The 111,997-nt window shown below is 63.4% G+C and carries 108 protein-coding genes and 2 pseudogenes (2 of these 110 only partly in view); 35 read left to right on the forward strand and 75 right to left on the reverse strand.

Annotated elements, in window-relative coordinates; genetic code table 11:
- The 7 genes in view from A9D15_RS00580 to A9D15_RS00610 are tightly spaced (at most 18 nt apart) and all read right to left on the reverse strand, a layout consistent with a single transcriptional unit that may run on beyond the window.
- Positions 1-945: the 5' end (the start) of an acetyl-CoA carboxylase biotin carboxylase subunit gene (locus tag A9D15_RS00580; RefSeq protein ID WP_066760764.1), read on the reverse strand. It extends 1,095 nt beyond the left edge of the window; the window shows 945 of its 2,040 coding nt (coding positions 1-945); its start codon is at positions 943-945; its stop codon lies beyond the left edge, outside the window.
- Complete coding sequence (locus tag A9D15_RS00585) at positions 945-1,778, reverse strand: heme-dependent oxidative N-demethylase subunit alpha family protein (protein ID WP_066760766.1); 834 nt, start codon at positions 1,776-1,778, stop codon at positions 945-947. The genes A9D15_RS00580 and A9D15_RS00585 overlap by 1 nt, the downstream gene beginning before the upstream one ends.
- A gap of 10 nt (positions 1,779-1,788) precedes the next feature.
- Positions 1,789-3,933 carry a methylmalonyl-CoA mutase gene (gene scpA / locus A9D15_RS00590; RefSeq protein WP_066760768.1) on the reverse strand — a complete coding sequence of 715 codons (2,145 nt, stop codon included), beginning with the start codon at positions 3,931-3,933 and terminating at the stop codon, positions 1,789-1,791.
- Between the two features lie 18 nt (positions 3,934-3,951).
- Entirely contained in the window at positions 3,952-4,740 is a 789-nt protein-coding gene (locus A9D15_RS00595) for an enoyl-CoA hydratase-related protein (RefSeq protein ID WP_066760769.1), read from the reverse strand.
- On the reverse strand, positions 4,740-5,183 hold the full coding sequence (gene mce / locus A9D15_RS00600) for a methylmalonyl-CoA epimerase (protein WP_066760770.1): 444 nt from the start codon (positions 5,181-5,183) through the stop codon (positions 4,740-4,742). Before mce ends, A9D15_RS00595 begins: the two co-directional genes overlap by 1 nt.
- Positions 5,180-5,659: an OsmC family protein gene (locus tag A9D15_RS00605; protein WP_066760771.1), complete on the reverse strand. Its 480-nt coding sequence runs from the start codon at positions 5,657-5,659 to the stop codon at positions 5,180-5,182. The genes mce and A9D15_RS00605 overlap by 4 nt, the downstream gene beginning before the upstream one ends.
- Before the next feature lie 10 nt (positions 5,660-5,669).
- On the reverse strand, positions 5,670-7,202 hold the full coding sequence (locus tag A9D15_RS00610) for an acyl-CoA carboxylase subunit beta (protein ID WP_066760773.1): 1,533 nt from the start codon (positions 7,200-7,202) through the stop codon (positions 5,670-5,672).
- A gap of 147 nt (positions 7,203-7,349) precedes the next feature.
- Here A9D15_RS00610 and A9D15_RS00615 point away from each other — a divergent pair, with 147 nt between their 5' ends.
- Positions 7,350-8,753, forward strand: coding sequence for a helix-turn-helix domain-containing protein (locus A9D15_RS00615; protein WP_066760775.1), 1,404 nt, complete (start codon positions 7,350-7,352; stop codon positions 8,751-8,753).
- Between the two features lie 6 nt (positions 8,754-8,759).
- Here the strand turns inward: A9D15_RS00615 and A9D15_RS00620 are convergent, their stop codons facing one another.
- From A9D15_RS00620 to pgi, 4 genes are all read right to left on the reverse strand, one after another.
- Positions 8,760-9,065 (reverse strand): hypothetical protein, encoded by a 306-nt coding sequence (locus A9D15_RS00620; RefSeq protein WP_066760777.1) that lies wholly within the window; start codon positions 9,063-9,065, stop codon positions 8,760-8,762.
- 73 nt (positions 9,066-9,138) lie between these two features.
- Positions 9,139-10,155 (reverse strand): S66 peptidase family protein, encoded by a 1,017-nt coding sequence (locus A9D15_RS00625; protein WP_066760779.1) that lies wholly within the window; start codon positions 10,153-10,155, stop codon positions 9,139-9,141.
- A complete protein-coding gene (gene gor, locus A9D15_RS00630; protein WP_066760782.1) occupies positions 10,152-11,498 on the reverse strand; it encodes a glutathione-disulfide reductase in 1,347 nt (448 codons plus the stop codon). The genes A9D15_RS00625 and gor overlap by 4 nt, the downstream gene beginning before the upstream one ends.
- Before the next feature lie 290 nt (positions 11,499-11,788).
- Positions 11,789-13,321 carry a glucose-6-phosphate isomerase gene (gene pgi / locus A9D15_RS00635; protein WP_066760784.1) on the reverse strand — a complete coding sequence of 511 codons (1,533 nt, stop codon included), beginning with the start codon at positions 13,319-13,321 and terminating at the stop codon, positions 11,789-11,791.
- A 92-nt stretch (positions 13,322-13,413) separates the two neighbouring features.
- On the opposite strand from pgi, the gene lepB reads away from it, so the two are divergent.
- Genes lepB through A9D15_RS00655 form a run of 4 tightly spaced genes read left to right on the forward strand, consistent with a single transcriptional unit; the run spans position 13,414 to position 16,471 of the window.
- Complete coding sequence (gene lepB / locus A9D15_RS00640; protein ID WP_066760786.1) at positions 13,414-14,295, forward strand: signal peptidase I; 882 nt, start codon at positions 13,414-13,416, stop codon at positions 14,293-14,295.
- Between the two features lie 7 nt (positions 14,296-14,302).
- Entirely contained in the window at positions 14,303-14,974 is a 672-nt protein-coding gene (rnc, locus tag A9D15_RS00645; protein ID WP_066760787.1) for a ribonuclease III, read from the forward strand.
- The gene (gene era / locus A9D15_RS00650) at positions 14,967-15,869 is read left to right on the forward strand and encodes a GTPase Era (RefSeq protein WP_066760788.1); all 903 of its coding nucleotides are present in this window, start codon (positions 14,967-14,969) and stop codon (positions 15,867-15,869) included. The genes rnc and era overlap by 8 nt, the downstream gene beginning before the upstream one ends.
- A complete protein-coding gene (locus tag A9D15_RS00655) occupies positions 15,866-16,471 on the forward strand; it encodes a YcxB family protein (protein WP_066760789.1) in 606 nt (201 codons plus the stop codon). Before era ends, A9D15_RS00655 begins: the two co-directional genes overlap by 4 nt.
- Here A9D15_RS00655 and A9D15_RS00660 read toward each other — a convergent pair.
- The 5 genes from A9D15_RS00660 to plsY all read right to left on the reverse strand — a co-directional run bounded on the left by A9D15_RS00660 (position 16,468) and on the right by plsY (position 23,493).
- The gene (locus A9D15_RS00660; RefSeq protein ID WP_229660345.1) at positions 16,468-17,901 is read right to left on the reverse strand and encodes an MFS transporter; all 1,434 of its coding nucleotides are present in this window, start codon (positions 17,899-17,901) and stop codon (positions 16,468-16,470) included. The two genes, A9D15_RS00655 and A9D15_RS00660, sit on opposite strands and share 4 nt — an antisense overlap.
- Positions 17,902-17,972: 71 nt before the next feature.
- Positions 17,973-20,519 carry a type I DNA topoisomerase gene (topA, locus tag A9D15_RS00665; protein ID WP_066760790.1) on the reverse strand — a complete coding sequence of 849 codons (2,547 nt, stop codon included), beginning with the start codon at positions 20,517-20,519 and terminating at the stop codon, positions 17,973-17,975.
- Positions 20,520-20,662: 143 nt separating this feature from the next.
- Positions 20,663-21,664 carry a hypothetical protein gene (locus tag A9D15_RS00670; RefSeq protein ID WP_229660346.1) on the reverse strand — a complete coding sequence of 334 codons (1,002 nt, stop codon included), beginning with the start codon at positions 21,662-21,664 and terminating at the stop codon, positions 20,663-20,665.
- 124 nt (positions 21,665-21,788) lie between these two features.
- Positions 21,789-22,889 carry a DNA-processing protein DprA gene (dprA, locus tag A9D15_RS00675; RefSeq protein WP_066760791.1) on the reverse strand — a complete coding sequence of 367 codons (1,101 nt, stop codon included), beginning with the start codon at positions 22,887-22,889 and terminating at the stop codon, positions 21,789-21,791.
- Between the two features lie 10 nt (positions 22,890-22,899).
- The gene (gene plsY / locus A9D15_RS00680) at positions 22,900-23,493 is read right to left on the reverse strand and encodes a glycerol-3-phosphate 1-O-acyltransferase PlsY (protein WP_229660347.1); all 594 of its coding nucleotides are present in this window, start codon (positions 23,491-23,493) and stop codon (positions 22,900-22,902) included.
- 121 nt (positions 23,494-23,614) lie between these two features.
- Here plsY and murI point away from each other — a divergent pair, with 121 nt between their 5' ends.
- The 3 genes from murI (at position 23,615) to A9D15_RS00695 (ending at position 26,634) form a co-directional block, all read left to right on the forward strand.
- Positions 23,615-24,445, forward strand: a complete 831-nt coding sequence (gene murI, locus A9D15_RS00685) for a glutamate racemase (RefSeq protein WP_066760797.1) — start codon at positions 23,615-23,617, stop codon at positions 24,443-24,445.
- A 309-nt stretch (positions 24,446-24,754) separates the two neighbouring features.
- Complete coding sequence (gene hemA, locus A9D15_RS00690; protein WP_066761217.1) at positions 24,755-25,969, forward strand: 5-aminolevulinate synthase; 1,215 nt, start codon at positions 24,755-24,757, stop codon at positions 25,967-25,969.
- Positions 25,970-25,974: 5 nt separating this feature from the next.
- Positions 25,975-26,634 (forward strand): leucine-rich repeat domain-containing protein, encoded by a 660-nt coding sequence (locus A9D15_RS00695; RefSeq protein WP_066760802.1) that lies wholly within the window; start codon positions 25,975-25,977, stop codon positions 26,632-26,634.
- Here the strand turns inward: A9D15_RS00695 and A9D15_RS00700 are convergent.
- From A9D15_RS00700 to A9D15_RS00740, 8 genes are all read right to left on the reverse strand, one after another.
- Positions 26,631-27,557 carry an NAD(P)H-dependent flavin oxidoreductase gene (locus tag A9D15_RS00700; RefSeq protein ID WP_066760804.1) on the reverse strand — a complete coding sequence of 309 codons (927 nt, stop codon included), beginning with the start codon at positions 27,555-27,557 and terminating at the stop codon, positions 26,631-26,633. The two genes, A9D15_RS00695 and A9D15_RS00700, sit on opposite strands and share 4 nt — an antisense overlap.
- A gap of 75 nt (positions 27,558-27,632) precedes the next feature.
- Positions 27,633-28,265 (reverse strand): CPBP family intramembrane glutamic endopeptidase, encoded by a 633-nt coding sequence (locus tag A9D15_RS00705; protein ID WP_066760805.1) that lies wholly within the window; start codon positions 28,263-28,265, stop codon positions 27,633-27,635.
- Between the two features lie 42 nt (positions 28,266-28,307).
- Positions 28,308-28,946 carry a CPBP family intramembrane glutamic endopeptidase gene (locus A9D15_RS00710; RefSeq protein WP_066760807.1) on the reverse strand — a complete coding sequence of 213 codons (639 nt, stop codon included), beginning with the start codon at positions 28,944-28,946 and terminating at the stop codon, positions 28,308-28,310.
- A 51-nt stretch (positions 28,947-28,997) separates the two neighbouring features.
- Entirely contained in the window at positions 28,998-30,200 is a 1,203-nt protein-coding gene (locus A9D15_RS00715) for a type III PLP-dependent enzyme (protein ID WP_066760809.1), read from the reverse strand.
- Between the two features lie 521 nt (positions 30,201-30,721).
- The gene (locus A9D15_RS00725) at positions 30,722-31,615 is read right to left on the reverse strand and encodes a helix-turn-helix domain-containing protein (protein ID WP_172807427.1); all 894 of its coding nucleotides are present in this window, start codon (positions 31,613-31,615) and stop codon (positions 30,722-30,724) included.
- Between the two features lie 539 nt (positions 31,616-32,154).
- On the reverse strand, positions 32,155-33,336 hold the full coding sequence (locus A9D15_RS00730) for a carboxynorspermidine decarboxylase (protein WP_066760815.1): 1,182 nt from the start codon (positions 33,334-33,336) through the stop codon (positions 32,155-32,157).
- 395 nt (positions 33,337-33,731) lie between these two features.
- Complete coding sequence (locus tag A9D15_RS00735) at positions 33,732-34,118, reverse strand: hypothetical protein (protein ID WP_082924188.1); 387 nt, start codon at positions 34,116-34,118, stop codon at positions 33,732-33,734.
- Positions 34,119-34,123: 5 nt separating this feature from the next.
- Positions 34,124-35,335, reverse strand: a complete 1,212-nt coding sequence (locus tag A9D15_RS00740) for a saccharopine dehydrogenase family protein (protein WP_066760823.1) — start codon at positions 35,333-35,335, stop codon at positions 34,124-34,126.
- A gap of 188 nt (positions 35,336-35,523) precedes the next feature.
- Here A9D15_RS00740 and A9D15_RS00745 point away from each other — a divergent pair, with 188 nt between their 5' ends.
- Entirely contained in the window at positions 35,524-35,958 is a 435-nt protein-coding gene (locus A9D15_RS00745; protein WP_066761219.1) for an MAPEG family protein, read from the forward strand.
- On the opposite strand, the gene A9D15_RS00750 is transcribed toward A9D15_RS00745, so the two are convergent.
- From A9D15_RS00750 to ilvD, 3 genes are read right to left on the reverse strand one after another with little or no spacing between them, the layout of a single operon-like run.
- A complete protein-coding gene (locus tag A9D15_RS00750; RefSeq protein WP_066760825.1) occupies positions 35,955-37,166 on the reverse strand; it encodes a class I SAM-dependent RNA methyltransferase in 1,212 nt (403 codons plus the stop codon). The two genes, A9D15_RS00745 and A9D15_RS00750, sit on opposite strands and share 4 nt — an antisense overlap.
- Entirely contained in the window at positions 37,163-38,572 is a 1,410-nt protein-coding gene (locus A9D15_RS00755) for an NAD(P)H-hydrate dehydratase (protein ID WP_229660348.1), read from the reverse strand. The genes A9D15_RS00750 and A9D15_RS00755 overlap by 4 nt, the downstream gene beginning before the upstream one ends.
- Before the next feature lie 4 nt (positions 38,573-38,576).
- Complete coding sequence (gene ilvD / locus A9D15_RS00760) at positions 38,577-40,436, reverse strand: dihydroxy-acid dehydratase (protein WP_066760826.1); 1,860 nt, start codon at positions 40,434-40,436, stop codon at positions 38,577-38,579.
- A gap of 158 nt (positions 40,437-40,594) precedes the next feature.
- Between ilvD and A9D15_RS00765 the strand changes: the two genes are divergently transcribed.
- Positions 40,595-41,026 (forward strand): DUF3806 domain-containing protein, encoded by a 432-nt coding sequence (locus A9D15_RS00765; RefSeq protein ID WP_066760828.1) that lies wholly within the window; start codon positions 40,595-40,597, stop codon positions 41,024-41,026.
- A 342-nt stretch (positions 41,027-41,368) separates the two neighbouring features.
- On the opposite strand, the gene A9D15_RS00770 is transcribed toward A9D15_RS00765, so the two are convergent.
- Entirely contained in the window at positions 41,369-41,722 is a 354-nt protein-coding gene (locus A9D15_RS00770; protein ID WP_229660349.1) for a hypothetical protein, read from the reverse strand.
- Between the two features lie 4 nt (positions 41,723-41,726).
- Entirely contained in the window at positions 41,727-42,176 is a 450-nt protein-coding gene (locus tag A9D15_RS00775; RefSeq protein WP_066760829.1) for a DUF983 domain-containing protein, read from the reverse strand.
- An 89-nt stretch (positions 42,177-42,265) separates the two neighbouring features.
- Between A9D15_RS00775 and A9D15_RS00780 the strand changes: the two genes are divergently transcribed.
- The gene (locus A9D15_RS00780; RefSeq protein WP_066760830.1) at positions 42,266-43,654 is read left to right on the forward strand and encodes an aminotransferase-like domain-containing protein; all 1,389 of its coding nucleotides are present in this window, start codon (positions 42,266-42,268) and stop codon (positions 43,652-43,654) included.
- Between the two features lie 70 nt (positions 43,655-43,724).
- On the opposite strand, the gene A9D15_RS16020 is transcribed toward A9D15_RS00780, so the two are convergent.
- From A9D15_RS16020 to A9D15_RS00810, 8 genes and pseudogenes are all read right to left on the reverse strand, one after another.
- Positions 43,725-44,132 carry a GFA family protein gene (locus A9D15_RS16020; protein ID WP_082924190.1) on the reverse strand — a complete coding sequence of 136 codons (408 nt, stop codon included), beginning with the start codon at positions 44,130-44,132 and terminating at the stop codon, positions 43,725-43,727.
- Positions 44,133-44,239: 107 nt separating this feature from the next.
- Positions 44,240-44,833, reverse strand: a complete 594-nt coding sequence (locus A9D15_RS00785) for a hypothetical protein (RefSeq protein WP_066760832.1) — start codon at positions 44,831-44,833, stop codon at positions 44,240-44,242.
- Between the two features lie 151 nt (positions 44,834-44,984).
- Positions 44,985-45,197 (reverse strand): cold-shock protein, encoded by a 213-nt coding sequence (locus A9D15_RS00790; protein WP_066760834.1) that lies wholly within the window; start codon positions 45,195-45,197, stop codon positions 44,985-44,987.
- Positions 45,198-45,596: 399 nt separating this feature from the next.
- Positions 45,597-46,319 (reverse strand): N-formylglutamate amidohydrolase, encoded by a 723-nt coding sequence (locus A9D15_RS00795; protein ID WP_082924165.1) that lies wholly within the window; start codon positions 46,317-46,319, stop codon positions 45,597-45,599.
- Positions 46,316-47,137, reverse strand: a complete 822-nt coding sequence (locus A9D15_RS00800) for a 4-(cytidine 5'-diphospho)-2-C-methyl-D-erythritol kinase (RefSeq protein WP_066761226.1) — start codon at positions 47,135-47,137, stop codon at positions 46,316-46,318. The genes A9D15_RS00795 and A9D15_RS00800 overlap by 4 nt, the downstream gene beginning before the upstream one ends.
- 43 nt (positions 47,138-47,180) lie before the next feature.
- Positions 47,181-47,474: pseudogene (locus tag A9D15_RS16025) on the reverse strand (GIY-YIG nuclease family protein); the annotation flags it as partial.
- A gap of 7 nt (positions 47,475-47,481) precedes the next feature.
- The gene (locus A9D15_RS00805) at positions 47,482-47,823 is read right to left on the reverse strand and encodes a hypothetical protein (protein ID WP_156521594.1); all 342 of its coding nucleotides are present in this window, start codon (positions 47,821-47,823) and stop codon (positions 47,482-47,484) included.
- Positions 47,824-47,833: 10 nt separating this feature from the next.
- Complete coding sequence (locus A9D15_RS00810) at positions 47,834-49,480, reverse strand: electron transfer flavoprotein-ubiquinone oxidoreductase (protein WP_066760838.1); 1,647 nt, start codon at positions 49,478-49,480, stop codon at positions 47,834-47,836.
- Between the two features lie 138 nt (positions 49,481-49,618).
- Here A9D15_RS00810 and A9D15_RS00815 point away from each other — a divergent pair, with 138 nt between their 5' ends.
- From A9D15_RS00815 to moaB, 3 genes are all read left to right on the forward strand, one after another.
- The gene (locus A9D15_RS00815; RefSeq protein ID WP_156521595.1) at positions 49,619-50,386 is read left to right on the forward strand and encodes a uracil-DNA glycosylase family protein; all 768 of its coding nucleotides are present in this window, start codon (positions 49,619-49,621) and stop codon (positions 50,384-50,386) included.
- Positions 50,387-50,484: 98 nt separating this feature from the next.
- The gene (locus tag A9D15_RS00820; RefSeq protein ID WP_066761228.1) at positions 50,485-52,281 is read left to right on the forward strand and encodes a lytic transglycosylase domain-containing protein; all 1,797 of its coding nucleotides are present in this window, start codon (positions 50,485-50,487) and stop codon (positions 52,279-52,281) included.
- Between the two features lie 12 nt (positions 52,282-52,293).
- Complete coding sequence (moaB, locus tag A9D15_RS00825; RefSeq protein WP_066760839.1) at positions 52,294-52,821, forward strand: molybdenum cofactor biosynthesis protein B; 528 nt, start codon at positions 52,294-52,296, stop codon at positions 52,819-52,821.
- A 21-nt stretch (positions 52,822-52,842) separates the two neighbouring features.
- On the opposite strand, the gene A9D15_RS00830 is transcribed toward moaB, so the two are convergent.
- Complete coding sequence (locus A9D15_RS00830; RefSeq protein ID WP_066760840.1) at positions 52,843-53,346, reverse strand: YcxB family protein; 504 nt, start codon at positions 53,344-53,346, stop codon at positions 52,843-52,845.
- Between the two features lie 87 nt (positions 53,347-53,433).
- On the opposite strand from A9D15_RS00830, the gene A9D15_RS00835 reads away from it, so the two are divergent.
- Together A9D15_RS00835 and A9D15_RS00840 are read left to right on the forward strand one after the other, a co-directional pair.
- Entirely contained in the window at positions 53,434-54,513 is a 1,080-nt protein-coding gene (locus A9D15_RS00835; RefSeq protein ID WP_066760842.1) for a PA0069 family radical SAM protein, read from the forward strand.
- Between the two features lie 69 nt (positions 54,514-54,582).
- Complete coding sequence (locus A9D15_RS00840) at positions 54,583-55,122, forward strand: hypothetical protein (protein ID WP_156521596.1); 540 nt, start codon at positions 54,583-54,585, stop codon at positions 55,120-55,122.
- 21 nt (positions 55,123-55,143) lie between these two features.
- Here the strand turns inward: A9D15_RS00840 and dnaE are convergent, their stop codons facing one another.
- The 4 genes from dnaE to A9D15_RS00860 all read right to left on the reverse strand — a co-directional run bounded on the left by dnaE (position 55,144) and on the right by A9D15_RS00860 (position 61,055).
- Positions 55,144-58,626, reverse strand: a complete 3,483-nt coding sequence (gene dnaE, locus A9D15_RS00845; RefSeq protein WP_066760845.1) for a DNA polymerase III subunit alpha — start codon at positions 58,624-58,626, stop codon at positions 55,144-55,146.
- A 110-nt stretch (positions 58,627-58,736) separates the two neighbouring features.
- Positions 58,737-59,021, reverse strand: a complete 285-nt coding sequence (locus A9D15_RS00850; protein ID WP_066760847.1) for a hypothetical protein — start codon at positions 59,019-59,021, stop codon at positions 58,737-58,739.
- 110 nt (positions 59,022-59,131) lie between these two features.
- A complete protein-coding gene (locus tag A9D15_RS00855; RefSeq protein ID WP_066760850.1) occupies positions 59,132-59,821 on the reverse strand; it encodes an ABC transporter ATP-binding protein in 690 nt (229 codons plus the stop codon).
- Positions 59,814-61,055, reverse strand: coding sequence for a lipoprotein-releasing ABC transporter permease subunit (locus A9D15_RS00860; protein WP_066760852.1), 1,242 nt, complete (start codon positions 61,053-61,055; stop codon positions 59,814-59,816). Before A9D15_RS00860 ends, A9D15_RS00855 begins: the two co-directional genes overlap by 8 nt.
- Before the next feature lie 278 nt (positions 61,056-61,333).
- Here A9D15_RS00860 and purF point away from each other — a divergent pair, with 278 nt between their 5' ends.
- From purF to A9D15_RS00875, 3 genes are all read left to right on the forward strand, one after another.
- Positions 61,334-62,812, forward strand: coding sequence for an amidophosphoribosyltransferase (gene purF, locus A9D15_RS00865; protein WP_066760857.1), 1,479 nt, complete (start codon positions 61,334-61,336; stop codon positions 62,810-62,812).
- The gene (locus A9D15_RS00870) at positions 62,812-63,540 is read left to right on the forward strand and encodes an SDR family NAD(P)-dependent oxidoreductase (protein WP_066760859.1); all 729 of its coding nucleotides are present in this window, start codon (positions 62,812-62,814) and stop codon (positions 63,538-63,540) included. The genes purF and A9D15_RS00870 overlap by 1 nt, the downstream gene beginning before the upstream one ends.
- Positions 63,541-63,664: 124 nt before the next feature.
- Complete coding sequence (locus tag A9D15_RS00875) at positions 63,665-64,012, forward strand: PilZ domain-containing protein (protein ID WP_066760861.1); 348 nt, start codon at positions 63,665-63,667, stop codon at positions 64,010-64,012.
- Between the two features lie 28 nt (positions 64,013-64,040).
- Here A9D15_RS00875 and A9D15_RS00880 read toward each other — a convergent pair whose 3' ends face one another.
- Both A9D15_RS00880 and A9D15_RS00885 read right to left on the reverse strand, forming a co-directional pair.
- Positions 64,041-65,300, reverse strand: a complete 1,260-nt coding sequence (locus tag A9D15_RS00880; RefSeq protein ID WP_066761229.1) for an SAM-dependent methyltransferase — start codon at positions 65,298-65,300, stop codon at positions 64,041-64,043.
- Between the two features lie 33 nt (positions 65,301-65,333).
- Complete coding sequence (locus tag A9D15_RS00885) at positions 65,334-66,719, reverse strand: cryptochrome/photolyase family protein (RefSeq protein WP_066760863.1); 1,386 nt, start codon at positions 66,717-66,719, stop codon at positions 65,334-65,336.
- 85 nt (positions 66,720-66,804) lie between these two features.
- On the opposite strand from A9D15_RS00885, the gene A9D15_RS00890 reads away from it, so the two are divergent.
- A complete protein-coding gene (locus A9D15_RS00890) occupies positions 66,805-67,512 on the forward strand; it encodes a phosphatase PAP2 family protein (protein WP_066760865.1) in 708 nt (235 codons plus the stop codon).
- Here A9D15_RS00890 and A9D15_RS00895 read toward each other — a convergent pair.
- The 4 genes from A9D15_RS00895 to A9D15_RS00910 form a co-directional block, all read right to left on the reverse strand.
- Positions 67,500-68,450 (reverse strand): metal-dependent hydrolase, encoded by a 951-nt coding sequence (locus A9D15_RS00895; protein WP_066760867.1) that lies wholly within the window; start codon positions 68,448-68,450, stop codon positions 67,500-67,502. The two genes, A9D15_RS00890 and A9D15_RS00895, sit on opposite strands and share 13 nt — an antisense overlap.
- A gap of 100 nt (positions 68,451-68,550) precedes the next feature.
- Entirely contained in the window at positions 68,551-69,657 is a 1,107-nt protein-coding gene (locus A9D15_RS00900; RefSeq protein WP_066760869.1) for an NADH:flavin oxidoreductase, read from the reverse strand.
- Between the two features lie 6 nt (positions 69,658-69,663).
- Complete coding sequence (locus tag A9D15_RS00905; RefSeq protein ID WP_066760871.1) at positions 69,664-70,698, reverse strand: 2-oxoacid:ferredoxin oxidoreductase subunit beta; 1,035 nt, start codon at positions 70,696-70,698, stop codon at positions 69,664-69,666.
- A gap of 12 nt (positions 70,699-70,710) precedes the next feature.
- Entirely contained in the window at positions 70,711-72,651 is a 1,941-nt protein-coding gene (locus A9D15_RS00910; RefSeq protein ID WP_066760873.1) for a 2-oxoacid:acceptor oxidoreductase subunit alpha, read from the reverse strand.
- Between the two features lie 185 nt (positions 72,652-72,836).
- Between A9D15_RS00910 and A9D15_RS00915 the strand changes: the two genes are divergently transcribed.
- On the forward strand, positions 72,837-73,319 hold the full coding sequence (locus tag A9D15_RS00915; protein ID WP_066761231.1) for an RNA pyrophosphohydrolase: 483 nt from the start codon (positions 72,837-72,839) through the stop codon (positions 73,317-73,319).
- A 15-nt stretch (positions 73,320-73,334) separates the two neighbouring features.
- Here the strand turns inward: A9D15_RS00915 and A9D15_RS00920 are convergent, their stop codons facing one another.
- The 6 genes from A9D15_RS00920 to A9D15_RS00945 all read right to left on the reverse strand — a co-directional run bounded on the left by A9D15_RS00920 (position 73,335) and on the right by A9D15_RS00945 (position 78,822).
- Complete coding sequence (locus A9D15_RS00920; protein ID WP_082924168.1) at positions 73,335-73,844, reverse strand: tetratricopeptide repeat protein; 510 nt, start codon at positions 73,842-73,844, stop codon at positions 73,335-73,337.
- A gap of 72 nt (positions 73,845-73,916) precedes the next feature.
- Positions 73,917-75,098 carry an RsmB/NOP family class I SAM-dependent RNA methyltransferase gene (locus A9D15_RS00925; RefSeq protein WP_066760877.1) on the reverse strand — a complete coding sequence of 394 codons (1,182 nt, stop codon included), beginning with the start codon at positions 75,096-75,098 and terminating at the stop codon, positions 73,917-73,919.
- A gap of 4 nt (positions 75,099-75,102) precedes the next feature.
- The gene (locus A9D15_RS00930) at positions 75,103-75,396 is read right to left on the reverse strand and encodes a hypothetical protein (protein ID WP_066760879.1); all 294 of its coding nucleotides are present in this window, start codon (positions 75,394-75,396) and stop codon (positions 75,103-75,105) included.
- Positions 75,396-76,880 carry an IMP dehydrogenase gene (guaB, locus tag A9D15_RS00935; protein WP_066760882.1) on the reverse strand — a complete coding sequence of 495 codons (1,485 nt, stop codon included), beginning with the start codon at positions 76,878-76,880 and terminating at the stop codon, positions 75,396-75,398. Before guaB ends, A9D15_RS00930 begins: the two co-directional genes overlap by 1 nt.
- 70 nt (positions 76,881-76,950) lie before the next feature.
- Complete coding sequence (locus A9D15_RS00940; protein ID WP_172807428.1) at positions 76,951-77,979, reverse strand: M28 family peptidase; 1,029 nt, start codon at positions 77,977-77,979, stop codon at positions 76,951-76,953.
- A 57-nt stretch (positions 77,980-78,036) separates the two neighbouring features.
- Positions 78,037-78,822, reverse strand: a complete 786-nt coding sequence (locus tag A9D15_RS00945; protein WP_066761233.1) for a 3-hydroxybutyrate dehydrogenase — start codon at positions 78,820-78,822, stop codon at positions 78,037-78,039.
- Positions 78,823-78,883: 61 nt separating this feature from the next.
- On the opposite strand from A9D15_RS00945, the gene ypfJ reads away from it, so the two are divergent.
- Together ypfJ and A9D15_RS00955 are read left to right on the forward strand one after the other, a co-directional pair.
- Positions 78,884-79,729, forward strand: coding sequence for a KPN_02809 family neutral zinc metallopeptidase (ypfJ, locus tag A9D15_RS00950; RefSeq protein WP_066760885.1), 846 nt, complete (start codon positions 78,884-78,886; stop codon positions 79,727-79,729).
- The gene (locus A9D15_RS00955) at positions 79,699-80,361 is read left to right on the forward strand and encodes a hypothetical protein (protein WP_066760889.1); all 663 of its coding nucleotides are present in this window, start codon (positions 79,699-79,701) and stop codon (positions 80,359-80,361) included. Before ypfJ ends, A9D15_RS00955 begins: the two co-directional genes overlap by 31 nt.
- Before the next feature lie 18 nt (positions 80,362-80,379).
- On the opposite strand, the gene creD is transcribed toward A9D15_RS00955, so the two are convergent.
- The 3 genes from creD to A9D15_RS00970 all read right to left on the reverse strand — a co-directional run bounded on the left by creD (position 80,380) and on the right by A9D15_RS00970 (position 83,881).
- On the reverse strand, positions 80,380-81,777 hold the full coding sequence (gene creD / locus A9D15_RS00960; protein WP_066760896.1) for a cell envelope integrity protein CreD: 1,398 nt from the start codon (positions 81,775-81,777) through the stop codon (positions 80,380-80,382).
- A gap of 80 nt (positions 81,778-81,857) precedes the next feature.
- Positions 81,858-83,498, reverse strand: a complete 1,641-nt coding sequence (locus tag A9D15_RS00965; RefSeq protein ID WP_082924170.1) for a M56 family metallopeptidase — start codon at positions 83,496-83,498, stop codon at positions 81,858-81,860.
- Positions 83,495-83,881 (reverse strand): BlaI/MecI/CopY family transcriptional regulator, encoded by a 387-nt coding sequence (locus A9D15_RS00970; protein WP_066761237.1) that lies wholly within the window; start codon positions 83,879-83,881, stop codon positions 83,495-83,497. The genes A9D15_RS00965 and A9D15_RS00970 overlap by 4 nt, the downstream gene beginning before the upstream one ends.
- Positions 83,882-84,023: 142 nt before the next feature.
- Between A9D15_RS00970 and A9D15_RS00975 the strand changes: the two genes are divergently transcribed.
- Entirely contained in the window at positions 84,024-84,692 is a 669-nt protein-coding gene (locus A9D15_RS00975) for a peptidylprolyl isomerase (protein WP_066760898.1), read from the forward strand.
- Positions 84,693-84,701: 9 nt separating this feature from the next.
- Here the strand turns inward: A9D15_RS00975 and A9D15_RS00980 are convergent, their stop codons facing one another.
- The 4 genes from A9D15_RS00980 to sdhC all read right to left on the reverse strand — a co-directional run bounded on the left by A9D15_RS00980 (position 84,702) and on the right by sdhC (position 87,910).
- A complete protein-coding gene (locus A9D15_RS00980) occupies positions 84,702-85,214 on the reverse strand; it encodes a hypothetical protein (RefSeq protein WP_066760900.1) in 513 nt (170 codons plus the stop codon).
- A gap of 91 nt (positions 85,215-85,305) precedes the next feature.
- Positions 85,306-87,126 (reverse strand): succinate dehydrogenase flavoprotein subunit, encoded by a 1,821-nt coding sequence (gene sdhA / locus A9D15_RS00985; protein ID WP_066760902.1) that lies wholly within the window; start codon positions 87,124-87,126, stop codon positions 85,306-85,308.
- Between the two features lie 4 nt (positions 87,127-87,130).
- Positions 87,131-87,508 (reverse strand): succinate dehydrogenase, hydrophobic membrane anchor protein, encoded by a 378-nt coding sequence (gene sdhD, locus A9D15_RS00990; protein WP_066760903.1) that lies wholly within the window; start codon positions 87,506-87,508, stop codon positions 87,131-87,133.
- 12 nt (positions 87,509-87,520) lie between these two features.
- Positions 87,521-87,910, reverse strand: a complete 390-nt coding sequence (gene sdhC, locus A9D15_RS00995; protein ID WP_066761239.1) for a succinate dehydrogenase, cytochrome b556 subunit — start codon at positions 87,908-87,910, stop codon at positions 87,521-87,523.
- Between the two features lie 237 nt (positions 87,911-88,147).
- Between sdhC and A9D15_RS01000 the strand changes: the two are divergent.
- The 5 genes and pseudogenes from A9D15_RS01000 to A9D15_RS01020 all read left to right on the forward strand — a co-directional run.
- Positions 88,148-88,309, forward strand: a pseudogene (locus tag A9D15_RS01000) (3-oxoacyl-ACP reductase); the annotation flags it as partial.
- A complete protein-coding gene (gene bla, locus A9D15_RS01005) occupies positions 88,299-89,192 on the forward strand; it encodes a subclass B3 metallo-beta-lactamase (protein ID WP_216634366.1) in 894 nt (297 codons plus the stop codon). The pseudogene A9D15_RS01000 and the gene bla, both read left to right, overlap by 11 nt.
- Positions 89,189-90,094 (forward strand): 50S ribosomal protein L11 methyltransferase, encoded by a 906-nt coding sequence (locus tag A9D15_RS01010; protein WP_066760911.1) that lies wholly within the window; start codon positions 89,189-89,191, stop codon positions 90,092-90,094. The genes bla and A9D15_RS01010 overlap by 4 nt, the downstream gene beginning before the upstream one ends.
- The gene (locus A9D15_RS01015) at positions 90,067-90,786 is read left to right on the forward strand and encodes a DUF2459 domain-containing protein (RefSeq protein WP_229660350.1); all 720 of its coding nucleotides are present in this window, start codon (positions 90,067-90,069) and stop codon (positions 90,784-90,786) included. Before A9D15_RS01010 ends, A9D15_RS01015 begins: the two co-directional genes overlap by 28 nt.
- 20 nt (positions 90,787-90,806) lie before the next feature.
- The gene (locus tag A9D15_RS01020) at positions 90,807-91,139 is read left to right on the forward strand and encodes a hypothetical protein (protein WP_066760912.1); all 333 of its coding nucleotides are present in this window, start codon (positions 90,807-90,809) and stop codon (positions 91,137-91,139) included.
- Between the two features lie 4 nt (positions 91,140-91,143).
- Here A9D15_RS01020 and A9D15_RS01025 read toward each other — a convergent pair whose 3' ends face one another.
- The 4 genes from A9D15_RS01025 to ligA form a co-directional block, all read right to left on the reverse strand.
- Positions 91,144-91,713, reverse strand: a complete 570-nt coding sequence (locus A9D15_RS01025; RefSeq protein ID WP_172807429.1) for a GNAT family N-acetyltransferase — start codon at positions 91,711-91,713, stop codon at positions 91,144-91,146.
- Positions 91,714-91,762: 49 nt separating this feature from the next.
- Positions 91,763-92,575, reverse strand: coding sequence for a hypothetical protein (locus A9D15_RS01030; RefSeq protein WP_066760915.1), 813 nt, complete (start codon positions 92,573-92,575; stop codon positions 91,763-91,765).
- A gap of 101 nt (positions 92,576-92,676) precedes the next feature.
- Positions 92,677-93,144: a hypothetical protein gene (locus tag A9D15_RS01035; RefSeq protein WP_066760917.1), complete on the reverse strand. Its 468-nt coding sequence runs from the start codon at positions 93,142-93,144 to the stop codon at positions 92,677-92,679.
- 166 nt (positions 93,145-93,310) lie between these two features.
- The gene (gene ligA / locus A9D15_RS01040; RefSeq protein WP_172807430.1) at positions 93,311-95,404 is read right to left on the reverse strand and encodes an NAD-dependent DNA ligase LigA; all 2,094 of its coding nucleotides are present in this window, start codon (positions 95,402-95,404) and stop codon (positions 93,311-93,313) included.
- Positions 95,405-95,457: 53 nt separating this feature from the next.
- Between ligA and A9D15_RS01045 the strand changes: the two genes are divergently transcribed.
- Entirely contained in the window at positions 95,458-95,943 is a 486-nt protein-coding gene (locus A9D15_RS01045; protein ID WP_066760918.1) for a DUF2165 family protein, read from the forward strand.
- Position 95,944: 1 nt separating this feature from the next.
- Here A9D15_RS01045 and A9D15_RS01050 read toward each other — a convergent pair whose 3' ends face one another.
- A complete protein-coding gene (locus A9D15_RS01050; protein ID WP_066760920.1) occupies positions 95,945-97,375 on the reverse strand; it encodes a S41 family peptidase in 1,431 nt (476 codons plus the stop codon).
- A gap of 94 nt (positions 97,376-97,469) precedes the next feature.
- Positions 97,470-97,691 (reverse strand): tautomerase family protein, encoded by a 222-nt coding sequence (locus A9D15_RS01055; protein WP_066760922.1) that lies wholly within the window; start codon positions 97,689-97,691, stop codon positions 97,470-97,472.
- Positions 97,692-97,868: 177 nt separating this feature from the next.
- Here A9D15_RS01055 and A9D15_RS01060 point away from each other — a divergent pair, with 177 nt between their 5' ends.
- Positions 97,869-99,452 carry a winged helix-turn-helix domain-containing protein gene (locus A9D15_RS01060; RefSeq protein ID WP_172807431.1) on the forward strand — a complete coding sequence of 528 codons (1,584 nt, stop codon included), beginning with the start codon at positions 97,869-97,871 and terminating at the stop codon, positions 99,450-99,452.
- Between the two features lie 3 nt (positions 99,453-99,455).
- On the opposite strand, the gene recN is transcribed toward A9D15_RS01060, so the two are convergent.
- Complete coding sequence (gene recN / locus A9D15_RS01065) at positions 99,456-101,132, reverse strand: DNA repair protein RecN (RefSeq protein ID WP_066760925.1); 1,677 nt, start codon at positions 101,130-101,132, stop codon at positions 99,456-99,458.
- A gap of 226 nt (positions 101,133-101,358) precedes the next feature.
- On the opposite strand from recN, the gene A9D15_RS01070 reads away from it, so the two are divergent.
- Together A9D15_RS01070 and A9D15_RS01075 are read left to right on the forward strand one after the other, a co-directional pair.
- A complete protein-coding gene (locus A9D15_RS01070; RefSeq protein WP_066761245.1) occupies positions 101,359-102,264 on the forward strand; it encodes a UDP-2,3-diacylglucosamine diphosphatase in 906 nt (301 codons plus the stop codon).
- 10 nt (positions 102,265-102,274) lie between these two features.
- Positions 102,275-103,360, forward strand: coding sequence for a glycosyltransferase family 4 protein (locus A9D15_RS01075; RefSeq protein ID WP_066760927.1), 1,086 nt, complete (start codon positions 102,275-102,277; stop codon positions 103,358-103,360).
- A gap of 10 nt (positions 103,361-103,370) precedes the next feature.
- Here the strand turns inward: A9D15_RS01075 and A9D15_RS01080 are convergent, their stop codons facing one another.
- The 7 genes from A9D15_RS01080 to A9D15_RS01110 form a co-directional block, all read right to left on the reverse strand.
- Positions 103,371-104,159, reverse strand: a complete 789-nt coding sequence (locus A9D15_RS01080) for a class I SAM-dependent methyltransferase (protein ID WP_066760929.1) — start codon at positions 104,157-104,159, stop codon at positions 103,371-103,373.
- A gap of 66 nt (positions 104,160-104,225) precedes the next feature.
- Positions 104,226-105,434 (reverse strand): cytochrome P450, encoded by a 1,209-nt coding sequence (locus tag A9D15_RS01085; protein ID WP_066760936.1) that lies wholly within the window; start codon positions 105,432-105,434, stop codon positions 104,226-104,228.
- Positions 105,435-105,530: 96 nt separating this feature from the next.
- On the reverse strand, positions 105,531-106,337 hold the full coding sequence (locus A9D15_RS01090) for an outer membrane protein assembly factor BamD (protein ID WP_066760939.1): 807 nt from the start codon (positions 106,335-106,337) through the stop codon (positions 105,531-105,533).
- Between the two features lie 189 nt (positions 106,338-106,526).
- Positions 106,527-106,889 (reverse strand): hypothetical protein, encoded by a 363-nt coding sequence (locus A9D15_RS01095; RefSeq protein WP_066760941.1) that lies wholly within the window; start codon positions 106,887-106,889, stop codon positions 106,527-106,529.
- A gap of 66 nt (positions 106,890-106,955) precedes the next feature.
- Positions 106,956-107,369, reverse strand: coding sequence for a roadblock/LC7 domain-containing protein (locus A9D15_RS01100; RefSeq protein ID WP_066760942.1), 414 nt, complete (start codon positions 107,367-107,369; stop codon positions 106,956-106,958).
- Positions 107,366-107,932 (reverse strand): GTP-binding protein, encoded by a 567-nt coding sequence (locus A9D15_RS01105; RefSeq protein ID WP_066760944.1) that lies wholly within the window; start codon positions 107,930-107,932, stop codon positions 107,366-107,368. The genes A9D15_RS01100 and A9D15_RS01105 overlap by 4 nt, the downstream gene beginning before the upstream one ends.
- Before the next feature lie 3 nt (positions 107,933-107,935).
- Entirely contained in the window at positions 107,936-109,222 is a 1,287-nt protein-coding gene (locus A9D15_RS01110; RefSeq protein ID WP_066760946.1) for a hypothetical protein, read from the reverse strand.
- A gap of 454 nt (positions 109,223-109,676) precedes the next feature.
- On the opposite strand from A9D15_RS01110, the gene A9D15_RS01115 reads away from it, so the two are divergent.
- Positions 109,677-111,707 (forward strand): transglycosylase domain-containing protein, encoded by a 2,031-nt coding sequence (locus tag A9D15_RS01115; protein ID WP_066760948.1) that lies wholly within the window; start codon positions 109,677-109,679, stop codon positions 111,705-111,707.
- Positions 111,708-111,727: 20 nt separating this feature from the next.
- Positions 111,728-111,997: the 5' portion of a YbaN family protein gene (locus A9D15_RS01120; protein ID WP_066760950.1), read on the forward strand. 84 nt of this gene lie beyond the right edge of the window; 270 of the gene's 354 nt are visible here — the first part of the coding sequence; its start codon is at positions 111,728-111,730; the stop codon falls past the right edge of the window.

Consider the following 111,997-nt stretch of genomic DNA (forward strand, 5'->3'; position numbering starts at 1 on the left):
CTGCTCGACAAGGTCGACGCCAGTGATCGCCTCGGTCACCGGATGCTCCACCTGAAGGCGGGTGTTCATTTCGAGGAAGTAGAACGACTGCCCGGTCTTGTCCGCGCCCGACACGATCAGTTCGACGGTGCCCGCGCTGTAGTAACCGACCGCCTTGGCAAGAGCGACGCACTGCTCGCCCATCGCCTTACGCATTTCGGGCGTAACGAAGGGCGACGGAGCTTCTTCCACGACCTTCTGGTGGCGACGCTGGATCGAGCATTCGCGCTCGTTCAGGTAGATCGTGTTGCCGTGCTTGTCGCCAAGGATCTGGATCTCGATGTGGCGCGGGTTCTCGATGAACTTCTCGATGAAAACGCGGTCGTCGCCGAAGGAGTTGAGCCCTTCGCGCTTGGTCGCTTCAAAACCTTCGCGCACGTCCTTTTCGCTATAGGCAAGGCGCATGCCCTTGCCGCCGCCACCGGCGCTGGCCTTCATCATGACCGGATAGCCGATGTCGTTCGAAATCTCGACCGCGTGGTCGGTGTCGCGGATTTCGCCGACGAAGCCGGGGACGACGTTCACGCCCGCTTCCTTCGCGAGCTTCTTGGATTCGATCTTGTCGCCCATCGCGGCGATCGCCTTCACCGGGGGGCCGATGAATTCGATACCCGCTTCGGCCAGCGCCTCTGCGAACGAGGTGCGTTCGGAGAGGAAGCCGTAACCGGGGTGAACCGCTTCGGCGCCGGTCTGCTTGCAGGCGTCGATGATCTTGTCCGCGATCAGGTAGGATTCGGCGGCAGGTGCCGGACCGATGTGGACGGCTTCGTCAGCCATCTGCACGAAAGGCGCGCGGGCGTCGGCGTCCGAATAGACGGCGACCGTCTGTATTCCCATACGGCGCGCGGTCTTGATGACGCGGCAGGCGATTTCGCCGCGGTTGGCGATCAGGATCTTCTTGAACATCAGGCTGCTTCTTCCCTGGATCCGGGGTTTGATTGATCGAGGCGGCGGTCGGCATAGCCGGCCAGCGCCGCTGCGTAGTGGGGAGCGGCGCGGCGGTCGCCCTCGCCCTCCATGAAACCTTCGATGGACTGCGCGATCCGGGCGACACCGGCATCGGACAGCGTGCCGAGCGGCGCCACGTGGACGCCGATGGTGAAGACGATCGCGCCCGATTTCGGCAACTTGCGTAGCGTTTCGCGTTCGCACCGAACAAACAGGCGTTCACCCGCGTTGTCGGCGGTGACGGCCGCGAACCGCTGTTCGGGCGTGTCGGTCGGCAGGTAGCGCCAGTCGCCGTTCGCCATGACAAAGGCGTTAGTGCGCCCGAAGACATGCGGTGCGCGCAGACCATCCATGAACTTGTCGACCGTGGTGGCGAGTTGGTCGGCGTACCCGCCGATCGGGGCATGCACGGCGAGCATGGGCTTGCCGATCTTCTCCGCCAGATGCCAATCGGTCGGAAAGGCGACAGCCGCTCCGGTCAGCACCCAGCGCCCCGCATTGTCGCGCGTCAAAAGGCAGAAATCTTCCCAATGCGTGCGGGCGATCTGTTCCAGACCCCCTTCGATGCCGAGCATGGCGGCAAGTTCGGCCTCCGCCTCTCGTGCCTCTTCCATGACGATCACGGCATCTGGATTGGCGCCGAATGCCTCGCCGCGAGGGGCGAGATCCGGCGCATCGGCCAGCCACTCGCTTTCCGGCAGACGCACGAGGCCCATGCGCAGCGGGCCGGAAACCCGTGCAGCTGGCAGCAGCGTCTCTACCGAAAAGCCTAAAGTGGGCGCGGGCGTCATGGGGCCGGCCTTACTCCGCCGCCTCGTCCAGATCGGCAGGCGGCATGTTGTGGCCAAGCAGGCGCAGCACGTCGGCAGCAGCCTCGACCACGTTGGAACCCGGACCATAGATGCCCTGAACCCCCGCATCGCGCAGGAACTGGTAATCGCTGGGCGGAATGACGCCGCCTGCGGTCACCTTGATATCCGCGCGGCCTGCTTCCTTCAGCAGGTTGATCAGTTCGGGGATCAACGTCTTGTGCCCTGCGGCGAGCGACGATGCGCCGATCAGGTCCACGCCGTTCTCAAGCGCCATATCCCGCGTTTCGGCAGGGGTCTGGAACAGCGGGCCGGAAACGACTTCGAAGCCCATGTCGGCAAAGGCCGAGGCGATGACGTTCGCGCCGCGGTCGTGGCCGTCCTGACCCATCTTGGCGATCATCACCTTGGGCTTGCGGCCAAGGCGGCGACCGACGGCTTCGACACCGTCGACGACTGCCTGATAGCGATCGTCACCGGCATACGCTGCGCCGTAAACGCCCTTAACCGGACGCGGCATCGTGTCGTAGCGGCCAAATGCGGATTCCATCGCGTCCGAAATCTCGCCAAGGCTGGCGCGTTCGCGGGCGGCATCGACGGCCAGCGCAAGCAGGTTGCCGTTGCCCGCCGCACCTTCGCGCAGGGCTTTCAGCGCAGCCTGGCACTTCGCCTCGTCGCGATTGGCGCGCATCTTTTCAAGGCGGGCGATCTGCGACTGGCGGACAGCGGTGTTATCGATGTCCAGCGTCTCGATCGGGTCCTCGTCCTTCAGACGGAACTTGTTGACGCCGACGATCACGTCATCGCCTTTGTCGACACGGGCCTGACGACCGGCGGCGGCTTCCTCGATCATCGCCTTGGGCCAACCGGCGGCGACCGCCTTGGCCATGCCGCCTTCATTTTCGACACGCTCGATGATCGACCACGCCTCGTCGACCAGCGCCTTGGTCAGTGCCTCGACGTAGTAGGAGCCGCCAAGCGGGTCGACCACGTTGGTCATGCCCGTTTCTTCCTGGATCACGATCTGCGTGTTGCGCGCAATTCGGGCGGAAAAATCGGTGGGAAGCGCGATGGCTTCGTCCAGCGCGTTGGTGTGCAGCGACTGCGTACCGCCCAGCATCGCGGCCATCGCCTCGATCGTGGTGCGCATGACGTTGTTGTAGGGGTCTTGCTCGGTCAGCGAGACACCGCTGGTCTGGCAGTGCGTGCGCAGCATCTTGGACCGTTCGGACTGCGCGCCAAGCTGCGTCATCGCGCGGTGCCACAGCGTGCGGGCGGCACGCAGCTTCGCGATCTCCATGAAAAAGTTCATGCCGATGGCGAAGAAGAACGACAGGCGGCCCGCAAACTTGTCGATGTCGAGGCCGCTAGCCACGCCGTATTTCACATATTCCATGCCGTCGGCGATGGTGAAGGCCAGTTCCTGCACCTGCGTCGCACCGGCTTCCTGCATATGGTATCCGGAAATCGAAATGCTGTTGAATTTCGGCATGTTGTCCGCGGTATATGCGAAAATGTCCGAAATGATCCGCATGCTGGGTTCGGGCGGATAGATGTAGGTATTGCGGACCATGAACTCCTTCAGAATGTCGTTCTGAATGGTGCCGGTCAGCTGGTCGGGTGACACGCCCTGTTCCTCTGCCGCGATGATGTAGAAGGCAAGGCACGGGATAACCGCGCCGTTCATCGTCATCGATACGCTCATCTGGTCGAGCGGAATCTGGTCGAAGAGGATCTTCATGTCCTCGACGCTGTCAATCGCCACGCCCGCCTTGCCGACATCGCCGACGACGCGGGGGTGGTCACTGTCGTAACCGCGGTGCGTCGCAAGGTCGAAGGCGACCGACAGGCCTTTCTGGCCCGCGGCAAGGTTGCGACGGTAGAAGGCGTTGGATTCTTCAGCCGTCGAGAAGCCCGCGTACTGGCGGATCGTCCAGGGACGGCCCGCGTACATCGACGCCTTGACGCCGCGCGTGAACGGCGCGAATCCGGGAAGGCCCGGATCCCACCCCTCGACGTCAGCCTCGGTATAGAGCGGCTTTACGTCGATGCCTTCAGGGGTGTGCCAGGTAAGGTCACGGCCCTTCACTTCCTTGTCGGCAAGGGCTTCCCAGTCTTTGACGGTCTTGTCGGTCATGTCGGCTCCTCGGTGGCCTCAACGGCCCTTGAATTGGGGTTTGCGCTTCTCGCCGAAGGCGGCGATCGCTTCCTTGAAATCTTCGGTGAAACCAGCAGTGCGCTGGTTGTCGCGCTCGTTTTCGAGCGTTTGGGTCAGGCTTTCCTCCACGGCAGAATTCACCTGCTTGCGGATCAGCCCGATGGCCTTCGACGGCCCCTTGGCGAGCCGGGCGGCGATTTCCTGCGCGCGGGCAAGCGTCTGATCATCATCGGCGAGTTCGGCGACCAGCCCCATGGCCAGCGCATCGTCGGCAGAAACCTTCTCGCCCATCAGCGCCATCTTCATCGCGCGCTGGCGACCGATGCTGGAGGCAACGAGCCACGTCGCGCCGGCATCGGGCACGAGCCCGATGTTGACGAAAGCCAGCAGAAGGTAAGCGCTTTTCGCCATGACCGCGATATCGCCGGTCAGCGCCAGGCTGAGCCCTGCGCCGACAGCCGGGCCGTTGATCGCGGTGACGAGCGGGACCGGAAGGTCCATCAGCTTGCGCGTAAAGGGATTGTAGTGATCTTCAACGATCTGGCCGAGATCTTCGGGCAGGCCCTCATAGCCCGCGCCGTCGGGCATCAGGTCCGCGCCCGAACAGAACGCCCGTCCCTCTCCCGACAGTACGAACGCGCGTGCGCCGTTGGCGAGCGCGGTGTCGATCGCATCGTTGAGTTCTGCAAAGACGTTCGGTGTGATCGCATTGAGCTTGTCGGGACGCGCCAGCTTGAGCGTCGTGACGTCGTCTGCCGTTTCGGCCGTTATGAACTGGTAGGCCATCAGTGCGCCGGTCCGTTCTTGGGGGTTTCCATGATCTCGGTCAGCATGCCCAACATGTCCTTGGGGTGGACGAAGAAGATCGGCGTGCCATGCGCGCCAATGCGCGTGGGGCCCAGGATGCGCTTGCCCACGCCTTCGAAATATTCGCGGGCGGCGCCAATGTCGGGCACCTCGAAGCAGACGTGATGCTGCCCGCCCAACGGGTTCTTCGCGATGAAGCCCGCGACGGGCGAATTCTCGTCCAGCGGCGAGAGCAGTTCGACCTGTGTACCTTCGGTTCCGTCATGGCCGGGGGTGTTGACGAAGCAGACTTTAACGCCCTGTTCGGGCAAGTCGAAAGGCTCGGTGATCACTTCTGCCCCCATGACATCACGATAGTGGGCAATGGCGGTATCCATATCGGGCACAGCGTACCCGAGGTGGTTCATTCGTCCCAATTTCATGCAGCCTCTCCGAATACGGGCTCGATCGTCATCTCGCTTTTTAGCGAGTTCGCGATGATGCAGGACTTGTGCGCCCTGTGATGAAGGTCGTCCAGTTCCTCGCGCGTCGGGACCTTGTCGCCAACGAACGTCGCACGAGGGCGCATGACGATTGTGGAAACCCACGGATCGCCCTCCCCGTTCTTTTCGACATGACCGACGGGGTTGTCCTCGTAGGCGTCGATCGAAAATCCTTCCTTTGCCGCAAAGGCGAGGAAATAAAGCATGTGGCAGCTTGCCGCAGAGGCCAGAAGCGCCTCTTCCGGATCGACCGCGCTCTCGTCGATCAAAGCGGCGGGCAGGTAGCCCGGTGCCGCGCACCCGGGCACGACCGCGCCGCCGTCGAAATGCCACTCGTGACGACGGTTGTAGCGATTGGTCGTGAAGACCTCGCCCTCGCCGATTTCCCAGCGGACAGTTGCCTTGTAATCACCCATCGGGATGTCCTCAGAGCGGGATGTTGTCGTGCTTTTTCCACGGGTTGGCCAGCTCCTTGTTGCGGAGCTTGCGCAGGCCGAGCGCGATGCGCTTGCGGGTTGAGTGCGGCATGATGACCTCGTCGATGAAGCCCTTGCTCGCCGCCACGAACGGGTTGGCGAAGCGGTCTTCGTACTCCTTGGTCTTTTCCGCGATCTTCTCGGGGTTGTCGCGGTCCTGACGGAAGATGATCTCCACCGCGCCCTTCGCGCCCATCACGGCGATTTCGGCGGTCGGCCACGCGTAGTTGAGGTCGCCGCGAAGGTGCTTGGAGGCCATGACGTCGTAGGCACCGCCATAGGCCTTGCGGGTGATGACGGTAATCTTCGGAACGGTCGCCTCGGCATAAGCGAAGAGCAGCTTGGCGCCGTGCTTGATGATGCCGTTATGCTCCTGCGCGGTGCCCGGGAGGAAGCCGGGCACGTCGACCAGCGTGACGATCGGAATATTGAAGGCGTCGCAGAAACGTACAAAGCGCGCGGCCTTCTTCGAACTGTCGATGTCGAGCACGCCAGCCAGCACCATGGGCTGGTTCGCGACAACGCCGACAGTACGCCCTTCGACACGGCCGAAACCACAGATGATGTTCGCCGCGTGCCTGGGCTGGATTTCGAAGAACTCGCCCTCGTCCACCGTCTTACGGATGACTTCGTGCATGTCGTAAGGCTGATTGGCCGAAGCCGGGATGATCGTATCGAGGCTTTCCTCAAGACGGTCCCACGGGTCGTTCGTCGGACGCTCGGGCACGTCTTCGCGGTTTGACGCGGGCAGGAAGTCTATGAAATCGCGCGCCTGAAGCAGGGCGACGATGTCGTTTTCGCAGGCAAGATCGGCAACACCGGACTTCACGGTGTGCGTCGATGCACCGCCGAGTTCTTCCTGAGTGACAACCTCGTTCGTGACGGTCTTCACGACCTCGGGGCCGGTGACGAACATGTACGAGCTGTCTTCGACCATGAAGATGAAGTCGGTCATGGAGGGCGAATAGACCGCGCCGCCAGCACACGGCCCCATGATGAGCGAAAGCTGCGGAATCACGCCAGAGGCGAGCACGTTGCGTTGAAACACTTCAGCATAGCCGCCAAGCGAAGCAACGCCTTCCTGGATACGGGCACCGCCCGAATCGTTAAGACCGATGACCGGTGCGCCAACCTTCATCGCAGCGTCCATCACCTTGCAGATCTTCTCCGCGTGACGTTCCGACAGCGATCCGCCGAACACGGTGAAGTCCTGGCTGAAGACGTAGACGAGACGGCCATTGATCGTGCCCGAACCGGTGACGACGCCATCGCCCGGTATATGCTGTTCCGCCATGCCGAAATCGACGCAGTTGTGTTCGACGTACATGTCGATTTCTTCGAAGCTGTCTTCGTCGAGCAGCACTTCAAGGCGTTCGCGCGCGGTCAAACGACCCTTGACGTGCTGGGCATCGATACGCTTTTGACCGCCGCCCAGCTTGGCTGCGGCGCGGCGACGTTCGACTTCGGCGATATTGGCGGACATCCGGTCGGCTCCCTTCGGGCCGCGCTTGCGGCCTAACGTGACGAATTGCGCCTATCCTGTCCTTGGGCGGGCAAGTCCAATGCAAATTTGCAAAATCAGGCGAAGTGGTTTTGCAAAACTTCGCAAGACCGGTAAGACGTTCCGGTCATGAGCAAACCACAACGGATCTTCGCTGGCCAGTCCGTCCGTGCCCTGCGTGAACGTCACGGCATGAAGCAGGCGGCGATGGCGAGTGCGCTGTCGATCTCGGTCTCATACCTTTCGCAGATCGAGAATGACGACCGCCCGTTAACCGCGCCGATCCTGGCCACCCTCACCCGCCGCTTCGGCATGGAGCGTGACGAGATCGGCGGTGAAAGTTCCGACGCGCGGGCAGAGGCGCTGCTGCAGGCCGCATCGGACCCGATCTTCGCAGAACCGCTGGACGAGGCGCTGGCCACCCGCGCAGTGCGCCAGTTGCCGCACCTTGCCGAAAGGTTCGTCTCGCTCCACCGCGCTTATCGCGATGCGGGGGAGCGGCTGCAGATCCTCGACGAAGCACTGGGCGCGGGCACTGACAGCACGGCGCGACTGCCGTGGGAAGACGTTCGCGACTGGTTTCACGATGCCGGCAACTACATCGACACGCTGGACCGCGCGGCCCAGCAGCTTGCTGCACGCCTTTCGGGCGATGCCCCCTCACCCGGCACTTACGCGCTGGAGCGGTTCGGGCAGAATGCCCTGGGCCTTTGCGTCGTCGAAGGAGACGGCAGCGTACTTCGCAAGCTGGAGGCGAACCGCATTGTCCTCGACAGCGCGCAGCCACCCGAAACCCGCCGGTTCCAACTCGCCCACCAGATCGTCGCCATCGCGCTGGAGAGCGAAATTGCAGGCGTCGTAGAGGCGTCGGGCCTTGCGACGCAGGCCGCGCGGCAACTGCTGGCCGTAGGCCTTGCGAACTATACGGCAGGCGCGCTGCTAATGCCTTACACCGCCTTCCGCGAGGCGGCGCTGGAGGAACGGCACGACATTGACCGGCTGACCCGCCGCTTTGCGGTCAGCTTCGAGCAGGCCTGCCACCGCCTTTCCACGCTGCAACGCCCGGACGAGCGCGGCATCCCCTTCTTCTTCTGCCGCGTCGACATGGCGGGCAACATCACCAAGCGCCACTCTGCCACACGGCTCCAGTTCGCGCGGTTCGGCGGCGCCTGCCCCTTGTGGATCGTGCACGAGGCGGTCGCGATCCCCGACCGCATCCTGACGCAGCTGGCCGAAATGCCCGACGGGGTGCGCTATGTCTCTATGGCCAAGGGTCTGGTCAAACCGTCAGGCAGCTTCGCGCGCCCTCCGCGCCGTTACGCGGTGGCGCTGGGGTGCGAGGCGGAGCATGCGGAGAGCTTCATCTACGCCGACGGACTGGACCTTGCCGCGCGTTCGGCCGCGACGCCCATCGGGACAAGCTGTCGCATCTGCCCGCGCGAAAACTGCGACCAGCGCGCCTTTCCGCCCGGCGACCGCACAATCGTGGTCGACCGCAATGAACGCGGAGTCGTGCCCTATTCAATCGGTTGAGATAGCTCAGGCCGCGCCGAAGATGCCGACCGCGCCTTCTGCCCAGATCAGCATGATGGTCAGGAGCAGAACCCCGATACCCGCGATGCGAAACGTCTGCCCGCCGATCCGGCGCATGATCCATTCGACGCCGAGGCCGAGCCCGCCCAGCAGCAGTGCGGCAAACAGGAAGTCCCCCGGCCCCCAATGCACTTCGCGCGTGAACTGCATGGCAATCGCCGGCAGCAGCAGAAGTGCGCCGATGACACTCCACATCAGGACACGGGGAAGTCCGTGCAAGGGATCGCTTCGCTCTCCGGCGAAAGAGTTCATGTGGGGGGCACTCCTCTCTTGCCGCGATCTTCGTTTCTCGCCCCGCGATAGGCAACCCCTTTTCCGCGAGGCTTCAGGAGACAACCGCCTCCAGTACTGCGATGGTGCCCGCGCCGGCATCGATCTCGACCTCAACGCCGAGCGGAATACTAAGCTGATTGCGGATATGGCCGATGTTGGCGCCAAGAAAAGCCGGAACGCCCAAGGGTTCGACCCATTGGCGCACCACGTCGGGAACGGTAAAGCCTGCATAGTCGGGCTCTTCAGTCGCGCAGCGGGTGCATTGGCCGAAGACGACGCCGGACAACCTGCCGAGAATGCCGGAAAGCGAGAGCTGGCTCAGCATCCTGTCGATCCGGTATTCAGCCTCTCCAATGTCCTCAAGGAACAGGATCGCCCCATCGAAGTCTGGCAGCCAAGGCGTACCGACCAGCGCCGCCAGGACAGTGAGGTTCCCGCCCAGCATCCGTCCGCGCGCCTTGCCGGGTGTGATCGTCCCGAACGGGATCGGCAGGTCCGCCCTCGCCCCGCCCAGGACCGGAGCCGACCCTGCGAAGGCGAGCCACCAGAAGCTTTCCCAGCTGGTCTTGAGCCAACTGCTCGCCATGTTCGGCGCACTGATCGTAGGGTATCCGGCCTTCGCGGCGAAAGCCAGGTGAAGGCCCGTCACGTCGCTGAAGCCAACCAGCAGTTTCGGATGGCGCCGGATGAGGCCCCAGTCCAGCAAAGAGAGGATGCGCGCCGAACCCCAACCGCCCCTTATCGCAAAGATGGCGCGGACTTCGCCGTCTGCGAACATCGCGTTGATGTCGGAAGCACGCTGCTCGTCGGTTCCCGCCAGATAGCCGAAGCGTTCGCCGACGTGCGCGCCGAAACGTGGCACAAGCCCCATGCCCTCGACGGTATGGCGGACACGCGCCAGCGCCTCTGGGCCTGACGTATAGCCAGCCGGTTCGACCAGCCCCACGACATCGCCTTCGCGAAGCCGCGGCGGCTTTACGGCACGCTTGTGGGCACAAACCGGCGCGGGAGAAAGGGCAAGCCCCGTGGCCGCGCCCAGTCCCGCCAGTGCCGACCGCCGCGTCGTCAACGCATCAGCACCAGTTCCTCGGCCATGCTGGGATGCAGGGCCACTGTGTTGTCGAAGTCCTGCTTGGTCAGGCCCGCTTTCACCGCGATGGCCGCAGCCTGCAGGATTTCCGGCGCATCGGGTCCGATCATGTGGAGGCCCAGCACTTTTTCTGTCGGAACCTCGACGATCAGTTTGTACAGCCCACGCTCCTGCCGCCGCGCAAAGACGTTCTTCATCGGGCGGAAGTCGGAGGAATAGACCTTGATGTTGCCATAAGTATTGCGCGCCTCGCCCTCGGTCAGGCCAACACCAGCCAGCGGCGGCTGGGAGAAAACGGCGCTCGGCACGCAATCGTAGTCGACGGTCGAAGGCTTGTCTCCGAACACGGTATCGGCAAAGGCCTGGCCTTCGCGGATCGCGACGGGCGTCAACTGAATACGGTCGGTCACGTCGCCAACGGCATAGATGCTGTCGCAGCTCGTTCTCGAATATTCGTCGACCGGGATTTCGCCATTTTCGCCCAGTTCGATGCCCGCGGTCTCAAGACCCAGCCCATCGGTCTTCGGCCGACGGCCCGTCGCGACGAGGATCTGGTCCGCGATGATCGGGTCCTGACCTTCAAGGTGCACATCGAAGGCACCGTCCTCGCGCTTGACGACTTTCTGGAACGGACAATGGAACTTGTATTCGATCCCCCGGCTCATCGTGATCTGCAGCAACCGGTCCCGCAAGCTCTCGTCATAGCCGCGCAGGATCACGTTCGACCGGTTCACGACCGTCACGTGGCTGCCCAGCGCGTTAAGGATTCCGGCGAATTCGAGCGCGATGTAGCCCGCGCCCGCGATGACCACCCGCTTGGGCAGTTCATCAAGATGAAAGACCTCGTTCGAGGTGATGCAGTGTTCCGATCCTTCGAACTCGGGAACGAAAGGCCAGCCGCCGACCGCGACCAATATGTATTTTGCGCTGATTTCCCGGCCGGACGACAGCTTGACGGTATTGCTGCCGTTAACCACGGCACGCTCCATGATCCGCTCCACCCCGTGGCTTTCGAGCGTTTTTTCGTAAAGACCGTTCAACCTGTCGACGTCGCCCAAAACGTGATCGCGCAGCCGATTCCAGTCAAACTTCGCATTTTCGAACGACCATCCGTAATTTTCGGCGTCTTCGAGGTCTTCTGCGAAGTGGCTACCATAAACTAGCAGCTTCTTGGGCACGCAACCGCGAATGACGCAGGTTCCGCCAATCCTGTACTCTTCCGCGATGGCCACCTTCGCGCCGTGGGAGGCTGCGACACGGGCAGCGCGCACGCCCCCGGAGCCTGCACCAATTACGAAAAGGTCGTAGTCAAAGTCTGCCATGGGGTCTCCTGGTCCAAGCCGGTCCAGTACATAGGAATGCCGCGCCGGATCGCAAATGCGTTAACGCGAACAGGTATCGATGGTGGTAGAGACGGCCCACCGAAGTCATCAAGGGCCAGATCTCGACCGCGCTGCTATCAGCCGCACCGACGCTCGACAGCGTGGTCGACACCGCGACCCGCACGATGGGTGTGCGCCTCGGCATTGCCGACACGCGGGTCAACGCGATGAAGTGCGGCCTTCCGACACTGGTGGCGTAAGGGGCGCTGGCTGCGGGAGTGTTGGGCGCCTCAGTCCTTCAGGCCCGCAGCCGCCAGCAGTGCTTCTGTGCTGGGATCGAAGCCCTCGCCCCCGCCAGCCGCGATCTGGTTGGCGATCTGCTTGCCAAGTTCCACCCCGAACTGGTCGAACGGGTTGATGCCGAGCAGGACCGCGTTTGCGAAGGTGCGATGTTCGTGAAACGCGATCAGCGCGCCGAGCGTTGCCGGGTCCATCTTGTCGCACAGGATCGTTGTCGAGGGGCGGTTTCCCGGATAGGCCCGCGCCCCGTCATCGCTCTCCTTGCCCGCCATCAGCGCCGCGCCTTGTGCGAAACAGTTGGTCAGCAGGATCGCGTGGTGCTCGGGGTCGAGATCGTGCCCCGGCTGCTTCACCGCGATAAAGTCCACCGGCACTTCTACCGTGCCCTGATGCAGCAGCTGGAACACCGCGTGCTGTGCATCGGTGCCTACCCCGCCCCAGGTGATCGGCGCGCTCTGCCGGCCCAGTGGCGATCCGTCGGCAAGGACAGACTTGCCGTTCGATTCCATCTCCAGCTGCTGAAGATAATCAGGGAACAGGGCCAGCCGCTCGTCATAGGCAAATACCGCGCGCGTCTGGCAGCCGCGAAGCTGGACATACATGAGGTCGACGAAAGCAGCACGCAACGGCAGGTTCGCAAAACCGTCGGTATCGGCGAAATGCCGGTCAACAGCAGCAGCGCCTTCGAGAAACTCGGCAAAACCGTCCCAGCCGAGCGCGATGGCAACCGGAAAGCCGATCGAGGACCAGAGCGAATAGCGCCCGCCGACGCTTTCGGAAAACGGCAGAACGCGGGTTTCATCGACACCCCACTCGACTGCCTTGTCCGGGCTGGCGGTCAGGGCGACGACCTTGCCGTAGGGATCGGGCACGCCCGATTCCTCCAGCCACTGGATCGCGCTGGCCGCGTTGGTCATCGTCTCGATCGTGGTGAAAGTCTTGGATGCAACCGCGATCATCGTCGTCGCCGGATCGCAGACCTCGAAAGCCGCTTCCAGCGCATTGCCGTCGATGTTGGAGACGACATGGACATCGACCGGCGCGCGCCACTCCGCCGTCGGACGGGCGAGCGCGTCGATGGCGAGAGCCGGCCCCAGTGCCGAACCGCCGATGCCGATATGGATCAGGTGCTTTACGGGTCCGAACACGCCGTCATGTATCGCCTCGACCAACCCGCGCATCCGCATGTGGAAGGCGTCTGCCTCGGCCACGCTCTCGTCAGCGCCGATCCCGCGCTGGGCGGTATGTTCGGCTGCGCGCCCCTCGGTCGGGTTGGCCATGCCGCCGCCCAGCATCGTTTCGCGCGCGGCGTCGAAACCGGCGGCTTCGGCCAGAGCCTCGAACCTTGCGACCAGATCGGCGGACAGATGCGTCTTGGACCAGTCGAAATAGACTTCCGATTCCTCTACGGTCAGCGTCGCCGAATAAGTCCCCACCCGGTCTGCATCGGCAGCGAACAGCTCTTTCAGCGTCGCGGTCGGCGTGTTTTCAAGGGCAGTCCAGCAGGCGGCGGTATCGGTCATCGGGCGGATCGGTCCTTCGTTTTGCTTTGCAACACCGGGTTACTGCCCTATGCCGCGCAGGCTTACCAGTGGGCATGGATGAAACACCTCGAATGCGATTGAAATTCGGCAAAGGGAAAGACGTGGACGCCGCAGATTCAGGCGCCGCTCCCGCGAAAAAGGAAAAGAAAGAAGACAGCTTTGTCGTCTTCCTCGTGAAGCTGGCGGTCGTCGTCTTCATCTTCCGTAGCTTCATATTTTCGCCCTTCTCGATTCCGTCGGAATCGATGCTGCCGCGCCTCCTCATCGGTGACTACCTGCTCGCTGCGAAGTGGCCCTACGGCTACACTCGCTATTCGCTGCCCTTCAACCTGCCGCTGATCCCGGGCCGTATCCTTGCGTCCGATCCTGAACGTGGCGACATCGCCGTATTCAAGGCGCCGCCTACGGCAGAACTGGACTATATCAAGCGCGTCATCGGCCTGCCCGGTGACCAGATCCAGATGCGCGACGGCACACTTTATATCAACGGCGACGAAGTGAAGAAGCGCAAGATCAACGACTTCATGCTGCCGATCACGCAGAACATGATCGACGCTGCCGCGCTCGATGGGCGTCCTTCGCCCTGCGCCCGCACCGATTTCGAGGAAATGGACGAGGCCGGTCAGGGCTTCTGCCGCTATCCCCGCTATATCGAGACTCTGCCAGAAGGCCGCAGCTACGAAGTGCTCGACATCGCGATCACGCCGCAAGACAACACCCGAGTGTTCACCGTTCCGACAGGTCATGTCTTCATGATGGGCGACAACCGCGACAATTCCGAAGACAGCCGCTTTGCGGCCGAAGTCGGTGGCGGTGTCGGCATGGTGCCGATGGAAAACCTCGTTGGGCGGGCCGAAATCATGATGTGGTCGACCGACGGTTCGGCGCAGTGGCTGCTTCCCTGGACCTGGTTCACTGCCGCGCGCTGGGACCGGCTCGGCACTACCTTCTGATCCGATCATGACCCTATCCCCCGAAACAAAGGACTGGATCGCGGCTCAAACCGGGCATCCAGTAAGGGACGAGCATTTGTGGACCGCCGCGCTGACCCACGGCAGCACGGGCGAGGATTTCGACTACCAACGGCTCGAATTTCTCGGCGACCGCGTGCTCGGTCTCTCGATCGCCGAATGGCTCTACGAAAAGGGCGGGGATACCGAAGGCAAGTTGTCGCAGCGCCTCAACGCCCTCGTCAGCCGCCAGTCCTGCGCCCGTGTCGCGCGCGAGATCGACCTGTCGGCCCATATGCGCCTGGGTAAGCAGGCCCGCGCCGATGGCGGGCTGGATAGCGACAACATCCTTGGCGACATCATCGAATCGCTGATCGGCGCCTGTCAGGTCGATCACGGCTTCGAAGTCGCTCGCGCGCTTGTGCGCAAGTGGTTCGGCGATGCGGTCGAAGGCCGTGCCGGACGCAAGAAACACCCCAAGTCCGCCTTGCAGGAGTGGGCCGCCGGCAACCGCCGCAAGCCGCCCGAATACGAACTGCTCGACCGTTCGGGCCCCGACCATGCCTCGCGCTTTACCGTCAGGGTAAGCGTCAGGGGCGTCGGCGAAGCGACCGGCGAAGGCGATTCCAAGCAACAGGCCGAAACCGCGGCCGCAACGGCATTTCTGGACCAACATGGCTGAAGAACAGACAAATTGCGGCGTCGTCGCCGTCATCGGTGCCCCCAACGCGGGCAAATCGACCCTCGTCAACGCGCTCGTCGGGCAGAAGGTGGCGATCACCAGTCCCAAGGCGCAGACGACCCGCGCGCGCCTTCTGGGGATCGCTCTGCTGGGGTCAACGCAGATCGTGCTCGCCGACACGCCCGGCATCTTTGCGCCGCGCCGCCGGCTCGACCGTGCGATGGTCTCTGCTGCATGGGAAGGTGCAGAGGCGGCCGATGCGATCATGCTTGTCGTCGACAGTGTGAAACTGCGCCGGCACGAGCTTGAACCGCTGCTGCAAACGCTGGCTTCGCGCAAGGAGCGCAAGCTGCTCGTCCTTAACAAGGTCGACATTTCGAAGAAGGACGCGCTCCTGTTGCTCGCGCAGGATTTGAGCGACAAGGCCGCTTTCGACGAGGTGTTCTTCGTATCGGCGATGACCGGCGACGGTGTGCCCGAACTGAAAGCGCGCCTTGCCGAGATGATGCCCGAAGGCCCGTGGCTCTATCCCGAGGACCAGGTCTCCGACGCCTCGGAACGCCTTCTGGCCGCCGAAATCACCCGCGAACAGCTCTACCGCCAGCTTCGCGACGAACTGCCCTATGACAGTGCGGTCCGGCCCGAGGCCTATCGTCAGAACGAGGACGGCTCGGTCGAGATCCGCCAGCAGATCGTCGTCGGGCGCGATACGCAAAAGGCCATTGTGCTCGGCAAGGGCGGATCGCGCATCAAGGCCATCGGTGAGGCTGCACGTAAGGAATTGAGCGATCTGCTGGATCAGAAGGTCCACCTCTTCCTTCATGTGAAGGTCGAGGAGAACTGGGCCGAGAACCGGGAGTTCTACGAAGTACTGGGGCTGGACTGGGTAAAATGACCGAGACCGTCGAAGCTTCGCTGACAGCAGATGAAACGCTCGACGCGGCTTCCCAAGGTATCGATCACGTCATCGGTGGCTCCGGCTTCGTATTCTACTATTCGCTGCTCGGCGCACTGCTGGGCATCGCTGTAGCGGCGCTGTTCTCGCCATTTGTGACCTACCTGCTATGGATGAGCGGTTCGCCGGCAGCCGGTGTGCTCGAAGTACCGGTTAATGCCGCGGTTGCCGTCGTGCTGGCCCTGTGGGGCCGCGATATAGGGGCGCGACTGGCCATGCACAGGCACCGGCGCAAGTTCCTTGCCGGGATGCGCGATCGCGGGATGCCTGAAGAAATCACTGGACGTTTTACGGTGACGAACGACGCATTCGTGATTTCGCACGACCGCGTGACTTATGCGATCGCATGGAACGCGGTCGGCGAGGTGATCGAGATACCGACGCACTGGCTTTTCGCCGTCGACCTGCACCAGTTCACGCTACCGCGCAGTGCCTTTGCCGATATCGCCGAAGAACGCACCTTCATCGCGTCGGTGATTGGCCACCTGACCGAAGCAGCGCGTGAGCGTAGCGACAAGGCTCGCGCCTTCGCGGAAGGCTAAAGGGCAGCGCTCGCCTCGCTTTGCCGCGCCTGGGCCGCAGTCACGGTATTGAACCGGAACATCGTGCAAGCGGCGGCAAGAACCGCAAAACCGATCGACACATAGAACGGCACCGGACCAAGCCCGAGGCCGAGCCCCAGCAGCAAACCGACGACCGCCGCCGCCGTCGCCTGACCCAGCAGGCGCGAGGTAGAAAGCACGCCGCCCGCAGCCGCCGACCGGTGCATCGGCGCATTGCCGATCGCGAGCCGCGAATTGGGCGCGAGGAAGAAGCCAAATCCCGCAGCCGTGATGGACAGTCTCCACGCAACGTCGAGCCCGCCCGCATCGTCGGGCAACATCGCCAGCAGGACAAGGCCGATGATCGCGACGATTAGACCAGGAACGCCCAGTTTGCTCGCCGCGACGCGGTCAGAAAGCCAGCCCGCCGTGGGCGAAACGAACAGCATCGTCAGCGGGAACGGCAGCAGCAGCAGTCCGACCTGATCGGGCGAGTAGCCCATGCCCTGCTCCAGCCGGAAAGGTAGCGTAATCATCAATGCGCCTGCCGACAGGAACACCGCGACTGCGGCCAGCGCGGACAGGCCGATGACCGGCATCTTTAAAAGGTCGACGGGCACGATGGGCCGGTCTCTCGTGCTCTCGCGCTTCACGAGGAACCATGTCGAGGCGACACCTGCCACAACACTCGCGATGCCGAGCCAGCGGGTGTTTTCGTGGCTCGCAAGTTGCAGGCCGCCGATCAGCAGCGCCATCGTTACCGCGCTCCAGATCCCGCCTGTCCAGTCGGTCTTGCCGGGACGCGGCTGTGGATCGGGCAAGGCGCGGCCGAGGAGGAGCGAGATCACCGCCAAAGGCGCAGCGACGAAAAACACGGCCTGCCACGGAAAATGCGCGACGATATAGCCGCCCAGCGTCGGTGCCAGCGCAGCCGAGGACGCGATAATGATCGAATTGAAACCCAGCCCCGCGCCAAGCGACTTTTCCGGATAGATCGCCCGCACGAGCGCGACGTTTACCGCCATCGCCATGGATGCGCCGATTGCCTGCCCCGCACGCAGGACCAACAGCATCGAGAAGCTGTCGACGAAAAAGCAGAGCGCCGAGGCGATGCAGAAGACGAGCTGACCGATCTGGTAGAGCTTGCGATGCCCGATCCTGTCCCCAAGGCTGGCCAGAGGCAAAAGGCCCATGACCATAACAAGCTGGTAGATCGTCACAACGCTGGTGATCGCGCCTTCGCCCACGCCCAGTTCGCGCGAAAGCGTCGGAAGCGCGACATTAGCGATCTGTCCGTCGATTACGAGCAGCGCAAGACCGAAGGAAATGGCCGCGATCGCATAGAAGCGGCGCGGCATGGGAAGGCCCGGATAGCCCGCGTCCGCCGCCGAACTATCGCCTGCCGGCCCCGCGGCACCAGCGTCCTTCACATCACTTCGCATTCGCAGCATGACCCGACAACGCCCGAGAAACCAAAGGTGTCCCGGGCGCTATCAAGGTATCAGTCCGCGTCCTTGGCCGGAGCCTTCTTCTTGGCCGCAGCCTTCTTTTTCGCGGGCGCCTTCTTCTTGGCGGCCTTCTTCTTTTTCTTTTTCGCCCCGCCCTTTGCTGCACGTTCGGTGATCAGGCGGACCGCGTCCTCCTCGGTCACGTCTTCGGGCTTCATGTCGCGCGGGATAGTGGCGTTGGTGGTGCCGTCGGTGACGTAAGGACCATAGCGCCCCGCCAGCAGCTTGATCTCGCCGCCGCTTTCGGGGTGCGCGCCGAAAGTCTTCAGCGGTTCGGCCTTGGCACGAGCGCCGCGCCCACCGCGGTTCTGCGCTTCGGCCAGCAAGATCACGGCCGCGTTCATACCGGTGTCGAACACGTCGGCGGTGCTGGTCAGTTTCGCATACTTGCCGTCGTGGCGAAGGTAGGGGCCATAGCGCCCGATGTTCGCCTCGATCTCCTGGCCGGTCTCGGGATGCTCACCCACGATGCGCGGCAGCGAGATGAGCTTTACCGCCCATTCGAGATCGAGTTCGGGAATGTCCTTCGGGATCGAGGCACGAGCCGCTTCCTTGCCCTCACCCATCTGGATGTATGGGCCGAACCGGCCCGTCTTGCGAACGATGTCCTCGCCCGTTTCCGGGTGCTGGCCGACAACGCCGTCGCCGCCTTCTTCACCGTCGGCACCGGGCTGGCCGAAACCGCGCGTGTACTTGCACTCGGGGTAGTTCGAACAGCCTATGAACGGACCGTTGCGGCTGCCGCGCAGCGACAGCTTGCCGTCTCCGCAAAGCGGGCAGGCGCGCGGGTCGGTGCCGTCTTCCTTGGGCGGAAAGAGATAGTCCGAAAGGAAGGTGTCGAGCTGCTCCATCACTTCGGATGGCTTATGCTCCATGACCTCGTCGGACTTGGGCTTGAAGTCCCGCCAGAAGGCGTCGAGCACGGCCTGCCAATCGGCACGCCCGCCCGAAACGTCGTCCAGTTCCTCTTCCATACCGGCGGTGAAGTCGTAAGCGACATACCGCTCGAAAAAGCGTTCGAGAAACGAAGTCAGAAGCCGGCCAGAATCCTCTGCGAAGAAACGGTTTTTCTCGGTGCGGACGTAGTTGCGATCCTTCAGGACCTGAATAACCGAAGCATAAGTCGAGGGGCGCCCGATGCCCAGTTCTTCCATCCGCTTGACGAGGCTGGCCTCGGAAAAACGCGGCGGCGGCTGAGTGAAGTGCTGGGTCGCTTCGACGCCCTTCTTGGCGGGGCGATCACCCGCCTTCAGGAACGGCAGCAGGCCTTCGTCATCGTCCTCGCCTTTCTGGTCGAGACCTTCCTCGTAAACGGCGAGGAACCCGGGGAACTTCACGACCTGTCCGGTGGCGCGCAGTTCGTTGCTGCCAGTGCCGTCACGCATCGTGACGGTCGTACGCTCCAGCGCAGCCGACGCCATCTGGCTGGCCATCGCACGCTTGTAGATGAGGTCATAGAGCTTGGCCGCATCGCCCTGCCCTGCACGATTGCGCGAAAAGTCGGTCGGGCGGATAGCCTCGTGCGCTTCCTGTGCGTTCTTGGCCTTGGTCTGATAGTGGCGCGCCTTTTCGGGAAGGTAGTGCCCGCTGAACCGGTCCGAGATCGCCTTGCGCGCCGCGCTGATCGCGCTCGGGTCCATCTGGACACCGTCGGTACGCATGTAGGTGATCGCACCTTGCTCATACAGGCCCTGCGCGAGACGCATCGTGTGGCTGGCCGAATAGCCAAGCTTGCGCGCCGCTTCCTGCTGCAACGTCGAAGTCGTGAACGGCGGGGCCGGATTGCGGCGCTGCGGTTTCGTCTCAACGTTCTCGACGGTGAAGAGGCCGTCCTCGACCGCCTTCTTCGCCCGCATCGCGGTGCCTTCGTCGCCGATGCTCAGCCGGTCGAGCTTCTCGCCCTCAAACTTGACGAGACGCGCGTCGAAGGCGGTGCCGTCATGCTCAAGCTTGGCAAGCACGTTCCAGTATTCCTGCGGCTTGAACGCCTCGATCTCGCGCTCACGCTCGACAATCAGGCGCAGCGCTACCGACTGCACGCGGCCAGCGGACTTTGCGCCCGGCAGCTTGCGCCACAGGACCGGCGAAAGCGTAAAGCCGAACAGGTAGTCCAGCGCGCGGCGGGCGAGATAGGCGTCGATCAGATCGCGGTCCAACTCGCGCGGGGCGGCCATCGCATCGGTGACGGCCTGCTTGGTGATCGCGTTGAACGTGACGCGCTCGACCTCCTTGGGCAGCGCCTTGCGCTTGGCCAGCAATTCCTGGACGTGCCACGAAATCGCCTCTCCCTCGCGGTCAGGGTCGGTTGCGAGGATCAGGCGGTCGGCCTGCTTGGCGGCATCGGCGATCGCGCGGACCTGCTTCTGCTTGTCGCTGTAAAGCTCCCAGTCCATGGCGAAACCTTCGTCCGGGCGGACCGAGCCATCCTTGGGCGGCAGGTCGCGGACGTGGCCGTAGCTGGCAAGGACCTTGTAGTCCGAGCCGAGGTATTTCTCGATTGTCTTCGCCTTGGCAGGCGACTCGACGATAACAAGCTGCATTTAATATTCCCGGGCGCGGGACAGGACGCCCCTACGCGTATACGCGTGTGAATCTGGGTACCGCCACCTGCGTTGGTCAAGCCGATAAAGCAAGACCCGGCCGCAAGGTCGCGGACCGGGCCTTGTTTGAACCGTTGGAAATATCAGCGAAGCGTTGCCACGCCCGCCACGATGATCTCGTTCGCAAGCGTCGCGACTTTGGCCGCACCTTGTTCGTAGTTCCCCGGCTTGGCAGCAAATTCGAATTTGCGGGTCTTGCCGATCATCGGCAACCCGACACCGGCCGCAGCAGCCAGCCCGCCACCGATATTCGCAGCGGCCTGCGCGGTCTTTTCCGTACCGCCGGTCGCGTTCGCCTGTTCGATGAACTCGCCATCAATCGAGACCTGCTGTTCCAGCACGAGTTCGTCGGTCTTGTTGCCGCCAACGATCGTCATCTTCGAATATTCCGGAACGACCGACAGATTCGCGTTGACCTTGAGACCACCAAAACTGAACGCGCCGGGGCGCTTCTGATCGGAGAAATCGATCAGATAGACGACACTGACGAGCGGGATGCCGCTATTGTGCACATAGCGCGATATCGCGGCCTGGCGCCCGCCAGCGGCAAAGCCCTTGCCGAAAGACGCAAAACCGCCGGTCTTTTCGGCAAGATCACCCTGAAGCGTGATCTGGAGCGGCAGGGCGCTCGGCTTCACGAAAGTCGCGACGCCGCTGCTTTTCTTCTCAAGCTGGATCTTGGTTTCAAGCGGACCTGTACCGTCGGCAGCTTTTTGGATGTCCTCGTTCGCGAAAAGCGTTTCTGCGGGAACGACAGCGATCCCTTGCGCCGCCAGCTTCGCCAGAAAATCGGTGTAGGCAGCATCGGTGACGGTTTGCATCATTTCAGGCGTGACGCCGACAAGCGTGCTCTTTGCCTTGGTAACGCCGCCGAACGCGCCCATCAGGCCGCCGGTCTTCTTCGTCTGGTCGGTCGATTCGAAAATGAAGCCGACGTTGAAGGCTGCGACCGCCACCTGGGTTGTCCCCTCCATCGCGCCGCGATCCTTGATCGACAGCGGCTCGTCGTTCTTGGCGTGAACGGGCTGCGTTACGAAGCCGATCGAAAGCACGACGGCCATCAGCATTCCGGAAACTTTACTCATCAAATCCCCCCTGGATCGCCTTGGTGAGCAGCGCCGGAAGACCTGCAAGACCCCTGCTGCCCTTGGGAAAAGATGCCATCAATGCCGCCGGAAAACCCCTTACAAATGCGGCTATCTTTATTGCTCAGGTGTTGAGAGAAACTCGCCCGCCGGCATGGCGCGCAAGCCGGCCTGCCAGTTCGAGTTCGAGCAGCGCCAGTTGTACCGCTGCCGGACTCTCCCCGCTTGCCCGCACAATGTCGTCGACCGGAACCGGGGCGGCGGAAAGCAGGCTTTCGATTTCGGCTGGGCTGTCGTCGGATGCTTCCGCCAGTTCGAAGTCCGCAAATTCGGGCCGTTCTTCCCGAAAAGTGGAGCGTGGCTGTCCGGTGAAGTCCTCAATCAATTCGATAACGTCTTCGGGCGTCTGGACAAGGATGGCCCCTTCCCGGATCAGCTGGTTGCAACCCCGCGCCCGCCCGTCGAGCGGGTTGCCGGGGATCGCCATGACCTCGCGGCCCGCTTCGCCCGCAAGGCGCGCGGTGATCAGACTTCCCGACTTGGGTGCAGCCTCGATAACGAGCGTGCCGGCAGCCAGTCCCGCGATGATGCGATTGCGGCTCGGAAAATGGCGCGCCTGCGGTTCGATGCCGGGCGGCTGTTCGGCAATCAACACGCCCTCGTTCGCGATACGCTCCTGCAAGTCGGCGTGCTGCGGGGGATAGACGACATCGATGCCGCCTGCGATCACCGCTGCGGTCGCGCCGGTGGCAAGCGCGCCTTCGTGCGCCGCTCCGTCGATCCCGCGTGCAAGGCCCGATACGACGAGCTTGCCCGCATCGGCTAGCCCCTCGCCGAACTGACGCGCCAGTTTCAGCGCGGCTGCGCTGGCGTTGCGCGCACCGACGATAGCCACCGCAGGCTGTGCCAACAGCGTGACGTCGCCGCGATAGGTTACGATCGGCGGCGCGGATGGTGTTTCGCACAGCAGCGCCGGATAGGCCGGATCGTCGTGAAACAGGTACCGTGCCCCACCTGCGCGGACCGCCGCGATCTCTTCGCGGATGGCATCGGGATGCGCGACCGTCATTCGCCGTCCTCCGCGCGCAGCCATTTCGGGCAGAGCCTCGAGCGCCGCGACGGCATTGCCGAAGCGCTGCAGCAACTGGCGGAATGTCACGGGCCCCACGTTGGGCGAACGCAACAGGCGGATGCGGGCGAAAGCCTCTTCCTGCGTCAGGCTCATGGAGGCGGGGTCAGCCCTTCTTTCTGCCGATGCGCGGTTCCTTCCCGGCGAAAAGCCTGCGGATATTGTCGCGGTGCCGCCACAGGACCACGACCGCCATCGCGGCCAGCGCAGGCGCGTAGATCTGATAACCGAGAATCTGCGCCGCGATGGGAGCTGCAATCGCCGCGCTCATGCCGCCGACAGAGGAAATACGCGTGATCGCCAGCACTCCGATCCAGACGACCGCGAAAACCGCGCCGATCGGCCAAGCCAGCCCCAGCGCCACACCCATCAGGGTCGCCACGCCCTTGCCGCCCTTGAAGCGCAGCCAGATCGGGTAACAGTGCCCGACGATGGCCGCGACGCCGGCAATCGCCTCAAGACCGGGCCAGAACGAGCGGGCGAGGAAAACGACAAGAACGCCCTTCAGAAGGTCCAGCAGCAAAGTCGCCGCGGCCAGCCCCTTGCGCCCGGTGCGCAGGACATTCGTCGCGCCCGTGCCGCCCGAACCGATCTGGTGCAGGTCGCCCGCGCCCGCCATGCGGACAAGGATCACGCCAAACGGAATCGAGCCGAGCACATAGCCCAGGATAAGGGCCGAAATCAGCGCGGTTGCAGACACTTGCAGGACTTTCCTCTCTGCCGGCACGCGGGCCGGTTGCATAAGTCGTGGGGACGCTAGCGCCCGTCTGTTTCGGGCACAAGACGCTGGAACGGCTTGCCAAGTCGGCGCGCCATCGCGCATGGCCTTTCGCCAGATGGAACGCGAAACGCAAGCGCCCGAACCCGATGCCCCCCTGCTGATTTTCGATTCAGGGGTCGGAGGGCTTTCGGTTCTGGACGCGGTTCGCAGCACACTGCCCGATGCACCGATCATCTATGCCGCCGACAACGCCGGCCTTCCCTATGGCAGCAAGAGCGAGGCGGAAATCGCCGCCCGCGTCGCGGGGCTGCTGGGCCGGATGGCCGAACGCTATCGCCCGCGCCTTGCCTGCATCGCCTGCAATACGGCAAGCACCATCGCGCTGGGCATGGTGCGAGAGGTATTGCACATCCCGATCGTCGGCACCGTCCCCGCGATCAAGCCAGCGGCCGAGATCACGCAAACCGGGACAATAGGACTGATCGGGACAGAGGCGACGATCCGACAGGAATACGTTGACAATCTTGAGGCGGAGTTCGCCCAGGGCAAGAACCTGCTGCGCCTGGCCGCGCCCGATCTTGTCGCAGCGGCAGAGGCGAAGCTGCGCGGCGAACGCGTCGATCCCGCCAGTATCGAACAGGCCGCGAGCCGTCTGACCATGATGGCCAGCGGCAACCGGATCGACGTTCTGGTGCTGGCCTGCACGCACTTCCCCCTGCTGTCGGACGAATTGCAGCAGGCTTTCGGCCCCGATGTCCGCCTGATCGACGGCGCGGCGGGAATCGCGCGGCGCATCGCTGCACTGACCGACGGCCAGCCCTTTGCCCGCAGCCGCCCCGACCGCGCCGTTTTCACGCGGGACGAACCGGATCTTGCCGGTCTGAAAAACGCTTTAGCGCAGCGCGGGATCGAGGATATCGAGATCCTTTAGGCTTTTTGCGTAGTGCTTTGGACCAATTTGACCTGACGCAAGGACGGCCTAGCCTGCTTTCGATCATAGCGGTGCGCGGTCGTCATCCGTGCCGAGGGGGCCCCGGATGGCGGCCAACCTGTTTCCGGCCCAACCGTTTTGCCGAATCTGGTCACACGCGGGCGACGACTTTGGCACGGATCGGCCAAAGTTTTTGCAAGGAGAGGCACGATGGACTATGGGCGCGATGGACGGAACGGGCTGACGGTCATTGGCCGTATCAAGCACCGCTGCGCCGCTGACCATTCGCAGGATAACGGAAGCGCGACAGTGAATTACGACCAGGTTTTCGATCAGGCTATCGAACGGCTGCATACGGAAGGCCGCTACCGCGTCTTCATCGACATCCTGCGCAACAAGGGCGCGTACCCCAACGCCCGCTGCTTTGCCGGCCACAACGGCCCGAAGCCGATCACCGTGTGGTGCTCCAACGACTATCTCGCCATGGGCCAGCACCCCAAGGTGATCGAGGCGATGGAAAACGCCCTGCACGACGTGGGTGCAGGATCGGGCGGCACTCGCAACATCGGCGGCAACACGCACTACCACATCGAGCTTGAGCACGAGCTGGCCGACCTTCACGGCAAGGAAGGCGCGCTGCTTTTCACCTCGGGCTATGTCTCGAACGACACGACGCTGACGACGCTGGGCAAACTGCTGCCGGGCTGCGTGATCTTTTCGGACGAGCTGAACCACGCCTCGATGATCGCGGGCATCCGCAATTCGGGCTGCGAAAAGCGGGTGTGGCGCCACAACGACCTTGAACATCTGGAAGAACTACTGGCCGCCGAAAACTCGGACGTGCCCAAGCTGATCGCGTTCGAGAGCGTCTATTCGATGGACGGCGACGTCGCCCCGATCCACGCGATCTGCGACCTTGCCGACAAATACAACGCGCTGACCTACATCGACGAAGTCCATGCCGTGGGCATGTACGGCGAACGCGGCGGCGGCATTTCGGAACGCGACAAGGCCGCCGACCGCATCGACATCATCGAAGGCACGCTGGGCAAGGCTTTCGGCGTCATGGGCGGCTATATCGCGGCCGACCAGAAGATCATCGACTGCGTGCGCTCCTACGCGCCGGGCTTCATCTTCACGACCTCGCTTTCGCCGGTCCTCGTCGCGGGCGTTCTCGCCAGCGTGAAGCACCTGAAGTCCAGCAGCGTCGAACGTGAAGGCCAGCAGGCCTCTGCCGCGTTCCTGAAGCAGGCGATGCGCGATGCGGGTCTTCCGGTCATGGATTCGACCACGCACATCGTTCCGCTGATGGTGGGCGATCCGGTGCGTGCGAAGAAGATCAGCGACATCCTGCTTGCCGAATACGGCGTCTATGTGCAGCCGATCAATTTCCCCACCGTGCCGCGCGGCACCGAACGCCTGCGCTTCACGCCGGGCCCGGCGCATACGCGCGAGATGATGTCCGAACTCGTCACCGCCCTTCTCGAGATCTGGGAACGGCTGGAGATCAAGCTGGCTGCCTGACGAGGATGGCTGGCCCTGACGACAAGGTCGGCATCCCGCTGGACGCCACGTCCGGCACGCACAACCGCGAGAAAAAGTCGCACGTCGGCATTTCGCGCCGCTCGAACTTGCGCGCGTTGTGGGCAGGTGCGGTCAACCAGGACTTCTTCGACGAGATCGTCCAGCTGATAAATCTCGAAGAGCTTTACATGGCCTGGCCAACGACGGCTGCGGACATTTCGGGGATCGCCGCGCTCAAAAAGCTGCGTAAGCTGCAGATCGACAGCCCGCGTAATGTTACCGACTTCACGCCGCTTACTCGCTTGCCGAAGCTGGTCGAACTCGATCTGGAGAACGCGAAGCACCTCTACGACCTGTCATGGCTGCGTCCCTTGAAGGACCGTCTGGAGGTGCTCCACCTCGACGGGTCGATCAACACGTCGCAAAAACTGAAAAGCCTCGAACCGCTAGACGGATTCGTGTTTCGCAAGTTCTGGATGACCAATGCGCGGCTTGAGGACAAGGATTTTGGCCCGCTGATCAATTGCCGCAACCTGACCGATTTCCACTGCGCGCGTTTCGCCGCCCGCAAGGAGGATTTCATGCGGCTCGCCGACGCGCGGCCCGATCTCAAATGCCAGTGGTTCGATCCCGACCTTTGGGAGCCGCCGCGCAAGTTCCGTTAGTGCAGCGCCAGCCTTGCGCGGGCAGCATCGTACTGTGCCTTTAGCGTCGCAATACGCTCTGCCACAGGCACCACGGCATCGACGGCACCAATGCCCTGACCGCTGCCCCAAATGTCCTTCCACGCCTTCGCGCCGCCGAAATCCATCGCCGAAGGATCGCTTTCGGGCAGGTTGTCGGGGTCCATGCCCGAGTTGACGATCGAACCGCGCAGGTAATTGCCGTGAATGCCGGTAAAAAGATTCGAGTAGACAATGTCCTCTGCTTTGCTGTCGACGATCATCTGCTTGTATCCGTCCGAAGCCACTGCCTCTTCTGTCGCGATCAAGGCAGAGCCGATGTACGCAAGGTCCGCACCCATGGCCTGTGCCGCCAGCACCGCAGCGCCATTGGCGATTGAGCCGGACAGGGCGAGCGGGCCGTCGAACCACTGGCGAATCTCCTGAATGAGCGCGAAGGGCGACAGAATGCCTGCGTGCCCCCCTGCCCCCGTCGCGACCGCGACAAGGCCGTCAGCGCCCTTTTGGATGGCCTTGCGGGCGAACTTGTCGTTGATCACGTCGTGAAAGACGACGCCGCCATAGGAATGGATCGCCTCGTTCACTTCCTCGCGCGCGCCGAGAGAACTGATCACGATCGGCACCTTGTACTTCACGCAAAGCGCGAGATCTTCTTCCAGCCGCACGTTTGACCGGTGCACGATGAGGTTCACCGCGAACGGCGCATCATCCCCGGTCAGTTCGTCATTCAACCGTTTCAGCCAACTTTCGAACACACCATCGCCGCGCGCATTCAGCGAGGGAAAAGACCCCACGATACCGCTGCGGCATTCGGCCAGAACCATGTCGGGCTGCGATATGATGAACATCGGTGCCGCGATCACCGGAAGACGCAGACGATCGGCAAGCAGGGGCGGCAAGGACATGTCTCGATTTTCTCCCGGTTTTTCTCGTGGCTAGCAGCGCGGATTGCCGCTCACAAGGACGCTACGGAAAGGCGATCAACCCATCCCTAGATAGATTGCCGTGATGCCGATGGCGTTGTTCGTCATGTGCGCGGCGATGCAAGGCAGCAACCTGCGCGAACACAGGACGTAGAGCGCGCCGAGGATCAGGCCGATCAGTCCGGTCGAAATCACGCCCGACCATCCCTGGTAAAGATGGGTGATACCGAAAACGGCCGCAGACAGTACGGCCAGCGGCCATGCCAGGCGCTTGCCGAAAGCGGCGCTGCCCCAACCGATCACCGCGCCACGAAAGATCACTTCCTCGACTATACCGCCGAAGATCAACCCGACTGCCAACATGACGAGATAGTTGGGCACGTTGCCCCTGACGGCGTCGAAATCGCTGAGGTCCACCGGCTCTCCGGTCAGCGCGGCGATCAGCGGTTCGACCGCAATGCTGAACCCGATGGCCGTGGCAGTGCCAACCGCCATGCCGAGCAGGATCGAGGCCGGAACCGAGCGCCAGACCAGCGCCAGCATCGGCCTGCGGCTGTTAGACAGCAAAATGAGTGCCAGCGCGACGACGAGCGCGGATACCAGCGCGCCGACACCCGGCAGCAGCAGGGCCGGCAGGAACATGCCCGCGATCAGCAGGCCGCAAACGATGCGTTCGGTCTTTGCGTTCATGGATGCCCCTCGCCCCTATTGCCGGGAGCGAGCATCGGGCCATCAGGTCGCCAAGTAAAGCGCGGTCGATCCGATGAAGTTGAAAGTCATGTGCGCCGCTATGCAGGGCAAGAGGCGTCGACCGCAAAGCAGGTAAAGCGTCCCGAGAACCAGACCCGCAAACCCTGTCACCACCGCTCCGGACACGCCATAATCCATGTGGGCGTAACCGAAGACCGCAGTCGACAGCAGCATGATGACCGGCGCAAACCCCTTGCCGAAGATCTTTGCGCCCCACCCGATCACATAGCCGCGAAACACGATCTCTTCGAGGATCGCACTGCCCAGCGCGATCAGCAGGACGAAAGCATACATGATGGGATTGCCCGCCGCCTGCTCAAGCCCGCCGACGCTGATGCCCTTGCCGAACTGCTGTTCGACGAAGGGCCGTACGAAATTGGCGATGCCCCACGCCATGCCGCTGCCAACTACAATGCCGAACAGGATCGAGACGATCCGGTTCTTCCAGACCATCGCCAGCGTCGGCGCGCGCGCACCCTTGAAGAAGACGAGTCCGATCGCCGCGAGCGCAATCGACGCGAACACACCGAAACCGGGCTGCAACGCCACGGGGACGAGCGGGAGCAGGCAGGCGATCGCCGCCAGCAGCGTGCCGGTGGCCTTTGTGGCTTTGGATGACATGGGCCGTTTCCTAAAGCGGTAAGGCTAACAGGGCCTTACCGCTTCGGAGATTCAGCGAAGCGAGACGACGTTGTCCGAAACGCGCGGATCGTCGCGGTCGCCGCGGTAAAGGCTGCTCATCGGCTCGTCCGTCACGCTCTCGACAGGACCGGAGCCGAAGCCGTTGAAACCGGTGCGCATTGCCGCGCCGTAGGCGCCCAGCATGCCGACTTCGATGTAGTCGCCAGCCTTGATGTCACCGGGCAGCGGGAACGGGCCTTCCATGAAGTCCGCATCGTCGCAGGTCGGGCCGTAGAACGAGAAATCCTCGCTCTCAACGTCGTTTCCGGCAGTGCCGTCGGCCGCGATGCGGCGGACCGGGAAGCGCCATGCCACGTGGGCGGCATCGAACAGCGCGCCATAGGCGCCGTCGTTGATGAACAGTTCGGTCCCGCGGCGCTTTTCGACGCGCACGATCATCGAATTGTATTCCGCGCACAGCGCACGGCCCGGCTCGCACCACAGCTCGGCGTTGTAGGCGATCGGCAGCGCATAGAAGTGCTGATGGATGATCTTGAAGTAGTCTTCGAGCGGCGGCGGCTCCATGCCCGGATAGACCGACGGGAAGCCCCCGCCGACGTCGATCATGTCGATGACGACCGATGCCTCGGCAATCGCGGCGCGGACACGTTCCAGCGCCTGCACGTAGGCGAACGGGCTCATCGCCTGTGAACCGACGTGGAAACATACGCCCAGCCAGTCGGCCACCTGGCGGGTCGCCTGAAGCAGCGCGGGCGCCTCGGTCAGGTCGACACCGAACTTCGATGCGAGCGAAAGCTCCGAATATTCGGACGAAACGCGCAGACGGACGCACAGGCGCAAGTCGGTTGCGCCCTTGGTGGCGCGCACGATCTTCTCCAGTTCCTCGACGGAATCGAGGCTGAAGGTCTTGCAGCCGTGATCGAAATACGCCTCTGCGATCGCACGCTCGGTCTTTACCGGGTGCATGAAGCACAGGGTCGCTTCGGGAAGGGTTTCGCGCACGAGGCGCACTTCCGCGATCGAGGCGACGTCGAAGTGCGTCACGCCCGATTCCCACTGAAGGCGCAGAAGATCGGCCGAAGGGTTGGCCTTTACCGCGTAGAGCACCTTGCCCGGAAACTTCTCGACAAAGAAACGGGCAGCGCGCCGCGCAGCGTGCGGGCGGTTCAGTATGACTGGTTCGTCCGGAGCGAGGTCGCGGACTACAGAAGCGGCGTCAGGATGGATGTGCAACTCAAGGGACCCCCAGGACAACGTGTTCAACAAGGCTGCCTTGCGGTTTGGAAGTCCCCTTGGGGCAGCGAGGGGGCGCATATAAGGCAAGGCGCGCGAACTGCAAGCCAAAAGTGACCGGAAAGCCTGTGATTTCGGATGACAAAACGATGACATCTGCACGCTTTCCGCTGCGGCTCTGGCCCTGCAGCATGACCATCATACGGACCGGGGCAAGCGTGTGTTCCGCGGCCTGCCACGGGTTGTGGCATTCATGCGGCGGGTCGGGAAGAAAAGATCAGAATTGGACGTTCGGAACTTCGTAAAAAACGCCCTTCCGACTTTCGCCGAGCCGATGAGGTCCGCGTGCAAGAACATCCGCAGGGTGGTTCACGAACGCGAAGTGCTTGTCGCGATCGAAAGTGGCGATGCGTTCGAGGGCGGGTCGATCGACCCATCGGAGATAAGCAAATGATCGCCAGGACATTTGGGCAGTTATCCTCGCTTTCAGGGGTCGCCCGTTCGCTGGACGAAGCTGCGCGCTAGCCCTTCAGTCCGTTCGAAGTCGCCCCGCGCGAAAATGCGCCGACCGACGACATGAACAGCCGTCCGCCCGCCGCAGCGGCATCAGGACCGATGTTCTGGTACGCGAGGCTCTTCAGTTCCTCCTCGCTCAGCGGTTGCAGCGGGTCGGGCTGCGTCTCGATGATTTCGCGCAAACGCGCATCGTCCTTTTCGCGGTCGCCCGAAAGGTCGCCCACCCGCTCGATCACGATGGGAAGCGCGGCAGGCGTGCGCGCCGGATCAAGCGCGGACAGCAGCAGGATGCCGTCCATCGACATTGCGCGCGGCAAGGTAACGCCCTTCATCAGGACGATCAGAGGCGTGCGACCAACCGGGTCGAACAGGAATACGTAAAGGTTGCCTGCCATCGGGAAGAGCCAGCCCTCGAACTTTAGGCCCGAGCCTTCCATCGAAACCTCGATCATGCCGTTGTCTGTCAGGCGGAAGATGCCGTAGTCGTGAAACAATTGGGTAGGCATCAGCACGGACGGGCGCGTCGTGCGCCAGAAGCCGGTGTAGGTTTCCGCGCGGAAGGCAATCTCTGATTCGGATGCCTCGACAATTTTGGCGAAGGGGCCTTCGGCGCGCATTTCGGGGCCCGAAGGCACACCGGCGCGGTAGGCGATGCCGATACGATCGGCGAGAACGGTCTGGTCCTCGTACCAGTCCGCCAGCGTCAGCATCGGGAAGGTTTCCTGGAACACCGCGGTCAGCTTCGCGAGGTTGTGTTCGCCCGGATGGATGCTCCCCTTGACCCAGCGGCCGACCAGCGACTTGTCCACCCCGACCTGCTGCGCAAGCGCAACCCTGCTCAGCGACGAAGCCTTGAGCAGCATATCCAGCTTGGAGGAAAGGTCGACAACCCGTTTCATGACAGGCTTCATCTAACGATTTTACGCAAAATGCAACCGGGTTGCATAAAAGTTGCATTGCGATGCGCCGCTTGGTGCAACTCCCCCCAAGTCCCGTTTTGGCGCAGTTTCAGCACGTTCCGTAGCTGGTTGGGGGATTGGCTACGTCTGGCATGACCGGATTTCGACCCCCCGTAGAAAGGGTCGCAAGAACGCCAAAACGGTGGTTGTATGGGAAGTCTCCGTTCTTTCCATCAGCCACCACTGGCCATGGCGTCCGTTCCAACGCCCGTGGCCGATCGGCAGGTGATGCACTGCGCATACGCGAAGCCTTCGGACTCCCGTCTGGTCCGGCTTCGCGCCCTGCCGGCCTTGGATTGGCGCGAGCGATCCGGGGCATGGACCTGGTTGGTCGCACCAGAGCCGTTTGTCCGGACGGCGTTTGATGGAGCGATATAGAGCCAAAGCGGCATTGTCCGAGCCGCTGTCCGTGCTTCAGATCGCTCCGCCAATTTTTCGTCTCAGCATCGACTCCACCGCCGCGCGCGGCCGCGCCGCGATCAACTCAGCCGGTCGCGGAACGCGTCGTATCCGAAGCCCTTGATCTTTTCGAGCATGCCGGTCTCGCTGTCCCACAGCCAGATCGAGGGCAGCGGCACGCCGTTGAAGGTGTTGGTTTTCACCATCGAATAGTGCGCCTGGTCCAGGAACGCGAAACGCGCGCCCGGCTCGGGCTTGAACGGCAGGCGGTAGTCACCGATGACATCACCCGCAAGGCACGATGGCCCGCCCAGCCTTACCGGTTCCACGCCCGATTCCTCGGGAAGTTCGCCCAGCATGGCGGGGCGATAGGGCGCCTCGATCACGTCGGGCATGTGGCAAGTCGCTGAAACGTCGGTGATGCCCAGCGGCATCCCGTTCCAGTGCGTGTCGAGCAGCGTGCCGACGAGGATACCGGCGTCGAGCGCAACTGCCTCGCCCGGCTCCATGTAGATTTCGCAGCCCGTCATGTCGCGAACGTCGATCAGGAACCGGACGAGTTCGTCGCGCTGGTAATCGCTGCGCGTGATGTGGTGTCCGCCGCCGAAATTCAGCCATTTCAGGTCGGGAATGACGCCCTCGATCCACGGCAGCAGAGACTCCCACGTGCGCTTCAGCGGTTCGAAATCCTGCTCGCAAAGCGTGTGGAAGTGCAGGCCGTCGATGCCTTCCAGATGCTCCTCGGTTACCTGATCGATCGGGAAGCCCAGCCGCGAATGCGGAGCGCAAGGATCGTAGCGGGGTACTTCGCCCTCGGCATGCATCGGGTTGATGCGCAGGCCGACATCGAAGGATTCACCGCGATTGCGGGCAAGCTCGATGTACTCCTTGAACCGTTCGTGCTGCATCGGCGTGTTGAAGATGACATGGTCGGAGAGGCGCAGAATCTCCTCCATGTCCTCATCCTTGTAGGCCGCGCAGTAAGTTGCGATCTCGCCGTCGTAATGCTCCGCCGCCAGAAGCGCTTCCCACAAGCCCGAGGTGCAGACACCGTCGAGATATTCGCCGATCGTGGGCGCGACCGACCACATCGAGAACGCCTTCAGCGCCGAGAGCACCTTGATGCCCGCCCGGTCGCGAATATCGGCCAGCACACGCAAGTTGTCGCGCAGCTTGGCCGCGTCCACGACGAAGGCCGGGCTGTCGACAAGGGTAAGGTCGAAGCGCGCAAATGCGCCGGGATCGCCCGCGCGAGTTTCCATCTTCAATTTACCTTTTCAAACCTTTGTACGCGTGAACGATCGACGGGTTGGACGTCGAACGAAAGTGTTCCGCCTTCCACCAACAGCGGGATGTACTCTGCTTCATCGATGAATTGCAGCCGACAAAGTCCACTGTCGTCGATGTATCGCAGAGTGCTAGAAACCACGAGGTTCGTCACACCCTTCATCCTTGCGACATCGAACTCGATGCCTTCCCTTCGAACAGGAGATGGTCGGCATTCACAAAGACCGAACCACAAAACTGATTTTCGTAACGCCCTTGAAACGCCAGTTCGGCATCAGAAACTTCGACAGATTGGCCGCCACACGCTGCAAGCGTGGCTCCTGAGAGCACCAGTGCGAGGGCCCGTATAGCCGTCATCGAATACAATTTCTCAATCGACGCAGATCGCCCGAACGAGCTTGCCGTCAACGACTTCGGCATAGCACCCGAACAGCGCATCATCGGCCTGACAGGTGCCGACGACTTCGCCGTCCGGCCCGTCATCGGGCGCGGCGACGCATTTGCCGTCACACTGCTGGTTGTCGGTGCACTGCTTGCCCGCGTCGGCATAGGGATGGACGCACATAAGCGTATTAGCCCTGCCGCGCCGGTCCAGAAATCCGCCTGCGGCAGTGCACGCATCACTGTCGATCGAGATTGATGAACTTGTCAGCGCATCGGGCGCGACCACCTCACCCGTCGATTCCGGTTCGTCGGCAACAACCTGCGTACAGGCCGCGCCAAGTAGCAGAAGCGGGGTAAGAAAAAGCGCGCGCATGCCCATTAAAACGGCAGCGGCGCGTCGAGTTCCTCTACCGTCCACGGAAGGCCGTGTTCGTTGAGCATTTCCATGAAGGGATCGGGGTCGAACTGTTCCATGTTGAACACGCCCTCGCCGCGCCACTTGCGGGTCAGCATCATCGCCGCACCGATCATGGCCGGAACGCCGGTGGTGTAAGACACGGCCTGGTTGCCGGTTTCGGCATAGGCGTCTTCGTGGTCGCAGATGTTCTTGATGTAGAACGTCTTCTCGCCCGATCCGTCCAGCGCCTCGCCGGTCGCGATGTCGCCGATATTGGTCTTGCCCTTGGTGGTTTCACCAAGGCTGCTCGGTTCGGGAAGCACGGCCTTCAGAAACTGCAGCGGAATGATCTCGCGCCCCTCGTACATCACCGGGTCGATCCGCGTCATGCCGACGTTCTGCAGCACGGTCAGGTGCTTGATGTACTCGTCACCGAAGGTCATCCAGAACCGCGCGCGCTCCATCTCGGGCACGAAGCGGGCAAGGCTTTCCAGTTCCTCATGGTACATCATGTACATGTTCTTGGGGCCGACTTCCTCGAAGTCGAACTGCTGCTTCACGCCCATCGCCGGGGTCTCGACGAATTCGCCGTTTTCCCAGTGGCGCGCAGGCGCTGTCACTTCGCGGATGTTGATTTCCGGGTTGAAGTTGGTGGCAAAGGCCTGACCGTGATCGCCGCCATTGCAGTCGAGAATGTCGAGCGTGCGAATGGTCTTGAGCTTGTGCTTCTTCAGCCACATCGCGAACACGCTGGTCACGCCCGGATCGAAACCCGAACCCAGCAGCGCCATGAGCCCCGCTTCCTTGAAGCGATCGTGGTATTCCCACTGCCACCTGTACTCGAACTTCGCGACATCCTTGGGCTCGTAGTTCGCGGTGTCCATGTAATCGACACCCGCGTTAAGGCACGCGTCCATGATCGCGAGATCCTGGTACGGCAGGGCGAGATTCACGACAAGTTCCGGCTTTTCCGCCTTCAGCAACGCGGTCGTCGCCGCGACGTCGTCGGCATCGATCTGGTGCGTTTTCACGATCTGGCCGGTGCGGTGCTTCACCGATTCGGCGATCGCATCACACTTGGACACGGTTCGGCTGGCCAGCACGATTTCCGAGAAGATACCGGGATTCATGGCCATCTTGTGGACCGCGACAGAACCGACACCACCCGCGCCGATCACCAGAACCTTGCTCAAAACTCGTCTCCGTATTCTTCATGCGGCTGTCCGTACCCACGGAAAGCCGGTACATCAGGCGTGCGATATAGGCCCCTTGCGTGACAGAACAAGCACAGCGAACGCGCCGCAGCAATCGCAAGAGCCGGCTGGACAATCGGATGTTGCGCAAGCATCACTGCACGCAACTGACAGGGGAAGGAAAATCGATGCCCGACAAGGCGATCCTGATACCGGCGGCACTGCTCGTGTGCTGGACGATGGTAATGGCGATGTGGATGCTTGTGCATCGGGCCGGAACGTTCTCCGCGATGAAAACCTCGCTCGACAAACTGCCCGTCGGCGCACGCGGGCCCGACCTTTGGACGCGCCTTCCCGAAGGGCGGAACGACTGGCCTGCGCACAACTACATGCACCTGATGGAACAGCCGACGATTTACTATCCTGCGGTAGTCATCCTCGCGATCGGCGGGCCGACCGGATACGACGTGGTGCTGGCCTGGGCCTACCTCGTCCTGCGGGTGATCCACTCGATCTACCAGGCAAAGGTCAACCTGGTGAAAATGCGCGCGACGCTGTTCATCCTGTCGACGCTGGTGATGATGATCCTGTCCGTGCGTGCTCTGCTTTCGGTCCTGAACTAGCGGACGAAAAGGCTGGCCAGTTCGACGTGGGTGGACCACCGGAACTGGCCGACCGGGCGTAGCTTTTCGAGGCGATAGCCGCCCTCGATCAGCGTCGCGGCATCCTTGGCCCAGCTTGCCGGATTACAGCTGATGTAGCAGATCCGGCCGACCTTGCTGGCGGCAAGGCGCGCTACCTGCTCCTTCGCTCCTGCGCGCGGCGGATCAAGCAGGACGGCATCGAACTTGTCGAGTTCGTCTGGCAACAGCGGATTGCGGAACAGGTCGCGGTGCTGTGCGAATACGGGCCGCTGCGCCGTGCCGGCCGCTGTCTTGCAGGCCATGTGGGCATCGCGCGCGGCCTCTGCAGCAAGGACTTTCGCCCCGATGCCGTCATTGCCGGAAAGCGCGAATGCGAACGTGCCGAGGCCGGAAAACAGGTCTGCCACCGTCTTTGCCCCGGCCAGCCATTCGCGAGCCGAAGCGATCAGGGCCACCTCGCCTTCCGCCGTCGGTTGAAGGAAACTGCCGGGCGGAAGCGCAACCGGCACGCCGCCCAGCGTGACGGTGACCGGCTCCGGCTCCCAGTGCGTTTCGGGGCCATAGCCGTCGTCCATCGTCAGACGGGCAAGGCCGTGCTCCTGCGCGAAAGCGATCAGCGCCTCGGTCTCTGCCAGACCATCGGGCGTGAAGCCCTTCACATTACAATCGACACCTTGATCGGCGAACGTCATGTGAATGTCTGCCGACAGTTTCTTGCGCGCGAACTTGGCCAGCAGACGGCGCAGCGGCGCGATCATGGCGAACATCGCGGGGTGCATGATCGTGCATTCGGACAGATCGACCAGCGCGTGGCTGCGTCCTTCGCGGAAACCGATGCGAACCGACTTGCCGCGACCTTCGACGTGCAATGTGGCGCGGCGGCGGCTTGCAGGCGGGGACAAATGCGCCGGTTCGATGTGCGCAGGCTCCAGCCCCTGCCCCGAAGCCGCGTTCAGAACGCGCGACGTCACGAAATCGTGCCACGCCTCTTCGTCGAGATGCTGGAGCTGGCACCCGCCGCATTGCGGGAAGTGGCGGCAGGGCGGAGTTGCATGATGCGGCCCCGGCTGCAACGTTCCATCGGCCAGCACGGTATCGCCAGGTGCTGCCAGCGCAACGTGCCGCCCCGACGCAGTGATGCCGTCGCCCTTGGCCGCAACGCGCAGGATTACTTCAGTTTCGCTCACAAACAGGATTCCAGTGCGGATCGGACATGGTCGGCAAGCTGGGCTGCCGTGAAAGCGGGACCGGCCAGACAGGCAGCGTTACCGTGGAGCCAGACGGCCTCGTTAGCGGCCTGCCACGGATCGCCGGTAACGGCGAGACGCGCCGCGGTCAGGCCCGCCAGAACGTCACCGGTGCCCGCGACCGAAAGCCAGCTCGAAGCCTTGCCGGCAAATGCCAGTCTGCCATCGGGCGCAGCAATCACGGTGTCGGGGCCCTTGGCGATTACGATGGCATTGGCAGCCTCGGCCAGCGCCCTCGCCCGCTCGGGTTTGGCTGCATTGCCGTCGAGACCGAACAGCTTTTCCAGTGTGGCAAGCTCGCCCTCATGCGGCGTCATCACGGTCGCAGCCTTGCGCCCGTCCAGCATTGCCGTGCGCAGGATCGTCAGTCCGTCCGCGTCGATCACCGTCGGGCGATCAAGCGACAGGCTCTGGCCAAGCCGCTCGCTCGCCTTTGCGTCGCGGCCCAGCCCCGGCCCTACGAGGAGAGCGGATACCCGCTCGTCACCCGCCACCTTGCCGAACGAGGCATCGCCCGGTGCCTTCACGGTGACCAGATCGGCGGGCGCGTTGGCGATCTTTTGCTGGCTGACCAGCTTCACATAACCGGCCCCCGCATGGGCCGCGGCCTGACTGGCCAGCAAAGCCGCACCGGGCATCGCCCCGCCAACGACCGCGACAAGGCCCCGTCGGTATTTGTGCGCGTCGGGCTCGGGCTGCGTCAGATGCGGCTTGGTGACGGCAACAGCACCGCCCTCCTCCCGATCTGCGCCGATATCGACGAGACGCTGCATGTTCCACGTTGCCATTGCGGGCATCAGGAAATGCGCCTGTTTCCATGCACCGAGCGCAATGCAGAGCACATAGTGCGGCAGTTCGCTAGCCAGCAGAGCGCCACTGTCGCTGTCTATCCCGCTCGGCATATCGACCGCGATGGCGCGTTCGTGGCGTGACGCGAGGTCGAGCAAGAGGTTGCGCAGCTCATCGGACAGCGCTTGGCTCAGCCCTGTCCCGAACAGACAGTCGACAAATATCACGCCCTGCGCTTGCGCCGCCTCGACCACCGGTCCACCGTAGAGCGAGGCAGCGCGCTTTGCTGCCTCGGTTCCCGGCTCACGTGACGCAACGACTTGCACCGGCCCGCCACGTTCGCGAATGGCCTCGGCGATCACGTAACCGTCACCCCCATTGTTTCCGGGCCCGCACAGCACCGTGACAGGCGCGCCAGCCGCCATCCGCCAAATATATTCCGCCGCCCCGCGCCCTGCCCGCTGCATCAGTTCGTGCACGTCAGTCCCCGCAGCCATAAGCCGCTCTTCCGCCGACACCATCTGCCGGACGGTCAGGACCTGATTGGGCGCGAACACGGCCTCAGCGGACGCGGGTAATCGCCGACAAGTCGCGAACCGCACCGCGCGCGGCGCTGGTTGCCATCGCGGCATAGGCCTTGAGCGCGGTCGAGACCTTGCGCGGACGCGGGTGCGATGGCGCCCATGCCGCATCGCCCTTCGCTTCCATCGCGGCTCGGCGTTCGGCCAGAACCTCGTCCGACACCGCGACGTTGATCGTGCGGTTGGGAATGTCGATCTCGACCATGTCGCCTTCTTCGATCAAGCCGATCGCGCCGCCTTCTGCCGCTTCGGGCGAAGCATGGCCGATCGAAAGCCCGCTTGTACCGCCCGAGAAACGCCCGTCGGTGATAAGCGCGCAGGCCGCTCCAAGGCCCTTCGATTTGAGGTAGCTCGTCGGATAGAGCATTTCCTGCATACCCGGCCCGCCGCGCGGTCCTTCGTAACGGATGACGACGACGTCGCCCGCCTTCACCTGTTCGCCCAGGATCGCGACGACTGCCGCTTCCTGACTTTCGTACACCTTGGCCGGACCGGTGAAAGTCAGGATGCTCTCATCGACGCCAGCGGTCTTCACGATGCACCCGTCGCGGGCGATGTTGCCGTAAAGCACCGCGAGCCCGCCGTCCTTGCTGAACGCGTTCTCGGCATTGCGGATCACGCCACCAACGCGGTCGGTATCGATTTCCTTCCAGCGGCGGTCCTGGCTGAACGCGGTCTGCGTCGGCACCCCGCCCGGCGCTGCGGCGTAGAAAGTGCGGACGGCGTCCGAATTGGTCCGGCCCACGTCCCAACGCTCCAGCGCTTCGCCCAAAGTGCGGCTGTGCACGGTCGGGCATTCCGCGTTGATCAGCCCTGCCCGCTCCAGCTCGCCCAGGATCGCCATGATGCCGCCTGCACGGTGGACGTCTTCCATGTGGACGTCGGCCTTGGCAGGCGCGACTTTCGACAGGCACGGCACCTTGCGCGAAAGCCGGTCGATGTCGGCCATCGTGAAATCGACCTCGCCCTCGTGCGCTGCGGCCAGCAGGTGGAGCACGGTGTTGGTCGAACCGCCCATCGCGATATCGAGGCTCATCGCGTTTTCGAACGCTGCGTAGTTCGCGATGTTGCGCGGCAGGACGCTCTCGTCCTCTTCCTCGTAGTACTTCTTGCACAAGTCCACGACGGTGCGACCCGCCTCGCGGAACAGCTTTTCACGGTCAGCATGGGTGGCCAGCATCGACCCGTTGCCCGGCAGCGAAAGGCCCAGCGCCTCGGTCAGGCAGTTCATCGAGTTTGCCGTGAACATGCCAGAGCACGACCCGCAAGTCGGACAGGCCGAACGCTCGATCGCGGCCACGTCCTCGTCCGAAACGCGGTCGTCGGCGGCGGCGACCATCGCATCGACCAGGTCCAGAGCCTTTTCCTTGCCGTTCAGCACGACCTTGCCCGCTTCCATCGGGCCGCCCGATACGAAAACGACCGGAATGTTGAGCCGCAGCGCCGCCATCAGCATGCCGGGCGTGATCTTGTCGCAGTTGGAGATGCACACGATCGCATCGGCGCAGTGGGCATTGACCATGAATTCGACCGAGTCGGCGATCAGGTCGCGGCTGGGCAGCGAATAGAGCATCCCGTCGTGGCCCATCGCGATGCCATCGTCGACGGCGATCGTGTTGAACTCTTTCGCGACGCCGCCCGCTTCCTCGATCTCGCGCGCGACGAGCTGGCCGAGATCTTTCAGGTGCACGTGGCCTGGCACGAACTGGGTGAAGGAGTTGGCGATGGCGATGATCGGCTTGCCGAAATCGCCATCTTTCATGCCGGTTGCGCGCCACAGGCCGCGCGCGCCGGCCATGTTGCGGCCGTGGGTCGATGTGCGTGAGCGGTAGGCGGGCATGGCTTGGACTCCGATGAAGCTTTTCAGGGGCGCTCCCTAGCGCGACATGCGCGGCTGTCTAGGTTTTTCGGGCCTTTCGGACCCTGCTGGCGCTGCTCTTCGTCTTGTGGATAGCACCGATTTCACCCGCGCCCCAGCCCGTGCTATGCTTTGCGGCAATGGACGACTTACCCCGCTACCGGCTTGAAGACCCGGAGCGAGAGTGGCTCGAAGAGTCGCGATCGTGGATCAAGGGTCACTTCAGCGACAAGGCTGAAGAAAACTACGAGGACACCGACGCGAAGCTCGCGGTGATCCGCGCCAACCTGGCCCATGGTTGGGTAGCCGCAGACGATACCTGGAAGCTGCAGGCACTGGGCATCGCGATGGGCGATGCGCTGGCCGACGAACTGATGCTAGACTGGGTGACGATCGACGACGAATACGGCCGTGTGCCCGCGCTGAACTGGCCCGGCACCTCGATCGTGCTCTACCCCGTGACGATGATTTCCCAGCGTCTGGAAAGTGGCGAGGAAGTCGACGTCGACGTAATGTTCGAACAGACCCGCGAAAGGCTTCAGGAAATCGCCTTTTCGGGCGACGTCCAGTAGCGGCGTGCGAATTGCCGCGGGTGACAAAGGTTACACCCTGTCACCCACTGTATTCACGCCGTAGACCCGCAGGAAAGCTGGCTTTCGCCCCGCACCGGACAGGGTGACAGGTCAGGGCTGGAAGACGACAATGGCAAAGAACGGCGCGCATGATGGCGCGGCTTTGCCGTATAGGACAGCGGATTTGCGATGCGGGTCGAACGTCCGGTCTGAGCATAGATCAAGCCAACGTTCGATTGGCACCTATGGTCCGGATTTTTCCGATCCTTGTATTTGCTTCGACTTGATTCAGAAGTTCAAGCCCAAGTCGGGTCGCAGCCAGGCTGAATGACCGAGGTCGTCTCAGTCGCCGTGGAAGAAGGCAGTCCGACCAGCAAGGACGTTGCGCGCCATTTCTCCGGCGTCGTGCAGCGCCAGGGGCCCGCCCGGCAGCGCGTCGTCCCAGAAGCCGTGATCGGCATACTGGTGCAACGCATCTTGATAGCGCGCGATGGTTCCGGCCTGTTTCGCCAGGACGCTAGCGGCAAGCTGCACTTCGTCGAAGTCGTCACCTTGCCCGTCAAGAACGATGCGCGCGAGGTGGGGTTTGTCGATCGCCAGGAAATGTTCCGCCACCGCCTGCCGCGCCTGCGCGATGGACTGCGATTGCGCGCTTCCGGTATTCGATGCTGCAGCAGATGACGTTACGATGTCCACGGCGTCAGTTCCGATCGTTCTTCCGCATCTGCGCCTCGCGATCGTTGAGCTCGGCCCAAAGAGATTCCGTCCCGGCCTCTTGCGCCTTGTTCACGTATTGCGACGCGACCAGCCATCCCTTGATGTACTGCAGCGGCCAGATGCAGCCGATCACCAGCAGTGGCAACGACGTCACCAGGTGCACCCAGAAGGGCGGCTCGAACGCTGCCTGCACCCAGACCGCGATGAATGTCAGGGGGAAGGCGACGATGCACAACGAAAAGAAGGCCGGGCCGTCGTCGGGCGCGGCAAAGGCATAGTCGAGCCCGCAGGACGGGCAGGTATCCCGCAGCTTCAGCCACTTGCGGAACATGCTCGCCTTGCCGCACTGCGGGCACAGACCCTTCAGTCCGGAGCGGAAGATCCAACGCGCCTTGTCGGCGCGCTCAGCTTGTTCGAGGTCTTCTTCGCTCACGAGATGATGCAACCTTGATGATTAGCTATTGGCGATTCGCCCGTACCTTTATATGAGTTTTGCATGCAAGCAAAGATAAAGCAAAAGTGATGCAAAAATGGCTCCCGGCAGTGGAAGGCTCGCAAGGCCCGGTCTATCTGGCGATCTGCGAAGCGCTCGACCATGATATAGGGGCGGGTCGGTTGAAGGCTGGCGACCGGTTGCCGCCGCAACGGGACCTGGCCGAAGCGCTTGGTGTCGATCCCGGCACCGTGACGCGCGCCTATTCCGAAGCCCGCCGTCGCGGGCTGATCGCGGCGGAAGGGCGCAGGGGAAGTTTCGTGCTTGAAAAGCATGCTTCGACCCCGGCAATGGCCAGCATCGCGCCGTTCGATACGGGCATGAACCTGCCACCCATCCCGCAGGGCAATCCCTTTGCCGACCTATTCGCCGAGACCGTGGCAGAGGTTCTGCGAAGCCCTGCGGCTGCGAACCGGATGCAATACCAGCCGGCGGGCGGCGCGCCAGTTGACCGGCAGGCCGGGGCAGACTGGCTGGCCGCGCGGGGCATCCCTGCAACCGAGGAGAATGTGCTCGTCACTAGCGGGGCCCAGACGGCGCTCCATGCCATCTCCAACTCGATCCTGAAGCCGGGCGACGCCGTGTGTACCGGGCCGTTCGTCTATCCCGGCTGGCTTTCGATCTGTCGGCGCAGGGGCCTGCACATCGTTCCGCTAGACGCGGATGACGAGGGCATTTTACCCGATGCATTCGCGGCGGCATGTCGCGAGCAGCCAGTGCGCGCGATCTACCTCGTCCCGACAAATGACAACCCGACCACCGCCACATTGCCTCTCGAAAGACGGGCCGCGATCGCGGCGATTGCCCGGCAGCACGACGTGGCCGTCATCGAGGACGATCCCTACGGGCGACTGGCGGCCACAGACATTCCACCGCTGGCCAGCATTGCGCCCGAACGCACCTGGCACGTGACCAGCCTGTCGAAGATGATCTCGCCTTCGCTGCGCATCGCCTATCTGCGCGCGCCGCACGTGCGCGACATCATGCGGCTTGCCGCGGATATCCACGAAACCACGGTCATGGCGCCGCCGCTCAACACGGCGGTCTCGACGCAATGGCTTTTGTCCGGTGCTTGGGAACAACTCATCGATCAGGTGCGTGCGGAATGCGTCGCGCGGCAGGACATCGTCGCGACCGTACTCCCTCCCGCCAGCTACCGCGCGACGCGTGAGGGCTATCATTTGTGGATTCCACTGGAGGGCGAAATCAACCCGTTCGAACTCGTCGGCCTGCTGCAGCCGCTCGGCGTTTCCATCGTATCTGGCGAGAGCTTCAGGGTACCGCACCACGATACCGGACGACAGGCGATCCGGTTGTCCATCGGCGGCACCCTTAGCCGGGACAAGCTCACGCGGGCGCTCGAAAGGCTGGATGCCGTAATGCACCACCGTGACGGCCGCAACGGTCCCCTGGTCTGAGAGAAGGCAGAAAATCGCAAGCCAAACCGTGTCGCTGCCCCTTCCCTGCCTGCAGGCTAAAAGCAGCGCGCTAACCAGGAAGCCCGGCTATTTCCTCGACCTCGTCCCAACCCTCGCTCCACTTTGCGCGGCTTGCCAGGCAGATGCGTGCTGTGGGCCGGCAGTCCAATTCGCTATCGAGAGAACCGGCGGGGACGACCGCCATGGCTCCATCCGCCTGTATCGACGGCAGGGCCGAGCTGCATTTCGGGCAGAAGCTCTTTTCGTGGCAAGTGCCGGGAAGGCGATAAGTCCGGATCGTGTCGTACCCGGACAGCCACGACACGTCGGCTCCCGAGAGGAACAGGTTCGACGAATGAGCTGAGCCGCTGTCTTTGCGGCAGCGCGAACAATGGCACAGGTAGAACGCCTCGATTTCGCCCGAGATGCGAAACGTGACCGAGCCACACAGGCAGCTTCCTGAAAGTGATTGCTTCAAGAACAGTCCCCGATGTCCCACGAATGCATTGCGCGCGAGATAAAAACACCCCACCCCAATGCAATCAATTTGTCTTCATGGACTTGTGGCTTACCGGTTGATTTCCGTTACTCCTCCGGCGGCATCGCCATCGGCTCGACCGTCCTGAAGTTCAGCATTTCGGGCAGCAGTTCCTCGCCCTTCGCCCCCGATGGCGCTTCTGGCGCGGTCGAGGCGTTGGAGGGGTAGCTTTCTCCGTCGAACTTCAGGATCATCGTGCCGGACGGGCCGCCGCCGCCGGATACCGCGACCGTCAAATCGCGCCAGCCGTTGGTACTGGTTTCCAGAACGCTGACCGGCGTGCGCGATACGCTGATGTCGCCGACCTTGCGCCACATCTGTCCGGCTGGGGTCAGGACCAGCAGGTTGCAGCCGCCCGTTCCGCAGAAATAAGGCCCACCCAGATAGACGATTGCCTCGTCCTCGCCGTCACCATTCAGATCGCTCCACGCGAAATCATAGGAAATCGACGTCGCGTCGGGATATTCCTGCAACAGGAAGTGGCGGATGTCCTCTTCCGCGTCGGACGGCGGCGGGACGGTGGGCGCGGCCAGTTCTTCGGCGGCGTCGCCTGTAGCAGGCGCGGCCTCATCGGCAGGAGCGCCGCACGCGGAAAGAACGATGGCAGCAAGGCCGCCGGCAAGCACATGGCTGAAACGCATTTTTCGAATTTCCCCACCACATCAGGTGGGCGGAAGGTGCCACGGCTGTCAGGGTTCGACAAGCCTGCCGGCCAAGCCAAAGCCGCCCGGCAGGCCCGTCATGATCCCTTCCCGCGCCAACCCTCCGTCGGCGCGGGAAGAAACACAGGTATCAGTCGGCAGCCGACAGGTTGACGGCGCTGGCCTTGCCGTTGCGGCCGGTTTCGACTTCGTAGTTCAGGCGCTGATCCTTATCGAGCGACTGCATGCCGGCGGCCTGCACGGCAGTGATGTGGACGAAGCTGTCGTCCGAACCGTCGTCCGGCTGAATGAAGCCATAGCCCTTGTCGGAATTGAAGAATTTTACGGTGCCAGTCTTGGACATGATGCGTTCCTTTCAAGAACGGTAGGTTGCCGCGCATGCGACATGCAGCGCGGTATGCGTAAGGCCGTCCGATGAAAGGAAGTCGTCGTCTGGTTTGCGCCGTTCCGCAAAGGCGGTCTGGCGGTCGTCAAATACCGAAGTCCGTCGCAAATTTCGACGTCAGCGCGCGCCTTGTAACAGGTGTCGCGCGTTTTTCCAAATTCGCATTACGTGCTGCGCGCAAGTTGTGCTTCCGTGGCGGCCAGTTCGTTAATCGGCCCAGCCCGATCCCACGAATAAACCGGGGTGATCTGGATGCAAAACCTGCTCGTCTTCGTCAGTCTGGCGCCGACTGCGCTTTACGAAGTCGAGGCCAATCATTCGATCAACGCGCTCGTCACGCCTTTCGACCAGGGCGTCTCAGCCCATGGCCAGGACGGTGCGCTGCGCCACGTCGGCGATCAGCGCGGCCCAGCGCGCCTGCCCCGCCTCTGTCGCGATCTGGTCGTTGCGAACCTCGATGGCGAGATAGTCGCGGCCCTTCGCCTCGGCATGGCGGTTCATCGTCGCGTTCAGTTCGCGGCCCGAATAAGGCTCGTTGTCGCCCACGGTTAGCCCTTGCGCGGCGAAGAGACGGATCGCGTGGCGCGCCGGTTCGCTGTTGGTGTTGTAGAGCAGGCCGACTTCCCAGGGACGTTCCTGTTCGGGCTTGCTCTCAAGGCTGGGCGTGAAGCTGTGCAGCGAGATGATGAGGCGCGGCTGTGCCGCATCCAGCCAGCGTTCCATCGCGGTGTGATAGGGGCGGTAGAACTTTGCCAGTCGCATGTCGCGATCCGCGCCGATATTGCCGACGATCAGCTTGCCGTCGCTTTCCTGGGGGATCATGCCGGGGTGGTCTTCCTCGCGGTGGAGATCGACGACGAGGCGGCTGATCGTGGCGAGGAAGGCCGGAATGCCGTGGCGGCGGGCCATGCGTTCGGCAACGCCCTCTACCCCGATGTCGACCGCGATGTGGCTGTCCATCGTTTCGGCGCTGACGCCGAGTTCGATGCCTTCGGGCACAGCGTTGCCGGCGTGGTCCGATACGAGGACTATTCCGCCGGCTTTCGGTTCACCGATCCGGCGGTAGGGTATGAAACTCAACGCAATACTCCGCTCATCTGCCACCAGCCGGGTTGGAGATCGGCGATCGCTTTCGCCGCCCGGTCACGGTGCTCCGTTTCCTCGTACAACGCGAAACAGGTGGCTCCCGATCCCGACATGCGGGCAAGCCACGGATCGGTACCGCTGAGGCTCTTCAGAACGTCGGCAATTTCGGGACAGATAGAGATGGCGGGTTGTTCCAGATCGTTGCGCCCTTCCCGCGCGATCTGGCGGGCAGAGCCGGTGGGCATAGGGCCGAGATCCTCGCCCCCGCTCTCGCTCCATGCCTTGAACACGGGGCCGGTCGGGACGGGCTTGCGCGGATTGACGAGCAGAACGGCCATGCCCTTGAGGTCGTTCTCGACTTTGGCAAGCTTGGTCCCGGTGCCGGTGCCGATCCGCGTGTCGGACCAGATGCAGGCCGGAACGTCAGCGCCCAGCGCGGCTGCGCGGGCCATGACGTCGCTCGGCACCGACTGCGCTTCGGCAATCATACGGATGAGCGCGCCCGCGTCGGCAGACCCGCCGCCAAGGCCGGCGGCCACGGGCAGGTTCTTTTCGAGATGGACATGCCACCCCTCGCCGCGCGGAAACTTGGTTAGCGTGTGGGCAAGGATGTTGTCGAACGGGTTATCCAGCGCAACCGCGAACTCGCCGGAGACGGTGATCTTGTCCTCGTCGGAGTGCCTGGCGGTTAGCCTGTCGCCGTCATCGACGAAGGCGAAGAGCGTTTCGAGCTCGTGATACCCATCCTCGCGCCGCCTGCGGACATGCAGCGCGAGGTTGATCTTGGCGTAGGCGGTTTCGGAGTATCCCATATAAACGTCGTCGTTCCCGCGAAGGCGGGAATCCAGCCCGCGCCATTGGTTCAAATCCCAGATCGACCGCAAGATCGCGCCAATCTGGATTATGCTCCTCGATCAAACGCAGTTTCCACGCGCGGTTCCATTTCTTCATCCGCTTCTCGCGCACGATGGCATTTTCCATCGCCTCGTGCTGCTCGAACCATACCACAAGATGCACGTCATACCGTTTGGTGAAACCGTCGATATCCCCGCTCCGGTGTTGATGCAGTCTCGCGATCAGATTCGAGGTGACGCCAATATAAAGCGTTCCGTTGCGCCGAGATGCGAGGATGTAGACGGTTGGCGCGATTGTTTACTCACTCCCCTGCCTCACTGGATCCCCGCCTTCGCGGGGATGACGACGAGAAGCGATTCTTGTTCAGTAAAGCAAACGCCGCATAACCCGCTGCAACGCACCAGATAATGGCCGAAATTTGAATTCTGGCAGACCGATCTGGGAAGAGATCAGTCGACAAGCCCAGCACAAGGATCAGCGCGAGTCCCAAAATATAGAGCGTGAAAAGTACGAACGCAGCACGCCAAATGTTAAGCGACTTCCACCACCATCCTGAAATCAACCAGACCAGTGCGACCAGGAAGTAGCCATAGCCGAACCCCATCACCACCGCTCCAAGAGCGAGAATGAAGGAGTTCGGCACTCAGGCCACCTCACATATTCGGATAGTTCGGCCCGCCGCCGCCTTCGGGCGTGGTCCAGACGATGTTCTGCTTCGGGTCCTTGATGTCGCAGGTCTTGCAGTGGACGCAGTTCTGCGCGTTGATCACGAACTTCGGCTCGCCCTCTTCAACGCCCGTAAACTCGTAGACGCCCGCCGGGCAGTACCGCTGCGAGGGGCCGCCATAGACCGGCAGGTTCACCTCGACCGGGATCGACGGGTCCTTGAGCTTGAGGTGGCAGGGCTGGTCTTCCTCGTGGTTGGTGTTCGACAGGAACACCGAAGAAAGGCGATCGAAGCTGATCTTGCCGTCGGGCTTGGGGTATTCGATCTTCTTGTAAAGATCGGCGCGGCCCGTGCTCTCGTAGTCGGCGTGATGCCCCATCGTGATCGGCAACCCGATCTTCAGCGTACGCATCCACATGTCGGCACCGGCGAGGATCGTGCCCAGCGAACCACCGAACTTGGCAACGGCGGGTTCGGCGTTCTTTACCTTCTTGAGTTCTTCGGCGATCCAGCTGTTACGCAGGTTCGCTTCGTACTCGCCGACCTCGTCGTTCTCGCGGCCAGCGGCGATCGCCTCTGCAATCGCTTCGGCGGCGAGCATGCCCGACTTCATCGCGGTGTGGCTGCCCTTGATGCGCGGCACGTTCACGAAACCTGCGGCACAGCCGATCAGCGCGCCGCCGGGGAAGCCCAATTTGGGCACCGACTGCCAGCCGCCTTCGTTGATGGCGCGCGCGCCGTATGCCACGCGCTTGCCGCCTTCGAGAATCTTGCGGATCTCGGGGTGCTGCTTCCAGCGCTGAAATTCCTCGAAAGGATAGACCCACGGGTTCTTGTAATCGAGCGCGACCACGAAGCCCAGGGCAACCTGCCCATTGGCCTGGTGGTAGAGGAACCCGCCACCCCAGCTTTCGCTTTCCGAAAGCGGCCAGCCCTGCGTGTGGATAACGCGGCCGGGAACGTGCTTGTCGGGATCGATGTCCCACAGTTCCTTCATGCCAAGGCCATAGACCTGCGGCTGGCAATCGGCCTCAAGGTCGTACTTCGCCTTGAGTTCCTTGGTCAGAGAACCCCGCGCGCCTTCGGCGAAGAGCGTGTACTTGCCGTGCAGTTCCATGCCCGGCTGATAGTCGGCCTTGTGGCTGCCGTCGGCGGCGACGCCCATGTCGCCCGTGGCCACGCCCTTGACCGAGCCGTCCTCGTTATAAAGCACCTCGGCAGCGGGGAAGCCGGGGAAGATCTCGATCCCCATCTCTTCCGCCTTCTCGGCGAGCCAGCGGCACAGGTTGCCCAAGCTGCCGGTGTAGTTGCCATCGTTCGACAGCAGCGGCGGCTGAATGATGTGCGGAAGCGAATACTTCTTGCCGCGCGTCAGGACCCAGTGGAGATTGTCCGTCACCGGCGTTTCGGCCATCGGACAGCCTTCGTCGCGCCAGTCGGGAAAAAGTTCATCAAGCGCGCGCGGATCGACCACGGCACCCGACAGGATGTGCGCGCCGATTTCCGAACCCTTTTCCAGGATGCAGACTTCGATTTCGGGGTTCACCTGTTTCAGGCGGATTGCCGCCGACAGGCCTGCCACGCCGCCGCCAACGACGACGACATCATACGGCATGGATTCGCGTTCGCTCATCTCTGGGGGTTCCCCTTGTCTTCCAGTTGTCCCTCTTCAACTCCAAGCCCTTGATTGCTGCGACGCCGAAGGTCAAGACTGGTCCTAACATCAGCTACGTCTACAAACGCAGAAATCATTGACCGGAAAGCCACACGCTTGAGCAGCGACAGACCCGACTTGCGCACCATGTACGACGCGTTGAACGCCTTTTGGCAGGACGCGGGCGTCGACATGGCGTTCGCGGACGAGCCGCGCAACTGGCTGGCCGAGGCGGAGGAAAAGGCCAATCCTGCCGCCCCCGCAATCCCGAAATTGCCGCCCCCGCCACCCCCCAAGCCGCTGGGGCCAAGTGCGCCCGAACAGGCGAAGCTGGAAGAGGCGAAGGACGGCTGGCCGCAAAGACTGGAAGATTTTGCGGGCTGGTGGCTTTCGAATGCTTCGCTGGACAACGCGCCCGCCGACCGCCGCGTCGCCCCGCGCGGCACTTCGCGCCCGCCATTGATGGTGATCGTGGCAGAGCCGGAAGAAGGCGATCGCGACCTGCTGTTGTCCGGCCCCGAAGGCCAGCTGATGGACGCGATCGAGCGGGCCATGGGTTACGGCCCACAGGCGATCTATCGTGCCTCGGCCCTTCCCCGCCGCACGCCCGCAGCCGACTGGGAGGGGCTTGCACAGGCCGGAATGGGCGCGGTGCTGCGCCATCACGTGTCACTCGTCGCACCAGAGCGTCTGCTCGTCTTGTCGAGAGAAGCGCTGACCCTGCTTTCGCCCGACACGTTCGAACGTGACGGCACGGGTTTCCTGGGGATCGCCGACACGCAAATCCCGCTCATTGCCGCTTATCCACTCGACCAGATGGCAGCAAGAGTCGGATATAAAAGGATTTTCTGGCAGCGTTGGCTGACCTTCGTTTCAGGCGCTTGACGCTAACCGACCTGCGATTCATCGTCGTCATGATGGGGCCGTTCGCGTGCTTGCGCGTTCAGGCCATCTTTACCCGGTTGCCTCACAAAGGGCCTGTCATGGCAAATACGCGTTCGAACCCTCTTTCCCGGTTGCGCCCGCTCCTCCTCGCGCTTTCGGTCGGCACTGCCGCCGTTGCCGCAACGCCTGCCTTGGCGGACAGCGCCAACCTGCCGTCATCGCGCAATGCGGGTATCCCCGGCCAGCTTTCGGGTCAGGACCGCGCGTTCTACTCCGGGGTCTTTGCGCAGATCGATGCGGAGAACTGGACCGCGGTCGAACAGATGCTGGCCGCGCGCCCGAACGACAGCCTGAAGCAGCTGGCGCTGGCGGAGTACTACCTGCATCCCAACAGCCCTAAGATTGAGCTGGACGCGCTGAACAACTGGCTGGCGATGGGCCGCGACTTGCCGCAGGCGGGCCAGATCGGCCGCCTTGCGATCAAGCGCGGGCTTGAGAACGGACCCAGCCTTCCCGGAACGCAGCGGCTGGTTTCGCTCCGCAGCCCGGCCAAGCGCATCCTGCCGCGCGGCACCGGCGATGCCTCGATGCCCGCCGAAGTGTCGAACGCGATCCTCGACCGGATCAAGAACGACGATCCCAACGGCGCGCGCCTTCTGCTGGACGGTATCGACGGCACGCTATCCTCTGAAGCGCGCGCCGAATGGCGCCAGCGCGTGGCGTGGTCCTATTATATCGAAAACGACGACCGCGCCGCGCTTGCCATGGCCCGCACCGTCGCCAGCGGCGGCAGCGGCGCATGGGTCGGCGAAGGCTGGTGGGTCGCAGGCCTTTCGGCATGGCGCCTTGGCGACTGCGCCCTTGCCGCCGACGGTTTCGACAAGGCATCGCGCAGTGCCGTGAACGACGAACTGCGCGCCGCGTCATACTATTGGGCCGCGCGCTCCTACATCCGCTGCCGCCAACCGGAACTGGCCGATCCCGCCCTGCGCGCGGCGGCAGGCTATTCCGAAACGCTCTACGGCATGATCGCTGCCGAGCAACTGGGCATGGACGCGCCCCGTGCATTGCTCGGCCAGCCCTTCTCGGCCAGCGACTGGCGCGCGCTTTCCGACGAGGAGAACGTGCGCACCGCCATCGCTCTGGTGGAGATCGGCCGCGAAGGTCTTGCCGACGAAGTCCTGCGTCACCAGGCCCAGATCGGCGATCCGTCCGAATATGACAGCCTGACGCGGCTGGCGCGACAGCTGGGCCTGCCTTCGACTCAGCTGTACATGGCCTACAACGCGCCGCGCGGGGCAAAGCCCGATCCGGCCACGCGCTATCCGGTCACCCGCTGGGCCCCGCGCGAAGGCTGGCGCGTCGATCCCGCGCTCGCTTATGCCCACACGTTGCAGGAATCGAACTTCCGCGCAGAAGCGGTCAGCCCCGCAAACGCCGTGGGCCTGATGCAGATCACGCCGATCACCGTGCGCCAGCACGCTCCGTCGCTTGGCATGAACGCAGAGGCCGTGGACCTCAAGGACCCGTCCACGAATATGAGCTTTGGCCAGCGCAACCTTGAGATGCTGCGCGACAGCGGCGGGACGCAGGGGCTGCTGCCCAAGATCATGGCGGCCTATAACGCGGGGCTCTCGCCGATCACCCGCTGGAACAGCGAAGTGAAGGATTACGGCGATCCGCTGCTCTACATCGAATCCATCCCCTATTGGGAAACGCGTTCCTATGTCGCGATCGTGACGAAGAACTACCTGATGTACCGCCGCCAGGAAGGCGCAAACGACGATGTGCAGCAGGCGCTGGCACAGAACCTGTGGCCGACTTTCCCCTCGCCCACCGGCGCGGGCGCGGTGGCGCGGCATGGCAAGCCGGTCCTGTCGAAACTGAAACGCTGACAAGGACCACGAATGGCCATCGACGAAAGCCGCAAGTTCAAGCCGATCCGGATTGCGCTGATGACCGTGTCCGACACGCGCACGCCCGATGACGACACCAGCGGCGATATCCTTGCCGACCGCATCCACAACGCGGGCCACACGCTGATCGACCGCACGATCATGAAGGACGACGCCGACCGCATCGTCGCCCAGCTTCACGCGTGGATCGAGGACGAGAACATCGACGCCGTCGTCACCACCGGCGGCACGGGCCTTACCGGTCGCGACGTCACGCCAGAGGCGCTGGAGCGGGTGAAGACTCGCGAAATTCCGGGCTTTGGCGAACTGTTCCGCTTCATCAGCTTCCAGTCCATCGGCACCAGTACGGTCCAGTCGCGCGCCTGCGCGGTCGTCGCGCGCGGTACTTACATCTTTGCCCTGCCCGGATCGAACGGCGCGGTGAAGGATGGGTGGGACGGCATTCTGGCCGAACAGCTCGACAGCCGGAACCGGCCCTGCAACTTCGTAGAACTGATGCCCAGATTGCGGGAGCAGTGAGGCCTTCCGGAAGAGCAGCCGTCATAAACGTTTGACGCCCGCCGCCTCCATCTTTGCAAGAAGGTCTTCCGCCGCATCGCCCAGCGCGCGTCTCGGCACCAGGTTGTAGAACATGTCGGTCTGGTGAAGCAGGATGACGTCCTTCTTCGCGGTGACGGCCATGAATTCCGCGAAGGGCACTCTTAAAGTCCCGCGCGGCCCGCTGAACGTTAGCGCCTCGTCATCGAAGGACAGGCTGTTCTCGTCGCGTAACTGCGCGCTCTGCCGAAATTGCCGCTTCGCCATTATCGGCGTTATCAGGTCCAGCGCAAGCCATACACCGGGCAATCCCAATAGCAGCGCCCCGGTCGAGGCGACGTTCAGATAACCGTCCGCCGCATCGAGAACGAGCAGCAAGATGGCGACGATGCCGAACACGATCAGCATCCAGGAAACGGGCGCGCGAAACATGCGGCCGCGCGAAGCGATCTTCGCTGCGGTGACGGCTTCGGATTGCTCGACCCGATAGGTGAACGGCCCCTGCATGAGTACTGTTTAAGCCGCAAAGGTTTCCGGTTTGCAAGTAAACGGCGAATCGTTGCATGCAGCGCATGTTCCTATTATGTTCTTGCCATGCCCACACCACCCGGATCCCGCGGGCGAGGCGCGCAATCGGGCGCGCTGTCGCGCCGCTTCAACCTTGCCGCGCGCGAGGCGGATGGCGACTGGCTGGACGATGCAGAGGCGGTGGATGGCCCCGCACCCAAGCTGCGGACCACTGTGACGGAGGAGCACCCCCGCGCCGTGCTGACCTTCAACAAGTCGCCCGACATACCCTTCGACCGCTCGGTCAATGCCTATCGCGGGTGCGAGCATGGCTGCATATACTGCTTTGCACGGCCCACGCACACCTACCACGACCTGTCGCCCGGCCTCGATTTCGAGACGAAACTGTTTGCCAAACCCGACGCGGCAAAGATCCTGCGCCGCACTTTCGCCAAACCCGGCTACGCGCCGGAAATCATGGCGATGGGCACGAACACCGATCCCTATCAACCCATCGAAGGCAGGTACGGGATCACGCGCGAAATCCTGGAGGTATGTCTCGAGGCGAAGCACCCTGTCGCCATCACCACGAAATCGGCCCGCGTGCTGCGCGATCTGGACCTGCTGGCCGAATTGGCGAAGCAGCAACTTGTCGCTGTCAGCATCTCGGTTACCAGCCTAGACCCGCGTCTTTCGGGCATTCTCGAACCGCGCGCCTCCTCCCCTGCCCGCCGCATCGATGCATTGACCCGATTGGCCGCGGCGGGCGTGCCGACGCATTGCATGATCTCGCCCATCATCCCCGCGATCACCGATCACCACATGGAAGCCATCGTCGACGAAGCGGCGAAAGCGGGCGTCCGCGCGGCGAACTGGATCATGCTGCGCCTGCCGCACGAAGTCGCACCGCTGTTCCGCGAATGGCTCGACACGCATTTCCCCGACCGCGCGGGCAAGGTCATGGCCTTCGTACAGGAAATGCGCGGTGGGCGGGACAACGATCCCGGCTTCCACTCCCGCTTCCGCCCGACGGGCGCCTGGGCGGACCTGTTTCGCCAGCGGTTCGCGCTGGCCGTGAAGCGATCGGGCCTCCCGCAGCAACGGCTTGAGCTGGACTGTTCAGCCTTCACGCCGCCACCGGTTAACGGGCAGTTGCGGTTATTATGAACCTCCGGCGCCGTTTACGGCGGGGTGGTCGTGGCCGCCGTGGGTCTCAGCGTCTTTTTCGCGCCGGAAATGAATCTGGGAACGATTGAACGCGTGGATCCCGCAAACGGGCCGCTCTATTCGCTGACGCCCGCGCAAGTGTCGGAAAAGCTGGTAAACGCTCCGCTGCCATCGAGCGCAGGCCCGTTCGGCACGTTGGACGTGAAAGGGACGAGCCGAAAGGAAGGCGTCGTCCGCTATGAAGCGTCAGGCGCGCACGCCCGCATTTCGCGCAAGGCCTCGGTGCTCGACGCGCGTTCGGACGCGATACAGGTCGTGACATCGTGCGATCGGGCCGCGCCGAGCGACGTGGCAGCGGCCAACCTTGGCACGCAGATCACGCAGAACTGGTTTACCGAGCTTGTCCACTCGACCCTGCAAGGCCGCGCCTACGACCGGGCAAAGGTCGACATGCAAAATTCCGGCGCGGTGATGAAGAACCTGCCGCAGATGCAGAAGGACGCGATGCGGATGCACAGCGAGATCTCGAAGATGGAGAGCGAATACCGCGAAAGCGCCGCCGATCTCGAAAACCGCGCCTGGCTGGAACGCGACGCGCTGCCCGAATAGACGCGCAGGGCCTGCCTGCGATCAGGCCGCCCGGCGCAGCGCGTTCGCCGCCTTGGCCGACAGAGCCGTTTCGCTGACACCGGCGATATCGGCAATTCGGTCTACCAGTTCGCCGTCGAGCGCAAAATTGCGGCCCAGCACCATCTTCGCCTCTCGCCCTTCGCCCAAGATTAACCTTGCGATCACTTCGCCGGTCGCATCCTCGGCCCGCGGCAGGGCCAGAGCAAGTTCTGGCAGGGCATCGATGCGGTCGATGGTCATTCTCAGTTCCATTCGCGCGGAACCTTTCACCGCCGACAGCGCCCTCGCCCCGCGTACGGTGACGCGCGGCGGTTCGTCGGCGCTTGGCCGGTCGAGTTCAACATTAAGCAGAACGCACTCGCCAGATTTTGCCCATTCGCGGAAGCTGTCGACCAGCGATTCCTCGAAGCAGGATGCGCTGAACTGCCCGGACTGATCGGAAAAGTCGCCCATCACGAAGTCCTTGCCCTTGCGGGTCTGGCGCTTGTTCGCGCCTTCGACCAGAACGGCCATGACGGCATTCGTGCGCCCGCCGGCACCCCCTTCGGAGCCGCTGGCCATCAGGCTGGCGTAGGACCGCGCGCCCTGCGCGCTGGCGACGGCGCGCCACTGGCTGACAGGGTGCGCGGCGAAGTAGAAGCCGAAGTTCTCACGCTCCTTCTCCATCTGCTCCTTACGCGCCCATGCCGGTGCCTCTACCAGCCGCAAGTCGGCACTAGCGTGTTCCTCCCCGCCGAACAGGCCCGCCTGCCCGCTCTCCTTCTCGCGCACCGCGGCGTCCGCGACGGCGAGCAGCATGTCGGCATTGGCGATGATCTTGGCTCGGTTTGGTTCGAGGCTGTCCAATGCACCCGCGCAGGCCAGCCCTTCGAGCTGGCGGCGGTTCATCGAACCTGCGGGCAGGCGTTCAAACATGTCCTTCAGGCTCTCGAAACGTCCGCGCGCCTCACGCTCCGCCACGATCGCGTCCATCGCCTTTTCGCCGACATTGCGAATGCCCGCCAGCGCATAGCGCACGCGGTGCCCCTCATCCGTCGCCTCGACCGTGAATTCAGCCTCGCTCATGTTGATGTCGGGGCCAGCGCATTCCAATCCGCCACCCGGATAGCGGCGCATGTCATCGACGAAGACCGACAGCTTTTCCGACTGGTGCATGTCGAAACACATCGATGCGGCGTAGAATTCGTGCGGGTAATGCGCCTTCAACCACGCGGTCTGATAGGCGAGTAGCGCATAGGCGGCAGCGTGCGACTTGTTGAAGCCGTAGCCTGCGAACTTGTCGATCAAGTCGAACAGTTCGTTCGCCTTCTTCGCGTCGATGTCGCTGACTTCCTTGCAGCCTTCGACGAAACGCGTGCGCTGCGCGTCCATTTCGGCCTGCACCTTCTTGCCCATCGCGCGGCGCAGCAAGTCTGCGTCTCCAAGCGAGTATCCGGCAAGGATCTGCGCGGCCTGCATGACCTGTTCCTGATAGACGAAGATGCCGTACGTCTCGGCAAGGATGCCTTCCAGCTTGGGGTGCGGATATTCGATTTCCGCCTGTCCGTTCTTGCGCTGGCCGAACAGGGGAATGTTGTCCATCGGGCCCGGACGATATAGCGAGACGAGCGCGATGATGTCCTCGAACCGCGTCGGTTTCACCGCGGCCAGCGTGCGGCGCATCCCTTCCGATTCCAGCTGGAACACGCCGACGGTATTGCCCTGCTTCAAAAGCTGGAACACGCCCGCATCGTCCCACGGCAGGCCATCGAGATCGATCTCGATGCCGCGCCGTTTGAGCAGGTCCACCGCCTTGCGCAGCACCGACAGCGTCTTCAGGCCGAGGAAGTCGAACTTAACAAGACCGCTCGATTCGACGTGCTTCATGTCGAACTGCGTCACCGGCATGTCCGAACGCGGATCGCGGTAAAGCGGGACGAGCTGCGACAGCGGACGGTCGCCGATCACCACGCCCGCCGCGTGGGTGGACGAGTTTCGCGGCAGGCCTTCAAGCTGCATCGCAAGGTCGAGCAAGCGGCGCACTTCGGGGTCGCGCTTGTACTCGCCCGCGAACTCGGCAATCCCGTTCAGCGCACGGTCCAGCGTCCACGGGTCGGCCGGAAGGTTCGGCACCATCTTGGTCAACCGGTCGACGTGGCCATAGCTCATCTGCAGGATGCGGCCGCAGTCGCGCAGCACGGCGCGGGCCTTCATCTTGCCGAACGTGATGATCTGCGCGACGTGATCGTGCCCATATTTCTTCTGGACGTAGCGGATAACCTCGCCGCGCCGCGTTTCGCAGAAGTCGATGTCGAAGTCGGGCATCGACACGCGTTCGGGGTTCAAGAAACGTTCGAACAGCAGGCCCAGCCGCAGCGGATCGAGATCGGTGATCGTCAGCGCCCAGGCAACGAGCGAGCCTGCACCCGAACCACGGCCCGGACCGACGGGAATGCCGTTGTCCTTGGCCCATTTGATGAAGTCTGCAACGATCAGGAAGTAGCCGGGAAAGCCCATGCCGACGATGATGTCGATCTCGAACTTGAGGCGGTCGAAATACTTCTGCCGCTCTTCCGGATCCATCTCGCCATAAGGTTCGAGCCGCTTTTCAAGGCCGCGCTTCGCGTCCTCGGTAATCATGCGCGCCTCGCCCTCCAGATCGCCAGCAAGGCTGGGCAGGATCGGCTTGCGATAGGGCGGCATGACGGCGCAGCGCTGGGCGACGACCATCGTGTTGGCCATCGCTTCGGGCAAGTCTTCGAAAATCTGCGCCATCATGGCGGCGGGCTTAACCCAGGCATCGGCAGGCGCACGGGGGCGGTCGGCGGTGTCGATATAGGTCGAGTTCGCGATGCATAGCATGGCATCGTGCGCGGGATGGAAGCTCGCCTCGTCGAACTGCGCGGGGTTCGTGCCGACCAGCGGCAGATCGCGCGCATAGGCAAGGTCGATCAACGCCTCCTCGCTCTCCACCTCGTTCTCTGCCCCGGTGCGGGCGATCTCGATATAGAGCCGGTCGGGGAACAGCGCCTGCAGCCTGTCGGCATAGGCCGCGGCCTCGTCGTTCTGTCCGGCGGCGTATAGACGGGCCAGCGCGCCTTCGCCCGCGCCGGTCAGGCAGATCAGGCTGTCGGTGTGCCCTTCCAGCGCGTCCATCTCGACATGCGGATCAAGGTGGAGCGGACGGTCGAGATGGGCCTTGGAGACGAGGTGGCACAAGTTGTTCCAACCGGTCTCGTCCTGCGCGTAGAGCGCGATCCAGTCGATCGCATCGCGGTTCGGGCGTTTGACGGCAAGGAAGGTACCGACGATCGGCTGTACGCCCACGTCCTTCGCCGCGCCCGCAAAGGCGATCGAGCCGTAGAGCCCGTTGCGGTCGCAGATAGCGATGGCGGGATAGCCGCGGTCCTTGGCCAGCTTTGCCAGCTTCTTCGGATCGATCGCGCCTTCCAGCATCGTGAAACTGGAAAAGACGCGAAGCGGGACGAAGGGAGCGAATGCCATGGTTCCAAACTAGCCAAACGGCCCGCCAAGCGCGAGCGCAAGGCGGGCCGTTTCAACAAGGGTATCCCCGGTTTTGTCGCACCGCAGGGGCATCCCGTCGGCGCGCAAATTCAGGCTTTGGGAAAATCCTCCCGGCGCGAAAGCGCCTCAATCTCGCCCAGATGGAACGTGCGGTCGCCCGACTTTTGAATGACGAGGCCTGCGCGGTCCTTTTCCGGAAGGCTCATCACGAAGGCGATCATTTCGGCAAACGTGCCGTCGCGGATGATGTTCAGTCCGCGCAGCATGTTGCTTTCGACACCGTCTTCGCGGCGGTGAAGCGTTGCGTGGTCTTCCCATTCCTTTTCGGACGGGTCGTAAGGTTCGCTCTGAATGGTTGACGGATGTTCGCTCATGAATGGCCCCTTTCGCGTCCGTGTTCTTCATACCATCAACGCGCAGTCGCGTCGTCATTTCCCGAAAATCGACACGAAAGCGTCACTTTTTCGCGCGGAAACGCGGACCGTCAGGACAGCACACCTTCATGCAGCCGCACAACTCTGTCCATACGGGCGGCAAGGCGTTCGTTGTGCGTCGCGATCAGGGCTGCGCTTCCCTGTCCGCGAACCAGGCGCAGGAATTCCTCCAGCACGCGGTCGCTCGTCACCTCGTCGAGATTGCCGGTAGGCTCGTCCGCCAGCACCAGCTGCGGCTTGTTGGCGAGCGCACGGGCCACGGCGACGCGTTGCTGTTCGCCGCCCGAAAGCTGGCTGGGCCGATGCGTCAGCCGATGGCCGAGGCCGAGCGCCGAGAGCAGTTCTTCCGCCCGCGCCTCCGCCTCTGCCCGCGGCACACCCGCGACTAGCTGGGGCAGAACGACATTCTCGCGCGCGTCGAAATCGGGCAGCAGGTGATGAAACTGATAGACGAAGCCCAGGTGATCGCGCCGCAGCGCGGTGCGGGCATCGCCGTTCGATTTCTCTGCCTGTTTGCCGCAGATCGCGATCTCTCCGCCAAAGCCGCCTTCGAGCAGACCGACAGCCTGCAGCATCGTCGACTTGCCCGAACCCGAGGGGCCGAGCAGCGCGACGATTTCGCCCGGCATGATCGTGAGGTCGATGCCCCGCAGGACATCGATGGTGACGCCGCCCTGCGTGAACGAACGGGTCAACTGCTTCAGTTCGACGACGGGTGCCATTGTGGTGGTCTCATTCATAACGCAGCACCTGCACGGGATCGGTGCTCGCCGCCTTCAGCGCGGGGTAAAGCGTGGCAAGGAACGACAGGACCAGCGCCATACCGACGATGACGACGACTTCGCCAGGATCGGTCCGCGCGGGCAGTTCGGACAGGAAGCGGATCGACGGATCCCACAGCTCTTGCCCCGTCAGCAGTTCGACCAGCTTCACGACCGACTGCCGGAATTCCAGCGCGACGAAGCCGAGGATCAGGCCCGCAATCGTGCCCAGCGCGCCGATCAGGAAGCCCGCCGTCACGAAGATTTTCAGGATCGAGCGCCGCGTCGCGCCCATCGTCCGCATGATCGCGATGTCGCGGGTCTTGGCACGTACCAGCATAATGAGGCTGGACAGAATGTTGAACACCGCGACCAGCACAATGATCGACAGCACGACGAACATCGCCACGCGTTCGACCGCCAGCGCCTCGAACAGCGATGCGTTGATCGTCTTCCAGTCGTTGACAACTGCCCTGCCCGCCAGCTTCTGCGTCAGCGGTGCCAGCGTCTCGCTCACCGTATCGGGATCTTCGGTCATCACCTCGATCATGCCGATGGTATCGCCCATCAGCATCAGGGTCTGCGCGTCCTCTATCGGCATGACGACATAGGCGTTGTCGTAGTCGTAGATGCCGATTTCGAAGATCGCCGCGACCTCGTATCCGATCTCGCGCGGGACGGTGCCGAACGGGGTCGTGCGGCCTTGCGGATTGATGACGGTGATGACGTCGCCGATGCGGATACCCAAGTTCTGCGCAAGGCGCGAACCGATTGCGACACGGCCTGCATCCGGCTGCAAAAGGTCGAGGTTGCCCATGACCTCCTTTTCCTTCAGCTCGGCGATCGATTCCGCCGTAGATCCGCGCACCAGAACGGCCTCGACGCGGCCTTCGTACGTGCCCAGCAGCGGCTGTTCGATCAGCGGCGATGCCGAAGTCACGCCCGGAGTCTTACGCACGTCCTCAAGCACGTTTTCCCAGTCGTTCAGCCGCCCGCCATAGGCCTGGATAACCGCATGACCGTTAAGGCCCACGATCTTGTCCAGCAGTTCGGCGCGAAAGCCGTTCATCACGCTCATCACGATGACGAGCGCGGCAACGCCCAGCATGACGGCAGCAAGGCTGATCCCTGCGACCATGGCGATAAACGCCTCGCCCCGCCCCGGCAGCATATAGCGCTTGGCGATGGTCCATTCGAAAGGAGAGAGAAGCAAGTTGAAGGTTCTGCCTGTTCTGGAAGGGCGCTTTTTTCCGGCAAACCTGATGCTGCCCCGCCCCTGACTTTGCCATGAACCCGTGTGACTAGGCGGCGGTTCCACGACTGGCAAGTTTTGCAACAGCGCCGCCTGGAACGGCGCGGCGGAACTCGACGGTTGTAATCGGGATGAAACATCGGCAAAGGCCCGCGTGACGCGGCGGGGCCTTTCTGCTAGGGCCGCCGCGCAGCCACACAGCAGGCATACCTGCGGCAACACAGCGGAACATTAAACGCATGGCGTCCACGGATTTCGGCCTCCATCCCTTCATCGACGCGGATGGCGACAAGCTGCGCGAAGAATGCGGCGTCTTCGGCGTCATCGGCGCCCGCGACGCGGCGGCGGTCACGGCGCTGGGTCTCCATGCCCTGCAGCACCGCGGGCAGGAAGCCGCCGGCATCACCAGCTTCGACGGTACAGAGTTTTTCACCCGCCGCGGCATGGGTCACGTGGCCGAAAATTTCTCGACCGGCGAGGCCCTGGCCGAACTTCCCGGCGAAATGGCCGCGGGCCACGTTCGCTATTCGACGACCGGCGGTTCGGGCCTGCGCAACGTGCAGCCGCTCTATGCCGATCTGGCCAGCGGCGGTTTTGCCATCGCACACAACGGCAACATCTCGAACGCGATGCACCTTCGCGCCGATCTCGTCCGCAAGGGTGCGATTTTCCAGTCGACCAGCGATACCGAGGTGATCATCCACCTCGTCGCGACCAGCCGTTATCCGACTATGCTTGATCGCTTCGTCGATGCCCTGCGCCTTGTCGAAGGGGCCTATTCGCTGATCGTGATGACGAACAACGGCATGGCCGCCTGCCGCGACCCGCTGGGCATCCGCCCGCTCGTCATGGGCAAGATCGACAATGCCACCGTCTTCGCCAGCGAAACGGTCGCTCTCGACATCGTAGGCGCGGAATTCGTGCGCGAGGTCGAACCCGGTGAGCTGATCGAGGTCGACTTCGACGGCTCGGTGCGCAGCCATCGTCCGTTCGGCACGCCGGCCTCGCGCCCGTGCATTTTCGAGCACGTCTATTTCAGCCGCCCCGATTCCATCAGCGGCGGCCGCTCGGTCTATTCGGTCCGCAAAGCGATCGGCGAACAGCTCGCCATTGAAAGCCCGGCCGAAGCCGACATCGTGATTCCCGTGCCCGATTCGGGCGTGCCTGCGGCCATCGGCTACGCGCAGCAGTCGGGCGTGCCGTTCGAACTGGGCATCATCCGTTCGCACTATGTCGGGCGCACGTTCATCCAGCCGTCGGACGGTCAGCGCCATTCCTCGGTCGCGCGCAAGCACAATGCGAACCGCGCGCTGGTCGAAGGCAAGCGCATCATCCTCATCGACGATTCCATCGTGCGCGGCACGACTTCGCTAAAGATCGTGCAGATGATGCGCGAGGCAGGTGCCAGCGAGGTGCACATGCGCATCGCCAGCCCGCCGACCGAACATTCCTGCTTCTACGGCGTCGACACGCCCGAACGGTCCAAGCTGCTGGCTGCGCAGATGGACGTGGAGGCGATGCGCAAGTTCATCCAGGCCGACAGTCTCGCCTTCGTCTCGATCGACGGTCTCTACCGCGCGGTGGGCGAGGACGAGCGCAAGAAGAAGTGCCCGCAGTACTGCGACGCCTGCTTCACCGGCGAATATCCCACGCGCCTCACCGACCTTTCGGAGCGTGAGACCCCGCAGCTTCCCCTGCTCGGCGAAAAGGCCGCGTGATGGAAGACAGCACTGGCGACAAGCCCCTTGCGGGCAAGCTGGCGCTCGTCACCGGGGCGAGCAAGGGCATCGGCGCTGCCACGGCCATCGAACTGGCCGCACGCGGCGCGCACGTCATCCTGACCGCGCGCGACGACCGCAAGCTGGAACAAGTGGAAGAGGCCATACACAAGGCCGGTGGCAGCGCGACAATCGCGCCGATGGACCTGGCAGAGCCCGACTCGGTCGCGCGACTCGCCACCGCCATCGCCGGACGGTGGGACGCGCTGGACGTTCTGGTCATCAATGCGGCCGTGTTCCTGCCCCATACACCGGTTCAGGATCTCGATCCCAAGGCCTTCAGCAATGCGCTCACGGTTAACGTGCTGGCCACGCAGACGCTGCTCGCCGCGTTCCATCCGATGCTGAAGAACGCCGAAGCCGGCAAGGTCGTAGGCCTCACCAGCGGGGTGGGCGCGAACGCCCGTGCCTACTGGGCCGGATACGGGGTAACGAAGGCTGCTTTTGACAGTCTTCTCAAGAGCTATGCGCTGGAAAACGCGAACACGAGCCGCATCCGCACCGTACTCGTCAGCCCCGGCGCAACCCGCACCGAAATGCGTGCTCGCGCCTATCCGGGCGAGGACCCGTCGACGGTAAAGCCGCCCGAAGTCGTGGCGCAGTTCATTGCAAACATGCTTGGTGAAGAGCTTCCTAACGGCGAGATAGTTTCCGTTAACCCTGTTTGAAAACCTCGCGCTAACCGCGATTGGGGCACATTGGCCGAACTCAGGAACGGCCGAGTCCCGCATATGGCGAAATCGGCTATGGTTGCCCCTCCGGGGGCGTCTCTTTTGCAAGGGAACGTGTGCCATGACCGAATTTTTCCTCTCCGACCGCTATTTCAAGGCGTCGCAGGAAGATCGCAGCTCGCCGCGCCTTCAGCTCACCATACCGGTGACGCTGCGCCCGGCAGGCGGACACGGCTTTTCGAGCGAGGTCCAGGACCTTTCGCTCGGCGGATTTTCGGCCCAGTGCGTCAATCGTCTCGCCGTCGGCACGCTGTGCTGGCTCAAGCTGCCGGGCCTTGCCGCCCTGCAGTGCGAAGTGATCTGGTGGCAGAACAACCTCGTCGGTTGCGCTTTCCAAAACCTGCTGAGCCCGATCGTCTATGACGACATAGTCGGGCGCTATCGCAACGCATCGGCGCGCCGGGTCTGAGATCAGGTAGTTTCGCCTAAAGGCGGCGTCAGGCGTTCTTCACCAGCGTAACCTGGTGAACGTCGATCCCGCCGCCGCGGAAGCCGCCTTCGCAATACATCAGGTAGAACCGCCAGAGCCTTACGAAGCGGTCGTCGAAACCGCGCGGCAGTTTTCCCTCCGCTGCCGCGCGGTCGAACGCATTACGCCACAGCTTCAGCGTTTCGGCATAGTCCAGCCCGAAGTCGGTCTGGTCTTCCCACGACAGCCCCCGATCTTCGGCAAGCTGCCTGAACTCGCTGGTTCGGATCAGCAGGCCTCCGGGGAAGATGAAGGCCTGAATGAAATCGGCAGAGGCGGCATATGCCTCGAACAGGTCGTCGCGGATCGAGATATACTGGATCGCCGCGCGCCCGCCCGGTTTCAGGTTGCGCGCAATGCAGTCCATGTAGGTCGGCCAGTATTCGCGGCCCAGCGCCTCGACCATTTCGACACTGGCGATCGCATCATAGCACCCGGATGTATCGCGGTAGTCCTGATGGCGGAAATCAACCTTGCGCGCGTCATCTGAGTTGGCTTCGCGCGCATGGGCAAGCTGTTCGTCCGACAGGCTGATCGCGGTAACATTTGCGCCAAAGTCGTTCGCCATCGTGCGCGCCAGATAGCCCCAGCCGCAACCGATCTCGAGCACCTTGTCGCCGCCTGACAGGTTGAGCCGGTTCGCCAGCGCCCGCACTTTCGCCTGCTGCGCCTGTTCGAGCGGCACGTCCGTACCCGCGAACAGCGCGCTGGAATAACACAGCGTCGGGTCCAGCCACGCGGCATAGAAGTCGTTGCCGAGGTCGTAATGGGCCGAGATATTCGCCTTGGCCCCGCTGATCGTATTGCGGTTGAGCCAGTGCGCCAGCCGCGATGCCATGCGCCACGGCCCCTTCGCGCGCCCGACCGAACCCAATCCTTCGGCGTTCTTCATGAACAGCGCGAAGATCGGAACGGGGTCGGGACTGTCCCACTCACCCGCTTCCCAGGCGCGGTACCAGCCGACCGAGCCGCCGGTGAAGAGCCGCACGATGGCGCGCCAGTCGCGGATATGGATGCGGGCCTCGAAACCGGGACGCCGGCCGCCGACGACGCGGATCGAACCATCGGGCAGGCGCGCCTCGATCCGGCCCGTTTCGAGGCCCGCGTCGATCTTCTCGACCACCTTGTCGACGCCGCCCGCCACAAGGCGCGCGATCAGCCCGCCGCCGTCGCCGAAACGAAGGCCGCCGTCGAAGAGATGCCGTCCGCGCGTATTTCCCTGTCCCATCAAGGCCATCTATGCGACGCGCCGCGCCGCCTTTCAACCGCCTGACTTCATCTCCCTGTAGGCAGCCAGCGCCCGCTCGCGCGCTTCCTTGTGGCCGATCAGTTTCTCTGGATAGTTCTCTGGCCGGTGCCTGTCGTCGGGATCGTGGATCTGGTCGTTCGGCAGGTCCGCCAGTTCCGGCACCCATTCGCGGATATAGGCGGCGGCATCGAACTTTTCCGACTGGCTGAGCGGGGCCATGATCCGGCTGAACATGTTGCTGTCGACGCCGGTCCCCGAAATCCATTGCCAGTTGACACCGTTGTTGCCGTAATCGGCATCGACAAGGGTGTCCCAAAACCACTGTTCACCGTGCCGCCAATCGATCAGCAGGTGCTTCACGAGGAAACTCGCCGCGATCATCCGCACGCGGTTGTGCATCCAGCCCGTGACCCAGAGCTGGCGCATTCCGGCATCAACGATGGGATAGCCGGTTTGCCCCTTCTGCCAGGCTTCGAGGTCCTCCTCGATCAGGTGGCCGCGGTTGGGATTGCGCCACAACGAGTTGTCGTAATCGCGATAGGATTGCGTCGGATAGTCGGGGAACTGGCAGATCACGTTCTGCGCATAGTCGCGCCACAGCAGTTCGCCGCGATAGGTGTCGGCCCCGGCCCCCGTGTGCCGCGAAAGCCGGTCCCAGACCTGCGTCGGCGAAATCTCTCCGAAATGCAGGTGCGGCGACAGGCGCGAGGAGCCATCTATCGACGGCAGGTTCCTGTCGTCCTCATAGTCCTTCACATGGTCGGCCCATGCCTCCAACCGGTCGAGCGCGGCCTTTTCGCCGACCTCCCATGCCTCGCGCAAACCATCTGCCCAGTCGGGCTTTGTCGGCAGCAGGTTCCAGTCCGACAGCTTTTCGGAGTTGGGCCAGCTATCGGGATTGGAGAACGAAGGTTCCTCAAGCACCTCGCGCGCGGGCAGGCACTGGCGCGCCGCTTTCGCGAAGGGGGTATAGATCTTGTAGGGATCTCCTGAACCCGTCGTGACGGTGCCCGGCGGCAGGAGGTAGTTGCCATCGTGGAGGCATAGCTCGACCTCTTTCGACAGCTTGCCCTGCGCCCTGCGCCACCACGGTTCGTAATGACGGATCGCATGGACTTCGCAGGCGCCAGTTTCCTCCGCCAGCTTCGCAATCTCCGTCGCAGCATCGCCGCGCCGCAGAACCAGTTTCGACCGGTGCCGCCCCAACGAGGCATCAAGCGATTCCAGCGAATGGTGCAGCCACCAGCGCGAAGCACCGCCCATCGCGTGATGGTCCGGGCCCTGATCGTCAAGCACATAGACCGGGATCACCGGCCCTTCGGCGGCCGCTGCACACAGCGCGGGGTGATCGGACAGGCGAAGGTCGCGCCGGAACCAGACGATGCGGGGGGCGGTCATTCAATCTCCCGAAAACAGGCGCACCCGTGCTAGCGGCAAGTACGCCTTTCGGGAACGGGGGGCATCATTCAGGGGTTCCCGACAGATGACGGTTCCGGAGAAGACTTTGGTATTGCCCGAACGCGGGTGGCGCATCGATCAGCGCAAGGCACTCATCGTCGCACTGCTCTGCTGGCTGGGATTTGCCGCCATCGCCATTGCCGTACAGACCGACAATACGCAGGCGATCGACCGGTTCGGCCTGATGTTCTGGCGCGGCGCGGACGGCATGGTGCCGCGCGGGCCGGAAAAGCTGCTGGAAATGGTACGCGACGTCACGGCCCTTGGCGGGGTGCTGCTGCGCAACCTGTTCGCGCTGGGCGCGGTCGTCGCGCTGCTATTTCTGCGGCTACGGCGCGAAGCGACGCTGCTTGCCGCAACGGTCATCGTCGGCTGGCTGGTCAACAGCGGGATCAAGCAAGTCGTCGGGCGCGCCCGTCCCGCAATCGTGCTCCACCTGACCGAGGCCGGGGGGATGAGTTTCCCTTCGGGCCACTCGTTCAATTCGGCGGTGGTATATATCGCAATGGCTTTGGCCTTTGCGACTTTGTCGGCGCGGCAGTCGGTTCGCATGACCCTGATCGGCGTGGCGCTGCTGGCCAGCATGGCCATCGCGTGGAGCCGCGTATGGCTGGGCGTTCATTGGCCCAGCGATGCCATCGCAGGCTGGCTGGGCGGTGCGGCCTGGGCCTTTACCGCCGCCGCGCTGCTGCAACGACCTGCGGACAGGGCTGCGGACGCCTACTCAAAGTAACACTCCTCCGCCTCTGCGGGCACATCGACCTCGACCTCGAAACGGCCATCAAAGCGCGCATCTTTCAGCACATCGACCATGCGCCCGTCGCGATCTTCCCGCTCCACATAGGGCGCACGCGACCAGAACAGGAACGCACGCACCTCTGCGTCATCGTGCGCGAACATCGGCAGTTGCAGCGGGTGGATACAGGCGGGCTGATCGGTGAGGAGGGTATAATCGTCCGACAACCCCTGCCCCAGCGTCCAGCGCTGCTTCGCCTTGCCGCGATAGATCGGGCCGTCGACCTCGATGATCATGTCGCGGGCCCAGAATGCCAGCGGCACGGGGCTGGCGATCGCCTCGGCCTGCGGCGTCTGCGCGCGGGCGGTGGCGGTCACTACCATGTTGAAGTTGATATAGCCCAGCACCGCGACCAGCCCCAGTAGAGCGGGCCTGCGCCAGTTTCCGGTACCGCGCTTTTCGATCCGGCGAGAGAACACGAAGGCGAAGATCATCGCCGCCCAGATCCACACATCGATGATGAACAGCGTGTCGCCATAGAACCAGCGGCTTGAAAACGGCTCCAGCAAGCGAATGCCGTAGGAATTCATCCAATCGAGCGCAGGGTGCGACAGGCAGCCGACGAAGGCCAGCAGGTAAAGCCAGCCGAAATGCACCGGCAGCCTGTCTTCGGGCCGCGTGCGGCGGGTCGCCTGCCAGCGGTCGAACCACCACAGGAAGCCCGCAAGAAGCAGCGGCAGCAGCACCCACGCAATCGGCCCGTGCGTCAGACCGCGCCGCATGGCGAGGCTTTCAATGCCATAGACGACGCAGCCAGCGTCGATGTCGGGCAGGTTGGCCCCGAAGATCAGTGCGGGCATGGCAAGGCCGGTGCGGCGTTTCAGTCCCGCCTGGCCAAGAAGTGCTCCGACGAGGCTATGCGTAAGATTGTCCATTGGCCCGCCTCATGCAGACAAAGCAGGCGCGCGGCAACGGATAAGAAAAAGGGGAGCCGGCGCGTCGCAGGCTCCCCTATTTCTTACGTAGGCGGACGGATCAGACGAGTTCGCCCAGCATATCGGTCTTGTAACCGTCGAGCTTGCCGATCTCGCCTTCACGTACACGTTTGACCCAGTCAGGGTTCGCGATCAGCGCGCGGCCAACGGCGATGAGGTCGAATTCCTCGCGGTCCAGCCTTTCTTCCAGATCGCCCAGATCGCTTGTCGCATCGGTTTCCTGTCCGGCAAAGGCGCCAAAGAAGTCCTGCGACAGGCTGACCGAGCCAACCGAGATCGTCGGCACGCCCGTCAGCTTCTTGACCCAGCCTGCGAAGTTCAGGCCCTTATCGCCGTCAATCTCGGGGAACTCGGGCTCCCAGAACCGGCGCTGCGAACAGTGCAGCATGTCCGCGCCTGCATCGACCAGCGGCTGTGTCCACGCGGCCAGTTCGTCAGGCGTGGTGGCAAGGCGGCGGGTATAGTCCTGCTGGCTCCACTGGCTGATGCGCAGGAACAACGGCGTATCGCCGATCGCCTTGCGTACGGCGGAAACGACATCGGTGGCGAACCTGTTGCGGTCGACCAGCGTCGCGCCGCCCCATTCGTCGTCGCGCTGGTTGGTGCCGTCCCAGAAGAACTGGTCGATCAGGTAACCGTGCGCGCCATGCAGTTCGATGGCGTCGCATCCGATTTCCACCGCCGCGCGGCAGGCATCGACATAAGCGTCGATGGTGTCGATGACGTCATTGCGGGTCATCGCCTGCCCATAGGGCTCGCCCGGCATGTAGAGGCCCGAAGGGCCTTCGGGCGTGCCGGGCCGCGGCTTGTCGGGGAACTGGCCGCGGACAAGGCCGGTATGCCAGATCTGCGGTGCGAACAGGCCGCCGGCGTCGTGGACGGTGTCCACCACGTTCTTCCAGCCCGCCAGCGCCGCTTCGCCGTGGAAATAGGGGATGCCCGGATCGTTGCGCGCCTCGGGCCGGTCGATCACCGTGCCTTCGGACAGGATCAGCCCGACCTCGCCTTCGGCGCGCTTGCGATAGTATTCCGCCATTTCGGCGGTAGGCACGCCGTCGTCGGAAAAGTTGCGGGTCATCGGGGCCATGACGATGCGGTTCGGCAGTGTCAGGCCCCGAATGGTGAACGGGGAGAAGAGTGTGCTCATGCCCCGTCAGATGGGGTCTTGCGCAGTCCCGTCAACCGTCCAGGTCTGACCCTTGGAAAGCAGCGCACCGAGGTTGCTGGCCTTGGCCGAGCGGGCCTTCGACATTTCCTCTGCGACAACAGCGTCATAGGCCGGACGCGGATCGTCATAGATGACGCCGAGCGCCATCGGGAACGGGCCAAAGGGCAGTTCCACCAGCATGTGGGCCAGCGTGCGGTTCTTCACGTCATGAACCATGACGCCCGCGCCTTCCCAGTCGCCGTCGACAACGTCGACCACCTTCAGGGTCATGTTCTCGACATCGCGGGCAAGGCCCTTGGTGCCTTTGGCGAAAAGCATCGGCTGTCCGTCTTCGAGCCAGAGCTGCTGATCCTCCGCGCCCTTGGGCGCGGCGAAGTCGTTGAAGACGTCCTTGTTGTAGACGATGCAGTTCTGGAAGATCTCGACAAAGGCCGCGCCCTTGTGGGCATGCGCTGCCTTCAGCACTTCGGGCAGGTTTTTCGACACGTCGAAGCCGCGCGCCACGAAACGCGCGCCCGAACCCAGCGCGAAGGCGCAGGGCTGTGCCGGGCGGTCGATCGATCCGCCGGGGGCCGACGGGCTCTTCGTGCCCTGGCGGCTGGTCGGCGAATACTGGCCCTTGGTAAGGCCGTAGATCTCGTTGTTGAACAGCAGGATCTGCACGTCGATGTTACGGCGCAGGATGTGCATCGTGTGGTTGCCGCCGATGGACATGCCATCGCCGTCGCCCGTCACCATCCAGACGTCGAGTTCCGGGTTCGCAAGCTTGATGCCGGTAACAAACGCGGGCGCGCGGCCGTGGATCGTGTGGAAGCCGTAGCTTTCGACGTAATAAGGAAAGCGGCTGGAGCAGCCGATGCCCGACACGAAGACGGTCTTGGCCGGATCGGCGTTCAGCTGCGGCAGGGTGCGCTGCACCGCCTTCAGGATCGCGTAGTCACCGCAACCGGGGCACCAGCGTACCTCCTGGTCGGTTTCCCAGTCCTTGAGCGTGGTCTGCACGGGAGTCATGTCGTTCATTGTTCGCGGACCTTAAGGATTGGCCGCTTCCGGGCTCGGAAGCTGGGTTTCGTTGACTTCGACTTCGCCGCCGATCTGGCTGGGGCGCGGCTCGCCAAGGGCGTCGCAGATCGCGTCCTCAAGCTCGGCGATGGCGAACGGCTGACCGCTGGTCTTGGTCAGCGGCTGTGCATCGACGAGATACTGGTCGCGCAGGACGGTCTTGAACTGGCCCGTGTTCATTTCGGGGACCAGCACCTTGTCAAAGCCCTTGAGCAATTCGCCTAGATTCTTCGGCAGCGGCCAGACATTGCGGACATGAACGTGGCTGACGTCCAGACCACGCTTACGCGAACGGCGTACGGCCTGATGGATCGGTCCGTAAGTCGAACCCCAGCCGACAAGGACGAGCTTACCACTCTCGTTGCCGAGGCAGACGTCCTGATCGGGGATCGAGTTCGCAATGCCGTCGACCTTCGCCTTACGGGCGTCGGTCATCGCCTGGTGGTTGGCGGGCGAGTAGTCGATGTGGCCGGTACCTTGCGCCTTCTCGATCCCGCCGATGCGGTGCATCAGGCCCGGCGTGCCCGGCTTGATCCAGGGGCGTGCGCCCTTTTCGTCGCGGGCGAAGGGAAGCAGTTCGTCCTCGTCGTCGGCATTCTTGGCGTTCTTTTCGGTCAGGAACTTCGCCGGGAACGGCTTGTAGTCGGCAGGGTTCGGCACCTTCCACGGCTCTGCCGCGTTGGCGATGTAGCCGTCGGTCAGCAGCATGACAGGGGTCATGTACTCGACCGCGATGCGGCAGGCTTCGATCGCGCATTCGAACGCGTCGGCAGGGCTGCGCGCGGCGATTACGGGCATCGGCGCGTCGCCGTTGCGGCCATAGATCGCCTGGTAAAGGTCCGACTGCTCGGTCTTGGTCGGCAGGCCCGTCGAGGGGCCGCCGCGCTGCGAGTTCACGATGACGAGCGGAAGCTCGGTCATGATCGCAAGGCCCATCGCCTCACCCTTGAGCGCAATGCCCGGGCCCGACGAAGAGGTAACGCCAAGCTGTCCGGCATAAGACGCGCCGATCGCCGAACAGATCGCGGCGATCTCGTCCTCTGCCTGGAAGGTCTGCACGTCGAACTCCTTCAGGCGCGCAAGATGATGCAGGATCGCGGATGCGGGCGTGATCGGATAGCCACCGAAGAACATCGGCAGTTCGGCAAGCTGGGCACCTGCGACAAGGCCGAGGCTGATCGATTCTGCACCGGTGATCGTCCGGTAGAGGCCCGGTTCCGATGCGACGGGATCGACATGGACCTGCTTGAGCGGGCCCGAAATCTCCGCCGTCTCGCCATAGGCGTGGCCAGCGTCGAGCGCGGCGATGTTCGCTTCGGCCAGTTCGGGCGCCTTGGCGAACTTCTGCTTAAGCCAGTCGTGGATCGGTTCGCGCGGACGGTCGAACATCCAGAGCGCAAGGCCCAGCGTCCACATGTTCTTGCAGCGCAGTGCCTCCTTCTTGCCGAGGCCGAAGGGCTTCACCGCTTCCAACGTCAGTTCGCTGATGTCGAAGGCCAGGACGTCCCACTTGGCAAGGCCGTCGCCTTCAAGCGGATTGGCATCGTACTTTGCCTTGTCGAGGTTGCGCTTCGTGAATTCGCCCGTGTCGGCAATAATCAGCCCACCCGGCTTCAGCGCAGCAAGGTTCACCTTCAGCGCCGCCGGGTTCATCGCGACCAGAACGTCGGGCGCGTCGCCCGCGGTTTCGATGGCGGTCGACCCGAAGTTGATCTGGAAGGCCGAAACACCGAACAATGTGCCCTGCGGCGCGCGGATTTCCGCCGGGAAGTCGGGGAACGTCGCCAGATCGTTACCGGCCAGCGCGGTCGACAGCGTGAACTGTCCCCCCGTCAGCTGCATCCCGTCGCCTGAGTCGCCCGCGAAACGGACGACGACAGCCTCTGCGGCGGTGGTTTTATCGGACGCCATTCACTTATCCTTGCAGTGGCTTTCGTTCACGAATAGCCGAAAATCGTTGGGCGGACCTAGGCCTCCAACTTGCGCGTTTCAATTCAGAAAAACTATGACCCCTGATATGGCGGCATCGCATGACGATGTTTTTCACCAGCAATCTTGTCCAAAAGCCTCGCCCAGCCATCTTCCAAGGAACCCCGATGTCGAAACCCGATCCCGCCCTTTACCGCCCCTGCGCCGGCCTGATGATCGTGAACGAGCAGAGCCGCGTTTTCGTGGGCAAGCGGATCGACACGAAGGAAGGTGATTGGTGGCAGATGCCGCAGGGCGGCGTCGATCCGGGCGAGGATCTTGTCGAGGCCGCCTACCGCGAACTGCACGAGGAAACGGGCATCGCCCGCGACAAGGCGGAAATCATCGCCCGGACAGAGGAAGAGTTGTTCTACGACCTGCCGGATGAGCTGAAGGGCAAGTTGTGGAAGGGCAAGTATATCGGGCAGCGCCAGTCGTGGTTCCTGATGCGCTTTACCGGCACGGAAAGCGACATCGACCTGGCCGTCCACGATCCGGCCGAATTCAACGACTATCGCTGGACCGAACCCGATCTGCTGCCGGAACTCATCATCCCGTTCAAGCGGGACGTCTATGCACGAGTGCTGGAGCTGTTCCGTCCTCACCTTTGAGGGCGCTTCCACCGCTCAATTACGGGCAGCGGGTTCCGAAGTGGTCGCTGTTGCTTCGGCCGATTTCACCTTCGGCAGCGGCCCGCGCGCGATCACGCTGGCAAGTTCAGCCGCCTCTGAGCAATTAGTGCCGCACATCGACTGCAACTTGGCAAGGTTGCCTTCGGCCTGCGTGACGGCGCCCTTTTCGGCCATCGCCGCGCCCTCACCCGAAATCGCGGCGAGGTTTCCGGGATCGCGTTCCTGCGCCTCGCGGTAATACTTGATCGCCTGACCCTGCATCCCCTTGGCGCGGGAAACTTCGGCGAGCTGCAGGTACGCCTGCGTGCTGGAAGGTTCGATGGCGAGAGCCGCCTCGAACCGGTCCGTCGCACCATCCAGGTCGCCAGCGGCAAGCGCTGTGCGGCCGGAATCGATAAGCTCTGCGACGTGAGGATTTGTTGTTACCGGCGCCTGACCGAAACTGCTGCTCGCACTCACGGCGACAAAAAGGGAAATCGCGGCGGCGATCGGCGTATAGCGCATCAGCAGCTCCCTGGTCCGTTCAGAACTGGCAGCGGAATATCGTTGGTTAACAACTGCCATCGTGCGCTTAACCTACCAGACCAAATCTATACGCGCGATGAAAAATCCGTCAGTGGCATCGTCATAAGGTGCAAGACGCCAGCCCTTGCCGCGCGGCGAACCGGCGGAAAGCTTGACATTACCTGCTGAAAATCGCGGATTTCGCGCAAGAAAAAGATCCAGGACCTGCGCCCCTTCGGCATCCAGCAGGGAGCAGGTGACGAAGACAATCCGCCCGCCGGGACGCACGAGTGAGGCCGCGATCTCGATGATTCGCAGCTGCGTCGTGGCGTATTTCGCCACGTCCGTTTCGCTCAGCCGCCAGCGCGCTTCGGGATTGCGGCGCCATGTGCCGGTGCCCGAACAGGGCGCGTCGACCAGCACGGCGTCGGCCTTTCCTTCCCACGGCGCCAGCGCTTCCATCTCGCGGCTCGGATCGAGCAGCACCGTATGCGCGATCTCTGCGCCCGCACGTTCGGCCCGCGGGGCAAGACGCGACAGGCGGTCGCGGTTGGTGTCCGCCGCGATCAGCGTTCCGCCATTCGACATCTGCGCGGCAAGTGCGAGAGTCTTGCCCCCGGACCCGGCGCAAAGGTCGATCACCGTCTCGCCCGCTTTCGCCTCGACGACCGAGCAGGCAAGCTGGCTTCCGCCGTCCTGCACCTCGATCTCGCCGCTGGCAAAGGCATCCCAGCTTTCGACCGGCGTGCCGACGGGAAAGCGCAAGCCTTGCGGCGCGACAAGCGGTTCGCCCTGTTCCGGCAATTCGATCGTATCGCGATCGGCCTTCAGCGTGTTGACACGGATATCCAGCGGCGCGCGTTCCAGCAGCGCGCTGGCCGCCCCGCCCGCAATGCCACTGTCAGCCAGTGCTTGTTCCAGCCATTCGGGCGCGATGCCGCCCTTGGCGACAGGCTCGCCGTTTACGATTGCGGCGGGGCCATAGTCCGACCCGTCGAACAGGTCCGCGATTTCCGGCTCCACCTCGGCAAGCCGCAGTATCGCAGCGCGACCCGTTTCGGGGACGGGTCCGCAAGCGCGGATCGCGGCGTAGATGTGTTCGCGGACGGCGCGGCGGTCTTTCGAACCGGCATAGCGGCGCGCTTTCAGCCCTTCGGCGACGATACGGTCCGCGCTCGCCCCGTTGTTGCGCGCGGCGGCGATGATGTCGTCGAGGATCTCGATCGCGGCCTGGACGCGGGCTGCGGGGCGCATGGCGCTACTTGCCCTTTGAAAGGCGGCGGCGGTTCGCGGTCACCTTGCGGCCGACGTGTTCGATCGTGCGTTCGACCGCCTTGTCGCCAACGCCCAGCGAACCGGTCATCGCCATGAACGACAGTTCGGCAGCGGCGCGCACCTTTTCGGCTACCATGAGGTTCGCCTCGCGCTGGGCGCGCGGGTCGCCGGCCATGATCATCCAGCTACGCATGGCGATCACGTACCAGCTTTCTGCCCAGAGCCACATGGCATCGGTGGCAAGCTTTGCCGGGTCCGACCCGGACTTGCGCGCCATCAGCCGCCGCGAGTCGGATAATTGGGCGCCTCACGCGTGATCGCGACGTCATGGACGTGGCTTTCGCGAAGTCCGGCATTGGTGATCCGCACAAACTCCGCGTCCTTGCGCAGGGAATCGATGCTTTCGCACCCGGTATAGCCCATTGCCGCCTTGATGCCGCCGACGAGCTGGTGGATGACGTCGCGCGCCGGACCCTTGTAGGGAACCTGGCCCTCGATACCCTCGGGCACGAGCTTCATCTGTTCCTTTACGTCCTGCTGGAAGTAACGGTCAGCACTGCCGCGCGCCATCGCGCCGACAGAGCCCATGCCGCGATAGGACTTGTAGGCGCGGCCCTGATACAGGAACGTCTCGCCCGGCGCTTCCTCGGTCCCGGCCAGCATGGAGCCGACCATGATCGTCGAGGCACCGGCGGCAACGGCCTTCGCCGCATCGCCCGACGTGCGGATGCCGCCATCTGCGATCACCGGAACGCCGTGCTTTTCGGCTTCTTCGGCGCTTTCCATAACGGCGGTAAGCTGCGGCACGCCGACGCCTGCGACAATGCGCGTGGTGCAGATCGAACCGGGCCCGATGCCGACCTTGATACCGTCCGCGCCCGCATCGATCAGGGCCTTGGTCGCCTCTGCCGTGGCGACGTTGCCGGCGATGACCTGTACCGAGTTCGAGATCTTCTTCACGCGCTCAACCGACAGGGCCACGTCCTTGTTGTGGCCGTGGGCGGTGTCGATCACGATGATGTCGACTTCGGCATCGACCAGCGCCTCGGTGCGGGCAAAGCCCTTGTCACCCACGGTCGAGGCGGCGGCCACGCGAAGGCGGCCCGAACCGTCCTTGGTGGAATCCGGGTGGAGAACGGCCTTCTCGATGTCCTTGACGGTGATGAGGCCGACGCACTTGTAGGCATCGTCCACCACCAGCAACTTTTCAATCCGGCGCTGGTGCAGCAGGCGGCGGGCTTCGTCCGAACCGATCCCCGCGCTGACCGTGGCGAGGTTGTCCGCCGTCATCAGTTCCTTCACCGGCTGCGCGTCGTTGATGGCAAAGCGCACGTCGCGGTTGGTGAGGATGCCGCACAGCTTGCCGCTGGCCTCGACCACCGGAATGCCGGAGATCGAGTTCGCCTGCATGATCGCACGCGCCTCGCCCAGCGTGGCATCGGGCGTGATGGTGATCGGGTTCACGACCATCCCGCTCTCGAACCGCTTGACCTGGCGGACGGCGGCGCACTGTTCCTCGATCGTGAGGTTGCGGTGCAGGACGCCAAGGCCGCCCATCTGCGCCATGACGATCGCCATGTCCGCTTCGGTCACGGTGTCCATCGCGCTGGAGATGATCGGGATATTCAGCGAAATCTCGCGGCTGATCTTGGTCCGCGTATCCGCCTGCGAGGGGACGAGCGAGCTTTCCGCTGGCCGCAGCAGGACGTCGTCGAACGTCAGGCCGAGGGGAATGTCGTTAGCGGAAAAACGTTTTGCCATGGGCCCTGCCGATAAAGATGGGGAGAGGGAGAATCGTGGCGGCCCATGTAACCACCAAGTGCCCCCGCGGCTAGGGGGCGTTTGCGGTAATTTCGTCCCTTGGCTCATGGGGCAGCGTCGCAGGGCTCGCCGCGCGGCGGATAAGGGCCACGTGAAAGCCCACCATGTCGGCCGCGGCGCCCAGTTCCACATGCTCTACGTCATCACTGGCGCGATGGTAATCGCGGTCGAGAAAGGCGGCAAAACGCGCATCGTCGGCAAAGGCGGCACTGACGATCACGGCGGGCACCTCATTGGACGCAAAGGCCCAGCCGTCCTGACGCTTGAGAAAGGCAAGGTTGCGCTCGTTCGGAGCGACCAGCGTGACGCCGGTGTCGCTTGCGGTCTGGTCGATCAGCGCCATCAGCCCTTCGGTGCGCGGCCCGGCCAGAACGACCGCGGGCGAACCCGGCGGTGCTAGCCCCTCGGTATCGAGGTTGAAGACGGCGACGAACTTGTCGAGCGGAACCGGCGGATCGGCGGCGAAGTCGTAGGCGCCCTTCAGCCCTGCCTCTTCCCCGCCCGAGGCGAGGAAATAGACGTCGCGCACAGGCCTGGGCCCCTTGGCGAGCTGGCGCGCGATCTCGATCATCATGGCAAGCCCGCTGGCATTGTCGATCGCGCCGTTGCAGATCCGGTCGCGGCCGCGGCGGGGGCACTGACGGCCCTTGCCAAGGTGATCCCAGTGCGCGACCAGCAGCACCGCGCCGAAACGCGGACCGGTGCCGGGAAGCCTGCCGATGAGGTTGTAGGTGTCGACCGTCTTCTTGCGCCGTCCTTCGAACGTGAACGGCTTGCGCCAGTCGTGCCCGGGATCGTGCGTGCCCGATTCCAGTCCCGCCGCCGCCATCTGCGCCTGCATATAGTCGAGCGTCAGCGCCTCGCCTTCTGTCCCCACCTCGCGTCCGCCGTAACGGTCGGAGGCAAGTTCGGCGACATGGGCGTGAAGCGCCTGTTCCATCGGGGACAGTTCGCGCGCTGCCACCGTAGGCTCTGACACGGCAGGCGCATGGGCACAGGCGGCCAGCAGCGCAAGCGCGCCGGCCGTCAGTACACTCAATGTTCCCCTTGTCCCCATCGCGGTCCGGTCTTGTCTCTTACTGGCCGTTCTTGTTTCTTACTGGGCGGTCCAGCCGCCATCGGCGGAGATATTCGCACCGGTGATGTTGTCGGCAACGTCGCGGCACAGGAACAGGGCGAGCGCGGCCAGATCGTCGGGCTGCGTGAATTTCTTCGTCGGCTCGCGTTCCAGCAGGACTTCGTTGATCACTTCATCGCGGGTCATGCCCCGCGCCTTCATCGTATCGGGGATCTGGTCCTCGACCAGCGGCGTCCAGACATAACCTGGCGACAGGCAGTTCACCGTGATGTTATCCTGCGCCAGTTCGAGCGCGAGCGTCTTGGTCAGGCCCGCAAGACCGTGCTTGGCCGAAACATAGGCCGCCTTGAACGGCGATGCCGTCAGCGAGTGGGCGCTGGCCGTCATTATGATGCGCCCCCAACCCTTTTCCTTCATTTTCGGCACGGCCAGTCGGCAGGTGTGGAACGAGGAACCAAGGTTCAGCGCGATGATCTTGTTCCACTTGTCGACCGGGAATTCCTCGATCGGGGCGACGTGCTGCATTCCAGCGTTGTTGATCAGGATGTCGACCGCGCCGAACTTGTCGAACGCACCCTGCATAAGCTCTTCGCAGCCTTCGGCAGTGGTGAGATCGGTGTTGATGTAGATCGCTTGGGCCCCGCTCTTTGCGGCGAGATCCTTCCTCTCCGTTTCGATCTCGTCAGCATCACCGAAACCGTTGATGACGACGTTCGCGCCTTCAGCCGCGAGCGCCTTGGCATAGGCAAGGCCGATGCCGGAGGTTGAGCCGGTGATAAGGGCGGTTTTACCGGAAAGGAACATTCGCGTCTCCTTGCGCATTGTCAGGACGGGGCCCTAATGCCCGCTATATGGAGGGCAAACGATGCGGCTCAACGATTTTTCCAAGAATATTCGCGTGCGCGATCAGCGCGGCATGGGTGGCACCGGCGGAAAGCTGGGCTGCGGCGCGGTAGTTATCGCAATTCTGGGTGCGGTCGTGTTCGGAATTGACCCGATGACGACCTTGGGCGTGGTGGACCAGGTCCAGCAAACGCAGGGCGGTTCGCCGCAGGCCAGCGGCCGATCGGTCGAGGAAAGCTGCAGCGTCAACGCCTACAGCCGGGAGACATGTTCGGCACTTTCCTCGCTTGACGAGACATGGGCACCGCTGTTCTCGCAGGCCGGTATCCGTTTCGAACAGCCGACGCTCAACTTCTATGACGGTCGCGGCCAGTCGGGCTGCGGTGCGGCGCAGGCGGCAATGGGGCCGTTCTACTGCCCGACCGACCAGGGCATCTACATCGACACCAGCTTCTACGACCAGCTCGACCAGCAGCTTGGCGCAGGCGGCGACTTTGCGCGTGCCTATGTCATCGGGCACGAATACGGGCACCACATCCAGACGCTGACCGGAACGTCGAAGATGGTGCGCCAGCTTCAGCAGCAGAACCCGCCGCAGGCAAACCAGCTGCAGGTTCGCATGGAGCTTCAGGCCGATTGCTATGCCGGGGTCTGGGCGGCGAAGAACCCGCAGCTGATCGAACCCGGCGATATCGAGGAAGGCCTGCAGGCCGCCAGTGCCATCGGCGACGATGCCCTGACCAAGGGCCGTGTCTCGCCCGACAATTTCACCCATGGCACCAGCCAGCAGCGTATGCAGTGGCTGCAGAAGGGCCTGAGGACCGGAGACGAAGACCAGTGCGACACATTCGCCGACTTGCGGGGCTAAGCGCCCTTTCGCTCGCGCTTGCGCCCCTTGCCGGGGCACAGGCGCAAAGCCCGGTCGATCCCAACGTCAAGGCAGAGGACATCCCGATGCAGCCGCTTCGGGACCTTAACCTTGCCGGTGAAGACCTGCCGCCATTGCTGCTCGATATCGGGGCTGACCCTTATTCGACAGGCGGTTTGACTTCGTGCCAGCACATCGAGCGGGCGATCGCCGATATCGATCTCCTGCTGGGTGCGGACATCGACGACCCGAATGAACGGTCCGACTTGCAGAAAGGCGTGAACAGCGCCGGCCGCATTGCCGGATCGCTCCTCGGCGGACTGATCCCGTTTCGCGGGGTCGTGCGGGAGATTTCGGGGGCGAAGGCGGAACAGCGCCGTCTGCGCGTGCTGGTCAACGCCGCGATGGTCCGGCGCGGGTTTTTGAAAGGCATCGGGCTCGCCCGCGAATGCCCATGGCCCGCCCGCCCGATCGTCGACGTCGATACCGGCAAGGCGAGCGCGAATCTTCCAACCTTCCCCGAACCAGGCACCTATGAAGCGCCTTTCGCGAACGAGAAAGTGCCGGAGGGACAGACGCCCCCCGGCACCCCCAAGTTCAAGTCGACGCCGGTCGTGCAGGACGTCGATTAAGAAGCCCTGCGCGCTCCATCAGGGGCGGAACTCTTCGCCCGTGGTGCGCCCGATGCCCTGCCAGTCGACATTGCGCGTCGCGTACATCGTCCCGGCCAGTGCGAAGAACAGCAGGACCGAACCGATCAGCAGGCTGAGCGCTTCTAGGCTGAGCAATACGAAGAGCAGCGCGTAGAGCCCGACGAGCAGCGCGCCGATGAACTTCGCCCGCTTCCAGCTTTTCAGCACCGCGGCGCTGTAGGCGGTGACAAGGCCGATGATCGCGATGCTGGCCACCGCATAGGCCGCGGCGAATCCGATCACTTCGGCAAAGGCCAGCAGCAGCACGAAGAACAGCACCAGCCCTGCACCCGTCAGCAGATATTCGGGCGCGGAAACGCTGGCCCCTGCGACGATGTCGAACATCAGGAAGGCGAGGAAGGTAAAGCCGATGATCAGGAAGCCGTACTTCACCGACCGGTCGATCTGGCTGTAGAGGTCGACCGGTTCGACCAGTCCGACCGAGGCCGCCATGCTGGGCCCGACGCCGCCGCGTTCGTAGACCGGCACGATGTCGGGGCCGCCGATCAGAGGCGCGCCTGGATTGCTGTTGGACAGCAGGTCTTCGCCCAGCGCAAGATCGCTGACCGCGAACGTCGCGGTAAAGCCGTCGTCGCGCACGTCGCTGCTGGCAGGCAGGAAGCTTCCCGAAAAGCTCGGATGCGGCCAGGGCGAGGTCACGGTCCACTCGGTATCCGCGCCGCGCGGGACAAGGCTCAGCGTCTCGCTGCCTCGAAGGCCATAGGACCAGTCGACGTCAAGCGTGCCGGTGCCGTCCCAGTCGACGAAAGTGAAGAAACCCGAATTGCCGCTGGCCTGAAGCCCCGCACCCGGTTTCGTCGTCAGCGGCTTGCCGTTGGCGACAACGCGGCTGTCGTTCTGAAGGCCGCGCGCATCGGAAATGCCGAAGTGCAGTTCGGCGCGATCAAACTTCATGTTCTCGACCTCGATCCCGCGCCGGTCGAGGTCGTCGGGCATCGCAAAGCTCGCCTTGCCCGACAGGCTGGCGGCGTAGATCACCGATTCGTAGATCGACTTCTTCTTGCGCTCCGGCTCGATCGCGGTGGCGACGTCGTGGCTCTTGGGCGAAAGGTAGAGGTTACGCGTCACGCGCTTGACCTGGCGTACTTCCTGCCCGTTGGTCACCGTCGTCTCGACGCTGTTCTCTTCATAGGGGATGACCAGCACCGGCCCGGTCACGATCTGCGACCCGCCCCACCCCTGCGTTATCGTCGCGCGCGCGGTGCGGGACTGGTCCTGCCGGTCCCAGACCAGCGCATAGACCATGAACAAGGGCACCGCGAGCGCCGCGGCCAGCAGCACGGTGCCCAGAAACTTGATTCCAGGCGATCTTTGTCGCCTGACCGGATTTTCCATGATGTAACTCCCCAGTTCAACACTGCGACGAACCGTGTCTTCGCAGCGATGAACTGAGTGTTAATTGAAGCGAGAAAGCCTCAACCCTTGCGGCGGGCGGCTTTCATTTCGGCGATCTCGGCATCGATTTCCGACAGCGCCTCTGCCTTCTCTTCCTTGCTCATATCGGTGGAGGACGCGATGACCGAACGCACCTGTGTCAGCGTGTTGACGATCATGTCGTGCGGCACGCCAGTGCAGATGTGGCTGACGTTTTCGCCCTTGTTACGGTTTTCTCCGACCTCGCAGCTGCTGTCGATCACCATCTTGCGAACGACCCGCTTCTTCGTCTTTCCGTCGCCTTCGACCTGGCTCATGCGGATCACGTGGACCTTGCCGTTCTTGGACACCTCGTGCTCGACCTGGGGCATGTCCTTCATCACCATCGCGTGTACGCGGCGCTCGGTCTCGGCGGCATTGCGCTCGACTTCGGCGGCGTCGCGTTCGACTTCGGCCATCTTGCGCTCGATCTCGATCTCCATGCGCTCACTTTCGCGCTCGGCACGTTGTGCTTCGAGCTCGGCCATTTCGACCTCGCGCTCGATCTCCGCTTCCATCTGGGCAAGCTCTTCCTCGGTCATGTCCTCGTCGGTTTCGACTTCGATCTGGCCGTCCTCGTCCTTGACGACCCAGACGCGGTTCTGGACATCGGGGTCTTCCATCGCGTTCGACGCGGGGACTTCGGTCGTCCCGACCGTGCTCTCGCCCTCGGCATAGGAAACGGACGCGGTCAGCGGCAGGGCGACGAGGCCTGCGGCCCCGACAAGCAGGAGACCGGTACGATGGCGGCGGGTCGTCGTATTCATGCCGAGGCTCCTCAGGCGGTGGACAATGGCTTTTTCTCCCAGCACCGGTCCGATTTCGCGGAATCCGGCCATTGGGGCAGCAAGAGCAAGGTTCTGGTCGCGGCTGCAGGCGGCGATGACTTCGCCGTAACGGGCGCGGTCTTCCTGCGGGCGGCCGGTCATGACGCGGGCATCGCACGCCGCTTCCTGGTCACGGCGCATCGCACGCCAGCCCAACCATGCGACGGGATTGAACCAGTGGAGCGCCAGCACCGGTTGCGCGGCAAGGTTCGCCAGCAGGTCGTGGCCCCGGTGGTGAGCCAGTTCATGCGCGATCGCGAGGTCGCGGGCGGTAACGTCCTCGTTCGCCATGAAGCCCGGCGGCAGGGCAATCACACGCTCACGCACGCCGAAGGCGACGGGCGCGGCAACGGCGGCGGTTTCGACAAGACGGACCGGACCGGCATCGCCCACAGGCACCGCGCTTTCCAGCAAGTGCCGCGTCATCGCGCGATAGCACCCGATGCGCCACGCAAGAAACGCAGCCGCCCCGATCATCCAGAATGCGATTCCGACGTTGAGCAGGAGGTCATAGGGAATAGCCGAAGTCGCGATGTCAGGCGCGCTTTCGACGACGGTACCTTCGACTGTTTCGAACACCATAGGCGTGCCCTCAATAGCGGGAGCAGCCTCGACCGGCTTCATCCACGCGGGCAGCACGACCGGCGGCAGCACGAAGCGCGCCAGAGGCAGAAGCCAAAGGGCATAGGCGATTCGCGGCCCGAACGCCTTGGCCACCGGCCTGCGCAAGATCAGGACCGCCGCGATCAACACTCCCGTATAAAGAAAGGTATCGACAGCCCAGGAAATGACCGTCCCCGTCACGTCCCCCATCATTTTCTAAGCTCCCTCAGCAGAACTTCGATTTCCTCGATATCATCATCGCTCAGCGCCTCGGCCTCGGCCAGATGCGCGAAGAGCGAGGCCGCCTTGCCGCCGAACAGGCGATCGACCAGGCGGCGCGATTCATGGCCGACGAAATCGGCCCGCGCGATCACCGGCGAATAGAGAAAGCGGCGGCCATCAGGCTCTGCCGCGATGGCGTTCTTGCCCACAAGCCGCGACAGCAGTGTCTTGACCGTCGCAAGGCTCCACCCCCGCTCCTCGCCCACGCTGTCGGCCACTTCGGCGGCAGTCAGCGGCGAGCGCGTCCACAGCGCTTCCATCACGGCCTGTTCGGCGTCGGAGATGCGGTCGGGATTGGCGGCTTGCTTCGTCATGTCTCGCGTTTGTTCGATCTCGATTGCGATTACAGGCGTAGTCGATACGATTACGAGTGTAAACATTGGTGCTATCCCGTTCGACGAACGACATACCGACACCGACGAATGACGTTCAGGATTGTGGGTGTAAGGTGCGGGCATGAAACGTCGATTCGTCATCCGCTCGCTCTGGACGGCACCCGTGGCCGCCCTCGCCCTGACCGCCCTTCCCGCCTTCGCGCAGGAGGCTGCCGAACCGGCAGCGCCCGAAGTGGCCGAAACGTTCGCGACGACGACAGTCGCGATGGAGACTACCGCAGGCACGATCGTGCTGGCGCTCGAGACCGAGCGCGCGCCGATCACCAGCGCGAATTTCTTGAAATATGCCGACGAGGGCCGCTTCGACGGAACGGTGTTCTACCGCACGATGCGGCTGGATTGGGGCGACAAGGTCGCGGGGCTTATTCAGGGCGGCACGCAGTATGATCCCAAGCGGATTCTGCCGCCGATCGCCCATGAAGCGACGAGCGAAACCGGCCTTTCGCACACCAAGGGCGCTATCTCGATGGCGCGTTACGAACCGGGCAGCGCGACTGGCGATTTCTCGATCATGGCGACGGACATGACCGGCCTCGACGCCAAACCCGACAGCGAAAATGCCGACCAGAAGGCGGGCTTCGCGGTCTTTGGCCATGTCGTCGAAGGCATGGACGTGGTGAAGGCAATCCACGCCGCCGAAGTAGATCCGGACAAGGGCGAAGGCTTCCTCAAAGGCCAGATGCTGGCCGATCCCGTCAAGATCGTCAGCGTAAAGCGGATAGCCGAATAGCGTTTAAGCTCAGGCAGCCGCGACCCGGCTCTCGATCTGGGCGCACAAGGCGCGGAAATCGCCCTTGTGCGGGAACACGTGGCCCGACAGCTGAAGCTTCCTGCCAGACTTAGCCCTAATCGTGATCGCATCGTCATGCATGATGCGAAACCGCTTCACGCTCTCGATCTCGTCCCAGCGCATCGCCGTATCGCCCCGCATCGCAAACCCTGCGACGACTAGGCGCTGCGTCTCCAGCCGGACATGCGGCTGGTTGCCCCGTACGAGGCCGAGCAGGATGAACAGCCCCACCCCGAACGCGACGATCGACCCGGCGAGAAAACCAGCGCGCCAAAGCCAGATCGGCAGGTCATAGCCGGTATCATAGCCTTTCACGACAAGGCCCGTCTCTTCCGAATAAATGAGGCCGTAGAGGAAAAACCCGCCGATCCCGAAGGCCACGAGGATGACGACAATGACCTGGTAAAGCGGCTGGTGCATGGCCAGCTTCAACGAACCGTCGGGACGCTGTTCGAACGGCATTCCTGCTCTCCCCCAATCGAGCAATCGGCACAAACAAAAAGGCCCGGCTGCAATCAGCCGGGCCCCTTTGTAACACCTTTCGGGTGAAAACTTAGTACACGCGCTTCTTCGGCTTGATGTACTCGACATCGTCGGTGAGCGTGAACTCGTGGACCGGGCGATAATCGATCTTCACCGAACCGCCCTTGCCGCCCCAGCCTTCGAACCAGGTCGCGGTGTGCTTCATCCACTCGGCATCGTTGCGCTCGGGGAAATCCTCGTGCGCGTGGGCGCCGCGGCTTTCCTTACGGTTATGGGCCGAATGCATGGTGACCGTCGCCTGGCTGATCAGGTTGTCCAGTTCCAGCGTCTCGATCAGGTCCGAGTTCCAGATCAGCGACTTGTCGGCAACCGAGATGTCTTCCATCCGGGCATAGACGTTGGTCAGCTTTTCCTTGCCTTCGGCCATCGATTCGTCGGTGCGGAACACGGCGGCATGGGCGGACATCGTGCGCTGCATCTCGGTCCGGATTTCCGCCGTAGGCGAGCCGCCCTTCGAGTGGCGGAAGTGATCGAGACGCGACAGGGCGAAGTCCGCGCTGTCCTTGGGCAGGTTGTCGTGCGCCGTGCCGGGCTTGATGTTTTCCTTGAGGTGGTGGCCGGTTGCGCGGCCGAACACGACAAGGTCGATCAGCGAGTTGGAGCCGAGGCGGTTCGCGCCGTGAACCGACACGCAGGCCGCTTCGCCGACTGCATAGAGACCCGGGACGACCGTTTCCGGGTTCCCGTCGGCACCGATGGTGACGACTTGACCGTGGTAGTTACAGGGGATGCCGCCCATGTTGTAGTGGACCGTCGGAACCACCGGCAGCGGCTGACGGGTAAGGTCGACACCTGCGAAGATCTTGCCGCTTTCCGTGATGCCGGGAAGACGTTCTGCAAGAACTTTCGGGTCGATGTGGTCGAGGTGCAGGAAGATGTGGTCGCTTTCCGCGCCCACGCCGCGACCTTCGCGGATTTCCAGCGCCATCGAGCGCGAGACGACGTCGCGCGAGGCGAGGTCCTTGGCCGACGGGGCATAGCGTTCCATGAAACGCTCACCTTCCGAGTTGGTGAGATAGCCGCCTTCGCCGCGCGCACCTTCGGTGATGAGAACGCCGGCGCCATAGATGCCGGTCGGGTGGAACTGCACGAATTCCATGTCCTGCAGCGGCAGACCTGCGCGAAGCACCATGCCGCCACCGTCGCCAGTGCAGGTGTGGGCCGAAGTCGCAGTGTAGTAGCAACGGCCATAGCCGCCGGTTGCCAGCACGACCGAGTGTGCGCGGAAGCGGTGGATCGAACCGTCGTCGAGGCAGATGGCGATGACGCCCTTGCACTCGCCGTTCACCATGATGAGGTCGATGGCGAAGTATTCGATGTAGAAGTCCGCGTCGTACTTCAGCGACTGCTGGTACAGCGCGTGAAGCATCGCGTGGCCGGTACGGTCGGCGGCGGCGCAAGTGCGCTGCACCGGCGGGCCTTCGCCCATGTTCTGCATGTGGCCGCCGAAGGGACGCTGGTAGATCGTGCCTTCGGGGTTACGGCTGAACGGAACGCCTGCGTGTTCCAGCTCGATCACGGCCTGCGGCGCTTCGCGAACCATGTATTCGATCGCGTCCTGGTCGCCCAGCCAGTCCGACCCCTTCACGGTGTCGTACATGTGCCAGGTCCAGTGGTCGGGCGTGTTGTTGCCGAGCGAGGCGGCGATGCCGCCCTGTGCCGCCACGGTGTGCGAACGCGTCGGGAAAACCTTGGTGATGCAGGCCGTCTTCAGACCTGCTTCGGCGCTGCCCATCGTGGCGCGCAGGCCCGAACCGCCGGCACCCACGACGACGGTGTCATAGGTGTGGTCGATGATCTTGTAGGCGGGTTGGGTCGATGCTTCGGCCATCAGTTCAGGCTCCCAGCGCGATGCGAATGACAGAAACGACGCCGAAGACACCGGCGGCGATGAAAACGAGGTTCAGCAGCACGATCGCGGCAAAGCGGTTGGCGCCGTGGACGTAGTCCTCGATCATGACCTGCATGCCGAGGCGCGCATGCCAGAAGGTGGAGATGATCATCAGGACCATCGCGGTCGCGGCAAAGGGTGCCGCAAGCCAGGTCTTCACCGTCGAGAAGGTGTAGTCGGGCAGCATGACAAGGCTGAACACGAACCACAGGACGAGGACGAGGTTGCCGATCGCGGTGAAGCGCTGGACCAGCCAGTGATGCGCGCCATGCTTGGCCGAGCCGAGGCCGCGGACCTGTCCGATACGAGTACCGTTACCCATTTGAGTCTCTCCTCAGACCAGCAGGATCACGGCCCAGAAGGCCGCCGTCAGCAGAATGCCGACAAGGATCGAGATGATCGACCAGGAATTGTTGCGCTCCACCTCGAAGCCCGCGCCGGCATCCAGCACGAGGTGGCGAATGCCACTCGACAGGTGGTTGAAGAAGGCCCACGAAATGCCGATCAGCACGATCATGCCGTACCATGTATCCGCGTGGCGCATGAAGGAAACGTAGCTTTCCGGCCCGCCGGCAATCGCGCCGAGGAACCAGAGCAGGACCAGCAGGCCCGCGACCGCAAGGCCATTACCAGAAACGCGATGCAGAATGGAGACGGCCATGGCCGGACCCCATTTCCAGATCGAGAGGTGCGGAGAGAGAGGCCTGTTCGCTGCCTTCGCCATATTATGTGTCCCCGTAGTCTTCTTGCCGTCAGCGACCGATACAAGAGGGCCGGTCGCAAAAGGCGTGCTGCGGGCGCGAATGGCAGGCAGCGCGCCGAAGGGCAAGAGGGCATTTACAGTCTTTTTGTCTAGGTATGGTGCCTGTCCCCCGCTTGCGGCGCCCTCTCCCCCGCCTTAATCGAGCCGCTTATGAACAAGGATGCATCAGGCGGGCGCACGGCGCTTATCATCGGAAGCATGGCGCCGCGCGGCGGGCCTTCCCTGCTGGCCGACATTCTGCTGGGCCGCGTGGCGGAGCCGGAAGAGATCGGCCGGATCGCCGCTTTCCGCGCGCTCGAGGCGCCTGCCAGCATGACCGGTGCGGTGATCGATGCGATTGGAGCGAGCTTTGTCCGCTAAGACCTTCCTGCATGCACTGCCCGCGCTGGCTGTCGCGTCTTGCGCCGCGACAACCGTCGCACCCGTCCCCGAGTCCCCGCCCGCGTCCGAATGGGTGGCCGCCTGCGAGGACTGGGACGAATGGGACAAACCCGGCCCGCCCTTTCGAATCCACGGCGACACCTATTATGTCGGCACTTGCGGCATCTCTGCGATTCTCGTCACTGGTGATGACGGGCACGTGCTGATCGACACCGGAACGGTCGCGGGCACGGCGCACGTTCTGGATAACATCCGCACGCTGGGCTTCGACCCTGCCGAAATCGCACTGTTGCTGGTCAGCCACGAACATTTCGATCACGTCGCCGGAACCGCGATGGTTCAGGAATTGAGCGGCGCGCGCCTTGTGGCGACCGGTCCTGCCGCCGAGGTGCTTGCGACCGCCCTGCCTGCCGAAAACGACCCGCAGTTCGGCGTGACCGATGCTTTCCCCGCCGCCCGCGTCGACGAGACCATCGGCGCGGTAGAGTTCGTGAAGCAGGGCAACTTGTCCTTCAGGCAGATGCCCACCCCCGGCCATACGCCGGGCGCATCATCGTGGCAGTGGATTTCGTGCGAAGACGGCGAGTGCGTCACCATTGTCTATGCCGATTCCATGTCGCCCATCAGCGCGGACGGCTACAAGTTCTCCGACCACCGCGAACTGCTGGACAACTATCGCCGCGGCATCGATTATCTCGCCGACAGCGACTGCGACATGCTGCTCACCCCGCACCCTTCGGCAAGCTGGATGCGCAAGCGGCTGGAAAGTGGCAGTCTTCTGGATAAAGTCGCCTGCCGGACATATGCCGAAGCAATCGGCGAGCGCCTCGATGCGCGGCTTGCCAAGGAGGCTGCCGAGTGAGCTGGAAGATCGTCGCCCATGGATCGAAAGGAATGATTCAGGCCGCACTTGTCGCGCACGAGGACGTGCTGGACTGGGACTACGAAGTCGTGCTGACCGGCAGCGAGATCGCCGAGGACAAGCCCGACGACTGGGTGCTGGAGGCTTATTATCCGCGCAAGCCGACGAGGGCCGACAAGCAGGCGCTGGCCGACTTGTTCACAGGCGGCGCGCCAGACCTGAAGTCGGAGAAGCTACCCGATGCCGACTGGGTCAGCCTGTCGCAAGCCGACGTCACCCCGATCCGCGCAGGCCGTTTCCACGTCCATACACCCGACTTCCCCGCCGATAACAGCGCGGGCGTGACCGACTTCTGCATCCCGGCGAGCCAGGCGTTCGGCACTGGACAGCATGAAACCACGGCAGGCTGCCTTGCCATGCTGACCCAGATGAAGGCGCAAGGCATCGTCGTGCGCAACCACGCCGACATCGGTACCGGCACCGGCCTCCTTGCCTTTGCCGCGCGCGATCTCTGGCCGCAGGCGCAGGGCATCGCCAGCGACATCGATCCGGTCTGCGTCGGCGTGGTGGAGGACAACGCCGCGATGAACGGCATTCCGCTGGGCGACGGGCCGGGCCGGATTGTCATGACCGTGGCGGCGGGGACCGACAATCCGCTGATCCGGCACCGCGCGCCTTATGACCTGCTGATTGCCAACATCCTTGCAGGGCCGCTGGTCGAACTCGCGCCCGATTTCGCCAAGGCCGTGGCGCCGGGTGGCAACCTGCTACTGGCCGGTCTTCTGACGACGCAGGAAGAAGCGGTTCGCCGCGCCCACTTCCGCGCCGGTTTCCGCCTTGCCCGCCGCATGACGAACGGCGACTGGTCGATCCTGTGGCTACGCCGGCGAAACGCGCGTTGAAACTGGCGAGAGCAGTCTTCGGCTGGCTGGGGCTGGCCGTAGGCTGCTATTTCCTTGCCGGATGGGTGGGCTCGTCGATCCCCTCGCAACCTTATTATAACGAGCCGCGACCGGGGGATGACGCAGTAGAAATCATAATCGCCACCAATGGCGTGCACACCTCGATCGCGGTCCCGCTGCGGAGCGCGGACATGGACTGGACCCGCGTCTTCCCGCCGTCAGATACGGCCAATCCGTTTCGCCTCTATACCCACGTCGCGATAAGCTGGGGCGAGCGAGCAGTCTTTCTCGACACGCCGACATGGGGCGATCTCTCGCCGCTCACGGTCCTGCGCGTCATGAGCGTCGGCGGCGACGCGCTTTATCACGTAGAACACTGGGTCCGGCCCGCCCCCTCGCCCGATTTCCGAACGATCCGCATCTCTCACAGACAGTACCGCGCCCTCGTCCGCGCCCTGTTGCGCGACTTGCCCGAACGCACGCCGGACCGCGCGGTCTATGCTGGATATACCGATCAGGACGTCTTCTACGACGCGCTCGGGACTTACACGGTCTACAAGACCTGCAACGAATGGACGGGCGAAACGCTGCGCATGGCGGGGATCGAGACCGGCGCGTGGACGCCCTTTGCCGGAAGCGTGATGAAGTGGGTTCCGCCTTATCGCGCGCACGGTTCACCGCCTATTCAATAAGTTGAGCCGAATATCCTTCCATGCGCTACGCCCTTATCCCGATTTTCGCCCTTCTCGCCATCCCTGCCGCCGCGCAGGAAGAGCCGATGCACGATCATGAGGCACCGCGCGATTGCGTTCTGCCGCAGCAGATCGCGCCGTCCTTCAACAACACGCCGGCCGCGATGGAGCAGTCGCGCATCGCCGCCAACACCGTCCGCAATGCCCACCGCGCCCGTGGCGGCGCGCTGCCGCCGATCTGCGGCAGCGAACACGATCCGCGCTCGCTCGAGGTGGTGGAGCAGGAAGACATGCTGGTCAGCGAAGAACCAATGGCGCCCGACGCTCCCGAAGCGGACAGCGCCGAGACCTGACCGCCTAAAGCGCCAGCCGCACAAGGTTCTGGTATTCGCTGAAATCGCCCGCTATCTCGAAGCCGTGCTTCAGGTACATCGACAGCGGCCCGTGATAATTGCTGGCCGCGGTTTCGGGCGACTTGGCAGGCTTTGCCTCTACCCATGACAGGCCCTGCGCGCGGAAACCTTCCAGCGCGGTCTCCAGCAATTGGCGCGCAACGCCCTTGCCCCGCGCACTCGGCGCGACAAGGAAGCAGGTAATGATGCCTGTCGCATCACCCGCCTTGCCAGGCACATCATCCCCGCGAAACGCGCGGTAACCGTCCTTGCGTCCGGCATTGAGCCAGCCTACCGGCCGCTGGCCCTCCAGCGCGATCCAGCCGCGCATCGTACCGTCCGCGATTAGGTGGCACGCGTCCGTACGGTTGTCCGCGGCAGGTTCGTTCTCCCAGTCCCCGCACTGGTGGTCGTAGTGGTAGAACCGGCAATAACACCCGCTCCACCCCGGATTGTCGGCAAAGCCTTCACCGTCGAACAGTTCGAAGAACAGGTGCGCCCTGTCAGGCGTCAGCGGTACGATTTCGACCGTCATGGGCATCGCTCTCCTTGAACGGAAATCGGCGATGCCCATCCGGCCCGCTTCAGTCCGCGCCGATGCGGTACAGCACCTGTACGCCAGCGCCAACGTCGGGGCTGCCCTCGCTGAAGCCGGTGTAGCCATAGCCTTGAAGCAGCAGCGACGGATTGACCCTGAACGTCGCCGAAGCCGTCGCCTCGCTACGGTCGGGCGAAGTATCGAGCGCGCCCTCGCGCCACTCGTATCCAAGGCCCAGCGTCAGGCCCTCACCCGCAACGGCATAAACGCCGCCGCCTGCCAGCCAGACATCATCTAGCTGGTAGAGATCGTTTGACCCGTTGAACCGGCGCCCACCGTTCAGCGCGACCGAGACGTTGCCGAAGCTGTGGAGCACCTCGCCCATCGCGGTGAAGTCGGTCGTGCCGGTGCCGAGGTACTTGGCCTCCGACGCGGTGGGCAGCTTGACCTTTCCGATGACATCGAACCACGTCCGGTCGCCGATTGGCAGGGTATAGCCAGCAGACAAGTTGACGTCGCCGATGCCGCTGCGCGTATCGGTGACGACCGTATCGCCGGTACCACCGCCCGCATTACCGTTGCCGTTGCCGCGCGTAACGCCGCCGTCGCCGGGAATGACTCCGTCGGGGCCGGTGACACGCACGTAAGGCACGGAGGCGCGCGCCCAGAAGCCGTCGCCCTGATACTTCACGCCGATCGGCACGGCCAGCATGTCGGTATCGACCACATCGCCGTAATCACCGGTCGAATAGTCGGCACCAAGGCTGAACTGCCAGTATTCGTCCGCGCTCGCTTGCACGGAGCATAGCGAGACCGCCAGCGCCGCAGAAGCCGCGGCACGCTTGAGAAAGACCTTCATGGATCCCCTCTTTCAGATTGTCTGATGACCACACGAGGGAAAGGAATACGACCGCCTATGGCAGCCGCGCCCCTCCCCCCTCGTGAGCAAATTGCGGTCGCTCAGGGACGACCGGGCTTTTCCGGCTTTTCCGGCTTCTCGGGCTTTTCGGGCCGCTCAGGACGCTCGGGCTTTTCGGCCTTGGCGATGCGCTCCGCCTTTTCGGGACGGACATGCTCGACTGTGGTGGTCTTGTTGCCGTCCAAATCTACCGTCTTGGTCAGCGTGTGAACATTGCCGCTCGGCGTCGTGACCGTCTGGGTATAGGCCGAGCCGACGACGTTCATGACCGGATCGCCGTTTTCGTCGGTCATCGGCTCACCGTTTTCGTCGATAGCCTGCTCAAGGATGTCACCCTCTTCGCGAAGCACCTGCGCACCGTTGCCACCGGCGGTCGGTTCCATCGGCTTGCCGGCTTCCTCGACTTCGACGTCTTCGGGCGCGTCGCCGCTTTCGGCATCCTGTGCATAGGCCGTCATGGCCGATACGGCCAGGATCGCGGATGCGCCCGCGAGCATGATCTTTTTCATGATTATGTCCTCATGTCCCCGCACGTCAGCACGTGCGCTATTGTTCCCCTGATGAGGTCAGGGTGGGTGCCCACGCATTAATCCCTTATTAAAGCCGGGCCTTAACGCGGAATTCACCACGAGTTCAGCGACGGGCCGTGCCGCCGCTGCCGTGGGCGGAGAGCGGTTAGCCCGCCGCTTTCACGATCTCGGCCCAGGCCGCCTCGTCGATGACCTCGATGCCGAGCTCTGCCGCTTTCTTCAGCTTCGATCCCGCGCCGGGTCCGGCGACGACCAGATCGGTCTTGACCGAAACCGAACCTGCCGCCTTCGCGCCCAATCGTTCGGCCTGCGCCTTGGCCTCGTCGCGGCTCATGGTTTCCAGCTTGCCGGTGAAGACCACCGTCTTGCCCGCGACTTCGCTGTCCTTCGTTTCGACCACGTAATCGGGCGGCGAAATTTCGGAGAGGAGATCGTCCCAGACCTGCCGGTTGTGATCTTCGTGGAAGAAGTCGCCCAGCGCCTCGACCACGACCGGGCCGACGCCGTCGATGGCGGTCAGTTCGGTCACGGCCTCGCTCGCCACTTCGCCTTTTCCGTTCCGCGCCCGCTCCGCCACGTCGCGCAAGGCAGGAAGCGTAGTGAAGTGCTTCAAGAGATCGCGCGCCGTCACCGCACCGACATGGCGGATGCCCAGCCCGAACAACAGGCGCGCCGCATCAGGCTCGCGCTTGGCCTCGATCGCGGCCAGCAGGTTCTCGACCGACTTCTCCTTCCACCCTTCGAGCGCGAGAATGTCCTCCTTGCGCTGTTTCAGGCGGAAGATGTCGGCGGGACTTTCCAGCCAGCCTTTTGCAAAGAACTCGTCGATTGTCTTCTCGCCAAGTCCCTCGATGTCGAGCGCGCCGCGGCTGACGAAGTGCTTCAAACGCTCGGTCCGCTGGGCAGGACAGATAAGCCCGCCGGTGCAGCGCACGTCGACTTCGCCTTCCTCCGCCACGGCTTCCGAATCGCAGATCGGGCAATGGTCGGGGAAGTTAAAAGCATCGCGCTCCTCGTCCCGCGTCAGGTTCTCGACCACTTGCGGAATGACGTCGCCGGCGCGCTGGATCACGACACGGTCGCCGATCCGCACACCCAGCCGCGCGATTTCGTCGCGGTTGTGCAGCGTCACGTTCGAGACGACCACGCCGCCCACCGTCACCGGCTTCAACCGGCCCACCGGCGTCAGCTTGCCGGTGCGGCCGACCTGGATATCGATACCTTCTAGCGTGGTTTCGGCCTGTTCTGCCGGAAACTTGTGCGCCATCGCCCAGCGCGGCGCCTTGGCCACGAAGCCCAGCCGCTGCTGATAGTCCAGCCGGTCGACCTTGTAGACAACGCCGTCGATGTCATAGCGCATATCAGCCCGCATCGCGCCGATCTGGCGATAATGCGCCAGCATCTGATCCAGCGAACAGCACCGGATCAGGGCAGCGGAGATCGGCACACCCCAGTTGGCGATGGCCTGCATGACCTCGAACTGGCTGTCCCCCGGAACCTCGCTCGCCGCCCCCCAGCCATGGGCGTAGAAGCGCAAGGGGCGCTTGGCCGTAACGCTCGCGTCCTTCTGGCGCAGCGATCCGGCGGCGGCATTGCGCGGGTTGGCGAAGATCTTGCCGCCCTCGGCCTCCTGCGCTTCGTTCAGCGCAAGGAAGTCGGCCTTGGCCATGAAGACCTCGCCGCGGATCTCGAAAACCTCGGGCACGGTGCCGTGCAGTTCCTGCGGAATATCGGCGATATGCGCGACGTTGGCAGTCACGTCCTCGCCCACCTGCCCATCCCCGCGTGTCGCGGCGCGGACCAGCTTGCCCTGCTCGTAGCGAAGCGAACACGAAAGCCCGTCAATCTTGTCTTCCGCCGTAAACACGACCGGCTCGTCCGCGCCCAGCGACAGGAAACGCCTGACGCGCGCGACGAAATCGGCCACTTCCTCGTCCGAGAACGCGTTGTCGAGGCTCATCATCCGAACCTCATGGCGAACTTTCGACAGCGGCGAGGCAGCGACTTCGTGGCCCACGGCCTTCGACGGGCTGTCGTCACGGACGAGATGCGGGAAAACCGCCTCTATCGCGGCATTGCGGCGGACGAGCGCGTCGTATTCCGCGTCCGAAATTTCCGGCGCGTCTTCTGCGTGATAGAGCTTGTTGTGCTTCCTGATCTGGCGCGCCAGCCGCATCAGTTCGTTCGCGGCGTCGGCCTCGCTCATCTCGGCAGGATCGGTCACGCTTTTCCCCGTCATGAATTTTCATGGTATCTAGCCGCCGGGGCGCGGAAATACAGGGGGACTGGTGAATGACCGACAGGATTCTGAAGGCGATGGTCAGCGCCGTGGTGGGGCTGATGGCGCTGCTGTATGTGGCGCACAACATCGCAAACGTCGGCGCGGCCTACGATTTCTTCGTCTACACGACGAGCCACGCGGGACAGGAAGCCTATCCGGTCACGCTTTTACCCGTGCCGCCATCGATCCTGATCGTCGTCGCCATGGTGCTGGTCTTCGCACTGGAGGCAGCCGCAGGCGTGCTGGGCCTCTATGGCGCATGGGTGCTGTTCAGCCTGCGCCGCCACGATGCGGCGAAGTTCGAAGCGGGCAAGAAATGGTCGAAGATCGCGATGGGCTGCGCGGTGCTCAACTGGTGGGGCCTGTTCCAGGGTGTTGCGGTAGCGGGATACCAGCTCTGGCAAATGGAACTGGGCGGCGGGCCGGACCACGGATCGTGGGTCTTCGGCGCGATCGCAATGATGAGCCTGATCTACATCTCGATGCGCGAGGAGTAGATCATTCGTGCGCGGTCATGGCGACGACCGCCTCGACCGCGCGCCAATGCCCCGCGACAGGATCCTCATCCGGATAGACCGCGATATCGACCTGCGGCGGCAGGCCGGTTTCTTCATAAACGGTGCCGTCGGGCGCGGCGAAAATCTCGTTGGACAGTTCCAGCAGCCAGCCATTCGGGAGCCTTTTTGCAAGCGGGGTGGAAAACGCACCGCGCGTCGTCTTGCCGATCTGGATAACATTCGGATTCTGGCGAAGGGCAAGTGTCGCAAGCTCGCCGCCACTCACGGTCACATCGCTGGTGAGAACATAGACGGGCCCGGAAAAGCGCGGCCCGTCTGCGGGTTCGATCCGGTGTGGATAGGGCGCGCGACCGGAACCGCGCGCGCGGGTGGTAAAGCCGGTATAGGCACGGTCGGTGACTCGCCCCGGCAGGGCCTTGGCGATCCGGTCCCAGCCTCCGCGATTGTTGGAAAGATCGATGATGACGGCATCGGCGTCCTGAAACGCGGAAAACGCCTCGTCCATGATCCTGTCGAATTCCGCCATTTCCGCCTCGGCCCAGGCATCGCTGCCAAAGTCCTCCCGATCCGTGAATCCGCCCATCTGGAAGATCTGCAAATAGCCGACCCGTCCGTCGATCGTGCCCCAGACGATGCGATCGCGCCCCGTGTGATGCGCCGTATCGCCAAGCTTTTGCGTCGCCTGCTCGATCAGGCCGACAAGCCAGGCACTCTCACCCCCTTTGCGCGCCCGTTCCCTCGGCAGGGTTTCGCCCTGCCCGTCCTGAATGCGGCGACGTTCTCCATCGATCTCGCCGATCAGCTTGGTGTGGCTGTCGGAAAGCCCATCCATGTAGAGCGCCAACGCATCCCAAAGCGCGTCATCGTCCATCCCCGGACGCATCGCATCGCGCAGCTTTGCCGCACGCGTGTCGTGATCGGGCGGCCTGCGATCAAAGAACGCGTAATGGCGCTCGAAGGCATCGAGTAAAGCCGCAGCCACCGCCTTGGGCCCGGTGTCCGGTTCATCGCGGCATTGGGCTGGAAGTTCGGCAATCCGGTCGAACAGGACCATCGTATCGCCGCGAAGAAGCTGAAAAATCGCGCTGTCGCCATCCGGCATCATGCGAAAGAATCGATAGCCGATCGAGTCCATTTCGCTCTGCGCGTCTTCGCTCGGCGGCAGGTAGCATGTGTCGCCGATCTCGTACTGCGTCACGCCTTGCGCATCGATGGCGAGCAAGCGGCCATAGCCGCGACTTTGCCACACGCCGCGCACTTGCGGTGCGCTGGTTCCGTCCGGCTGCTGAATCGCGCGAACCTCTCCGGCATCGATCCAGGGGCGTGAAAGGCCGCTGCCTTGCGGGGTGGCTGCACAAGAAGACAGCAGGAACGCGAATAGAGGGGCTGCAACTCGGGGCGTGATCCGCATGGCCCAGGTTCTACCGCAGTCAAAATCATTGGCAACAGGCACGGTGGAAGATGCACGGGAGGGGCCTTTCACCGCCACCCGTGCACCCCGTTCTTCACGCCGCCTGCTTCTGCATCGCGTGAATGTCGGCAGCTGCCAGCGACTGGCCGCCGATGGCCCAGTGGCCGCCTTCGACTTCGAGAACGCGGACCCAGGTCACGCCGCGCATCACTTCGCCTTCGATGGCGACGATGGCGTCGGTCACGTCCTTGATCATCTGCTGCTTCTGTTCGCCGTCGAAAACGCCGTCGATCAGGTGGATATCAACGAGAGGCATATTCATTTCCTTTCCAGTCTTGGTGTGTGGCGCCGATCATCCGGCGACAACAACTGGATACCCCGCCCTTCCCACCCCTGCTTGGAGCCTGTGTGGAGATTGCGTGGAGATTTGCCCCCCAACGTGGAGAAACGCGCCTCTCGACGTTCCGGCGCATCGCGATTAAACTTCGTGCCATTGCGGGGGCCCCATGCGATGACGGTCTATGCCTTTGACGGGTTCGAAGTGGACGCCGCGCAGTTCGAGCTGCGCGCAAATGGCGTGCCCGTGCCGATGGAGCCGCAGGTCTTCCGCATCCTCCTGTTCCTGATCGAGGCGCGCGACAGGCTGGTCACCCGCGACGACCTGTTCGAAACGATCTGGAAGGGGCGCATCGTGTCGGACACTGCGCTGTCCAGCCGGATCAAGTCGGTCCGCAAGGCACTGGGCGATGACGGCGCGAACCAGCGATACGTGCGCACGATGCGCGGCGAAGGCTTCCGCTTCGTCGGCCAGGTCGAACAGAGCGCGCCCGTCCCTGCGCCCGTGGAGCCGGTGACGACGACGGTCTCGACCGTCATGTCGCGGCCCCTTGTCGGCGTCTTCCCGTTCAGTTGCGATCACGAGGAAGCCGAATACCTCGTTGACGGCCTTGCCGAGACGCTGATCGCCGAACTGGCCGCGTGGCGCTGGTTTCCCGTACTCTCGCGCCATGCCTCTTTCGCGATGGGCCGCGCGGGCGGCGATCTCCTGCAGCAGGCCCGCGCGCTGAACGTGCGTTATGCGGTGTGCGGGTCGGTCGCCGGCAAGGACGGCAAGGCGCGGCTTGCCATCGACCTGCTCGACGTGCCGAGCGGTGAGACATTGTTGACCGAACTGTTCGAGGACGATCTCACCAGCCTGCTCGCCGTCCAGCCCGAGATCGCGGCGCGCATCCTCCACCTCATCGCGCCCGAGGTCGAAGGCGCCGAACGCCGCCGCATCGTTCGCGCCCCGCCATCGGACCTGTCGGCTTGGGACCTCACGCTGAAGGCGCTCTGGGCGCTGAACCGCCCTTCCCCCGATACGCTGGCCCATGCCCTGAAGGACATCGAAAACTCGATCCGGCTGGACCCCGGCTCGGCCATGCCGTGGAGCCTGAAGGCGCAGGCCTATTTCGAGATGGGGCTGAACGGCTGGCTGGTCGGCAACGTCACGATGGCGCGTGGCTGTTTCAACGAAATGCTGGACGCGGCGCGCAATTCGATCGACCTCGACCCGCGCGGCTGGATGGGCCACTCGCTGGCAAGCGCGGGCGAACTCTTCGCGGCCGGCGCGTATGTCCCTGCCCGCCGCCATGCGGACGAGGCGTTGCGTCTCAACCCCAGTGCAGGGATGGCGCACCACTTTTCCGGCTGCATCGTCGGGTTCGGCGGCGACCCGGCAGAGGCCATCGCGATCCAGGAACTTGTCTATTCGGTCGACCCGTCATATCGCCACGCCACCGTGATCGAGGCGGACCTCGGTCTCTGGCGCTTCCTGCTGGGCGATTACGAACAGGCGCTCGCGCACCTCGACACCTCGCTCGCTCACAACCCCGCGAACCAGCGCGCCTTGCAGCGGCGGGTTGCCGTCCGGTCGAGCCTTGGTGACGTGGCGGGCGCGCGAGACGATGCGGCGAAACTGGCACAAGTCGGCGCGACACCAACGCGCGAACAAGTTCGGGCAAGCTATCCTTTCCAGGACAGCGCACATGGCGACAAGCTGGTCGAAGCGCTGTTTGCCAACGCCTTCGCGGACTGAGGGTCAGACCCCTTCAAGTAGCCTTTCGGCCTGCGCCCGCGCCTCGGGCGTGATTTCCGCGCCCGACAGCATGCGGGCGATCTCTTCCTGACGGCCACCCGCGTCCAATTGGCCGACCGAAGTGCGGGTCACCGTACCCTCGCTGGACTTGGCGATCATGAAATGGATGTTTCCGCGCGCCGCGACTTGCGGGCTGTGCGTGACGGCCAGAAGTTGTCCGTTTTCGCCATTAGCGCTGGCAAGCCGCGCAAGGCGTTCGCCGATGGCGCTGGCCACCGCACCGCCGACGCCGCGGTCGATCTCGTCGAAGATGATGACGGCTGCCCCGCCCTCTTCCGCCAGTGCGACTTTTAGGGCGAGGATGAAGCGCGAAAGTTCGCCGCCCGACGCGATCTTGGCAAGCGGGGCAAACGGCGCACCGGGGTTGGTCGAGATCACGAACTCGACCGCGTCCATGCCGTGCGGACCCCACTTGTCCTCGTCCGTACGAGTGACCAGCGTCTTGAACTTCGCCGCGTCCAATTTGAGCGGCGCAAGTTCCGCCGCCACCGCCTTGTCTAGACGCTTCGCCGCCTCCACCCGCTGCGCCGAAAGCGTTTCGGCCAGCGCGCGATAGTGCGATCCCTTTTCGAAAGCATCGGCCTGCAGCGCCTTGATACGCCCTTCGCCGCCCTCGATCGCGTCGAGCTTGCCGCGCAGTTCGGCCAGTTTTGCGGGCAGATCATCGACCTGGCAGCCATGCTTGCGCGCTTCAGCCCGAAGGTCGAACAGGCGGGTTTCTACCTCGTCCAGCCGCGCCGGATCGAAGCTCAGCGCCTCAAGCGCGCGATCAACCGCCGCCTCGGCCTCGCTACCTTCGATCAGGCAGCGGTCCAGCGCGGATAGCGCATCGCCCAGCGCCTCGTGCTCGGGCGCGATACGGTCCAGCCTGCGCGCCGCGGCGCGAAGCTGCGCCAATGCGCTGTCAGACCCTGCAAAAAGGTGCTGCAGGCTGGCAAGGTCCTCGGAAAGCCGCTCGCCCTTCTGCATGTCGGCACGCTGTCCGGCGAGATCTTCTTCCTCGCCCTCTTGCGGGGCGAGCCGTTCGAGTTCGGCCAGGTGCGCCTCGACCAATTCACGCTCCGCCGCCGCGTTTTCCGCAGCCTCGCGGGCTTCGGCCAAGGCGGCCTCCGATGCTTGCCACTTGCGCCATGCGCTGGTGACGCCCGCCTCGTCTGCCGCGGCATAGCGCGTCAGCAGCGCTCTGTGCCCGCGCGGGTTCACAAGGCCCCGATCGTCGTGCTGCCCGTGCAGTTCGACCAGCCAGGGCGCCAGAGCCCGCAAAGTCGCGACGCCCACCGGCTGCCCGTTCACGAACGCCTTGGACCCGCCATCGGCCTTCAACTGACGGCGGATGACAAGAGCTTCGCCCGCCTCCATCTCGACACCCGCATCGTCCAGTACCTCGATGATGCCCGCCGGCATTTCGGGAAATTCGAAAGTCGCTGTCGCGCTGGCCTTGTCCTCGCCCGCGCGGACCAGACCGCTGTCGGCACGGTTGCCCAGCACCAGCCCCAGCGCGTCGAGCAGGATCGACTTGCCCGCTCCCGTCTCACCCGTCAGCACGCCCAGCCCGCGCGCGAACGCGAGGTCGAGAGCCTCGATCAGCACGATGTTCCGGATGGACAGGTTGGTCAGCATGTTCGCTCTATGTCCTACTTGGCCGCGCCGCGCCAGTCAGCCCCGCGCGACATTTCGCCCACAGAAGCGCACAGCCCTTCCCCGCCTTATCCACAGACTTGCACACCGGCTTGTAACCAGCCCGTCACACGGACGCCGAACCGAAACACGCACCTGCGAAAAGAAAGACGACACAGGGCAGGAATTGGGGGTTTGAGCAATGAAAGTCGATCCCGTGAAGAACTTGATGTTCACGCATTTAGGCCAGGAAACCGCGGCTTTCGCGGTGCCCGGACGGGTCCCGGAATGGCTCGACCTTCCCGAACCGCGCGGATTCGTTCCCAAACGCAAATTTCGCACCGTATTCATCTCCGACACGCATCTCGGCACCAGGGGCTGCAATGCTGAGATGCTGCTCGACTTTCTCCACTCGATCGAGTGCGACACGCTCTACCTCGTGGGCGACATCGTCGATGGCTGGCGGCTAAAGAAGGGCTGGTATTGGCCCGACGCGCACAGCGAAGTCGTCCGCCGCATCCTCAAGATGGCGCACCGCGGCACGCGGGTCATCCTTGTCGCCGGCAATCATGACGAAATGCTGCGATCCTATGCCGGAATGCACTTCGGCGGGATCGAGATCGCGTTCGAGGCGATTCACGTCACCGCCGACGGTCGCCGCCTGCTGGTCACGCACGGCGATGCCTTCGACAGCGTCGTGCTCTATCACCGCTGGCTCGCCTTCCTGGGCGACCAGGCATACGAGCTGCTGCTGCGTGCGAACATCTGGTTCAACAAGGCTCGCAAGGCGTTCAAGCTGCCCTACTGGTCGCTGTCAGCCTACCTGAAACACCGCGTCAAGAACGTCGTCCAGTTCGTCTGCGACTTCGAGGAAGCCGTCGCCCATGCCGCGCGCGATCGCGGGGTCGAGGGCGTCGTCTGCGGCCACATCCACTGCGCGGAAATTCGCCGGATCGGCCAGATCGAATACATGAACGACGGCGACTGGGTCGAAAGCTGCACGGCCCTGACAGAGGACGCCTGCGGCAATTTCAAGATCCTGCACTGGGCCGACGAAATGCGTCAGCGCGAGGGCAAGGACACGTTCGAACCGGCGGAAGTTGCCGCCCCCGCCCCTGCGAAGCAACCGGCCTGAGGGATACGCGATGTTCGAGAGTACCGCGTTCCCGCGCCGCATCTGCATAGCAAGCGACGCCTGGAAGCCGCAGCTTAACGGCGTCGTCCGCACGCTGGCCGAAACCCTGTCACGTCTGACCGCGCGTGGCCATGCGGTCGAGATGATAACGCCGGACCAGTTCACCAGCCTGCCGATGCCGTTCTACGGCGAAATCAGGCTGGCACTGGCGCCTCATCGCGGAGTGACGAAAAAGCTGTCGCGGTTCGGCCCCGACATCGTCCACATCGCCACCGAAGGGCCGATCGGCTGGGCCACGCGCCGGTGGTGCCTGAAGCACGGCGTGCCCTTTACCACCGCGTTCCACACACGCTTTCCCGATTATGTCGCGGTCCGCACCGGCCTTTCGGCAGAGCGGTTCTGGCCGTTGATGCAGCGCTTCCACGCGCCCAGCCGCGCGGTTCTCGCCGCAACGCCAAGCCTGCGGCACGAACTTGTCGGGCGCGGTATCGGCCCCGTCGTTCCGTGGTCGCGCGGGATCGACAGCGGCACTTTCCGCTCCGACGCAGTGCCGGACGAACGGATTGCCGCCCTTCCCGGTCCGATCCTGTTATACGTAGGACGCGTCGCGCCCGAAAAAGGCCTCGACGATTTCCTCTCCTGCAACCATCCGGGCAGCAAGGTCGTCGTCGGCGACGGCCCTGCGCTTTCGGCGCTGAAGTCACGCTATCCGCAGGCGCATTTCCTCGGTCGCATCACCGGAAGTGCGCTTGCCAGCGCATATGCCGCTGCCGACTGCTTCGTCTTTCCCAGCCGCAGCGACACTTTCGGGCTCGTCATGGTAGAGGCGCTGGCATGCGGCGTTCCGGTGGCCGGTTATCCCGTGCAGGGGCCGATCGACATCGTCGGCCCCGTAGGGCGCGGAGGATCGAACGAGTTGCTCGACACCGTGGGCGCAGTTGACGAAAACCTGTCCGACGCCATCGCCCGCGCGCTTACCGCCCGCCGCGTCGACTGCGCGCGATACGGCGCGGAATACAGCTGGGACGCGGCGACCGACCAGTTCGTATCGGCGCTGGCCGGCGCGCTTGAAGATGAGGCTGCCAACGCCGCCTGATGGGCAAGCCTTACGCGGGCTTGCGGAATTTCAGCACGAACTGGTCCGTTTGGCCCTTGATCGCCTCGTCATAGACATTGACGTCGCGCGTGTCGTCGGGATTGGCGAGAACATCGCTTTCGCTGACGAATTCGAAGCCGGCCTTTTCTATCTCCGCCTTCACGAATTCGCCGTCGATGCGGTGCGTCGTGTCCGTCGCGCTCGCGCCGCTGCCGACAGGTGCGGAATGGTCGAGCACGATATACGTACCGCCCGGCTTCAGCAGGTCCATCACCATCGCGTTGTAAGTTGCGGGGTCGAAGTCGAGCAGGTTGTGGAAGTCGTGGTAATTGCGCGACGTCCATACCAGGTCGAACGTGCCAGCCATCGCTTCGGGCACCGGCCCGGCAACCGGGAAATGCGTCGCGGTAATGCGCGGATCGCCTATTTCGGCGGCCAGTTTCTCGGCCCCTTCGATCGGCTTCCACGGCTTGTCCGCCATCTCGTCGGGCGCATAGAGCACGACTTTGCCATCCGGCCCCGTCGCCAGAGCGAAGATGCGCGTAAAATATCCGCCGCCCGGCAGCATCTCGAAGACCGTCTGGCCCGAAGTCAGGCCCGCGAATTCCAGCATGTCGGCAGGCTTGCGCAACGCGTCGGCGGCGCGGTCGTCATCGGTGCGGGAGGCATCGTCGAGAAACGCGTAGTCGCTGACCGCCTCGGTCGTGGCCACAGCTTCGGGCGCGCTCTGGTCAGCAGATCCGCAGGCGGCGAGCGACAGGGCAAGAACGGAGGCGAGGGAAAGGGCGGCGCTTTTCATCAAGACTTCTCCCGGAGACTTCGAGGAAGAACTCTGACGGCCTCACCGGCCCTTTTCAACCGCCTTTCAGGACCAGAGCAGGTGGAGTTCGGTAAAAGCCCCGACATTGCCGCCGCGCATCTTTGCGGGCTTGTCCGGGTTCAGCCGGAACGGGGGGATGGCTGACAACCACTCTTCAAGGAAGATGATCGCCTCCATCCGCGCAAGTCCTGCGCCGACACAGCGATGCGGGCCATTGCCCATTGTCGTGTGGCGGATCGGCGGGAGCTTGCGTTCGAAATCGACAATCTCGGGATTGTCGAAACTTTTCGGATCGAGATTGTGCAGCACGCTGGGCAGATAAATCAAATCGCCCTTGCGTAGCGTCACTCCGTCCGCCTCGACATCGGTAAGAAGGTTTCGCGTCACCGACACAGTGGGATAGCGGCGCATGAGTTCATCGGCAGCCTGCGGGATCAGGTCGGGATTGTCGCGCAATGCCTGCTGGTCTTCGGGGAAGCGGGCAAGATGCGCGGCGATGCTGCCGAACATGGCGACCACCGTGTCGAGCCCGCCGAACAGAAGGTTGCGGCACATTCGCTGCGCTTCTTCGAACGTCCACGGCCGGCCTTCGATGGGGACCGAAAGGATCCGGCTGAACAGGTCTTCACCCGGATTTGCCAAACGCGCCTCGACATAGGGGCGCAGATATTCGTCGGCTGCATCGCGTAGCTGTTCCACCGTCATCGAACCGTCGGGCCGCGTCAGTTGCGCACCCAGCGGACGCAGTTTCGCGCGGTCTTCGGTAGGCACGTCGATCAGGGTCAGGAATACGTGAATCGGCACGATCTCGGCAAAGGACTGCATGAATTCGCAGCCGTCCCGTTCCTTGAGATCGGCGATAAGCTGGCGCGTCACGTCGCGCACCAGCGGAGTCAGCGCGACGATGTGGGAATTGGCAAAACCGCGCATGACGGCATTGCGGAACGGCTTGTGTTCGGGCGGGTCCTGCTGAAGCGGGATGAATTCCATCACTTCGCCAAGCCCCGGCGTTACGGCCAGCGCCTCGTTCGAGAAATTTTCTGCATCGCCCCACATATCGCGGATGAGATCGCCTTGCGTAGCGATCCAGTGGCCGCCATTCGCCGTCGTCCACGCCAGCGCGGGAACGCCCGGTGCCTGCAGCGTCTGCCAGGCGGCGAAGTAGTCATCTTCAATCCCCGGCGGGGCGAAGATGTCGAAATCGATGATGCGATCGGCCGGAACGTTGTCCGGACGGATTGCGGCGGTTGCCATTGCGCTCTCTCCCAAAAGCTTTGGGAGCAAGACTAGGGTTGCATCTCAGCCCCTACACCTGTCGAATATGCCAATGCGCGAAAGCGCCTCGCGCGATCAGCTCGCGAATTCGGGCGCCTTCTTCTGCATCAGGTCAAAGGCCTTCTCGTACCACTCGCTACCCGGATAGTTCGCGCCGAGAACGGCCGCGCTCTTCTTCGCTTCCTCGGGGATGCCGAGCGCGAGGTAGGTTTCGGTCAGGCGGTACAGCGCCTCTGCCGTGTGGCTGGTGGTCTGGTATTCGTCGACGACCTTGCGGAAGCGCATCGTCGCGGCCAGCCATTTGCCGGTGTCTTCGTAGAACCGGCCGATGGTCATTTCCTTGCCCGCGAGGTGATCGTTGACGAGGTCGAGCTTCAGCTTGGCATCGGCGGCATAGCTGCTTTCCGGATAGCGGCGCACGACTTCGGTCAGCGCGGTCTTGGCCAGAAGCGTCGTCTGCTGATCGCGCTGAACGTCACTGATCTGTTCGTAGTAGGAAAGCGCGATCAGGTAGCTGGCGTAGGGCGCGTCCTTGTTGCCCGGGTGGATCGACAGGAAGCGCTGGGCCGACTGGATCGCCTGCGGGTAGTTCTTGCCGACGTAGTATGAAAACGCGCTCATCAGCTGGGCGCGGCGGGCCCAAGGCGAATAGGGGTGCTGACGCTCGACTTCGTCGAAGAGGGCGGCGGCCATCTTCACCTGTCCGCGGTCAAGACGTTCCTTCGCCGCGAAGTAGAGCGATTCCACATCGCGCGCGACATAGGCCGTGTCATCGGGGCGACCGCCCCCGCCTGCACAGGCGGCGGTCAGCAACATGGACCCCGAAGCGAGGGCAAGGGCAAGGGTGCGAACGGGGCGGCTGGCCGACGAAGCTGCGATCATGACCGGAGCCTATAGCCTCGCCCATACTGAACGCCAAGTGAAGCTTGCGGCTCTGTCCACGAAACGCGGCAGTGCCGGTTTCGCGGGCTGAAACAACGAAAACGGGGCGGCCTGCATAAGACCGCCCCGTCGTTCGGGCGAACCGGAGGTTCGGGTTCGTGCGGCCCCGCCGCGGCTTTCACGATACGATCAGAGCGTCATGTTCGATTCGCACTCGGCCGTCTTGATGCGGGCGAGCGCCAGGTTTGACTTGCTCTTGTCGAGGACGAGATAGATGAACACAGCCGGGCGCGCAGCCATCGGACGGATGATGTGGTACTGCGACGACAGCGTGATGAGGATGTCGTCGATCGCGTCCTTGGTGAGGCCGAGAGCCTTCATCGTCTTCAGCTTGGCACGGACTACTTCGGTGTTGCCGGCGCCGGCAACGTCGAGATCGATGCCGCCACCGATCTTGCCCAGGACCATCCCTGAGTCAGAATCGACAACCGCAGCGGCCTTCGCGCCGTCGATGGTCATCAGGTCTTCCATAGCTTCATTGATGCTAGCCATTCTTCTTTTCCTTTTCATGAGCGGTTTATCTGTGTCGGTCTCCGTCCCGCCAAATTCGGTGACCCTTTACGCTGCCTTGTCCCGGACAAGTGTTCGCATGTTGGAGGCGGCGAGCCGCACGACCGAGAGCGCCTTGCCCACCGTTTCAGCCGCGTCGAAATGCGCGGCCAGCACCATCGCATGCTCGGGCACCCGCATCTGGATCACGTAACCGGTTTCCGCCGCGATGATGATGTACTCGGCGCCCCCGATCCTGAGGTCCTTGGCGACTGCATCGCCCAGGGCCTGCATCGAGCTGGCCATGGAGGCGACGCGCCGATTCTGTTTTTCATCGCCCGCAATGCTGGCGACTTCGAAGCCGTCGTCCGTCAGGAACGTCGCATAACGCAGCGACCTGCAGACGTCGGAAAATCCATCCAGAACCTCGTTCGCGAACGCGATCACGACGGGGTCCTTATGTGCGCTAACTTGCTCGGTCATGCCGCGCGCTCCTGATTACCGGCGATCATCGCCGTCATTTCGATGTTTGCGATCAGGCTCATGAGTGCGGTGCGCATCTGATCGGCGTTGCGGGCATCGGCGGTGAAGACGGGGATCATGCGTCCCGGCATCACTTCGCGAATGCGTTCGGCGTACTTGTCGAGATACGGCGTCGGCGCGACGTCGCTGCGCGTCACGCACACGACGATGCCGCCCTTTTCGTGAAGTTCGCCAAATTCTTCCAGAAACGCATCCAGTTCCTCGATCGGGTCGGCCGCGTCATTGTTGACCAGCAGGATGAGCCCGACGGCACGTTCCTTCAGAATGGTCCACATGAAGTTGAAGCGGCGCTGGCCGGGCACGCCGTAAAGACGCACCTTGTCCTCATCGCTCACCGTGATCTCGCCGTAATCGAGCGCGACCGTGGTCGTGTCCTTGTCGGCGGTTTCGCGGTCGGTGTTGGTCGCCTCGGTGCGGATCGTCTCGATCTCCGACAGGCTTTCGATCGCCGTCGTCTTGCCCGCCCCCATGGGGCCCGCGAAAAGTATGACGTGTTCAGCCATCGATCAGAGCCCCAGCTTGGTGCGTAATTTGGAGAAGAGACCGCCGCCGCCTTCCTTCTGCGCCGGCGGCTTGAAGGTTGCGGGCGCTGCCGTCTTGTCGGTCTGGATCTCGAGGAGACCCATCAGCGAATAGGCGTTGAGCGTGCGTGTCGCGCTCTCCACAGAGATCCCCGCTGCCGAAGCGAGTTCGGCGGCATTGAGGAAGCAGTTACCGATGGCTGCCGCAGCGCGCATGTCGGCGACCGCGTGGTTCAGCTCGGTAAAGTTGGGCCAGCGGCGCAGGCGATAGCGATCCTCCGGCTTCAGCCAGGGCGCGCCGGTGCCGTGGAAAGCCTGACTGCCGATGAACCAGAACAGCTTGTCCAGCGATTCACCCGGCAGGTTGACGATGGGCGGGCGAAACGCCTCCACCAGTGTGGAACGGATTGCGATGCGGCTGCCGTTGGCGGCCACCTGTTCCAGCGGAATGCGCGAGTTGTAGGCCCGGAAGCGGAAATCGATGCGGATCATATCGAGGTTCTCGACACGGATTTCGGCAACCGCGGGGGCGGAGTTCTGCACGATGGAATAGAGCGCGACCGCGATCTGGTCCCATGCGGCGGAAAATTCGTGGGCGTCGCCGTGGCTGGCATTGGCGGTCACTGGCTGCGGCGGGGCAACCGGATGCGGCTGCTGCACCGGCGCGTGCATCGCGCTGGGCTGCGTTGCCGGATGCGGACTGCCGTCGGCAGTGACCGGCCAGGCCTCGGTCTTGAGGGCTGCCGAACCGTTGGTCATGTGGTGCGGGGTCGGCGTGCCGAAGCCAGCCGGCACGTGGTGGCGATCGTTGGCCGGGACCGCGCCCCAGTCTTCCATCTTCACCTTCATCGGCGCGACGTCATTCGAACGCGACCGCGTCGAGAGGTTGTCCTGCGCCTTCTTGAGGATATTTATCAGTTCCGCCGCGCTGAGCGGGGTGGTGATGCACAGTTCACCGTCAATCGGCTGGTTACCGAAGCGCACGAGCCTGATGAGAACCTGGTAGGGATCGGCGCTGAATTCGACGTCCGAGGGGACGATCAGCGCGTCGCAGCTATCGGAGTGGAGGACCAGCCACGGGCAACCGGCATCTTCGGCCTCGCTCTCGATGAATGTCGCGATCTTCGCGCATTCGATCGGAGAGAGACCGACGAGCCCCAGACTGTGCCGCGCTTTGGTCACAAAACCCATTGCCCCGCCGCTCCACCACAGCCGCTCCAACACACGGCACGACCAGATCGGGATGATTTGGATCGCGCCGCCCAGGAACACTCACTAAGGCTGGCCCGACTAATCAAGGGTTAAACCGGGTACTTTCGAAAATATTAACTGACCTAAAATCGCATACATCTGCGCGTAAATAGCCCGCATTATCAGGTTAATTAACGATCAAGCGCGACACATGCAAATAACTGCTATGTACAAATACATAAAATATGCTCATTTATATGAATTTCAGTCTGCACTATGCATATTTGGTCGCGGCGGGATGCCTGCCGCCGCGTACGTCCGGGCGTTCAGCCTCGTGGATTTGGAGTTAAGGTGCCACGCAATCCGGCATAAGGGATATCCATGATCCGCACGGCAGGTTCTGCAGCCTTTAGCGACATGCAACAAAGTTGATCGCGTGCCTGGTTTGTCAGGCCGGTTTTCGGCGCTAAAGAGAACCCGGATCCGAATTCCCGCGCGTTTGTTAACCGAATGCCCCCTATTTGCGGACGAATGAATGGGCACGCAGCCTTTAAAAGATAACCGTTACGCCGATGCGGCTGGCCGGGGTTACAATGTTGTTCGCGGCTGGCCGTTCTGGTTCCAGGGGCTTCTCGCCGCACTGGTCCTGTTCGTCGGGTGGGAAATATATGCCGCCCCGCCATGGAAGCTGGGCGGCCCTCCCCCGCCGCAGGGCATCGATTTTCTTGCCACCGACGGTACGGTAATCGCCCATCGCGGCCCCAAATCCGCCGTGCCCGTCAATGCGGAGGAACTGCCCGACCACGTGGTTCAGGCCTTCCTCGCGATCGAGGACAGGCGGTTTTACGAACACGGTGGGGTCGATTTCCGCGGTCTTGCCCGCGCGACTGTCACGAACCTGAAGGCCGGCGGCGTGGTTCAGGGCGGCTCTACCATCACGCAGCAATACGTGAAGAACGCCTTCCTTACGCAGGACCGAACGTTCGTGCGCAAGGGCAAGGAAATGCTTCTGGCCGACTGGGCCGAAATGTGGATGAGCAAGAACGAGATCCTCTCGCGCTATCTCGAACTCTGTTACTTCGGTGAAGGGCAATACGGCCTTGTCGCGGCATCGCATCACTATTTCGACCGTTCGCCCGAAGACCTGACGCTTGGCCAAGCCGCACTTTTGGCAGGCATGGTGAAGGCCCCTTCCCGCCTCTCGCCGCTGGAAAACCGCGAAGCATCGTTCGAACGCATGCGCGTCGTGCTGGGCGCAATGGCATATGCCGGCTTCATCACCGAGGATGAAGCGAAGGAAGAACCCGACCCCAAGGTAACGCCGGGTGCCGAAGACGACGAAGGCCCCAGCGGCACGTGGTTCGTCGACTGGCTCATGCCGCAACTGCCCGAAGGTTTCTCCGGATCGGTACAGACCACTCTGGAGCCTGACGCGCAGGCCCGCGCCGAACGCGTCGTGCGCAACGCGCGGCTTGGCGGGGCGGAAGTGGCGCTGATCGCGATGCGACCCAATGGCGCAATCGCGGCGATGGTCGGCGGCAAGAAATGGACGCCCGAGGCGTTCAACCGCGCGACGACCGCCAAGCGCCAGCCGGGTTCGACCTTCAAGCTGTTCGACTATTTCGCGGCGATCCGCGACGGCGCGACGGCGGATACGCTGATCGAGGACGGCCCGATCGAAATCGACGGGTGGCAGCCGAAAAATGCCTATTCCGGCTATTACGGCCAGATCCCGCTATCGCGTGCCTTTGCGATTTCCAGCAATACCGCCGCGATCCGCATCGCACAGGACGTCGGGCCAGACGAGGTAATCGACACCGCCCGAGATCTCGGCGTCGAATCCGAGATACCCGAAACGCCCAGTATGGCGCTGGGCACGGGAAGCCTGACGCTGAAGGAACTGGCCGCTGCCTATGCCGCCTTCGCCTTGGGCAAGTATCCGGTGGAGCCATACGGCCTTGCCGAAGAGGCCGCGACGCCTTGGCGCAGCCTCGACGCGAAGCGCGAGTGGGTGCCAATGCTGAAACTCCTCTACGGAGCCGCAAACAGCGGCACGGGCCGCGCCGCCGTGATCAATGGCCAGCCGACATTTGGCAAGACCGGAACGACCCAGGAAGGTCGCGACGCGCTTTTCGTGGGCTTTGCCGGCAACATGGTGACGGCCGTGTGGGTGGGCCGCGACGACAACAAGCCGATCCCCGGCAACCATGGCGGCGGCAATCCGGCGCAGATCTGGAAGCAATTCATGAGCGGGGTAAAGCTGGAACCGCTGCGGCTTCCGCTCAAGGTCAATCAGATCAAGCGCCCTGCCCCGCGCCGCACGATGAGCGCCGAAGACGCGGACATGAGCACGATCGAGATAGGCGACATGGACGAGGGCGATTTCGATATCATGGTGCCCGAAGGCATCCCCGACCTGCCTGAAGGCCTGGGTCAGCCCGCACCGATCGGCGCGGAAGGCGATGAGCCGAGCGTGCCGCAGACCGATATCCGCGTACCGGCAACCCCGCCGCAGGCAGAGCCTGCCCAGCCTTCCGCAAACGGGCCCGGCCCCGCGCCCGAATAACATCGGGCACGCTTCAGGGCATGAAACGGTATTTCTATCTGGCTGGCGGCTACCTGTCGCTGACGCTGGGCGGCATCGGCATTTTGCTGCCCCTGCTGCCGACGGTGCCTTTCATGATCCTTGCCGCGTTTTGCTTTGCACGGTCGAGCCCGCGGCTTGAGGCATGGCTGGTCGAACACAGGCATTTCGGCCCGCACATCACGGCGTGGCGCGAAAAGGGCGCGATCAGCCGCCGCGGCAAGACTGCCGCGCTGGCCGCCTTTGCCGCCAGCGTCGTCCTGTCCTTCGCC

The organism is Croceicoccus pelagius, assembly GCF_001661915.1.
In the GTDB taxonomy this organism is placed as follows: Bacteria; Pseudomonadota; Alphaproteobacteria; order Sphingomonadales; family Sphingomonadaceae; genus Croceicoccus; species Croceicoccus pelagius.

What these genes read in the sequence shown, in the direction of transcription:
- A9D15_RS00790 (WP_066760834.1), bottom strand. Translation starts at nt 45,197, where the DNA reads ATGTCCAAGACTGGCACCGTAAAATTCTTCAATTCCGACAAGGGCTAT.
- scpA (WP_066760768.1), bottom strand. Translation starts at nt 3,933, where the DNA reads ATGACCGACAAGACCGTCAAAGACTGGGAAGCCCTTGCCGACAAGGAA.
- A9D15_RS00800 (WP_066761226.1), bottom strand. Translation starts at nt 47,137, where the DNA reads ATGGGATACTCCGAAACCGCCTACGCCAAGATCAACCTCGCGCTGCAT.
- A9D15_RS00885 (WP_066760863.1), bottom strand. Translation starts at nt 66,719, where the DNA reads ATGACCGCCCCCCGCATCGTCTGGTTCCGGCGCGACCTTCGCCTGTCC.
- A9D15_RS01035 (WP_066760917.1), bottom strand. Translation starts at nt 93,144, where the DNA reads ATGAAAAAGATCATGCTCGCGGGCGCATCCGCGATCCTGGCCGTATCG.
- topA (WP_066760790.1), bottom strand. Translation starts at nt 20,519, where the DNA reads ATGCAGCTTGTTATCGTCGAGTCGCCTGCCAAGGCGAAGACAATCGAG.
- A9D15_RS00725 (WP_172807427.1), bottom strand. Translation starts at nt 31,615, where the DNA reads ATGAAACGGGTTGTCGACCTTTCCTCCAAGCTGGATATGCTGCTCAAG.
- A9D15_RS00700 (WP_066760804.1), bottom strand. Translation starts at nt 27,557, where the DNA reads ATGTCCTTGCCGCCCCTGCTTGCCGATCGTCTGCGTCTTCCGGTGATC.
- A9D15_RS00895 (WP_066760867.1), bottom strand. Translation starts at nt 68,450, where the DNA reads ATGGACAATCTTACGCATAGCCTCGTCGGAGCACTTCTTGGCCAGGCG.
- era (WP_066760788.1), top strand. Translation starts at nt 14,967, where the DNA reads ATGGCTGAAGAACAGACAAATTGCGGCGTCGTCGCCGTCATCGGTGCC.
- ilvD (WP_066760826.1), bottom strand. Translation starts at nt 40,436, where the DNA reads ATGCCCGCCTACCGCTCACGCACATCGACCCACGGCCGCAACATGGCC.
- A9D15_RS00820 (WP_066761228.1), top strand. Translation starts at nt 50,485, where the DNA reads ATGGCAAATACGCGTTCGAACCCTCTTTCCCGGTTGCGCCCGCTCCTC.
- A9D15_RS00975 (WP_066760898.1), top strand. Translation starts at nt 84,024, where the DNA reads ATGAAACGTCGATTCGTCATCCGCTCGCTCTGGACGGCACCCGTGGCC.
- A9D15_RS00835 (WP_066760842.1), top strand. Translation starts at nt 53,434, where the DNA reads ATGCCCACACCACCCGGATCCCGCGGGCGAGGCGCGCAATCGGGCGCG.
- moaB (WP_066760839.1), top strand. Translation starts at nt 52,294, where the DNA reads ATGGCCATCGACGAAAGCCGCAAGTTCAAGCCGATCCGGATTGCGCTG.
- guaB (WP_066760882.1), bottom strand. Translation starts at nt 76,880, where the DNA reads ATGGCAAAACGTTTTTCCGCTAACGACATTCCCCTCGGCCTGACGTTC.
- ypfJ (WP_066760885.1), top strand. Translation starts at nt 78,884, where the DNA reads ATGCGGCTCAACGATTTTTCCAAGAATATTCGCGTGCGCGATCAGCGC.
- A9D15_RS01115 (WP_066760948.1), top strand. Translation starts at nt 109,677, where the DNA reads ATGGGCACGCAGCCTTTAAAAGATAACCGTTACGCCGATGCGGCTGGC.
- A9D15_RS00605 (WP_066760771.1), bottom strand. Translation starts at nt 5,659, where the DNA reads ATGGGTGATTACAAGGCAACTGTCCGCTGGGAAATCGGCGAGGGCGAG.
- lepB (WP_066760786.1), top strand. Translation starts at nt 13,414, where the DNA reads ATGCGATTGAAATTCGGCAAAGGGAAAGACGTGGACGCCGCAGATTCA.
- A9D15_RS01045 (WP_066760918.1), top strand. Translation starts at nt 95,458, where the DNA reads ATGACCGACAGGATTCTGAAGGCGATGGTCAGCGCCGTGGTGGGGCTG.
- A9D15_RS00735 (WP_082924188.1), bottom strand. Translation starts at nt 34,118, where the DNA reads ATGCGCGCGCTTTTTCTTACCCCGCTTCTGCTACTTGGCGCGGCCTGT.
- A9D15_RS00890 (WP_066760865.1), top strand. Translation starts at nt 66,805, where the DNA reads ATGACGGTTCCGGAGAAGACTTTGGTATTGCCCGAACGCGGGTGGCGC.
- mce (WP_066760770.1), bottom strand. Translation starts at nt 5,183, where the DNA reads ATGAAATTGGGACGAATGAACCACCTCGGGTACGCTGTGCCCGATATG.
- A9D15_RS00880 (WP_066761229.1), bottom strand. Translation starts at nt 65,300, where the DNA reads ATGGGACAGGGAAATACGCGCGGACGGCATCTCTTCGACGGCGGCCTT.
- A9D15_RS00705 (WP_066760805.1), bottom strand. Translation starts at nt 28,265, where the DNA reads ATGAACGCAAAGACCGAACGCATCGTTTGCGGCCTGCTGATCGCGGGC.
- gor (WP_066760782.1), bottom strand. Translation starts at nt 11,498, where the DNA reads ATGGCAGACTTTGACTACGACCTTTTCGTAATTGGTGCAGGCTCCGGG.
- A9D15_RS00620 (WP_066760777.1), bottom strand. Translation starts at nt 9,065, where the DNA reads ATGAACTCTTTCGCCGGAGAGCGAAGCGATCCCTTGCACGGACTTCCC.
- A9D15_RS00695 (WP_066760802.1), top strand. Translation starts at nt 25,975, where the DNA reads ATGGCTGGCCCTGACGACAAGGTCGGCATCCCGCTGGACGCCACGTCC.
- A9D15_RS00610 (WP_066760773.1), bottom strand. Translation starts at nt 7,202, where the DNA reads ATGTCCGCCAATATCGCCGAAGTCGAACGTCGCCGCGCCGCAGCCAAG.
- recN (WP_066760925.1), bottom strand. Translation starts at nt 101,132, where the DNA reads ATGCTGACCAACCTGTCCATCCGGAACATCGTGCTGATCGAGGCTCTC.
- A9D15_RS01080 (WP_066760929.1), bottom strand. Translation starts at nt 104,159, where the DNA reads ATGAAAAGCGCCGCCCTTTCCCTCGCCTCCGTTCTTGCCCTGTCGCTC.
- A9D15_RS01100 (WP_066760942.1), bottom strand. Translation starts at nt 107,369, where the DNA reads ATGACCGAGCAAGTTAGCGCACATAAGGACCCCGTCGTGATCGCGTTC.
- A9D15_RS00850 (WP_066760847.1), bottom strand. Translation starts at nt 59,021, where the DNA reads ATGAGCGAACATCCGTCAACCATTCAGAGCGAACCTTACGACCCGTCC.
- A9D15_RS01020 (WP_066760912.1), top strand. Translation starts at nt 90,807, where the DNA reads ATGCGCTACGCCCTTATCCCGATTTTCGCCCTTCTCGCCATCCCTGCC.
- A9D15_RS00655 (WP_066760789.1), top strand. Translation starts at nt 15,866, where the DNA reads ATGACCGAGACCGTCGAAGCTTCGCTGACAGCAGATGAAACGCTCGAC.
- A9D15_RS00930 (WP_066760879.1), bottom strand. Translation starts at nt 75,396, where the DNA reads ATGGCGCGCAAGTCCGGGTCGGACCCGGCAAAGCTTGCCACCGATGCC.
- A9D15_RS00830 (WP_066760840.1), bottom strand. Translation starts at nt 53,346, where the DNA reads ATGCAGGGGCCGTTCACCTATCGGGTCGAGCAATCCGAAGCCGTCACC.
- rnc (WP_066760787.1), top strand. Translation starts at nt 14,303, where the DNA reads ATGACCCTATCCCCCGAAACAAAGGACTGGATCGCGGCTCAAACCGGG.
- A9D15_RS00785 (WP_066760832.1), bottom strand. Translation starts at nt 44,833, where the DNA reads ATGCGTTTCAGCCATGTGCTTGCCGGCGGCCTTGCTGCCATCGTTCTT.
- A9D15_RS00585 (WP_066760766.1), bottom strand. Translation starts at nt 1,778, where the DNA reads ATGACGCCCGCGCCCACTTTAGGCTTTTCGGTAGAGACGCTGCTGCCA.
- A9D15_RS00745 (WP_066761219.1), top strand. Translation starts at nt 35,524, where the DNA reads ATGCCCGACAAGGCGATCCTGATACCGGCGGCACTGCTCGTGTGCTGG.
- A9D15_RS01075 (WP_066760927.1), top strand. Translation starts at nt 102,275, where the DNA reads ATGTTCGAGAGTACCGCGTTCCCGCGCCGCATCTGCATAGCAAGCGAC.
- A9D15_RS01105 (WP_066760944.1), bottom strand. Translation starts at nt 107,932, where the DNA reads ATGGCTGAACACGTCATACTTTTCGCGGGCCCCATGGGGGCGGGCAAG.
- A9D15_RS01025 (WP_172807429.1), bottom strand. Translation starts at nt 91,713, where the DNA reads ATGACGGTCGAAATCGTACCGCTGACGCCTGACAGGGCGCACCTGTTC.
- A9D15_RS00615 (WP_066760775.1), top strand. Translation starts at nt 7,350, where the DNA reads ATGAGCAAACCACAACGGATCTTCGCTGGCCAGTCCGTCCGTGCCCTG.
- A9D15_RS00900 (WP_066760869.1), bottom strand. Translation starts at nt 69,657, where the DNA reads ATGAGCACACTCTTCTCCCCGTTCACCATTCGGGGCCTGACACTGCCG.
- A9D15_RS00840 (WP_156521596.1), top strand. Translation starts at nt 54,583, where the DNA reads ATGAATCTGGGAACGATTGAACGCGTGGATCCCGCAAACGGGCCGCTC.
- A9D15_RS00920 (WP_082924168.1), bottom strand. Translation starts at nt 73,844, where the DNA reads ATGCGCTATACGCCGATCGCCGCCGCGATTTCCCTTTTTGTCGCCGTG.
- A9D15_RS00710 (WP_066760807.1), bottom strand. Translation starts at nt 28,946, where the DNA reads ATGTCATCCAAAGCCACAAAGGCCACCGGCACGCTGCTGGCGGCGATC.
- A9D15_RS01050 (WP_066760920.1), bottom strand. Translation starts at nt 97,375, where the DNA reads ATGCGGATCACGCCCCGAGTTGCAGCCCCTCTATTCGCGTTCCTGCTG.
- A9D15_RS00595 (WP_066760769.1), bottom strand. Translation starts at nt 4,740, where the DNA reads ATGGCCTACCAGTTCATAACGGCCGAAACGGCAGACGACGTCACGACG.
- dnaE (WP_066760845.1), bottom strand. Translation starts at nt 58,626, where the DNA reads ATGGCATTCGCTCCCTTCGTCCCGCTTCGCGTCTTTTCCAGTTTCACG.
- A9D15_RS01070 (WP_066761245.1), top strand. Translation starts at nt 101,359, where the DNA reads ATGTTCACGCATTTAGGCCAGGAAACCGCGGCTTTCGCGGTGCCCGGA.
- A9D15_RS01055 (WP_066760922.1), bottom strand. Translation starts at nt 97,691, where the DNA reads ATGCCTCTCGTTGATATCCACCTGATCGACGGCGTTTTCGACGGCGAA.
- A9D15_RS00780 (WP_066760830.1), top strand. Translation starts at nt 42,266, where the DNA reads ATGCAAAAATGGCTCCCGGCAGTGGAAGGCTCGCAAGGCCCGGTCTAT.
- A9D15_RS00910 (WP_066760873.1), bottom strand. Translation starts at nt 72,651, where the DNA reads ATGGCGTCCGATAAAACCACCGCCGCAGAGGCTGTCGTCGTCCGTTTC.
- A9D15_RS00765 (WP_066760828.1), top strand. Translation starts at nt 40,595, where the DNA reads ATGGACGACTTACCCCGCTACCGGCTTGAAGACCCGGAGCGAGAGTGG.
- A9D15_RS00980 (WP_066760900.1), bottom strand. Translation starts at nt 85,214, where the DNA reads ATGCCGTTCGAACAGCGTCCCGACGGTTCGTTGAAGCTGGCCATGCAC.
- A9D15_RS00855 (WP_066760850.1), bottom strand. Translation starts at nt 59,821, where the DNA reads ATGAATGAGACCACCACAATGGCACCCGTCGTCGAACTGAAGCAGTTG.
- A9D15_RS00970 (WP_066761237.1), bottom strand. Translation starts at nt 83,881, where the DNA reads ATGACGAAGCAAGCCGCCAATCCCGACCGCATCTCCGACGCCGAACAG.
- A9D15_RS00915 (WP_066761231.1), top strand. Translation starts at nt 72,837, where the DNA reads ATGTCGAAACCCGATCCCGCCCTTTACCGCCCCTGCGCCGGCCTGATG.
- A9D15_RS00925 (WP_066760877.1), bottom strand. Translation starts at nt 75,098, where the DNA reads ATGCGCCCCGCAGCCCGCGTCCAGGCCGCGATCGAGATCCTCGACGAC.
- A9D15_RS00965 (WP_082924170.1), bottom strand. Translation starts at nt 83,498, where the DNA reads ATGATGGGGGACGTGACGGGGACGGTCATTTCCTGGGCTGTCGATACC.
- dprA (WP_066760791.1), bottom strand. Translation starts at nt 22,889, where the DNA reads ATGAGCCTGACGCAGGAAGAGGCTTTCGCCCGCATCCGCCTGTTGCGT.
- A9D15_RS00875 (WP_066760861.1), top strand. Translation starts at nt 63,665, where the DNA reads ATGACCGAATTTTTCCTCTCCGACCGCTATTTCAAGGCGTCGCAGGAA.
- A9D15_RS01085 (WP_066760936.1), bottom strand. Translation starts at nt 105,434, where the DNA reads ATGGCAACCGCCGCAATCCGTCCGGACAACGTTCCGGCCGATCGCATC.
- A9D15_RS01090 (WP_066760939.1), bottom strand. Translation starts at nt 106,337, where the DNA reads ATGATCGCAGCTTCGTCGGCCAGCCGCCCCGTTCGCACCCTTGCCCTT.
- A9D15_RS01095 (WP_066760941.1), bottom strand. Translation starts at nt 106,889, where the DNA reads ATGGCTAGCATCAATGAAGCTATGGAAGACCTGATGACCATCGACGGC.
- A9D15_RS00870 (WP_066760859.1), top strand. Translation starts at nt 62,812, where the DNA reads ATGGAAGACAGCACTGGCGACAAGCCCCTTGCGGGCAAGCTGGCGCTC.
- sdhD (WP_066760903.1), bottom strand. Translation starts at nt 87,508, where the DNA reads ATGGGTAACGGTACTCGTATCGGACAGGTCCGCGGCCTCGGCTCGGCC.
- murI (WP_066760797.1), top strand. Translation starts at nt 23,615, where the DNA reads ATGGCCTTTCGCCAGATGGAACGCGAAACGCAAGCGCCCGAACCCGAT.
- A9D15_RS00945 (WP_066761233.1), bottom strand. Translation starts at nt 78,822, where the DNA reads ATGTTCCTTTCCGGTAAAACCGCCCTTATCACCGGCTCAACCTCCGGC.
- A9D15_RS01030 (WP_066760915.1), bottom strand. Translation starts at nt 92,575, where the DNA reads ATGAAGGTCTTTCTCAAGCGTGCCGCGGCTTCTGCGGCGCTGGCGGTC.
- sdhC (WP_066761239.1), bottom strand. Translation starts at nt 87,910, where the DNA reads ATGGCGAAGGCAGCGAACAGGCCTCTCTCTCCGCACCTCTCGATCTGG.
- sdhA (WP_066760902.1), bottom strand. Translation starts at nt 87,126, where the DNA reads ATGGCCGAAGCATCGACCCAACCCGCCTACAAGATCATCGACCACACC.
- A9D15_RS00810 (WP_066760838.1), bottom strand. Translation starts at nt 49,480, where the DNA reads ATGAGCGAACGCGAATCCATGCCGTATGATGTCGTCGTCGTTGGCGGC.
- creD (WP_066760896.1), bottom strand. Translation starts at nt 81,777, where the DNA reads ATGGAAAATCCGGTCAGGCGACAAAGATCGCCTGGAATCAAGTTTCTG.
- A9D15_RS00730 (WP_066760815.1), bottom strand. Translation starts at nt 33,336, where the DNA reads ATGGAAACTCGCGCGGGCGATCCCGGCGCATTTGCGCGCTTCGACCTT.
- purF (WP_066760857.1), top strand. Translation starts at nt 61,334, where the DNA reads ATGGCGTCCACGGATTTCGGCCTCCATCCCTTCATCGACGCGGATGGC.
- A9D15_RS00905 (WP_066760871.1), bottom strand. Translation starts at nt 70,698, where the DNA reads ATGAACGACATGACTCCCGTGCAGACCACGCTCAAGGACTGGGAAACC.
- pgi (WP_066760784.1), bottom strand. Translation starts at nt 13,321, where the DNA reads ATGACCGATACCGCCGCCTGCTGGACTGCCCTTGAAAACACGCCGACC.
- A9D15_RS00670 (WP_229660346.1), bottom strand. Translation starts at nt 21,664, where the DNA reads ATGAGTAAAGTTTCCGGAATGCTGATGGCCGTCGTGCTTTCGATCGGC.
- ligA (WP_172807430.1), bottom strand. Translation starts at nt 95,404, where the DNA reads ATGACGGGGAAAAGCGTGACCGATCCTGCCGAGATGAGCGAGGCCGAC.